The organism is Streptomyces sp. NPDC051207, assembly GCF_040682395.1.
Taxonomy (GTDB): domain Bacteria; phylum Actinomycetota; class Actinomycetes; order Streptomycetales; family Streptomycetaceae; genus Streptomyces.
Genome location: NZ_JBFBAX010000002.1, coordinates 112,270 through 227,612, shown reverse-complemented (window position 1 = coordinate 227,612; position 115,343 = coordinate 112,270). Strand labels below are relative to the sequence as shown.

89 protein-coding genes and 2 pseudogenes (1 of these 91 running past the window's edge) are annotated in these 115,343 nt (G+C 72.4%); 53 read left to right on the top strand and 38 right to left on the bottom strand.

Annotated features, from left to right (window positions below; all coding sequences use genetic code 11):
• Positions 1 to 635: 635 nt before the first annotated feature.
• A complete protein-coding gene (locus AB0M97_RS02785; RefSeq protein ID WP_365958885.1) occupies positions 636 to 1,556 on the top strand; it encodes an LLM class F420-dependent oxidoreductase in 921 nt (306 codons plus the stop codon).
• A 116-nt stretch (positions 1,557 to 1,672) separates the two neighbouring features.
• Here the strand turns inward: AB0M97_RS02785 and AB0M97_RS02780 are convergent, their stop codons facing one another.
• The 3 genes from AB0M97_RS02780 to AB0M97_RS02770 form a co-directional block, all read right to left on the bottom strand.
• The gene (locus tag AB0M97_RS02780) at positions 1,673 to 2,401 is read right to left on the bottom strand and encodes a polysaccharide deacetylase family protein (RefSeq protein ID WP_365958884.1); all 729 of its coding nucleotides are present in this window, start codon (positions 2,399 to 2,401) and stop codon (positions 1,673 to 1,675) included.
• 108 nt (positions 2,402 to 2,509) lie between these two features.
• A complete protein-coding gene (locus tag AB0M97_RS02775) occupies positions 2,510 to 3,871 on the bottom strand; it encodes an endo-1,4-beta-xylanase (RefSeq protein ID WP_365958883.1) in 1,362 nt (453 codons plus the stop codon).
• A gap of 337 nt (positions 3,872 to 4,208) precedes the next feature.
• Positions 4,209 to 5,231, bottom strand: a complete 1,023-nt coding sequence (locus AB0M97_RS02770; RefSeq protein WP_365958882.1) for a LacI family DNA-binding transcriptional regulator — start codon at positions 5,229 to 5,231, stop codon at positions 4,209 to 4,211.
• Positions 5,232 to 5,369: 138 nt separating this feature from the next.
• Between AB0M97_RS02770 and AB0M97_RS02765 the strand changes: the two genes are divergently transcribed.
• From AB0M97_RS02765 to AB0M97_RS02740, 6 genes are all read left to right on the top strand, one after another.
• Positions 5,370 to 6,671, top strand: coding sequence for an extracellular solute-binding protein (locus AB0M97_RS02765; RefSeq protein WP_365958881.1), 1,302 nt, complete (start codon positions 5,370 to 5,372; stop codon positions 6,669 to 6,671).
• Positions 6,672 to 6,678: 7 nt separating this feature from the next.
• Positions 6,679 to 7,635 carry a sugar ABC transporter permease gene (locus tag AB0M97_RS02760; protein ID WP_365958880.1) on the top strand — a complete coding sequence of 319 codons (957 nt, stop codon included), beginning with the start codon at positions 6,679 to 6,681 and terminating at the stop codon, positions 7,633 to 7,635.
• Entirely contained in the window at positions 7,632 to 8,450 is an 819-nt protein-coding gene (locus AB0M97_RS02755; protein WP_365958879.1) for a carbohydrate ABC transporter permease, read from the top strand. Before AB0M97_RS02760 ends, AB0M97_RS02755 begins: the two co-directional genes overlap by 4 nt.
• Positions 8,447 to 10,807 (top strand): glycoside hydrolase family 3 N-terminal domain-containing protein, encoded by a 2,361-nt coding sequence (locus tag AB0M97_RS02750; RefSeq protein ID WP_365958878.1) that lies wholly within the window; start codon positions 8,447 to 8,449, stop codon positions 10,805 to 10,807. Before AB0M97_RS02755 ends, AB0M97_RS02750 begins: the two co-directional genes overlap by 4 nt.
• Before the next feature lie 254 nt (positions 10,808 to 11,061).
• Complete coding sequence (locus tag AB0M97_RS02745) at positions 11,062 to 12,525, top strand: 3' terminal RNA ribose 2'-O-methyltransferase Hen1 (protein ID WP_365958877.1); 1,464 nt, start codon at positions 11,062 to 11,064, stop codon at positions 12,523 to 12,525.
• Positions 12,522 to 15,062 (top strand): polynucleotide kinase-phosphatase, encoded by a 2,541-nt coding sequence (locus AB0M97_RS02740; protein WP_365958876.1) that lies wholly within the window; start codon positions 12,522 to 12,524, stop codon positions 15,060 to 15,062. The genes AB0M97_RS02745 and AB0M97_RS02740 overlap by 4 nt, the downstream gene beginning before the upstream one ends.
• Positions 15,063 to 15,066: 4 nt before the next feature.
• On the opposite strand, the gene AB0M97_RS02735 is transcribed toward AB0M97_RS02740, so the two are convergent.
• Together AB0M97_RS02735 and AB0M97_RS02730 are read right to left on the bottom strand one after the other, a co-directional pair.
• On the bottom strand, positions 15,067 to 15,963 hold the full coding sequence (locus AB0M97_RS02735; RefSeq protein WP_365958875.1) for a hypothetical protein: 897 nt from the start codon (positions 15,961 to 15,963) through the stop codon (positions 15,067 to 15,069).
• The gene (locus tag AB0M97_RS02730) at positions 15,960 to 17,030 is read right to left on the bottom strand and encodes an SPFH domain-containing protein (protein ID WP_365958874.1); all 1,071 of its coding nucleotides are present in this window, start codon (positions 17,028 to 17,030) and stop codon (positions 15,960 to 15,962) included. The genes AB0M97_RS02735 and AB0M97_RS02730 overlap by 4 nt, the downstream gene beginning before the upstream one ends.
• Before the next feature lie 133 nt (positions 17,031 to 17,163).
• Between AB0M97_RS02730 and AB0M97_RS02725 the strand changes: the two genes are divergently transcribed.
• From AB0M97_RS02725 to AB0M97_RS02715, 3 genes are all read left to right on the top strand, one after another.
• The gene (locus AB0M97_RS02725; protein ID WP_365958873.1) at positions 17,164 to 18,405 is read left to right on the top strand and encodes an arginine deiminase; all 1,242 of its coding nucleotides are present in this window, start codon (positions 17,164 to 17,166) and stop codon (positions 18,403 to 18,405) included.
• 156 nt (positions 18,406 to 18,561) lie between these two features.
• Positions 18,562 to 19,569: an ornithine carbamoyltransferase gene (argF, locus tag AB0M97_RS02720; RefSeq protein ID WP_365958872.1), complete on the top strand. Its 1,008-nt coding sequence runs from the start codon at positions 18,562 to 18,564 to the stop codon at positions 19,567 to 19,569.
• Between the two features lie 196 nt (positions 19,570 to 19,765).
• Positions 19,766 to 21,244: an amino acid permease gene (locus AB0M97_RS02715; RefSeq protein ID WP_365958871.1), complete on the top strand. Its 1,479-nt coding sequence runs from the start codon at positions 19,766 to 19,768 to the stop codon at positions 21,242 to 21,244.
• Here AB0M97_RS02715 and AB0M97_RS02710 read toward each other — a convergent pair.
• Positions 21,201 to 21,638, bottom strand: a complete 438-nt coding sequence (locus AB0M97_RS02710) for an ATP-binding protein (RefSeq protein WP_365958870.1) — start codon at positions 21,636 to 21,638, stop codon at positions 21,201 to 21,203. The two genes, AB0M97_RS02715 and AB0M97_RS02710, sit on opposite strands and share 44 nt — an antisense overlap.
• A gap of 288 nt (positions 21,639 to 21,926) precedes the next feature.
• Between AB0M97_RS02710 and AB0M97_RS02705 the strand changes: the two genes are divergently transcribed.
• Positions 21,927 to 22,754, top strand: a complete 828-nt coding sequence (locus AB0M97_RS02705) for an enoyl-CoA hydratase family protein (protein ID WP_365958869.1) — start codon at positions 21,927 to 21,929, stop codon at positions 22,752 to 22,754.
• Positions 22,755 to 22,756: 2 nt separating this feature from the next.
• Positions 22,757 to 25,084 (top strand): bifunctional salicylyl-CoA 5-hydroxylase/oxidoreductase, encoded by a 2,328-nt coding sequence (locus tag AB0M97_RS02700; protein ID WP_365958868.1) that lies wholly within the window; start codon positions 22,757 to 22,759, stop codon positions 25,082 to 25,084.
• 18 nt (positions 25,085 to 25,102) lie between these two features.
• Here AB0M97_RS02700 and AB0M97_RS02695 read toward each other — a convergent pair whose 3' ends face one another.
• Both AB0M97_RS02695 and AB0M97_RS02690 read right to left on the bottom strand, forming a co-directional pair.
• Positions 25,103 to 25,927: a PaaX family transcriptional regulator C-terminal domain-containing protein gene (locus AB0M97_RS02695; RefSeq protein WP_365958866.1), complete on the bottom strand. Its 825-nt coding sequence runs from the start codon at positions 25,925 to 25,927 to the stop codon at positions 25,103 to 25,105.
• A 16-nt stretch (positions 25,928 to 25,943) separates the two neighbouring features.
• Entirely contained in the window at positions 25,944 to 27,578 is a 1,635-nt protein-coding gene (locus AB0M97_RS02690; protein WP_365958865.1) for an AMP-binding protein, read from the bottom strand.
• A 140-nt stretch (positions 27,579 to 27,718) separates the two neighbouring features.
• Here AB0M97_RS02690 and AB0M97_RS02685 point away from each other — a divergent pair, with 140 nt between their 5' ends.
• The 5 genes and pseudogenes from AB0M97_RS02685 to AB0M97_RS02665 all read left to right on the top strand — a co-directional run.
• Positions 27,719 to 28,927 (top strand): acyl-CoA dehydrogenase family protein, encoded by a 1,209-nt coding sequence (locus AB0M97_RS02685; RefSeq protein ID WP_365958864.1) that lies wholly within the window; start codon positions 27,719 to 27,721, stop codon positions 28,925 to 28,927.
• A complete protein-coding gene (locus tag AB0M97_RS02680) occupies positions 28,924 to 29,322 on the top strand; it encodes a RidA family protein (protein WP_365958863.1) in 399 nt (132 codons plus the stop codon). The genes AB0M97_RS02685 and AB0M97_RS02680 overlap by 4 nt, the downstream gene beginning before the upstream one ends.
• 122 nt (positions 29,323 to 29,444) lie before the next feature.
• Complete coding sequence (locus AB0M97_RS02675; protein WP_365958862.1) at positions 29,445 to 29,888, top strand: DUF6299 family protein; 444 nt, start codon at positions 29,445 to 29,447, stop codon at positions 29,886 to 29,888.
• 73 nt (positions 29,889 to 29,961) lie between these two features.
• Positions 29,962 to 30,389, top strand: a pseudogene (locus tag AB0M97_RS02670) (maltose acetyltransferase domain-containing protein); the annotation flags it as partial.
• 45 nt (positions 30,390 to 30,434) lie between these two features.
• Positions 30,435 to 30,968, top strand: a pseudogene (locus tag AB0M97_RS02665) (TetR family transcriptional regulator); the annotation flags it as partial.
• Between the two features lie 164 nt (positions 30,969 to 31,132).
• On the opposite strand, the gene AB0M97_RS02660 reads toward AB0M97_RS02665, so the two are convergent.
• Both AB0M97_RS02660 and AB0M97_RS02655 read right to left on the bottom strand, forming a co-directional pair.
• Entirely contained in the window at positions 31,133 to 31,324 is a 192-nt protein-coding gene (locus tag AB0M97_RS02660) for a hypothetical protein (RefSeq protein ID WP_365959031.1), read from the bottom strand.
• 89 nt (positions 31,325 to 31,413) lie between these two features.
• Positions 31,414 to 31,737, bottom strand: a complete 324-nt coding sequence (locus AB0M97_RS02655) for a hypothetical protein (protein ID WP_365958860.1) — start codon at positions 31,735 to 31,737, stop codon at positions 31,414 to 31,416.
• A 194-nt stretch (positions 31,738 to 31,931) separates the two neighbouring features.
• Here AB0M97_RS02655 and AB0M97_RS02650 point away from each other — a divergent pair, with 194 nt between their 5' ends.
• The 3 genes from AB0M97_RS02650 to AB0M97_RS02640 are packed head-to-tail and all read left to right on the top strand — an operon-like array spanning position 31,932 to position 33,188.
• A complete protein-coding gene (locus tag AB0M97_RS02650) occupies positions 31,932 to 32,774 on the top strand; it encodes a helix-turn-helix transcriptional regulator (protein ID WP_365958859.1) in 843 nt (280 codons plus the stop codon).
• Positions 32,756 to 32,965, top strand: coding sequence for a DUF397 domain-containing protein (locus AB0M97_RS02645; RefSeq protein ID WP_365958858.1), 210 nt, complete (start codon positions 32,756 to 32,758; stop codon positions 32,963 to 32,965). The genes AB0M97_RS02650 and AB0M97_RS02645 overlap by 19 nt, the downstream gene beginning before the upstream one ends.
• 13 nt (positions 32,966 to 32,978) lie before the next feature.
• Positions 32,979 to 33,188 (top strand): DUF397 domain-containing protein, encoded by a 210-nt coding sequence (locus AB0M97_RS02640; RefSeq protein ID WP_365958857.1) that lies wholly within the window; start codon positions 32,979 to 32,981, stop codon positions 33,186 to 33,188.
• Between the two features lie 69 nt (positions 33,189 to 33,257).
• Here AB0M97_RS02640 and AB0M97_RS02635 read toward each other — a convergent pair whose 3' ends face one another.
• The 5 genes from AB0M97_RS02635 to AB0M97_RS02615 all read right to left on the bottom strand — a co-directional run bounded on the left by AB0M97_RS02635 (position 33,258) and on the right by AB0M97_RS02615 (position 41,032).
• Positions 33,258 to 34,526 (bottom strand): extracellular solute-binding protein, encoded by a 1,269-nt coding sequence (locus tag AB0M97_RS02635; RefSeq protein ID WP_365958856.1) that lies wholly within the window; start codon positions 34,524 to 34,526, stop codon positions 33,258 to 33,260.
• A complete protein-coding gene (locus tag AB0M97_RS02630; protein ID WP_365958855.1) occupies positions 34,523 to 35,545 on the bottom strand; it encodes a hypothetical protein in 1,023 nt (340 codons plus the stop codon). Before AB0M97_RS02630 ends, AB0M97_RS02635 begins: the two co-directional genes overlap by 4 nt.
• Positions 35,542 to 36,942: a hypothetical protein gene (locus AB0M97_RS02625; protein WP_365958854.1), complete on the bottom strand. Its 1,401-nt coding sequence runs from the start codon at positions 36,940 to 36,942 to the stop codon at positions 35,542 to 35,544. The genes AB0M97_RS02630 and AB0M97_RS02625 overlap by 4 nt, the downstream gene beginning before the upstream one ends.
• Positions 36,943 to 37,353: 411 nt before the next feature.
• Positions 37,354 to 39,438: a tetratricopeptide repeat protein gene (locus AB0M97_RS02620; protein ID WP_365959030.1), complete on the bottom strand. Its 2,085-nt coding sequence runs from the start codon at positions 39,436 to 39,438 to the stop codon at positions 37,354 to 37,356.
• 274 nt (positions 39,439 to 39,712) lie between these two features.
• Positions 39,713 to 41,032, bottom strand: coding sequence for a serine protease (locus AB0M97_RS02615; RefSeq protein ID WP_365958853.1), 1,320 nt, complete (start codon positions 41,030 to 41,032; stop codon positions 39,713 to 39,715).
• Between the two features lie 92 nt (positions 41,033 to 41,124).
• Here AB0M97_RS02615 and AB0M97_RS02610 point away from each other — a divergent pair, with 92 nt between their 5' ends.
• Positions 41,125 to 41,463, top strand: a complete 339-nt coding sequence (locus AB0M97_RS02610; RefSeq protein WP_365958852.1) for a trypco2 family protein — start codon at positions 41,125 to 41,127, stop codon at positions 41,461 to 41,463.
• A 183-nt stretch (positions 41,464 to 41,646) separates the two neighbouring features.
• On the opposite strand, the gene AB0M97_RS02605 is transcribed toward AB0M97_RS02610, so the two are convergent.
• Positions 41,647 to 42,414, bottom strand: a complete 768-nt coding sequence (locus AB0M97_RS02605; protein ID WP_365958851.1) for a class I SAM-dependent methyltransferase — start codon at positions 42,412 to 42,414, stop codon at positions 41,647 to 41,649.
• Between the two features lie 446 nt (positions 42,415 to 42,860).
• On the opposite strand from AB0M97_RS02605, the gene AB0M97_RS02600 reads away from it, so the two are divergent.
• From AB0M97_RS02600 to AB0M97_RS02540, 13 genes are all read left to right on the top strand, one after another.
• Positions 42,861 to 44,276, top strand: a complete 1,416-nt coding sequence (locus AB0M97_RS02600) for an FAD-dependent oxidoreductase (protein WP_365958850.1) — start codon at positions 42,861 to 42,863, stop codon at positions 44,274 to 44,276.
• 173 nt (positions 44,277 to 44,449) lie between these two features.
• Positions 44,450 to 45,802 (top strand): radical SAM domain-containing protein, encoded by a 1,353-nt coding sequence (locus AB0M97_RS02595; RefSeq protein WP_365958849.1) that lies wholly within the window; start codon positions 44,450 to 44,452, stop codon positions 45,800 to 45,802.
• Positions 45,803 to 45,805: 3 nt separating this feature from the next.
• Positions 45,806 to 46,594, top strand: coding sequence for an MTAP family purine nucleoside phosphorylase (locus AB0M97_RS02590; RefSeq protein ID WP_365958848.1), 789 nt, complete (start codon positions 45,806 to 45,808; stop codon positions 46,592 to 46,594).
• 29 nt (positions 46,595 to 46,623) lie between these two features.
• The gene (locus AB0M97_RS02585) at positions 46,624 to 47,253 is read left to right on the top strand and encodes a TIGR04282 family arsenosugar biosynthesis glycosyltransferase (RefSeq protein ID WP_365958847.1); all 630 of its coding nucleotides are present in this window, start codon (positions 46,624 to 46,626) and stop codon (positions 47,251 to 47,253) included.
• A complete protein-coding gene (locus AB0M97_RS02580) occupies positions 47,253 to 47,975 on the top strand; it encodes a TIGR04283 family arsenosugar biosynthesis glycosyltransferase (protein WP_365958846.1) in 723 nt (240 codons plus the stop codon). Before AB0M97_RS02585 ends, AB0M97_RS02580 begins: the two co-directional genes overlap by 1 nt.
• Before the next feature lie 24 nt (positions 47,976 to 47,999).
• Positions 48,000 to 49,676 carry a radical SAM protein gene (locus AB0M97_RS02575; protein ID WP_365958845.1) on the top strand — a complete coding sequence of 559 codons (1,677 nt, stop codon included), beginning with the start codon at positions 48,000 to 48,002 and terminating at the stop codon, positions 49,674 to 49,676.
• 23 nt (positions 49,677 to 49,699) lie between these two features.
• Positions 49,700 to 50,869, top strand: a complete 1,170-nt coding sequence (locus tag AB0M97_RS02570) for an FAD-dependent oxidoreductase (RefSeq protein ID WP_365958844.1) — start codon at positions 49,700 to 49,702, stop codon at positions 50,867 to 50,869.
• Between the two features lie 598 nt (positions 50,870 to 51,467).
• Complete coding sequence (locus tag AB0M97_RS02565; protein WP_365958843.1) at positions 51,468 to 52,556, top strand: tetratricopeptide repeat protein; 1,089 nt, start codon at positions 51,468 to 51,470, stop codon at positions 52,554 to 52,556.
• A gap of 209 nt (positions 52,557 to 52,765) precedes the next feature.
• Positions 52,766 to 54,220, top strand: a complete 1,455-nt coding sequence (locus AB0M97_RS02560; protein WP_365958842.1) for a sulfite exporter TauE/SafE family protein — start codon at positions 52,766 to 52,768, stop codon at positions 54,218 to 54,220.
• 190 nt (positions 54,221 to 54,410) lie between these two features.
• Positions 54,411 to 55,736 (top strand): hypothetical protein, encoded by a 1,326-nt coding sequence (locus tag AB0M97_RS02555; protein ID WP_365958841.1) that lies wholly within the window; start codon positions 54,411 to 54,413, stop codon positions 55,734 to 55,736.
• Between the two features lie 166 nt (positions 55,737 to 55,902).
• Positions 55,903 to 56,361: a hypothetical protein gene (locus AB0M97_RS02550; protein ID WP_365958840.1), complete on the top strand. Its 459-nt coding sequence runs from the start codon at positions 55,903 to 55,905 to the stop codon at positions 56,359 to 56,361.
• A 223-nt stretch (positions 56,362 to 56,584) separates the two neighbouring features.
• On the top strand, positions 56,585 to 58,246 hold the full coding sequence (locus AB0M97_RS02545; protein WP_365958839.1) for a DUF4331 domain-containing protein: 1,662 nt from the start codon (positions 56,585 to 56,587) through the stop codon (positions 58,244 to 58,246).
• A 122-nt stretch (positions 58,247 to 58,368) separates the two neighbouring features.
• Positions 58,369 to 58,971: a class F sortase gene (locus tag AB0M97_RS02540; RefSeq protein ID WP_365958838.1), complete on the top strand. Its 603-nt coding sequence runs from the start codon at positions 58,369 to 58,371 to the stop codon at positions 58,969 to 58,971.
• A 36-nt stretch (positions 58,972 to 59,007) separates the two neighbouring features.
• On the opposite strand, the gene AB0M97_RS02535 is transcribed toward AB0M97_RS02540, so the two are convergent.
• Together AB0M97_RS02535 and AB0M97_RS02530 are read right to left on the bottom strand one after the other, a co-directional pair.
• On the bottom strand, positions 59,008 to 60,537 hold the full coding sequence (locus tag AB0M97_RS02535) for a UDP-N-acetylglucosamine 1-carboxyvinyltransferase (RefSeq protein WP_365958837.1): 1,530 nt from the start codon (positions 60,535 to 60,537) through the stop codon (positions 59,008 to 59,010).
• A 64-nt stretch (positions 60,538 to 60,601) separates the two neighbouring features.
• Positions 60,602 to 60,799 (bottom strand): DUF4236 domain-containing protein, encoded by a 198-nt coding sequence (locus tag AB0M97_RS02530; protein ID WP_365958836.1) that lies wholly within the window; start codon positions 60,797 to 60,799, stop codon positions 60,602 to 60,604.
• Positions 60,800 to 61,186: 387 nt separating this feature from the next.
• Here AB0M97_RS02530 and AB0M97_RS02525 point away from each other — a divergent pair, with 387 nt between their 5' ends.
• Positions 61,187 to 63,982, top strand: coding sequence for an aconitate hydratase (locus AB0M97_RS02525; RefSeq protein ID WP_365958835.1), 2,796 nt, complete (start codon positions 61,187 to 61,189; stop codon positions 63,980 to 63,982).
• 272 nt (positions 63,983 to 64,254) lie between these two features.
• On the opposite strand, the gene AB0M97_RS02520 is transcribed toward AB0M97_RS02525, so the two are convergent.
• Positions 64,255 to 65,265: an acetylxylan esterase gene (locus AB0M97_RS02520; protein ID WP_365958834.1), complete on the bottom strand. Its 1,011-nt coding sequence runs from the start codon at positions 65,263 to 65,265 to the stop codon at positions 64,255 to 64,257.
• A 262-nt stretch (positions 65,266 to 65,527) separates the two neighbouring features.
• On the opposite strand from AB0M97_RS02520, the gene AB0M97_RS02515 reads away from it, so the two are divergent.
• The 5 genes from AB0M97_RS02515 (at position 65,528) to AB0M97_RS02495 (ending at position 71,349) form a co-directional block, all read left to right on the top strand.
• The gene (locus tag AB0M97_RS02515; RefSeq protein WP_365958833.1) at positions 65,528 to 66,451 is read left to right on the top strand and encodes an ABC transporter permease subunit; all 924 of its coding nucleotides are present in this window, start codon (positions 65,528 to 65,530) and stop codon (positions 66,449 to 66,451) included.
• Between the two features lie 29 nt (positions 66,452 to 66,480).
• Positions 66,481 to 67,353, top strand: a complete 873-nt coding sequence (locus AB0M97_RS02510; protein ID WP_365959029.1) for a carbohydrate ABC transporter permease — start codon at positions 66,481 to 66,483, stop codon at positions 67,351 to 67,353.
• Positions 67,354 to 67,427: 74 nt separating this feature from the next.
• A complete protein-coding gene (locus tag AB0M97_RS02505; protein ID WP_365958832.1) occupies positions 67,428 to 69,086 on the top strand; it encodes an extracellular solute-binding protein in 1,659 nt (552 codons plus the stop codon).
• Positions 69,083 to 70,600 (top strand): xylan 1,4-beta-xylosidase, encoded by a 1,518-nt coding sequence (locus tag AB0M97_RS02500; RefSeq protein ID WP_365958831.1) that lies wholly within the window; start codon positions 69,083 to 69,085, stop codon positions 70,598 to 70,600. The genes AB0M97_RS02505 and AB0M97_RS02500 overlap by 4 nt, the downstream gene beginning before the upstream one ends.
• Positions 70,597 to 71,349 carry a hypothetical protein gene (locus AB0M97_RS02495; protein WP_365958830.1) on the top strand — a complete coding sequence of 251 codons (753 nt, stop codon included), beginning with the start codon at positions 70,597 to 70,599 and terminating at the stop codon, positions 71,347 to 71,349. Before AB0M97_RS02500 ends, AB0M97_RS02495 begins: the two co-directional genes overlap by 4 nt.
• 36 nt (positions 71,350 to 71,385) lie before the next feature.
• On the opposite strand, the gene AB0M97_RS02490 is transcribed toward AB0M97_RS02495, so the two are convergent.
• Positions 71,386 to 73,383 carry an alpha-glucuronidase gene (locus AB0M97_RS02490; protein ID WP_365958829.1) on the bottom strand — a complete coding sequence of 666 codons (1,998 nt, stop codon included), beginning with the start codon at positions 73,381 to 73,383 and terminating at the stop codon, positions 71,386 to 71,388.
• 133 nt (positions 73,384 to 73,516) lie between these two features.
• Entirely contained in the window at positions 73,517 to 77,314 is a 3,798-nt protein-coding gene (locus AB0M97_RS02485; RefSeq protein WP_365958828.1) for a GH92 family glycosyl hydrolase, read from the bottom strand.
• A 498-nt stretch (positions 77,315 to 77,812) separates the two neighbouring features.
• On the opposite strand from AB0M97_RS02485, the gene ngcE reads away from it, so the two are divergent.
• The 10 genes from ngcE to AB0M97_RS02435 all read left to right on the top strand — a co-directional run bounded on the left by ngcE (position 77,813) and on the right by AB0M97_RS02435 (position 91,529).
• Positions 77,813 to 79,282 (top strand): N-acetylglucosamine/diacetylchitobiose ABC transporter substrate-binding protein, encoded by a 1,470-nt coding sequence (gene ngcE / locus AB0M97_RS02480; RefSeq protein WP_365958827.1) that lies wholly within the window; start codon positions 77,813 to 77,815, stop codon positions 79,280 to 79,282.
• Between the two features lie 88 nt (positions 79,283 to 79,370).
• Positions 79,371 to 80,297, top strand: a complete 927-nt coding sequence (locus AB0M97_RS02475) for a sugar ABC transporter permease (protein WP_365958826.1) — start codon at positions 79,371 to 79,373, stop codon at positions 80,295 to 80,297.
• 4 nt (positions 80,298 to 80,301) lie between these two features.
• Complete coding sequence (locus AB0M97_RS02470; RefSeq protein WP_365958825.1) at positions 80,302 to 81,225, top strand: carbohydrate ABC transporter permease; 924 nt, start codon at positions 80,302 to 80,304, stop codon at positions 81,223 to 81,225.
• A gap of 228 nt (positions 81,226 to 81,453) precedes the next feature.
• Positions 81,454 to 82,653 carry an ROK family transcriptional regulator gene (locus tag AB0M97_RS02465; protein ID WP_365959028.1) on the top strand — a complete coding sequence of 400 codons (1,200 nt, stop codon included), beginning with the start codon at positions 81,454 to 81,456 and terminating at the stop codon, positions 82,651 to 82,653.
• Positions 82,654 to 82,787: 134 nt separating this feature from the next.
• Positions 82,788 to 83,885: a substrate-binding domain-containing protein gene (locus tag AB0M97_RS02460; protein ID WP_365959027.1), complete on the top strand. Its 1,098-nt coding sequence runs from the start codon at positions 82,788 to 82,790 to the stop codon at positions 83,883 to 83,885.
• A 198-nt stretch (positions 83,886 to 84,083) separates the two neighbouring features.
• Positions 84,084 to 84,875 carry an ATP-binding cassette domain-containing protein gene (locus AB0M97_RS02455; protein WP_365958824.1) on the top strand — a complete coding sequence of 264 codons (792 nt, stop codon included), beginning with the start codon at positions 84,084 to 84,086 and terminating at the stop codon, positions 84,873 to 84,875.
• Positions 84,872 to 86,167 carry a sugar ABC transporter permease gene (locus AB0M97_RS02450; RefSeq protein WP_365958823.1) on the top strand — a complete coding sequence of 432 codons (1,296 nt, stop codon included), beginning with the start codon at positions 84,872 to 84,874 and terminating at the stop codon, positions 86,165 to 86,167. The genes AB0M97_RS02455 and AB0M97_RS02450 overlap by 4 nt, the downstream gene beginning before the upstream one ends.
• A gap of 246 nt (positions 86,168 to 86,413) precedes the next feature.
• Positions 86,414 to 88,333: a 1-deoxy-D-xylulose-5-phosphate synthase gene (dxs, locus tag AB0M97_RS02445; RefSeq protein ID WP_365958822.1), complete on the top strand. Its 1,920-nt coding sequence runs from the start codon at positions 86,414 to 86,416 to the stop codon at positions 88,331 to 88,333.
• Positions 88,334 to 88,475: 142 nt separating this feature from the next.
• Positions 88,476 to 89,999, top strand: coding sequence for an amino acid permease (locus tag AB0M97_RS02440; protein ID WP_365958821.1), 1,524 nt, complete (start codon positions 88,476 to 88,478; stop codon positions 89,997 to 89,999).
• A gap of 81 nt (positions 90,000 to 90,080) precedes the next feature.
• A complete protein-coding gene (locus tag AB0M97_RS02435; protein ID WP_365958820.1) occupies positions 90,081 to 91,529 on the top strand; it encodes a glycosyltransferase family 39 protein in 1,449 nt (482 codons plus the stop codon).
• 212 nt (positions 91,530 to 91,741) lie between these two features.
• Here AB0M97_RS02435 and AB0M97_RS02430 read toward each other — a convergent pair whose 3' ends face one another.
• The 6 genes from AB0M97_RS02430 to AB0M97_RS02405 all read right to left on the bottom strand — a co-directional run bounded on the left by AB0M97_RS02430 (position 91,742) and on the right by AB0M97_RS02405 (position 98,975).
• Positions 91,742 to 92,113 carry an NTP pyrophosphohydrolase gene (locus tag AB0M97_RS02430; RefSeq protein WP_365958819.1) on the bottom strand — a complete coding sequence of 124 codons (372 nt, stop codon included), beginning with the start codon at positions 92,111 to 92,113 and terminating at the stop codon, positions 91,742 to 91,744.
• A gap of 83 nt (positions 92,114 to 92,196) precedes the next feature.
• A complete protein-coding gene (locus AB0M97_RS02425) occupies positions 92,197 to 94,326 on the bottom strand; it encodes a 3-hydroxyacyl-CoA dehydrogenase NAD-binding domain-containing protein (protein ID WP_365958818.1) in 2,130 nt (709 codons plus the stop codon).
• Positions 94,323 to 95,543, bottom strand: coding sequence for an acetyl-CoA C-acyltransferase (locus AB0M97_RS02420; protein ID WP_365958817.1), 1,221 nt, complete (start codon positions 95,541 to 95,543; stop codon positions 94,323 to 94,325). The genes AB0M97_RS02425 and AB0M97_RS02420 overlap by 4 nt, the downstream gene beginning before the upstream one ends.
• Positions 95,544 to 95,827: 284 nt before the next feature.
• Positions 95,828 to 97,117 carry a ribonuclease D gene (locus AB0M97_RS02415; protein ID WP_365958816.1) on the bottom strand — a complete coding sequence of 430 codons (1,290 nt, stop codon included), beginning with the start codon at positions 97,115 to 97,117 and terminating at the stop codon, positions 95,828 to 95,830.
• A gap of 145 nt (positions 97,118 to 97,262) precedes the next feature.
• Complete coding sequence (locus AB0M97_RS02410) at positions 97,263 to 97,925, bottom strand: response regulator transcription factor (protein WP_043444816.1); 663 nt, start codon at positions 97,923 to 97,925, stop codon at positions 97,263 to 97,265.
• A 330-nt stretch (positions 97,926 to 98,255) separates the two neighbouring features.
• Positions 98,256 to 98,975, bottom strand: a complete 720-nt coding sequence (locus AB0M97_RS02405) for a DUF3000 domain-containing protein (protein WP_365958815.1) — start codon at positions 98,973 to 98,975, stop codon at positions 98,256 to 98,258.
• 151 nt (positions 98,976 to 99,126) lie between these two features.
• On the opposite strand from AB0M97_RS02405, the gene hemE reads away from it, so the two are divergent.
• Positions 99,127 to 100,194: a uroporphyrinogen decarboxylase gene (gene hemE / locus AB0M97_RS02400; RefSeq protein WP_365958814.1), complete on the top strand. Its 1,068-nt coding sequence runs from the start codon at positions 99,127 to 99,129 to the stop codon at positions 100,192 to 100,194.
• Between the two features lie 22 nt (positions 100,195 to 100,216).
• Here the strand turns inward: hemE and AB0M97_RS02395 are convergent, their stop codons facing one another.
• From AB0M97_RS02395 to AB0M97_RS02385, 3 genes are all read right to left on the bottom strand, one after another.
• Entirely contained in the window at positions 100,217 to 101,041 is an 825-nt protein-coding gene (locus AB0M97_RS02395) for a rhomboid family intramembrane serine protease (RefSeq protein WP_365958813.1), read from the bottom strand.
• 70 nt (positions 101,042 to 101,111) lie between these two features.
• Positions 101,112 to 102,512, bottom strand: a complete 1,401-nt coding sequence (locus AB0M97_RS02390; protein ID WP_365958812.1) for an FAD-dependent oxidoreductase — start codon at positions 102,510 to 102,512, stop codon at positions 101,112 to 101,114.
• A gap of 46 nt (positions 102,513 to 102,558) precedes the next feature.
• Positions 102,559 to 103,560: a DUF4349 domain-containing protein gene (locus AB0M97_RS02385; RefSeq protein WP_365958811.1), complete on the bottom strand. Its 1,002-nt coding sequence runs from the start codon at positions 103,558 to 103,560 to the stop codon at positions 102,559 to 102,561.
• Positions 103,561 to 103,751: 191 nt separating this feature from the next.
• Here AB0M97_RS02385 and hemG point away from each other — a divergent pair, with 191 nt between their 5' ends.
• Complete coding sequence (hemG, locus tag AB0M97_RS02380) at positions 103,752 to 105,206, top strand: protoporphyrinogen oxidase (RefSeq protein ID WP_365958810.1); 1,455 nt, start codon at positions 103,752 to 103,754, stop codon at positions 105,204 to 105,206.
• Between the two features lie 5 nt (positions 105,207 to 105,211).
• Complete coding sequence (hemQ, locus tag AB0M97_RS02375; RefSeq protein WP_365958809.1) at positions 105,212 to 105,943, top strand: hydrogen peroxide-dependent heme synthase; 732 nt, start codon at positions 105,212 to 105,214, stop codon at positions 105,941 to 105,943.
• Here the strand turns inward: hemQ and AB0M97_RS02370 are convergent, their stop codons facing one another.
• The 8 genes from AB0M97_RS02370 to AB0M97_RS02335 form a co-directional block, all read right to left on the bottom strand.
• The gene (locus AB0M97_RS02370; RefSeq protein WP_365958808.1) at positions 105,944 to 107,587 is read right to left on the bottom strand and encodes an alpha/beta hydrolase; all 1,644 of its coding nucleotides are present in this window, start codon (positions 107,585 to 107,587) and stop codon (positions 105,944 to 105,946) included.
• A gap of 294 nt (positions 107,588 to 107,881) precedes the next feature.
• Positions 107,882 to 109,183, bottom strand: coding sequence for a DUF692 domain-containing protein (locus tag AB0M97_RS02365; protein WP_365958807.1), 1,302 nt, complete (start codon positions 109,181 to 109,183; stop codon positions 107,882 to 107,884).
• Between the two features lie 178 nt (positions 109,184 to 109,361).
• Complete coding sequence (locus tag AB0M97_RS02360; RefSeq protein WP_365958806.1) at positions 109,362 to 110,078, bottom strand: peptidyl-tRNA hydrolase; 717 nt, start codon at positions 110,076 to 110,078, stop codon at positions 109,362 to 109,364.
• Between the two features lie 150 nt (positions 110,079 to 110,228).
• Entirely contained in the window at positions 110,229 to 111,071 is an 843-nt protein-coding gene (locus AB0M97_RS02355) for a polysaccharide deacetylase family protein (RefSeq protein ID WP_365958805.1), read from the bottom strand.
• An 83-nt stretch (positions 111,072 to 111,154) separates the two neighbouring features.
• A complete protein-coding gene (locus AB0M97_RS02350; RefSeq protein ID WP_365958804.1) occupies positions 111,155 to 112,672 on the bottom strand; it encodes an FAD-dependent oxidoreductase in 1,518 nt (505 codons plus the stop codon).
• A 76-nt stretch (positions 112,673 to 112,748) separates the two neighbouring features.
• Complete coding sequence (locus AB0M97_RS02345) at positions 112,749 to 114,131, bottom strand: PhoX family protein (RefSeq protein ID WP_365958803.1); 1,383 nt, start codon at positions 114,129 to 114,131, stop codon at positions 112,749 to 112,751.
• Between the two features lie 89 nt (positions 114,132 to 114,220).
• A complete protein-coding gene (locus AB0M97_RS02340; protein ID WP_365958802.1) occupies positions 114,221 to 115,021 on the bottom strand; it encodes a slipin family protein in 801 nt (266 codons plus the stop codon).
• Between the two features lie 126 nt (positions 115,022 to 115,147).
• Positions 115,148 to 115,343, bottom strand: partial view of a SulP family inorganic anion transporter gene (locus AB0M97_RS02335; RefSeq protein WP_365958801.1) — the final stretch only. The gene runs 1,259 nt beyond the window's last position; the window shows 196 of its 1,455 coding nt (coding positions 1,260-1,455); its start codon lies beyond the right edge, outside the window; it ends in the stop codon at positions 115,148 to 115,150.

The window sequence follows — 115,343 nt, the reverse complement described above, 5'->3', positions numbered from 1 at the left end:
ACCGGGAGCCCATGCTGCCGCAGCGCGAGGCGGGCTGAACGCGCGCGGCTGGTGGCCGACCTGCGGTGGGTGGCTCCGCCTGTGGCCGGGGTGGGACGCCTGCGGTGGGTGGTTCCGCCTGTGGCCGGTGGGTGGCTTGCCCGCGGCAAGTGGTTGTCCGCCGGTGGCCGGTGCTGCCCCTGGGGCACGCCCGCCTCCGGGGTGCCCCGGCTGTGGCCGCCGTCCGCCTGCGGCTGGTGGCTCCGCCGGCGCCCGGGGTGGCCTGCCTGCGGCTGGGTGGTTCCCCCTACGGCTGATGGCGGCCCCCGTGCCCGCGCCGGCGGCCGGGTCGCCGGCCCGGCTGCCACGCGGGCGCCAGTCCTCCCGGGCCCGGCTGCCACGCTGGCGTCAGTCCTCCCGGGCCCTCAATGCCCCCGTGCCTGTCGGCGACTGGGTCGCCGGCCCGGCTGCCACGCGGGCGTCAATTCCCCCGGCCCGGCTGCCACGCCGACGCCAGTGCCCCCGCGGCCACCCGGCATGCGGGCGCCGGTGATCACCCGCCGCCCTGACGCCCCGCGGGATTTCACCCGTCCGGGGCCCCGCGCGGGCGGGGTCCGCCGGACCGGCACGGGGTGGCAGCGGGCAGGATGGGGGGTATGGATCTGCGTATCTTCACCGAGCCCCAGCAGGGGGCCACCTACGACACCTTGCTCACCGTCGCCAAGGCCACCGAGGACCTCGGCTTCGACGCCTTTTTCCGCTCCGACCACTATCTGCGCATGGGATCGGTGGACGGCCTGCCCGGCCCCACCGACGCCTGGATCACCCTCGCCGGACTCGCCCGCGAGACCAGCCGCATCCGCCTCGGCACGCTCATGACCGCAGGAACCTTCCGGCTGCCCGGCGTGCTCGCCATCCAGGTCGCGCAGGTCGACCAGATGTCGGGCGGCCGGGTCGAACTGGGCCTGGGCGCAGGCTGGTTCGAGGAGGAGCACAAGGCGTACGGCATTCCGTTCCCCAAGGAGAAGTTCGCCCGGCTGGAAGAGCAGCTGGAGATCATCACCGGCCTGTGGGAGACCAAGGTCGGCAAGACCTTCGACTTCCACGGCACGTACTACGACCTCACCGACTCGCCCGCGCTGCCCAAGCCCACCCAGGCGAAGATCCCGGTGCTCATCGGCGGTCACGGCGCCACCCGCACCCCGCGGCTCGCCGCGCGCTACGCGGACGAGTTCAACATCCCGTTCGCCTCGGTCGAGGACAGCGAGCGCCAGTTCGGCCGGGTCCGCGCCGCGGCCGAGGCGGCCGGCCGCACCGACGAGCTGATCTACTCCAACGCCCTCGTCGTCTGCGTCGGCCGGGACGACCGGGAGGTCGCCCGCCGTGCCGCCGCCATCGGCCGCGAGGTCGACGAGCTGAAGCTGAACGGCCTCGCGGGTTCCCCGGCCGAGGTCGTCGACAAGATCGGCCGGTACGCGGAGATCGGCAGCAGCCGCATCTACCTCCAGATCCTCGACCTGGACGACCTGGACCACCTGGAGCTGATCTCCTCCCAGGTCCAGGCGCAGCTGCCGTAACACATCTCCCGGGCAGGGCGCCCCGCCACGACCGCCGGCCCGTCGGTCTCTCGAACAGAGACCGACGGGCCGGACTGTGACGGGCGACGGCCGACGGGCGGCGCGCCCGGCGTTGCTCAGGGCTTGACCACGACCGCCTGCGGGGCGGCCCCGTCCTCGCCGGACGGCGCGGACGGGACGATCCGGCCCGTGCACAGGCCCTTGGTGCGCAGCACCTTCGCTATGCCGGGGATCGCGGCGAGGGTGTCGGCCGACCAGTCGTGCAGGAGCATGATGCCGCCCGGCCGGAGCGTGGCCGCCGCGGCGACGATCTCCTCGGCCGAGGCGCCCGCCCAGTCGCGGGAGTCGACCGTCCACAGGACCTCGGTCAGGCCCAGCTGCCGCTGCTGCTCGCGCAGTTGGTCGTTCGTCTCGCCGTAGGGCGGGCGGAAGAGGGCCGGCGCGGTGCCGAGGATGCCGGTCAGGACCCGCTGCGTGTCGGCGATCTCGGCGTAGGCCTGGTCGGCGGGGAGCTGGGTCATGTGCGGGTGGGTGTAGCTGTGGTTGCCGACCCACATGCCGGCCGCGGTCTGGGCGCGGACGAGATCGGGGCGGGCCGCCGCGTTGGAGCCGGTGTTGAACATCGTGGCGCGCAGCCGGTTGGCGGTGAGCGCCTCGAGGAGCCGGGGCGTGCTCTCGGCGGGGCCGTCGTCGAAGGTGAGGGCGACGTGGCCGTTGCGGCAGACGCCGCGTGCGCCGGGGCCGTCGCCGGGAGCGGTGGCGTGGGCCGTGGCGGACGCACCGAGCGTGGCGAGGAGCGCGCTCGCGGTCAGGGCGACGAGGGAGAGCCTGGGGAGCTTGTGCATGTGGTACTCCGGAACGGGTCCCCCGTGAGGGGGCGCCTCACGGGGGACCCGGCTTGTGGGTGCGGACGTGCGGACGTGCGACGTGCGGGCGTGCGGGCTTGCGGACCTTCAGGAGGCGGTGCAGGTTCCGACGACGGGCGGTGTGCTGCTGCCGTTCTTCGCCACGGAGAAGCCGAAGCTCGTCGTGGCCCCGGCGGCGAGCGATCCGTTCCAGCTGGGCTTCATCGTCATGACGTTGCCGCTGCTGTCCCAGCTGGGCGTGCCGTTCCAGGTCGAGGTGACCTTCTGCGGCGCGGTGAACGTCACGGGGACGCTCCAGCCGCTGATGGCGGAGCTGCCCGCCTTGATGGTCACCTGGCCGTTGTAGCCGCTGTCCCATTCGGCGGTCTTGGTGTAGGTGGCCGTGCAGGCCCCGGGGGAGCCCCCGCCGCCGTCGTCGGGGGTGCCGCCGAGCGCCGCGATGACCGCGTGGTACGCCGGCTTCTTCTGGTAGTTCGAGTCGAACAGCAGCGGTGTGCCGCTCGCGCGCCACGAGTACTTGTCCGTGACGCCCCAGACCGTGATGCCGGTGCAGCGGGTGACGGCGAGGCACGCCTTCACGACGTTGCTGTAGCTGGTGGCCTGGGCGGTGCCGGAGCCCTCGATGTCCAGCTCGGTGATCTGCACGTCCACGCCGAGGTCGGCGAAGCGCTGGAGGTTGGCCTGGTAGTCGCTGGGGACCGGGGACTGGCTGTTGAAGTGGGACTGGAAGCCGACGCAGTCGATCGGGACGCCGCGGGCCTTGAAGTCCTTGACCATGTTGTAGACGGCATTGCTCTTCGCGTTGACGCCGTCGGTGTTGTAGTCGTTGTAGCAGAGCTTGGCGGCCGGGTCGGCGGCGCGCGCGGTGCGGAACGCCTCCTCGATGAAGCCGTTGCCGAGCTTGTCCTGGAAGGGTGAGCTGCGGCGGGCGCCGCTGGAGCCGTCCTGGAACGCCTCGTTGACGACGTCCCACGAGTGGATCTTGCCCTTGTACTGGCCCATGACCCGGTTGATGTGGTTGTTCATCGCCGAGCGCAGGTCGGTGGCGTTCAGGCTGCCGACCCAGCTGGGCAGCTGGGAGTGCCACACCAGGGTGTGGCCGCGCACCAGCATGTTGCGGCTCACCGCGTGGTTGACGATCTGGTCGGCGGCGCCGAAGGTGAACGAGTTGCGGGAGGGCTCGAGGGCGTCCCACTTCATCTCGTTCTCGGGCGTGACCTGGTTGAACTCGGTGTTGAGCGTGGTCACGTACGCGGCCTCGCTCAGGCGGTTGGCGGCGACCGCGGTACCGAAGTAGCGGCCCTTGGCGGAGGCCGCCGAGGCGAGGGTCGTCGCGGCGTCGGCGGTCCCGGCGAGCGCGGTGACGCCGGCCATGGCGAGCAGGCTCGCCATGCCGACGCCGAGAGCTCTGCGGGCCCGGGACGTACGGGTACTGCGTGCGGTGCTCATGGGCATGTCATCCCCTTCTGGGGGCCGTCGCCGGGTGGCGCGGCCTGCGAGCGGGAGGGCTGGATGAGCTGGTTCGTGCAAGACGAAAGTTTCGTATGCGTTTCCGAATTGCTGCGCAGAAGGTACGGCCGGGTGGTCGCGGGGTCAACCGGTCGCGCAGGAATCGCGGAGCGTCACGGGAGGCACGGAGCGGCTCTGCCGTCACGTTCGGCGGGGTCAGAGGCGGTCGGCACGGGGCCGCGGCGCGTCCCCGGGGTGGCTCGAAAGATTCGCCGCTCTCCCGGCCGCGGCGCGGCAGTGGCCGAGCCGGTCGGCCCGGGGGAGGCGCCCGGGCCCGTCACGCCCCCCGTGGCGGAGCCGTGCTCTGCCGGGTCACCAGGTGCGTCGCCAGCTCTATCCGCTGGGCCGCCTTGCCCGGGACGTCAGGGCGCAGCAGCATGCGGGCGGCCTCCTCGGCCATGTGGCGCAGCGGCTGGTGGACGGTGGTCAGCGGCGGGCTCGACCACTGGGCGAGCGGGACGTCGTCGTAGCCGACCACGGACAGGTCGTCCGGGACGCTCAGGCCCTTGAGGCGGGCCGCCTCCAGGACGCCGAGGGCCTGCAGGTCGCTGCCGGCGAAGATCGCGGTCGGCCGGTCCGGGCGGTCCAGCAGGTCCATGGCGTGCTCGAAGCCGCCCTGCACGTGGAAGTCGCCGAACCGCACCAGGCCGGCGTCTATCTCCAGGCCCGCCATGGCCATCGCCGAGCGGTAACCGTCGAGCCGCGCCAGCGAGCACAGCATGTCCTCGGGCCCGGTGATGATGGCGACGCGCTCGTGCTTGTGGTCGGTGAGGTGCCGGGTCGCCGCGAGGCCCCCGGCCCAGTTCGCGGAGCCGACGGACGGCACGTCGGGGTCGGGGTCGCCGGCCGGGTCGATGATGACGAACGGGATCGCCCGGGAGCGCAGCTGCCGCTTCACGTCCTCCGGGAGCGTGGAGAAGACCAGCACGACCCCCAGCGGCCGGCGCCGCAGCACCCCCTCGATCCAGTCGGGCGAGGGCGCGTGCCGCGTGCCGCTCTCGGTGAGGACCACGGTCGCCCGGTTCTCCTTGGCGACGTTCTCCACGCCGCGGATCAGCTCCATCGCCCAGATGCTGTCCAGCTCGTGGAAGACGAGTTCGATGAGCGGCGACCGGGACGCGCCCTGGGCGCGGCGGCGGTAGCCGTGGGTGTCGAGGATGCCCTCGACGCGGGCGCGGGTGGCGTCCGAGACATCCGAACGACCGTTCAGGACCTTCGAAACTGTCGCCAGCGAAACCCCGGCCTCTTTGGCCACCGCGGCCAGGGTGACCCTGCCGCCCACCTCGTCGTCATCCTGCATGCCCGCAGGATAGGCCACGCGTGCCGATAACGGTTTGGGCGACTCCGTGCAGGACCGTTGACCGAAACTCGGGTCTCCACCTACTGTCCCGGAGCATGGACTTTCGGCGAAGATGCCGAAACTTTCGAAAGGCGAACGATGAAGACACGTGCGCTGCCCAGACTGGTCGCCGCCTCAGCGACGCTCGCCCTCGCGCTGAGCCTGTCCGCCTGCGGTGACGGCGACGGTGGGGGCTCGTCGGACGACGGGAAGATCCATGTCCTCGTGTACGGGGACGCGAGCAACAAGGTCGAGAAGCAGATCGTCGACACGTTCAACAAGACGTCCGACGTGAAGGCGGTCCTCGACACCATTCCCGGTGCCGACTACCAGCAGAAGCTCCAGACGATCATCAACACTCCGCAGGCCCCGGACATCTTCTTCAACTGGGGCGGCGGCAGCATCCAGCCCTTCGTCAAGGCAGATCTGCTGATGCCGCTCGACGGCTTCATCAAGGACGACCCGGACCTGGAGAACAAGTTCCTGCCGTCCGTCTTCAACAGCGCGGTCGTGGACGGCAAGCCGTACGGCATCCCGATGCGCGGCACCCAGCCGGTCCTGCTGTTCCACAACAAGAAGGTCCTCGACAAGGCGGGCGTCCAGCCGCCGAAGACCTGGGACGAGCTGATCGCCGCGGTCAAGAAGCTCAAGGCCGAGGGCGTCACCCCCATCGCGCTCGGCGGCGGCGACCGCTGGCCGACCCAGATGTGGTTCCAGTACCTGTACGACCGCGTCGCCGGCCCCGGCCTCTTCCAGAAGGCCCTCGAAGGCGACAAGGAGGCCTGGAACAGCGCCGACAGCAAGAAGGCCCTGAGCATGCTCAGGGAGCTGATCGACGCCGGTGCCTTCGGCAAGAACTACGACTCCGTGAAGTACACCAACGGCGCCTCGCCCGCGCTGCTGGCCTCCGGCAAGGCCGGCTTCGAGCTCATGGGCTCCTGGTACTACGCCCAGCAGCAGGAGGACGCCCCGTCCTTCGCCAAGGACGGCCTCGGCTACAGCGCCTTCCCGACCGTCGAGGGCGGCAAGGGCGACCCGGGCAACGTCGCCGGCAACACCAACAACTTCTACTCGGTGCTGAAGAAGACCAAGCACCCCGAGGCCGTCGCCGAGTTCCTCAAGCTCATGTACTCGGACAAGTTCGTGAAGGCGCAGATGGCGATCGGCAACCTGCCGACCACCACCAACACCAAGAAGTTCCTGGACACCGCGGCCAGCCCCGAGTACTCCCGCTTCCAGTACGAACTGGTCGCCAAGGCCCCGTCGTTCCAGCTGTCGTGGGACCAGGCGTACCCGCCGTCCGCCATCACGCCGATCCACCAGGCCGTCCAGCAGTTCTTCAACGGCCAGATCGACGCCGACGGCTTCATCAAGGCCATGCAGGCCCTCCCGACCGAATGAACGGCTCATGACCACTCAGATCACGAGCCCGCCCACCGCCGCCGGGCCCCGCAAGCGGGCCCGGCGGCGGCCGGAAGGCTCCTACGTCGCCAACGTGGCACGCCCGGGATTCGCCTGGGCCCTGCCCGCCACGGTGTTCTTCGCCCTCTTCGCGATCGTCCCGCTGATCATGGTCGCGGTGCTGTCGTTCATGACCTGGAACGGCCTGGGCTCACCGGAGTTCGTCGGCCTGGACAACTGGTCGCGCATCGCCGACGACCCGGTGATGCTCAAGAGCATCTGGCTGACCCTGCTGCTCACGGCGCTCGGCGTGGTCATCCAGACGCCGCTGAGCATCGTGCTCGGCGTGTGGGCGGCGGGCCACCAGCGCAACCGCGCCGTGCTGTCCGTCATCTACTTCGTGCCGCTGCTGCTGTCCGCGACGGCCGTGTCGGTGCTGTGGCGGGCGCTGCTCGACCCGAACTTCGGCATCCCGGCCAGCGCCACCTGGCTGTTCGGCGACGGCAACCTCTTCGGTGAACAGGCCACCGCCATCGGGGTGCTGGCGTTCGTGAGCACCTGGCAGTTCACCCCGTTCCACACCCTGATCTACCAGGGCGCCGCCCGCGCCATCCCGAACGTGCTCTACCAGGCCGCGGAGATCGACGGGGCGGGCCGCTACCGGACGTTCTTCCACATCACGCTGCCCCAGCTGCGCAACTCGATGATCACCTCGATGATCCTGATGATCGTCGGCGGCCTGACCACGTTCGAGACGGTCCTCATCCTCACCCAGGGCGGACCCGGCACCGACACCACCATCAGCGCCTACTACATGTACCAGAAGGCCTTCAAGGGCTTCGACTTCGGCGCCGGCGCCGCCATCGCCCTCGCCCTGGTCGTCGCGGCCACCGTCATCTCGCTGATCGTCGTGCGCCTCTCCGGCTACGACAAGATGCGCAGCTCCATGGAGGGTGTGTCATGAGGCGCCGCCCCAACTACCTCGCCGGCGCCGGCTCGCTGTTCTGGCTGTTCCTGATCGGCATGCCGCTGTACGTGATGCTCGCCGCCACGGTGCGCACCCGCTCGGACTACGCCGAGAACGGCCCGGTGTCCATCCCGGACACCTTCACCCTGGACAACTACACGGGCGCCTTCGACAGCGGCTTCGGCAGGTACTTCCTCAACACGCTGCTGGTCACCGGGTGCGTCGTCGCGGTGGTGCTGCTGCTGGTCCCGCCGCTCGCCTACGCCATCGTCCGCAGCCGCAGCCGGGTCACCTCGCACGTGTTCCGGCTGTTCCTGCTGGGCCTGGCGATCCCGGCGCAGGCCGTCATCGTGCCGATGTTCTACCTGATCAGCGAGGCGGGCCTGTACGACAACCTCCTCGGTGTCATCCTGCCCACCGCGGCGTTCTGCCTGCCGATGTCGGCGCTCATCCTCAGCGGCGCCATGCGCGACATCTCCTCGGAGCTGTTCGAGGCGATGGCCATGGACGGCGCCACCCCGCGGCGGATGTTCTTCCAGCTCGTGCTCCCGCTCTCCCGCGGCGGGCTGTCCACGATCGTGGTGTTCTCCGCGCTGCAGGCCTGGAACGGCTTCCTGTTCCCGCTCGTCCTGACCCAGTCCGACTCCACCAAGGTCGTGACCCTGGGTCTTTACAACTTCCAGACCGAACACGGCATCGACATCCCCGGTCTGCTGGGAGCCGTGGTGCTGTCCATGGTGCCCGTCCTGCTCGTCTACCTGTTCGCCCGTCGCGCCCTGGTCCAGGGCCTGATGGGCGTCGGAGGAAAGTGACCGCCAACGTGGCCGTTGAGACCACCCCCGAAGTCCCCCTGTGGAACGACCCCGCCCACGACATCGACACCAGGGTCACCGCCCTGATCGACGCCATGACCCTCCAGGAGAAGATCGCCCAGCTCTACGGGGTCTGGGTCGGCGCCTCCGACGAGGGCGGCGAAGTGGCGCCCCACCAGCACGACATGGAGGAGGCCGTCGACCTCGACGCGCTGCTGCCGACCGGCCTGGGCCAGCTGACCCGCCCGTTCGGCACCGCCCCCGTCGACCCCGCGCTGGGCGCGCTGTCACTGCTGCGCACCCAGACCCGGATCGCCGCCGCGAACCGCTTCGGCATCCCGGCCGTCGCCCACGAGGAATGCCTGGCCGGCTTCGCCACCTGGGGCGCCACCGCCTACCCCGTGCCGCTGTCCTGGGGCGCCACCTTCGACCCGGAGCTGATCCGCCGCATGGCCGCCGCCATCGGCCGGGACATGCGTGCCGTCGGCGTCCACCAGGGCCTCGCCCCCGTCCTCGACGTGGTGCGCGACGCCCGCTGGGGCCGCGTGGAGGAGACCATCGGCGAGGACCCGTACCTCGTCGGCACCATCGGCACCGCCTACGTGCAGGGCCTGGAGTCCACCGGACTGGTCGCCACGCTCAAGCACTTCGTCGGCTACTCCGCCTCCCGCGCCGGACGCAACCTCGCCCCCGCCCCCATGGGCGCCCGGGAACGCGCCGACGTGCTGCTGCCCCCGTTCGAGATGGCGATCCGCGAGGGCGGCGCCCGCTCCGTCATGCACGCCTACACCGACACCGACGGCCTGCCCGCCGCGGCCGACGAGGACCTGCTGACCGGGCTGCTGCGCGACACCTGGGGCTTCGACGGCACGGTCGTCGCCGACTACTTCGGCATCGCCTTCCTCAAGACCCTGCACGGCATCGCCGGCGACTGGGCCGACGCCGCGGGCGCGGCGCTGCGGGCCGGCGTCGATATCGAACTGCCCACCGTGAAGACGTTCGGCGCGCCCCTGGTTGAGGCCGTCACCGCGGGCCGCGTCCCGGAGAGGCTCATCGACCGCGCGCTGCGCCGGGTGCTCACCCAGAAGGCCGCGCTCGGACTGCTCGACCCGGACTGGAACCCGGTGCCGGCCGCGCTCGACGGCGCCGACCTGGACGACCCCGACGCGCTGCGCGGCAGCATCGACCTGGACACGGCCGGCAACCGCGCCCTGGCCCGCGAGGTCGCGGAGAAGGCCGTCGTGCTGCTCACCAACGACGGTGTCCTGCCCCTGGACCGGCCGCGCCGCATCGCGCTCGTCGGCCCGAACGCCGTCGAGCCCACCGCCGTGCTCGGCTGCTACTCCTTCCCGCTGCACGTCGGCGTGCACCACCCGGAGTCCCCGGCCGGCATCGACCTGCCCACCCTGCGCGACACGCTCGCCGCCGAGTTCCCCGACGCCGAGATCACCGTCGTACGCGGCACCGGCGTCGACGACGGCGACGTCTTCGGCATCCCCGAGGCCGTGCAGGCGGCGCGCGACGCCGACGTGGTCGTCGCGGTCCTCGGCGACCGCGCCGGACTGTTCGGCCGCGGCACCAGCGGCGAGGGCTGCGACGCCGAGTCGCTCGCCCTGCCCGGCGCCCAGCAGCAGCTCCTCGACGCGCTGCTCGACACGCGCAGACCCGTCGTCACCGTGCTGCTCGCCGGACGGCCCTACGCCCTCGGCCGCGCCGTGGACGAGGCCGCCGCGATCGTGCAGTCCTTCTTCCCCGGCGTCGAGGGCACCGCCGCCATCGCCGGGGTGCTCAGCGGCCGCACCGAGCCCTGCGGGCGGCTGCCGGTCAGCGTGCCGCGCGGCCCGGGCGCCCAGCCGACGACGTACCTCGGCGCGCGGCTCGCGCACGCCAGCGAGGTGTCGAACATCGACCCCACCCCGGCGTTCGGTTTCGGCCACGGCCTGACCTACACGACGTTCGCGTGGAGCGAGCTGGCCGTGGACGCCGAAGAGGCCGCCACCGACGGCGAGTTCGGGCTCTCCCTGACCGTCCGCAACACGGGGGAGCGGCCCGGCACGGAGGTCGTCCAGCTGTACCTGCACGACCCGGTCGCCTCGGTCGTCCAGCCGGTCCAGCGCCTCGTCGGCTACACCCGCGTCCCGCTGGCCCCCGGCGAGTCCCGCCGCGTCCGCGTGACGGTCCCGGCGGACCTGGCGTCCTTCACGGGCCGCGACGGCCGCCGCGTGGTGGAGCCGGGCGAGCTGGAGCTGCGCCTGTCGGCCTCCAGCGCCGAGCCCCGCCTGACGGCCCGGGTCAGACTGACGGGCGAACCCCGGGAGGTGGACCACACACGGCGCCTCCACGCGACGTTCGCCTAGGACCTGTCGTTCGGATCGGCCTGGCGGTGACGCGCTGTGCCTCCGGGCCGACCCCGCGACGCCGGGGTGATCCAAACGACAGGCCCCAGGGGGAGGGCGGGCGCAGGCGGCACCCGCGAACGCCGGGCCGCGCAGCCCGGCGGCACCTGCGCCCACCCGCACCCGAAATCGACAGGCACCACGGGACACCCCCTCGGTACGGTGAGCCGAACGCGCCCAGGCGCATCCCACCCACCGCCACCTCAGAGGCACCCGTGTTCCTGACGATCACCACCACCGGCACCCCCGCGTCCCCCGCGACCGACCTCGGTTTCCTGCTGCACAAGCACCCCGACAAGGCGCAGGCGTTCGCCACCTCCTACGGCACGGCCCACGTCCTCTACCCCGAGGCGGACGCCGGACGCTGCACCGCGGCGCTGCTGCTGGAGGTGGACGCGGTGGCGCTGGTGCGGCGCGGCAGGGGCAAGGGCCGGGGCGGCGCCCCCGACGCGGCGCTCGCACAGTACGTCAACGACCGCCCCTACGCCGCGTCCTCGCTGCTCGCCGTCGCCCTGAGCAGTGTCTTCTCCAGCGCGATGCGCGGCGTGTGCCACGCCCGCCCGGAGCTTCCCGGGCAGCCGCGCCCGCTGCGCGTGGAGGTGCCCGCGCTGCCCGCCCGCGGCGGCGCCGACCTCGTACGGCGTCTGTTCGAACCGGCCGGCTGGACGGTCACCGTGGAACCGGTGCCGCTGGACGCGGAGTTCCCGCAGTGGGGCGATTCGCGGTACGTGCGTCTCGTCCTGGAGTCCGACGGGCTGACCGTCGCCGAGGCGCTGCGGCACCTGTACGTCCTGCTGCCCGTACTGGACGACGCCAAGCACTACTGGGTGTCCTCCGACGAGGTCGACAAGCTGCTGCGGGCCGGGGACGGCTGGCTGGCCGGCCACCCCGAGCAGAGGCTGATCACCAGCCGCTACCTGTCGCGCCGCTGGTCGCTGACGCGCGAGGCGATGCAGCGGCTGGAGCTGGTCCGGCTGGCCGAGGCCGACGACAGCGAGGTCGAGGAGATCGACAACGCGGTCGGGACGGAGGCGGAGACCGAGGAGCGGCCGGCCCCGCTCGCCGAGCAGCGTCGGGACGCGATCGTCACCGCGCTCCGGGCGTCCGGTGCCGCCCGCGTCCTCGACCTCGGCTGCGGCCAGGGCCAGTTGGTGCAGACGCTGCTGAAGGACCCGCGGTTCACGGAGATCGTCGGCGTCGACGTGTCGATGCGGGCGCTCACCATCGCCGGGCGGCGGCTCAAGCTGGACCGGATGGGCGAGCGCCAGGCGGCCCGCGTCCGGCTTCTCCAGGGCTCCCTCGCCTACACCGACAACCGGCTGGGGGGCTACGACGCCGCCGTGCTCAGCGAGGTGATCGAGCACGTCGACCCGCCGCGGCTGCCCGCCCTGGAGTACGCGGTGTTCGGCGCGGCCCGCCCCCGGACCGTCCTCGTGACCACGCCGAACGTCGAGTACAACGTCCGCTGGGAGAGCCTGCCCGCCGGGCACGTCCGGCACGGCGACCACCGCTTCGAGTGGACCCGCGCCGAATTCCGCACCTGGGCGCAGGCCGTCGCCCAACGGCACGGCTACGCCGTGGAGTTCGCACCCGTCGGCCCCGACGACCCGGAGGTCGGCCCGCCCACGCAGCTGGCCGTGTTCACCGTGCAGACCGAGAAGGAGGCGAAGGCGGCATGACCGGGACACCCAAGGGGCGCGTCCTGCCCGTCACCGACCTCTCCCTCGTCGTGCTCGTCGGCGCGTCCGGCGCCGGCAAGTCCACCTTCGCCCGACGGCACTTCAAGCGGACCGAGGTGCTCTCGTCGGACTTCTGCCGCGGCCTGGTCAGCGACGACGAGAACGACCAGAGCGCGACCCGCGACGCCTTCGACGTGCTGCACTACATCGCCGGCAAGCGCCTGGCCGCCGGCCGCCGCACGGTGGTCGACGCCACCAGCGTGCAGCAGGACGCCCGGCGCCGGCTCGTCGAACTGGCCCGCGAGCACGACGTGCTGCCGATCGCCGTCGTGCTCGACATACCCGAGGAGGTGTGCGCCGAGCGCAACGCGGCCCGCACCGACCGCGCCGACATGCCCCGCCGGGTCATCCAGCGCCACATCCGCGAACTGCGCCGCTCCCTGCGGCACCTGGAGCGCGAGGGCTTCCGCAAGGTGCACGTGCTGCGCGGCGTGGAGGAGGTCGAGAACGCCACCGTCGTCACCGAGAAGCGGTTCAACGACCTGACCCACCTCACCGGGCCGTTCGACATCATCGGTGACATCCACGGCTGCTCCGCCGAACTGGAGGCCCTGCTCGGCAAGCTGGGCTACGTCGACGGCAGGCACCCCGAGGGCCGCACGGCCGTCTTCGTCGGCGACCTCGTGGACCGCGGCCCGGACAGCCCGGGCGTGCTGCGCCGCGTGATGACGATGGTGAAGTCGGGCAACGCGCTGTGCGTGCCGGGCAACCACGAGAACAAGTTCGGCCGCCACCTCAAGGGCCGCACGGTCCGGCACACCCACGGCCTCGCCGAGACCGTCGCGCAGATGGACGCCGAGAGCGAGGAGTTCCGCGCCGAGGTACGGGAGTTCATCGACGGGCTGGTCAGCCACTACGTCCTGGACGGCGGCCGGCTGGTCGTCTGCCACGCCGGGCTGCCCGAGAAGTACCACGGCCGCACCTCCGGCCGGGTCCGCAGCCACGCCCTGTACGGCGAGACGACCGGCGAGACCGACGAGTTCGGGCTGCCGGTGCGCTACCCGTGGGCGGAGGACTACCGGGGCCGCGCGGCCGTGGTGTACGGCCACACCCCGGTCCCGGAGGCGACGTGGCTGAACAACACGATCTGCCTGGACACCGGCGCCGTCTTCGGTGGCAGGCTCACCGCGCTGCGCTGGCCGGAGCGCGAACTGGTCGACGTACCGGCCGAGCGCGTGTGGTACGAGCCGGTGAAGCCGCTGCGGTCCGAGGCGCCCGGCGGGCAGGACGGGCGCCCGCTCGACCTCGCGGACGTGAGCGGCCGGCGCGCCGTGGAGACCCGGCACGCGGGCCGTGTCACCGTCCGGGAGGAGAACGGGGCCGCCGCGCTGGAGGTCATGAGCCGCTTCGCGGTGGACCCGAGGCTGCTGCCGTACCTGCCGCCGACGATGGCGCCCACCGCGACGTCGCAGGCCGACGGGTACCTGGAGCACCCGGCGGAGGCCTTCGCGCAGTACGCCGCCGACGGGGTCGCGCGCGTCGTGTGCGAGGAGAAGCACATGGGGTCGCGGGCCGTGGCCCTGGTGTGCCGGGACGCGCGGACGGCGGCGAGACGCTTCGGCGTGACGGGCCCGACGGGCTCGCTCTACACCCGTACCGGACGCCCGTTCTTCGACGACGAGTCCGTCACCGAGGAGGTCCTCGCCCGGCTCCGCACCGCCGTGGACCAGGCCGGACTGTGGGCGGAGCTGGACACCGACTGGCTGCTGCTGGACGCCGAGCTGATGCCGTGGTCGCTGAAGGCGTCCGGGCTGCTGCGCTCGCAGTACGCCGCGGTGGGCGCCGCCTCCGGCGCGGTGTTCCCGGGCGCGCTGGCCGCGCTTGAGGGCGCGGCGGCCCGGGGCGTCGACGTGGCGGACCTGCTGGCACGGCAGCGTGACCGGGCCTCGGACGCGGCGGCGTTCACCGCGGCGTACCGGCGCTACTGCTGGACGACGGACGGCCTGGAGGGCGTGCGCCTGGCCCCGTTCCAGATCCTCGCCGTCCAGGGCCGCAGCCTCGCCGCGCTCCCGCATGACGAGCAGCTCGCGCTGATCGACCGGCTCGTGGAGCACGACGGCAGCGGCCTGCTCCGGACGACCCGGCGCCTGTACGTCGACACCGGCGACCCGGAGTCGGTGCGCGCCGGCGTCGACTGGTGGCTGGAGACGACCGGCCGCGGCGGCGAGGGCATGGTCGTCAAGCCGCTCGGCGCGCTGGTCCGCGACCACCGGGGGCGGCTGGTGCAGCCCGGCATCAAGTGCCGGGGCCGCGAGTACCTGCGGATCATCTACGGTCCCGAGTACACCCGCCCGGAGAACCTGGACCGGCTGCGCCACCGCTTCCTCAACCACAAGCGATCCCTGGCGGTCCGCGAGTACGCCCTCGGCCTGGAGGCGCTGGACCGGCTCGCGGACGGCGAGCCGCTGTGGCGGGTCCACGAGGCGGTGTTCGGCGTGCTGGCCCTGGAGTCGGAGCCGGTGGACCCCCGGCTGTGACGGGTCAGACCACCAGCCGCAGCCGCCGCGTGCACACCCCGACCCGCACGGACTGACCCCAGGTCAGTTGCAGTGCGTCGCCCTCCATGCCGTCCCCGAAGGCGACCAGCCGCTCGGACTCGACGGTCAGGCGCAGCGCGGCCGGGGCCGTCAGCTCGCCCGCCACCAGCGACGTGCCGGTGGCGGGCGAGGGCCAGGCCTCGCGGACGAACCACAGCAGCCGCGTCTCCGCGGGGCCCGGCAGCCGCAGCCCCGCGCCGCGCTCCTGCCACACCGACCGGATCCAGCCCGTCGCCCCCGTCCCGGTCCCGACCAGCACCCCCGAGGAGGCCTGGGCCTCGACGACACCCCCGTCGCCGTCGGGGCCCAGGCGGTACCTGGCCGTCGCGTGGCCCGCGGCGCCCAGGTAGATCTCGTTGAGGGCGACCACCCGCTGCGTGTCGTCGGCGACCGCTTCGACCATCGTCAGGTCGTCCGTCGCCGCACCCGCGTGCGCCGACCGCAGCAGTGCGCCCGCGTCGCCCACCGCGTGCCGCACCAGCACGCCCGGATTGCGTCCGGGGTCCGTGTCGACGCCGATCACCGGCTGGCCGGCGAGGTACTTGGCGGCGTTCGCCACCAGCCCGTCCTGTCCGACCACGACCACCACGTCCTCCGGTGCGAAGAGGAACCGGTCCAGGTCGGCGCGTTCCACCCGGGCCTGCCGCCAGGTGAGCGGCACGGCCGCGGAGACCTCGGCCAGCGCCCGCCGCGTGCGGTGGTGCCGGGCGGCGATCTCCGCGATGTCCCGGCCCCGGGAGGCGAGGAAGAACGCGGCCTGCCCGTGCGTGCCGTGCCGGGCCACCAGCTCCTCGTACTCCGTGGTGCGGTGCACGAGCACGGCCCGCGGGGCGAGGCTCACGCCCGCTCCCCGCCGCCCAGCCGGGCCAGCAGCCCGGTCAGCACGTCCGGCGACACGGTCACGCTGTCGATCCGCGGCAGGTTCTCCGCGAGCCGCGCGCCGGTGAGGGCGTGCAGGGTCGCCACGTCGGCGTCCGCGTGCACGCGCAGCCACGCCGCCTGCGCCTGGGCGCGCGCCTCGCCGACTTCCCGCGCCCCCTCGGCCTCGGCCCTGGCCAGCCGCACCGAACGGGTCGCCTCAGCCTCCGCCAGCCGTACCGTCCGGGCGGCCTCCGCCTCCGCGAGCCTGACCGTGCGGGCCGCCTCCGCCTCGGCGCGCACCGCGTCCGCGGCGGCCTGCTCCTCGGCGGTGCGGCGGGCGTTGGTGCCCTGCTGCTCGACCAGGCGCTCCTCGCGGCGGGCGAGTTCGATCCTGCTGGCCAGCTCGTTCTCGGCGATGGCCCGCTCCCGCTCGACGGCCACGGCCCGCCGCTCGTACGTGGCGCGGTCGGCGCCCTGCTGGATCAGTTCGCGGGCCGGGGTGCGCAGGGCCCGCTCGACCTCCGGTTCCGGTCTGAGTGCCACGACCCGCACGGTGACCACCTCGATGCCGGTGGCGGGCAGCCGGGGCTCGGCCGCGAGGCCCGCCGCGACCCGTTCGCGCACCGCCGCGACGCCGTCGACCAGCGCGGTGGCGAGCGGCGTGCGGGCCAGGACGTCGAGCGCGTGCTGCTGGGCCGTCTCGGTGAGCAGTGTGCCCAGCTGCTCCAGCGGCGCGCCGCGCCAGGCGCCGGTGTCCGGGTCGATGGAGAAGTCCAGCCGCTCGGCGGCGAGCGCGGGATCACCGACGCGGTAGGTGACCGTCGCCTGCACCGTCACGTCCTGGAAGTCCGAGGTGCGGGCATGGAAGGTCATCGCCAGTTCCCGGTCGTCCACCGGCACCTCGGACAGCGCGGCGGTCAGCGCCCGGTACCAGAAGCTGAGACCGGGCCCGTCGTGCACGAGTTTCCCGGACCGGTGGTGCCGGACGTGCGCCGTCGGAGCGCCGCGCAGATGGCGCCAGCCGAGGCGCCGGGTGATGTCGGCCATGAGACCCCCCAGTGATTTCGTCACATCGACGATAATGGAGCGGTCCGATTATCGTCAAGAGGACGAAAAACAGAAGGTGTCGGAATCGGTCGAGAAGCGGGTGAAGGCGGTCCGGAATGGCCAGGATGGAGGCATGGGATTCCATGTCGACTCCGAGGCCGGGCGGCTGCGCCGCGTCATCCTGCACCGGCCGGATCTCGAACTCAAAAGGCTCACACCCAGCAACAAGGACGCGCTCCTCTTCGACGACGTGCTCTGGGTGCGCCGGGCGCGCGCCGAGCACGACGGGTTCGCGGACGTGCTGCGCGACCGCGGCGTCACCGTCCACCTCTTCGGCGACCTGCTCACCGAGACCCTCGATGTCCCCGAGGCCAGAACCCTGGTCCTGGACCGCGTCTTCCACGAGAAGGCCTACGGCCCCCTCGCCGCCGACCATCTGCGCGCCGCCTTCGAGTCGCTGCCCTCCCGCGACCTGGCCGAGGCGCTGGTCGGCGGCATGACCAAGCGGGAGTTCCTGGACGCGCACCCCGAACCGACCTCCGTGCGCTTCCACGCCATGGACCTGGACGACTTCCTGCTCGGACCGCTGCCCAACCACCTGTTCACCAGGGACACCTCCGCCTGGATATACGACGGCGTCTCCATCAACGCGATGCGCTGGCCGGCCCGGCAGCGCGAGACCGTGCACTTCGAGGCGATCTACCGGCACCACCCCCTGTTCCGCGAGGAGGGCTACGGCAAGGGGTTCAACGTCTGGTCCGAGGGGCAGGCCGACTACCCCTCGACCATCGAGGGCGGCGACGTCCTCGTCATCGGCAACGGCGCCGTCCTCATCGGCATGAGCGAGCGCACCACGCCCCAGGCCGTCGAGATGCTCGCGCACAAGCTGTTCGCCGCCGGTTCCGCGACCACCATCGTGGCGATCGACATGCCGAAGCGGCGCGCGTTCATGCACCTCGACACCGTGATGACGATGGTCGACGGCGACACCTTCACCCAGTACGCCGGGCTCGGCATGCTCCGCTCGTACACCATCGAACCGGGCACCGGCGAGAAGGAGCTGAAGGTCACCGACCATCCGCCCGAGCACATGCACCGCGCGATCGCCGCCGCCCTCGGGCTCAGCGAGATCCGCGTCCTGACCGCCACCCAGGACGTGCACGCGGCCGAGCGCGAGCAGTGGGACGACGGCTGCAACGTCCTCGCCGTCGAGCCGGGTGTCGTCGTCGCCTACGAGCGCAACGCCACCACCAACACCCATCTGCGCAAACAGGGCATCGAGGTCATCGAGATCCCGGGCAGTGAACTGGGCCGGGGCCGGGGCGGTCCGCGCTGCATGAGCTGCCCGGTGGAACGGGGCGCCGTCGGCGCGTAGCCCCGGCGGGACAGGAAGGCGGCAGGGGAAGGTGGCATGGTGAAGGCGAGCTGACGAAGGCGATCTGACGAAGGCCTCTGTATAGAAATGCCGACCGTCGTATAGACTTCCAAGGGTCTCTGTCCCTCCCTGTCCACGCACCCCTGGAGCGCCCCCATGGCGACAGTCCCGACCGCTCTCACCGGCCGCCACTTCCTCAAGGAAGTCGACTTCAGCGCGCAGGAGTTCCTGGGCCTGGTCGAGCTGGCGGCCGAGCTGAAGGCCGCCAAGAAGGCCGGGACCGAGACACGCCACCTGCGCGGCAGGAACATCGCGCTGATCTTCGAGAAGACCTCCACGCGCACCCGCTGCGCGTTCGAGGTCGCCGCCGCCGACCAGGGCGCGTCCACGACGTACCTCGACCCGTCCGGCTCGCAGATCGGCCACAAGGAGTCCGTGAAGGACACCGCACGCGTGCTGGGCCGGATGTACGACGCCATCCAGTACCGCGGCGACAGCCAGGCCAAGGTCGAGGAACTCGCCGCGCACGCGGGCGTGCCCGTCTACAACGGCCTCACCGACGACTGGCACCCCACCCAGATGCTCGCCGACGTGCTCACCATGACCGAACACAGCGGCAGACCCCTGAAGGAAACCGCCTTCGCCTACCTCGGCGACGCCCGCTTCAACATGGGCAACTCCTACCTGATCACCGGCGCCCTGCTCGGCATGGACGTGCGGATCGTCGCCCCGAAGTCCTACTGGCCCGCCCAGGAGATCACCGACCGGGCCCGCGAACTCGCCGAGGCCTCCGGCGCCCGGGTCACGCTCACCGAGTCCCTCGCGGAGGGCGTGCGCGGCGCCGACTTCGTCGCCACCGACGTGTGGGTGTCCATGGGCGAGCCCAAGGCGGTCTGGGACGAGCGGATCGCGGACCTCGCCCCGTACGCCGTGACCATGGACGTGCTGCGCGCCACCGGCAACCCGGACGTGAGGTTCCTGCACTGCCTGCCCGCCTTCCACGACCTCGACACCGAGGTCGGCCGCGCTGTCCACGAGCGGCACGGCCTGCGGTCGCTGGAGGTCACGGACGAGGTGTTCGAGTCGGCCCACTCGGTCGTCTTCGACGAGGCGGAGAACCGGCTGCACACGATCAAGGCGCTTCTGGTGGCGACCTTGACCTGATCACGGTCAGCGCGGTCCTGTCCTGGCGCGGTCGGGCGGTCCCGGCGGCGAGCCGTTCACGACCGAGGCGGTCCCGGTCGCGGCCCCGGCCCGATCGCGCCTATCCTGTCCGGCGGCCCGGAGCCACCCCTTCCGCGGCCGTCGCCCGCGGCGGAACCCCGTCGCACCCGCACCACCAGAAACGAGCACGACCCGCATGCCCAGCACCACCGGCGCGCCCGGCACGCGCGCCCCGCGCGTCACCACCCCGCGCATCAAGTCCCCCGCCCTCCTCGTCGCCGAATCCGGCGCCGACCGCGAAGGCCACGGCCTGAGGCGCACGATGGGCCTCTTCCAGCTCATCTGCTTCGGCGTCGGCGCGATCGTCGGAACCGGCATCTTCGTCGGCCTGTCCGACTCGGTCGCCCAGGCCGGCCCGGCCGTCGTGGTCTCCTTCCTGCTCGCCGCGCTGACCTGCGTGCTCACCGCCTTCGCCTTCGCTGAGCTGGGCGGCGCCATCCCGGTCGCCGGCTCCTCGTACTCCTTCGCCTACGCCGGACTCGGCGAGACCACGGCCTTCCTCGTCGGCTGGTGCCTGCTCCTGGAGTACGGCGTGTCCGTCTCCGCGGTCGCCGTCGGCTGGAGCCAGTACGTCAACGAACTGCTCAACAGCGTCCTCGGCATCCGGCTGCCCGCCGCGCTGTCCGCCGGACCCGGCGAGGGCGGGCTGGTCAACCTGCCCGCCGTGCTCGTCATCGCCCTGGCCTGCGTGCTGCTGGTGCGCGGGGTGCGCGAGAGCGCCCGCGCCACCGCCGCGATGGCCGTGCTCAAGCTCGCCGTGCTCGTCGCGTTCTGCGCGATCGGCTTCACCGCCTTCCGGGACGGCAACCTCAGCCCGTTCTCCCCGGCCGGGCTCGGCGGCATCGGCGCCGGCACCACCGCCGCGTTCTTCTCGTACATCGGCTTCGACGCGATCACCACCGCCGGTGAGGAGGCGAAGAACCCGCGCCGGGACATCCCCGTCGCGATCCTCGTCTGCATCGGCCTGGTCACGCTGCTGTACTGCGCGGTCGCCCTCGCCGCCCTGGGCGCGGTCGGCGGCGACGCCGTCGCCGACCGGCCCGCCGCCCTGTCCTACGTCGTCAACGAGGTCACCGGCGCCACGATCGGCGGCGGGATCGTCGCCTTCGGCGCGGTCGTCGCCATCGCCTCGGTCGTCCTCGCCGTCATGTACGGCCAGACCCGCATCCTGATGTCGATGTCCCGCGACGGGCTCATCCCGGGCGTCTTCGAGAAGGTCTCCCCGCGCACCGCCACCCCCGTGGCCGGCACCCTGATCGTCGGTGTCGTCTTCGCGGTCCCGGCCGCCTTCGCCCCGCTGGACGCGGTGGTCAACCTGTGCACCATCGGCACGCTCGCCACCATGGCCGCCGTCAACGTCGCCGTGCTCGCGCTGCGCCGCCGCGAACCGGGCCTCGCCCGCACCTTCCGCGTGCCGCTCTACCCGGTCACGCCGCTGCTCGGCCTCGGCTTCTGCCTGTACCTGATGTACGAGACGGGCGCCGGCACCTGGATCCGGTTCGCGGTGTTCCTCGCGGCCGGCCTCGCGCTCTACGCCGGCTACGGGCGCCGCAACTCCCGGCTCGCCCGGCTCACGGCGAGCGACGCCGCTGAGCGGGAACCACAGGCAGTCTGAACCACACCGCCTTGCCGGACTCGGTGGGGCGGTGTCCGCAGGACGAGCTGAGGGCGCGGATCAGCAGCAGGCCGCGCCCGTGCTCCTGCCACGGGTCGGGCGCCTCCGGCACCGGACGGGTCAGATCGCCCGGCGGTGCCGGGTCGGGGTCGTGCACCTCGACCCGGCAGCCGGTCGGCCGCACCTCCACGACCAGCTCGATCGGGGTGTCCCCGGTGGTGTGCTCGACGGCGTTCGCCACCAGCTCCGCCGTGAGCAGCTCGGCGGTGTCGCAGTCCGCGCCATGCTCCACCTCCGCCAGCGCCGTGCGGACCAGGGCACGCGCGACCGGCACCGCGGAGGCGGCGTGGGGCAGGGCGACGCGCCAGGAGGCGGGGGCGTGGGAGTCGTGCACAACAAGTCCGTCATGTGCAGGCTGTCCTGATTTCAACCGTACGCATGGTACGGGGGCGCCCGTCAGCAGTGTCCGGGGGGCACGGTAGGGGGCCGCCGGCCCGTCGCCCGGCGGCCTGCGGCCCTCCGTCCGCCCTCCCGGCACGCTCCCCGGGCGACGACACGTATATCGCGCACTCGTGACGACAGTCACGGATCGGTGATAACTTCGAAGGGCAGGGCTCGGCTCGGCTCCGGAGGCCGCAGCTAGGCCCAGTGAGGCAGTGCCCGCCCGAGGAGGCCGCCCGTCATGAGTCCCTTCACCGGCTCCGCCGCCCCCACCGCCGACTGGCGGCACCTGCGCGTCGACCTCGCCGACGGCGTCGTCACCGTCACCCTCGCCCGCCCCGACAAGCTCAACGCGCTGACCTTCGGCGCCTACGCCGACCTGCGGGACCTGCTCGCCGAGCTGTCCCGCACCCGTGCCGTCCGCGCCCTGGTGCTGGCCGGTGAGGGACGCGGCTTCTGCTCCGGCGGCGACGTCGACGAGATCATCGGCGCCACCCTCGCCATGGACACCGCCGGACTCCTCGACTTCAACCGGATGACCGGCCAGGTGGTGCGGGCGGTGCGCGAGTGCCCGTTCCCGGTGATCGCCGCCGTCCACGGGGTCGCCGCGGGCGCCGGCGCGGTCCTCGCCCTGGCCGCCGACTTCCGCGTCGCCGACCCCACCGCCCGCTTCGCCTTCCTCTTCACGAGGGTCGGCCTGTCCGGCGGCGACATGGGCGCCGCCTACCTGCTGCCGAGGGTCGTCGGCCTGGGCCACGCCACCCGCCTGCTGATGCTCGGCGAACCGGTCCGCGCCCCCGAGGCCGAGCGCATCGGCCTGATCAGCGAACTGACCGACGAGGGCCACGCCGACCAGGCCGCCCAGTCCCTGGCCCGCCGCCTCGCCGACGGCCCGGCCCTGGCCCACGCCCAGACCAAGGCCCTCCTCACGGCGGAACTGGACATGCCGCTGTCGGCAGCCGTCGAACTGGACGCCTCCACCCAGGCCTTCCTGATGACCGGCGAGGACTACAGGGAGTTCCACGCGGCCTTCACGGAGAAGCGCCCTCCCCGGTGGAAGGGGCGGTGACGATGACGGCCGACCCCGGGGCACGACCGGCCACCCGTCACCCGCGCCGGCACGAGAACCCCCGGCGCATCGCCGTCATCGGCGGAGGCCCCGGCGGCCTCTACACCGCCGCCCTCCTCAAACGCCTCGACCCGGCCAGGGACGTCACCGTCTGGGAACGCAACGCGCCCTACGACACCTTCGGCTTCGGCGTCGTCCTCTCCGACGAGACCCTCGGCGGCATCGAACACGCCGACCCCGAGGCCTATACGGCCCTCCAGCACCACTTCGTCCGCTGGGACGACATCGACATCGTCCACCGCGACACCCGCCAGACCTCCGGAGGCCACGGCTTCGCCGCCCTCGGCCGCCACCGCCTCCTGCGGATCCTGCACGACCGGTGCCGCGCCCTCGGCGTCGACCTGCGCTTCAGCACACCGGCCCCGCACCCGGACCGGCTGGCCGCGGCGTACGACCTCGTCGTCGCGGCCGACGGGGTGCACAGCCAGACCCGCGACACGTACGCGGACGTGTTCCGCCCCCACGTCACGCCCCACCGCTGCCGCTACATCTGGCTCGCCGCCGACTTCGCCTTCGACGCCTTCCGCTTCGAGATCGCCGAGACCGGGCACGGCGTGATGCAGCTGCACGGCTACCCGTACGCGGCGGAGGCCTCCACCGTCATCGTCGAGATGCGCGAGGAGGTGTGGCGCGCCGCCGGGTTCGGTGAGCTGCACGAGCGGGAGGCGGTCGAGCGCTGCGCCAAGACCTTCGCCGAGGCGCTCGGCGGGCGCCCGCTGCGATCCAACAACTCGGCGTGGACGACGTTCCGCACGGTCGTCACCGAACGCTGGTCGCACGGCAACGTCGTCCTGCTCGGCGACGCCGCCCACACCGCCCACTTCTCCATCGGCTCCGGCACGAAGCTCGCCGTCGAGGACGCCCTCGCCCTCGCCGCCTGCCTGACCGAACAGCCCTCCCTGGAGCAGGCGCTCGCGGCCTACGAGGAGGAACGCAAGCCGGTCGTCGCCTCCACGCAGCGCGCGGCCCGCGCCAGCCTGGAGTGGTTCGAGAACCTCGCCCTGTACGTGGGCCAGCCGCCCCGCCGGTTCGCCTTCAACCTGCTCACCCGCAGCCGCCGCGTCACCCACGGCAACCTTCGGCTGCGCGACGCCCGTTTCACGGAGTCGGTGGAGCGCGAGTTCGGCTGCCCGCCCGGCACACCGCCGATGTTCACGCCGTTGCGGCTGCGCGGCCTGACCCTGCGCAACCGGGTCGTCGTGTCCCCGATGGACATGTACTCGGCCCAGGACGGCGTCCCCGGCGACTTCCACCTCGTCCACCTGGGCGCACGGGCGCTCGGGGGAGCCGGGCTCGTGATGACCGAGATGGTGTGCGTCAGCCCCGAGGGCCGCATCACGCCGGGCTGCGCCGGCCTCTACACCGGACGGCAGACCGAGGCGTGGCGGCGGATCACCTCCTTCGTGCACGAGCGGGCGCCGGGCACCGCCATCGGCGTGCAGCTCGGGCACAGCGGGCGCAAGGGCTCCACCAAGCCGATGTGGGAGGGCATGGACGAGCCGCTGGACGACGGCAACTGGCCGCTGGTCGCCGCGTCCCCGCTGCCGTACACCCCGCGCAGCCAGGTCCCGCGGGCGCTCAGCCGGGCCCGGCTCACGGACCTGAGGGAGCAGTTCACGGCGGCGGCGGTCCGTGCCGCCCGCGCCGGGTTCGACCTGCTGGAACTGCACTGCGCGCACGGCTACCTGCTGTCCGGCTTCCTCTCCCCGCTGACCAACCACCGCACCGACGCCTACGGCGGCCCGCTCGCCAACCGGCTGCGCTTCCCGCTGGAGGTGTTCGACGCCGTACGGGCCGTCTGGCCGGAGGAACGCCCCATGACCGTGCGGATCTCCGCCACCGACTGGGCCGACGGCGGCACCACCGCCGACGACGCCGTCGAGATCGCCCGGGCGTTCGCCGCGCACGGCGCCGACGCGATCGACGTGTCGACCGGGCAGGTCGTCGCCGACGAACGACCCGAGTTCGGACGGTCGTACCAGACGCCGTTCGCGGACCGCATCCGGCACGAGGCGCGCATCCCGGTGATCGCGGTCGGCGCGATCTCCTCCTGGGACGACGTCAACTCCCTGGTCCTGGCGGGCCGCACCGACCTGTGCGCGCTCGCCCGCCCGCACCTGTACGACCCGCACTGGACACTGCACGCGGCGGCCGAGCAGGGCTACGCCGGTCCCGGCGCCGTCTGGCCCGCTCCGTACCGCGCGGGCAGCAGGCCCCCGCGCACCGGACGCGCGGACGCCCCCAAACCCCGGCTCAGCCTGTCCGGCTGAGACCGCGGACGGGCGGGATCACGCGTCCGGGCCGAGACCGGCGTACGCCGCTCCCGCGTCCCGCAGCCGCTCGTGCAGCTCACGGAAGACGGCGGCCGACCGGACGCCCGGCCAGTCGGCGGGCAGCAGCCGGGCGGGCAGGCCGGGATCGGCGTAGGGCAGGTGGCGCCAGGAGTCCAGGGCGAGGAGGTAGTCGCGGTAGGCCTCCTCCGGCGGGGTGTCCGCGCGCCGCCGCCACGCCTCCAGCACGCGCGCGTGGCGGTCCAGGAACGCCTCGTGCTCCTTGGCGATCGCCGCCAGGTCCCACCAGCGGGCGACGGCCTCCACGGTCGGCGCGAACCCCAGGTGCTCGCCGCGGAAGAAGTCGACGTACCCCTCCAGGCGCAGCCGCTGCAGGGTGTGCCGGGTCTCCTCGTACAGCCGCGCCGGGGCGATCCACACGCCGGGCGCCGCCGTGCCGAAGCCCAGTCCGGCCAGCCGGGAGCGCAGCACGTGCCGCTTCTGCCGCTCCGACTCGGGCACCGAGAACACCGCGAGGACCCAGCCCTCGTCCTGAGGCGCCGCCGCGGCGTAGACGCGCCGGTCGCCGTCCTCCAGCAGCTGCCGTGCGTCCGGCGACAGCCCGTACCCGGCGGCGCCCGATTCCGTGCGGCCCGGGACGAGCAGCCCGCGCCGCTTGAGCCGCGACACCGAGGAGCGCACCGAGGGCGCGTCCACGCCGACCGCGGCCAGGAGCCGGATCAGCTCGGCGACGGGCACCGGGCCCGGGGCGAAGCGGCCGTACGCGCCGTAGAGCGTGACGATGAGAGACCGTGGTGCATGCTGGTCGGACACGTTGATCATCTTAGGGTCTTCGGCATCACTGCTGGTCACCCTCGGCGACGGCGGACGCGCGCAGCTTGAACCGCTGGAGCTTGCCGGTCGCCGTGCGCGGCAGCGCGTCCATGAAGACGATCTCGCGCGGGCACTTGTACGGCGTCAGCTCCGCCTTCACGAAGGCCCGCAGCGCCTCGGCGTCCCGTGCGGCGCCCTCCTTCAGCACCGCGTACGCCACGACGGCCTCGCCGCGCGCCTCGTCGGGCCGCCCCACGACCGCCGCCTCGACCACGTCCGGGTGACGCAGCAGGGCGTCCTCGACCTCGGGGCCGGCGATGTTGCAGCCGGCCGAGATGATCATGTCGTCGGCGCGGGCCACGTACCGGAAGTAGCCGTCGGGTTCGCGGACGTAGGTGTCGCCGGTGATGTTCCAGCCGTCGCGCACGTACTCCCGCTGCCGCGGGTCGGCGAGGTAGCGGCAGCCGACCGGGCCGCGTACGGCGAGCAGGCCCGGTTCGCCGTCGGGCACGGGGTCGCCGTTCTGGTCCTGCACGCGCGCGTGCCAGCCCGGCACCGGAAGGCCCGTCGTGCCGGGGCGGATCCGGTCGTCGGCGGCGGAGATGAAGATGTGCAGCAGTTCGGTGGCGCCGATGCCGTTGATGAGGCGCAGCCCGGTCCGCTCGTGCCAGGCGTGCCAGGTCGCCGCGGGCAGGTTCTCCCCGGCCGACACGCAGCGGCGCAGCGAGGTGACGTCGTGCGCGTCGAGGGCGTCGAGCATCGCGCGGTACGCGGTCGGCGCGGTGAACAGCACCGAGACCCGGTGCTCGGCGATCGCGGGCAGCAGGTGCCGGGGCGTCGCCTGCTCCAGCAGCAGGGCGCTCGCCCCGGCCCGCATCGGGAAGACCACCAGCCCGCCGAGGCCGAAGGTGAAGCCGAGCGGCGGGCTGCCCGCGAACACGTCGTCCGCGCGGGGCCGCAGCACGTGCCGGGAGAAGGTGTCGGCGACGGCCAGCACGTCCCGGTGAGCGTGCATGCAGCCCTTGGGACGGCCGGTGGTGCCCGAGGTGAAGGCGATCAGCGCCACGTCGTCGGCCGCGGTGTCCACCGCCCGGTACGGCCCCTGCGGCGCCGGACGGTGGAGCAGGTCGCCGGGGGAGTCACCGCCGTACGTCGTGATCCCCAGGTCCGGGATCTCCGCCTTGACGAGGTCGTCGACCGCGCGGACGTCGCACAGCGCGTGCCGCACCCGCGCGATCTCGCACATCGTGGCCAGCTCGTGCGGGCGCTGCTGGGCCAGCACCGTCACGGCGACCGCGCCCGCCTTCAGCACCGCGAGCCAGCAGGCCGCCAGCCACGGGGTGGTGGGGCCGCGCAGCAGCACCCGGTTGCCGGGGACGACACCGAGGTCGCCGGTCAGCAGATGGGCGATGCGGTCGACGCGGGCGCGCAGCTCCCCGTACGTCCAGGCGGGGCCGGCCGGGGTGCGGAACACCGGCCGGTCGGCGGGCGGGCCCGACAGCAGCTCGTCGGCGCAGTTGAGGCGGTCCGGGTAGCGCAGTTCCGGCAGGTCGAAGACGAGCTGCGGCCACTGGTCGGGCGGTGGGAGGTGGTCCCGTGCGAAGGTGTCGACGTGGGCGGTGGCCGCGCGCCGGGCGCCCGGGGTGTCCCCGTGATGCATGACGATCGCCCCCTTTGTGGTGGTGGGCTCGCACGAGGAGCGTATCGTGTTGGTGACGGCAGTCAACGGTGCGCGATAACCTCGGAGGTGTCCCGGCGGCCACGAGGGCGGCGGGGGAGAAGCGACCGGGAGGCCCGGGAATGACCGCGTTCTCGCTCGAACCGGAACAGACCGCCTGGTGCGCCGAGCTGCGCACCCTGGCCGCCGAACGGCTCCGCCCCCTCGCCGACAAGGGCGAACCGGGCCACGTCAACCGGCCCCTGCTCGCCGAACTGGGCGCCCTCGGCCTGCTCACCCGCCTGTTCACCTCCGGCGCGCTCGGCCTGTGCCTGATGCGGGAGTCCCTCGCGTACGCCTGCACGGAGGCGGAGACGGCCCTCGCCCTCCAGGGCCTGGGCGCCCACCCCGTCCACGCCCACGGCACCGACGCGCAGCGCGCCCGCTGGCTGCCCCGGGTGAGCGACGGCACCGCGGTGGCGGCGTTCGCGCTCAGCGAGCCGGGGGCGGGCTCGGACGCGGCGGGGCTCGGGCTTCGGGCGGAGCGGCACGGACCAAAGACCCCGGACACCCCAACCGCCCCGCACACCCAGCCGCCGCCCCTCTGCGCCGACCCCGACGGCGGCTCCCGCTGGCGGCTCACCGGGGAGAAGTGCTGGATCTCCAACGCCCCGGAGGCCGACTTCTACACCGTCTTCGCGCGCACCACGCCCGGCGCCGGCGCCCGCGGGATCACCGCCTTCCTGGTGCCGGCCGACCGCCCCGGCCTCACCGGCACCGCCCTCGACATGCTCTCCCCGCACCCCATCGGGACGCTGGACTTCGACGCCGTGCCGGTCACCGCCGACGACGTGCTCGGGGAGACCGACCGCGGCTTCCGCGTCGCCATGGGCACCCTCAACCTGTTCCGCCCCGGCGTCGGCGCCTTCGCCGTCGGCATGGCGCAGGCCGCCCTCGACGCCACCCTCGCCCACACCGCCCGGCGCGACGCCTTCGGCGGGACACTCAGCGGCCTTCAGACCGTCGCCCACCAGGTCGCCGAGATGGCGCTGCGCACGGACGCCGCCCGCCTCGTGGTGTACGCGGCGGCCACGGCGTACGACGCGGGCGCGGCGGACGTCCCGAAACGGGCCGCCATGGCGAAACTACTGGCCACCGAGACCGCGCAGTACGTCGTCGACACGGCCGTCCAGCTGCACGGCGCCCGCGCCCTGCGCCGCGGCCACCTCCTCGAACACCTCTACCGCGAGGTCCGCGCACCGCGCATCTACGAGGGCGCGAGCGAGGTCCAGCGCGGCATCATCGCCAAGGAGCTGTACGCCGCCGCGGCGCAAGGGAAGGACGCCCCGTGACCGCCGAGCGCATCAACCCGCCCGACCTGTCCCCGCCCACCGGCTTCTCCCACGCCGTCGTCGCCACCGGCACCCGCGTCGTCTTCCTCGCCGGCCAGACCGCGCTCGACACCGACGGCAAGGTGACCGGCGGCACCCTCCCCGAACAGTTCACCCGCGCGCTCACCAACCTCCTGACCGCGCTGCGCGCCGCGGGCGGCACCCCGGCCGACCTCGCCCGCGTCACCGTCTACACCACCGACGTCGCCGCCTACCGCACCCACGCCCGCGAACTCGGCCGCACCTGGCGGCGGTTGGTGGGCCGGGACTACCCGGCGATGGCGGTCGTGGAGGTCGTGCGCCTGTGGGACGAGCAGGCGATGGTCGAACTGGACGGCTTCGCCCTGCTGACCTGAGTGCTCCCGCCGGACGGTGAGCGCCAACTCGCCACCGAAGGGGTGACGATCACGCCCCCGGGGACGGGCGCCCGGTACCTGTTGGAAGCCCCGACACCCGGGTTCACCCCAGGAGGTACCCCATGTTCTCGCGTCCCGCCCTCGGCGCCGCCGCCGGTGCCGCACTGCTCCTGCTGGCCGCCCCCGCGGTCCCGGCCGCCGCCGCGCCCGAGCCCCTTCCCGCCTACGAGACCGTCACCGTCGACCCGACGGGCAGCATCGCCGCGGACGGCACCGTGACCCTCTCCGGCACCTACCGCTGCACCGGCAGCACCGGGCCGGTGTTCCTCAGCTCGTCCCTCACGCAGAACCCCTCGAACGTCCGGCACGGCATCGGCGGCACCCGCGCGGTGTGCGACGGCGTGGAGCGCCGCTGGGTGAACACCGGCAAGCCGTACGCCACCACCCTGACGGCCGGCCCGGCCCAGGTCGAGGCGACCCTGATGGAGCTGCGGACCACGACCGGCCTGCCCCTGCCCGCCTTCCACGCCGCGCGGAACCAGGCCGTCACGCTGATCCAGGCCTGACCGGCGGGAGCCCCGGGGGCGGGCGGCCGGAAACCCGGCCGCCCGCCCCCGCGCGGAGTGTACGTTCGTACGCGTGTCGACGGACCCCTTCGCCCAGGACCCCCGCACCCAGCTGGAGCGCATTCTCGCCGGGGACCTCTGCATGGCCGACGACCCGGAGATCGCCCGCCGCCGGCAGCGCGCCGTACGGCTCACCGCGCGCTACCGGGCCGCCTACGCCGAGGACCCCGACGCGGCCAGGGCCGTGCCGGCGGAACTGCTCGGCTCCCTCGGCGAGGAGGCCCACGTACGGCCCCCGCTGCACGTCGACCACGGCAGCTCCCTGTCGATCGGGGCGCGCACGTTCGTCAACGTCAATCTGACCGCCCTGGACGTCGCCGCCATCACCATCGGCGAGGACTGCCAGATCGGCCCGAACGTCCAGTTGCTCACCCCACCCACCCCGTGCGGCCGGGGCCCCGGCGCGACAAGCTGGAGGCGGCACGGCCCATCACCGTCGGTGGGCAAACCGGCCCGGGTCGTCCGCACGCTCTGACGGGACGGCACATGGCACCCGGACACGCCGACCCGCGGCGGCGCGCGCGCCTCACCGCCGCCACGCTCGACCTGATCGCCGACGAGGGCCTCGCCGGCGTCTCGCACCGCAAGGCCGCCGCACGCGCGGGCGTACCGCTCGGGTCGACGACGTACCACTTCCGCGGCCGGGAGGAGCTGCTGCGCGAGGCGTTCACGCGCTTCGCCGACGGTGCCGTCGCCGCCTTCGACGCCCACCTCGGCGGGGCCGCCGACGCCGACGGGGCCCGCACGGCGGCCGCCGACCTGATCCACCGCCTCTACGACCGGCCGCGGCGCTACGTGGTCCTCACGCACGAGCTGTACACGCTCGCCGCGCGGGAGCACGCCCACCGCGAGCCGACCCGGGAGTGGATGCGCCGCAGCCGGGTATGCCTGGAGCGCCACGTCGACCCCGCGACCGCCCGGCAACGGGACGCGCTGATCGAGGGTCTGGCGCCGCACCGGGCGCTGGACACCGCACCGCACGACCGCGCGCTGACCGCCGAGGCCGTCGCGCGCATCACCGGCGGCCCGGCCCGGGACCGCCACCTGAGCCGCCCGTGCGGCACGGACCTGACACCGTGCCGCACGGGTGCCCCCGCATCCCGGGCCCCGACCGGACGGACCGCATCGGCGCGCGGCGACACCGGCGTCGGCCGCGGGGCCGCACAGGTCGGCGCGGCGATGACTCACGCGCGCCCCCTCTCACCGGGCTGCTTGACACCGAGGCCCGTCCGGCTGCGCTCGTTCGTCTCGGCCAGCCGCGCGCGCAGCAGTTCCTCCGCGGTCAGCGGCCGGACATCGGCGGGCTCGGCGTCCCATTCCCGGCCACCGGACAGAGGACGGAGCTGGAGATACGGCCCCTCGTGACCCATCACCATGCCGACCCGGCCCCGCGCGGCATCCCGGACCGCCACGCCGGGCGGCGGGGGAGCACCGGCATCGGGGGCCGGGGTGACGTGCGGGCCGTTCACCGAGCGGCGCCCCGGGCGATGACGGCGGCCAGGGCCAGGGCGACGGGCGCCGAACACACCCCGAGGTGCACGAGCGCGTAACGGGCGCTCACGGGAGCGCGGTAGTCGTCCGGCGCGGTCTCCCTTCCTTCCTCCGGGGTGTCGGGCAGAGGGGCGCCCCACGGCGTACGGACGTCCATCGCGGGGAGCTGGATGCCGGCGTCCGTGAGCGCGGCGGCGAGGGCGTCACGGGCGGTGAGGGCCTCCTGGAGTTTCGGGTCGGGCGAGCGGGGCTTGGTGCGCCTCGGGAGCGGGGGGCGGCCGGGGTTCGGATGCGGCATGGGGTGTCCTTCCGGGCTGCGGCAAGCGGGACGTGAATCGACGATTCCGGCACCACTTCCGCCTGCCGTGAATTACCGTGCGTAGTCGGTGTGTTACGAGAATGCCGCGCGTCCGGGCCGGGATGCGCCGTGGCCGGGGACCGGTTCCCCGCCGGGTGACGCACGTTCCACAACTTCCACGGGAAGGAGCGACCTTGCCGCAGCGACGCCTCGTCACGGGCCGCAGCCAGGAACCACGCCAACGGTTCGCCGAGGAGTTACGGCGGTTGAGGGCGCGGAAAGGGGAGAGCCTGCGGCAGCTCGGTGAGCGGCTGGGCTGGGACTGGTCGCTGTTCGGCAAGATGGAGAAGGGGGAGACGCTGGGCGGCCCCGAGGTCGTGCAGGCGCTCGACCACTACTACGGAACGCCGGGCATGCTGCTCGCGTTGTGGGAACTGGCGCGGGGGGACCACACGCAGTTCCGTGAACGGTATCGCCAGTACATGGCGTTGGAGGCCGAGGCGGTGAGCCTGTGGCACTTCGCGGTGAGCGTGCTGCCGGGGTTGTTGCAGACGGCGGGATACGCGCGGGAGGTGCTGTCCGCGGGTGGGCTCAGGGGCGAGGAACTGGAGCAGCAGATCGAGGCGCGGATGGGGCGGCGCGAGCTGCTGGAGGGAGACGACGCGCCTCCGTTCCGCACGATCCTGTCGGAAGCCGTACTGCGGACGGCCCTGCGGAACAGGACGGCTTGGCGGGAACAGTTGGAGTCCCTGCTGGAGGCGGCGGACCGGCCGGGCATGTCCGTCCACGTCCTGCCGTTCAGCGCCGGACACTACGGGCTCGACGCCACGGACGTCTGGTTCTTGAGGCTGCCGGGAGGCCACACGGTCGCGTACATCGAGAACGCGCATCGCGGTGAACTGATCGAGGAGCACGGGCCTGTCGAACGCCTACAGCGCGCCTATGATGCCGTACGCGACATGGCCATGTCCCCTGCCGAGTCGCGGAAGTTCATCCTGCGCATGTTGGAGGAAGTACCGTGCGACCCCACGCCCTGAACGCCGCGACTTGGCGCAAGAGTTCCTACAGCAACTCCGACGGCGGCGCCTGCCTCGAGGTCTCCGACGACTTCGGTGCCGTCGTCTCCGTGCGGGACAGCAAGCAGCCGTGCGGCCCGGTGATCACCTTTCGGGCTGGGGACTGGGCCTCGTTCGTCTCCGCCGTGCAGCGCGGTGCCTTGGACACCTGACAGAGGAAGTACCGTGCGACCCCACGCCCTGAACACCGCAACTTGGCGCAAGAGCAGCTACAGCAATCAGGACGGCGGCGCCTGCCTCGAGGTCTCCGACGACTTCGGTGCCGTCGTCCCCGTGCGGGACAGCAAGCAGCCGTGCGGCCCGGTGATCACCTTTCGGGCTGGGGACTGGGCCTCGTTCGTCTCCGCCGTGCAGCGCGGTGCGATGGGCAGCTGACGCCGGCCAGGGCCCACCGCACCGGCAGTGCCGTTCCTGGCCGCGGCTTCCCGGCGGTCGGGCCCTCGTTCACCGCGTGCTGCACACCGTCTTCGGGGCCGCCCTCCTGTCGCCGCTCCTCGCGGACTGCGCGTCCTGCACCCGCTGCACGTCCTTCAGCAGGCCCGGCACGTCGACGTCCTGACCGGCGGCGGCCCTGGCGACGGTCAGCAGAGCGGCCTCGTAGAAGGCGTCCCGCACGGCGGGTGCCATGACGTCCGAGGCGTCGAGGCAGCGGGGTCCCGCACCGAGCCGCCGCATGATCGCGCGTTCCACGGGGCCGCCCCGGTGCTTCACCCGACGGTTCGCCGAGAAGACGTCCGCCAGATCGGCCCACTTCTGCTGGCCCTCCGCGGAGGCGAGCCGCCGGATCAGGTCGCGGGCCGCGGGGCGGTCGCTGAACAGCGCGGCGAAGTCGCCGGTCACCTCGTGCGCCCGGACCCGGCCGCCGCCCCCGGGCAGGAGCGGGGCGGAGTCCATCAGGCCCGCGTGCCTGGCCTCACCGCGGTAGAAGGAGGGCGCGAAGGAGCCCTGGTGCTCCAGGGTGCAGCCCTGCCGGTCGTCGAACAGCAGCCCGTTGCCGTCCGGGGCGCCGCGGTGGTCGGTGAGCAGAGCGCGCTTGGCGGCGTCCTCGTTCTGCCGGAGCAGACCGGCCCAGGCCTCCCAGGCGGTGCGCACCGGGTCGCTCCGCCACCACTCGGGCGTGCCCGTGTCCAGCGCCCACTTCTCGTAGAAGGCCGGTCCTTCCCGTTGCAGTACGAGGTCCTCGATCCAGTCGGTGCCGGGCCAGCCGGAGGCGCCGTCGTCGCCCATGCCCAGGCACCAGCTCTCCACCGGGGCCGGTGCGGCGGCCGGCCGGTTGCCCTCGCGGTACCAGACGATGCTCTTCAGGTCGGCCTTGACCGGGACCCAGTAGACGTCCTCGGAGGGCGAGCCGGTCGACTTCCAGGGGGCGCCGTACTCCTGCGGGTCGTAGAGCGCGTTCAGCGGTTCGAGGAGGTTCTGGTCGGCGTACTCCGCGAGCTCGCCGAGACCGGGCATGATCACGATGTCCGGGGGCTCCCCCGACTGCACCTTGGACAGCAGCACCTCCCGCTGGGCGGCGGTGCCCTGGTAACGGAAGGGGATGCCGAAACCGCGCAGCACGGTCTCGAACCGCTCCTCCTGCGCCGCGGTCCACGTCCCGAGGATGGTCACCGGCTCCTCGTCGTCCTGCTGCGTCCACACCACCACCATGGAGCCGGCGGCCACCAGCAGCAGGGCCATCACGAGGACCAGCAACCTGAACCGCCGCGTCACCGCCGCCTCCAGTAGTCGTTGTCGAGGCGGAGACCGAGTCCCAGCACCGGCAGGACGAGGGCCAGCAGGCTGCCGACGAAGGCGCCCCGGTACACCCCGTCCGTCCAGGCGGTGTCGGCCATCCTCTGCCGCAGCTCCTCCGACTCCTCCGTCACGCGCTGCTGCGCGAAGGCCAGCCCGGGGCCGCTGCGCTGCGACACGTCGCTGATCGACCGCAGATCGCTGACCGCCCGGCCCAGGTCGTTGCCGGTGGAGGCCGCCGCCATCACCGGGACCACCGCGAGCAGCGCGGTGAGCACGAAGGCCGCGAGCAGGTACGCGTTCCAGTCCCGGCCGCAGCGGTCCCGCAGCACGAACAGCGCCGACAGCAGCGTCAACGCCACCGCCGCCAGGGCCAGTTCGGCGATCCACCACCCGGCGCGCTGCCAGCGCCCCATGGTGGCCGTGGCCTCGGCGTGCCGCAGCTGGGCCCGCTGCAGCGCCTCCAGGCGGAGGGCGACTCCCACCCCCTCGCGGTTGAGCAGCGAGTCCGCCTCCTTGAACCTCAGCTCACGCATGAGCGGCTGGTCGCGGTAGAAGGACGCGCCGAGGCCGAGCGAGTTGCTGTAGGTGGCGAGCAGCCCTTTGACCGTGCCGAGATCCTGGTCCGTGCGGTCGGCGATGCGGGACAGGCCCTGGTCGGCGGCCGAGAGCTGGGACCGGTACGCCTCGCCCGAGCCCGCCACGCCGATGAGCTGCATCTCCACCAGGGCGTTGGCCTCCTCGTGCGCACGCAGCGCCGCGAGCCGCGTGGCGACGAGCCCCTGCACGGCCGGCGCCTCACGGGACGCGAGTGCTTCGGCGCTGTGCTGGATCTGACGGCAGGACAGGAACAGGGCGGTCGACGCCACGGCCGTCAGCAGGAGCAGCACCAGCAGGTGCACCTCCAGCAGCCGACGGGTCCGGAAGGGCCTCATCCGCCTTCGCCAGTACGCGGCGGGGGAGTACCGGCGCCAGGTGGCGGCGGGTTCGGTCGTCACCGCAGCTCCTCTCCGCAGGCGATGCAGTACCGAGCCCGGCTCCCGGCCGGGTGGCCGCAGTCGGCGCAGCGCGGACCCGGCGCCGCACCGGCGGCTCCGGCCGGAGGCCAGTCGGTACGGGACCCGGCGCGCAGGATCGCCGGGCCGAGGCTTCCCGGGTCGACGTGGCGCAGCCTCACCTGGATCGTGGGGGAAAGCTCGACGTCGGCGACCGTGCGGATCACCTCCAGCACCCAGTCCGTGCCGAGCCGCACCGCGAGCCGGGCGGCCTGCCCCAGGCACTCCTCGGCGACGTCCCGCCGGTTCTTCTCGGCGGCGAGGAGCCCTCGGCGCAGCGCGTTGCCCATCCTGGCGGTGTCGTTGAGGTACCGGACGCTGCCGGTGCCCGTGCCGGCGCGGGGCGGGGACTGCCCGGGAAGGCGCCAGCGGCCGGTGACCGGCACGTGGACGTCGCCGACGGACACCATGGCGAACTGCAGCTCGGTCTCCAGCGGGTCGGCGTCCGCGTCGGCGACCAGGGTGAGCAGGTAGTCGCGCCGGCCCTCCTCCCACTGGTACGTCGGGAAGCTCCAGCGGTGCGGCCGGCCGGGCCCCCGCACCCCGCCGAGCAGGTGCGGCCGGGGCGACCTCTCGCTGAGCGACACCTCCCGTACGGTAGGCCGCACGGTCACGTCGATCGGCAGCTGGGCGGTGTGCACCCGGCCCAGCCGGTGGACGGCGGCGGTGATCGCGCGGCCGAGCCCGTCGTCCACGAACTCGGCCGTGCCGTGCAGCCGTTCGGCCAGGGTCAGCAGGGGATCGGGGGCCCAGTCCGCGCCGACGGCGAACACGTGGCAGCTGAACTGCCCGGCGCAGGCGTCCAGTTCCGCTTCGAGGCGGGTCTCGCCGGCCGCGCTGCTGCCGTCGGTGATCAGCACCAGATGCCGTACGCAATCCGGCCGGCCGGCGAGCAGGGCGCGCGCCGCGGCCACCCAGGGGGCGTACCCGGCCGGGCGCGGCCCGTCCCGGTGCAGGGGGAGGGACCCCGTGACGAAGGCCGCGCGGCGTCTTTCGTCCCGGTCGGCGACGGCCCACTCGGCGTCGCCCCGCGGATAGCACCGGACCGGCTCGGGGCCGCTGCCGAGCACGGCGAAGGAGATCCGGTCGGGCAGGGCGCGCAGCGCCGCCGGCAGGGCGTGCCGGACGGCCGCCCGGTTGGCCTCGGCGACGTCCACCGCGACGACCACGGCCAGCCGGACCGCGGGCAGGTCGGAGGGAGCGCCGTCGGCGGCCACGTCGACCTGGAGGTGGGCCTCGATCCGCGCGCCCCGGCGCGGGTGCAGATCGCCGTCGGCGTCGACGCGCAGCCGGATGCCCGGCTGGGGCGACCGGGTGGGGCTGCTCGTGCCGTGCGTCACCGTTGCTTCACCTCCGTCGCGGTGGCACGCCGGGTGCGGGGTGCCGGTTTCCTTGTCGTGCCGCCCGGTCGGAACACGGTCCGTGCGGGCCGAGTTGGGGCGATGCGGGTTGAGAGGGGTCCGTGCGGGTTGAGCGGGGCGGTGCGAGTCGAGCGGGCTCCGTGCGGGTCGAGCGGGGGCGGTGCGGGCCGAGCAGGGGTGGTGCGGGCCGAGCAGGGGTGGTGCGGGCCGAGCAGGGGTGGTGCGAGTCGAGCAGGTCCGTCCGTGCGGGGCGAGCGGGGTCCGTGCGGGCTGACCAGGCTCTGTGTGGGGCGAGCGGGGGTGGTGCGGGTCGAGCAGGTCCGTGTGGGCTGACCAGGCTCCGTGTAGGACGAGCGGGGTCCGTGCGGGGGAAACTACCCGCCCCAGTCGTCAGAACACGGTCTGCGGCCGTATCGCGTGCATGAGGTCCACGAGATGCTCGTGGGTGCCGGCAGGCTCCTGGTGGCGGGCCGCCAGCCGCCGGTAGTGCGCCTCCAACTGCTCGCGCAACTCGCGCTCCGGAGCGCTCAGACGTCTCAGACGGCGCGCGTCGAGCCGCACCACACCTCTTCCGGGGGATCCGGGCCGGTCGCTGAGGTGGTGCACCGCGTCCAGCTTCCACTCGTGGAGCTCGGTGCTCAGCCGCAGCGCCTCGTCCTCGGACAGGCTCGGCTCCCCGGCGCCGGGGCTGCGGCCCACCAGGCCGGGCAGCTCGGCCAGCGCCGCGTCGACCTCGGCGGGCGCGGGCAGCGGATCCCCCTCCCCGGGCAGCCGGGCCGCGCGGATGCGCAGGGAGGCGATCCGGGCGACCGTGTGGTCCAGGGTGCCCTGCCGGACCCGGCCGAGCACGTCGATGGCGGCCCGGCGGTCGTGCGCGCGCAGCGCGAGCCTGGCCAGGCCGAGGGCGGCACCGCCGTGCGCGGGGTTGCGGGCGAACACCGCCTCGTAGAGCTCCCTGGCCGTGGACTCGGCCGTGTCGGCGCCGAGCCACTCCGTGCAGTAGGCGAGGGCCAGCTTGGGGGCGTACTCGCCGGGAAGTTCCAGGTTGACCTCCGTGAAGTGGGCCCTGGCCTCGGCGACGTGCCCCCGGTCGCCGTCGAGGCCGGCGTTGCGCAGCGCGAGCAGGGCGCGGTGCCACTCCAGCCGCCAGCGGCGCACGGCGGGCGGCCCGGGGACGGAGTCGGCCGTGTCGAGCTGCTCCTGGGCCAGGTCCAGGTCCTGCCGGGTGTTCCGGCCCAGCAGGACGCGCACGTTGTGCAGGCAGATCTCCACCGAGCGGGGCTTGTCGTCCTCCTGCGCCAGGAGCCGGCGCGGGTCGTAGCCGCTGCTCACCTCGAACCGCGCGGCCTGCGGATCGCCCGGGTACGGCCTCGGCACCGGCAGGCAGCCGGCGATCTCGGTGGGCGTGGGGGCGCCGGGGTCGAGCGCCGGGGCCACGGGCGGCTCGTACCGGTCGGGGCGGGGACGCTTCAGCCAGTGCTCGATGCCCGGCACCGTGCCCAGCCGGGCGCCGAGCAGCTGCGTGGACGGCCGGAAGTAGTCGGAGGGCTCGGGCGGGTCGCTCTTGCCGCGCAGCGCGCGGATCTCCCGCAGGGCGCCGCGCAGTTGGCCGACCATCTCCCGGGCGTCGGCGAACCGCCGCCCCGGGTCGTGCCGGACGGCCCGCTCGACCACGCCCCGGAAGGAGGCGATGCCGAGACCGGGCACCTCGGTGACGGCCCAGCCGGCCAGTTCCCGCAGGGTGACGCCGACCGTGTGCAGATCGTGGGCGACGGTGAGCACCCCCGACGACCGGGTCTCGGGCGCCATGTAGTCGGGCGTGACATGGGCGGGCGGCTGGCTCTGGCCCTGCTCGCGCATGCCCCCGAGATCAATGATCTTGATGCCGTCCCGGTGGTGCACGACGTTCGACGGCTTCATGTCCCCGTAGACGAAGACCCGTTCGCCGTCGGCGTGCAGATGGGCGAAGGCCTCCAGGATCTGGCAGCCGTACGCCGCGACGTGCTCGATGTCGAGCACGGACTCACCGCGCCTGACCTCCTCGACGACCTTCACGAGCGTGCCGTCGCCGACGTCGTCCATGACGATGTGGCCACCGGTGACCCGCCCGGTGTCGTCGTCGCTGCGGGCCACGAAGTCGCGGATCTGGACGATGCGGGGATGGCGGATGGCGACGAGGTTGCGGCGCTCGACGTCGGCGAGCCGGGCGCCGTCGTGCTCGTACCGGTTGAGCAGTCCCTTCACGGCGACGACGTCACCGAGGTGGGTGTCCTCGGCGAGGTAGACCCAGCCCTGCCCGCCGTGCGCGATGGGCCCGAGGATCCTGTACTGGCCGCGCAGCATGTCGCCCTCGGCGAGTTCGGGCCGGTACGAGTAGCGCCGTCCGCAGGCCGGGCAGTACCCCTCGGTCCGCACCGGGCCCTCGGTGTACGGCGGGGCGAAGGTGATGCCGCAGTCGTCGGACGAGCAGCGCATGCGGATGCGCAGCGGCGCCTCCGGGCTGATGAGGCGTTCCCCGGCGGGGCGCGGCTCACGCTCGGGCAGCGTCAGGAGGTCGCGGGGGCCCAGCTCCCGGGGGTCCTCGGGCAGCGCGGGCAGCCCCGGGTCGTTCCGCGCGCGGCCGCAGGCCGCGCAGTAGCCGGTCGGCAGCACGGCGCCGCCGCAGCGGGCCCCGGTGAAGTGCCGGTGCGCGCACACCGCCGTGCGCCCGTCATCCCACCCTCCCGCCGCGGCCGGACGAGGCGGCACGTCACCGCCGCCCACGGCGGTCCAGGTCGGCGCGCAGGGACTTGATCAGTGCGCGTAACCGGGTGAGCTGCTGCTGCGGGTCCCGTACGTCGTCGATCAGGCGGCGTGCGGCCCGGTGCCGGTCGGCGGTCTCGGTGACGGAGCCGAGGGAGGCGCTGTCGACCATGCCGATGCCGAGCATGTCGCTGAACTCCAGACGCTCCAGCCGGTCGAGCAGCAGGTCCGCGTGACTCAGCAGCGCGGGCAGCAGGAGACGGTCACGGGACGCGGTCCAGCCGGGGCCGCCCTCCTGGCGGAAGACGAGCAGCAGCCGGAAGCCGAGCACCCGCAGCCGGGCCAGGACGTCGATCAGGTCGCCGGGCCGGGGCTCCTCGTCGAGCCCGTCCACGAGGACCGTGACCGGCCGCAGGGGCGCGCAGTCGGCCGCCCGCGCCGGCCGGGGCTTGGCACCGCGCAGCCAGTCCCAGTACGCCAGGTACTCACTGGCCGGGAAGGCGACCTGCCCCAGGGCGTGGTCGATGAGGTCCGGCCTGCTTCCGCCGCCGCGGTGGACGACCTGGGCGCGGTGCGTCAGATGGCGCAGCGAGCGGTCCTTCCCGCTGCCCGCGGGCACCACCGTGATCTTCACCGGGTCCTCGTGCGGGTCCTCGAACCACCGGGTCAGCCGCTCCTCGAAACCGTGGTCCCACGCGCGCGGGCTGATCAACTCCTTGATGTGCGGCGACAGTTCGGCGATGCGCCCGACGGGGATCAGGTACGAGAAGGACAGCCGGTTGTCCTCGGGCAGCCGCTCGCCGAGGTCGCCGCGCCAGCTGACGACGAGGCCGACCACCCGGGCCGGACGCCCCTCATGGGGCCGGGTGCACACACCGGCGCCGCTGAACCCGGCGCGCACCACCTCCGACTTGGTGACCGCGTCGAGCTGCACCCGCTCACCGCTGGCGCCGCCGATGCGTCCCCACAGGCTCATGCCGTCGTCGAAGCCCTCCGCGTAACCGGTGGCGTACACCTCCATGCCGCCCCACAGCTCCGGGTCCAGCGGAGCGCGGCGGGCCTGCGGGCGAGGGCTGTCCAGACGCAGTACGGCGACGTCCTCGCCGCCGCTGTCCGGCAGCCAGCCGCCGGGCATGACGCGCGCGGAGACCGGTTCGAGCGCACTGTTCTCCGCGAACTCCAGCCACATCACGGCATCCGGGCGACGCACCACGTGCGCACACGTCAGCGCCGTGTACTGGTCGACGAGCACACCGGCCCCGCAGACCGGGCCGTGCGCGTCCTCGCGCCGCAGCCTGAGCCTCCAGTCCGCACGCAGTTCCCCCATGTCGTCTCACACTACGTGCAAAGCGTGCCGCGTCCCTAGACTTGTGGACGGCGTGGAATCGGCCAATTGACATGAGACGGGGGCGTGTTGCCATGAGGGACTTGGAGCCGATCGGCCTGGCGGAGGCCATCGGCGCGGTCCGCGCGGAGCTGGCGCGGGCCCAGGCCGAGGGCGCCCGGAGCGACTGGCGGTTCAGCGTGGAGCAGGTCAGCCTGGAGTTCTCCGTGCAGTTCCACCGGGCCGGCGAGGGCGGCGCGGGCCTGCGCCTGGGCGTGGTCGACGCCCGCCTGGGCGGCACGGTGAGCCACGACTCCACCCACCGGATCGAGGTCGCCCTCAAGCCCTTGCGCCGCCCCGACGGCCGCCACCACGAGGTGAGCCGCGAGGACGGGGCTGCGGGGGCGGAGGGGGAGACGCTGGGGCGGGGGTGAGGGGCTGGGCGGGCACGGGGGGCGTGCGTGCGGCCAGGCGCAGATGCAGATGTCGTGTCACGTCCCCGACCCTGCGCTCGCCCGTGCGGCGGGCCCGGCGGTGCGGATCCGGCCGCACCACGTACAAGGAATCGTGACGGCCGGGCGGCAGCGCGCACGAGAGGCGGGCAGCAGGGCGCACAGTCAGGGCCATGGTGACCGTTCGGTCGTCGCGAGGACTCGGCGCAGGGGCAGGGGCAGGGTCCGTCCCCCACGTGTCCACCCGGTGAGCTTCCGCTTGGCGGCCTCGGCGCGTTCCGGGGCCAGGCCGGGCAGGTAGAGGCCGTCGACCAGGACGGCCGCGTCCTCGGGCGTGCGCAGGACGAGGGTGAAGACACGGCGCTCGTCGGACCGGATCGTGAATCCGGCCCGCCGCAGCACGGTGGCGACGGAGTCCCGTGCCTGCGGATTGGGCCAGGGCTGACGTGCCACGCCGAGCGTCCACATGACCCGGGACCAACCGATCAGGCCCGAAGCGGCGAGTCCCGGACGGGCCGGGACGAGCGCCGCGAGCATCCCGCCGGGGCGCAGCACCCGCCGGATCTCGCCGAGCACCCGTGGCAGCGGAGTCAGCACCGGCAGGCACATCGACGCGCAGACCGCGCCGGCGCTCCCCGAGGCCACGGGCAGGGCATCGGCGCCGGCCCGGACGAGTGGGCCGCGGCCGAGACGAGCGGCCGCGGCCAGTTCCCCCGGTGAGGAGTCGATCCCGACCCAGTCGGCGTCCGGGAGAAGGGGACGCAAGGGTGCCGTGCCGCAGGCCAGGTCCACCACGGTGCCGGACGCCGTCCGCAACGGCTCGGCCAGCCAGGCGTGCGGAGAGGCGTCGGCCCGCTGGAAGAACCGTTCGGTGATGCCGGGGCGGTCGTCATGGTAGGCGGCGAGATAGCGGCGCCACTGCCTCTCATCCAACGCGAAGGCTCCTTGTGGTCGGCTGGTGGGTGCGGGAGGCCCTGGAGTCGGGCCCGGCCCTTCCATGGAATGCCTTGCCTCACGTCCCGGTTCCTGGTCCGTGAGGAAGCAGGGCGTTCCCGGAGGACGAGAGCACCTCCCCGGAGGACGCCTTGACGGCCTCTGTCACGGAGTCCGCTCCTGTCATCGAGTCGGTCGACACCTCGGACACCATGTTCCCCCCTGGGCGAAGACGGTGATGACGGCGGCGTGTGCCGTCGTGCGCCGGGAACCCGTCCCAGGGCGGTCGGCACTCCTGGTGCCCGACACGCCCGACATGCCCGAACCAGTGATGGCCCTGTCTCTGCGGTGCGGCGTGTCGAATGAGTCCTGCCCGGAGCAGAGACCGGGGGTCACCCGAGCGGGTTCCCTTGCCGCGGCGGACGGAGAGGCGAGTGAGGCAGCCGATGAGTATGGGACATTCCCCGCGAGGCGACGGGACGTACGACCTGGTGGTGATCGGCGGCGGAAGCGCGGGCCTGACCGCCGCCCGGACCGCAGGCCGTCTCGGCGCCCGTACGCTGCTGGCCGAGCGGGACCGGCTGGGCGGCGACTGCCTGTGGACGGGGTGCGTGCCCAGCAAGGCGCTGCTGCATGTGGCCGCCGGGGTGCAGGCCGCCCGGGGAGTGGGGCGGTACGGGCTCCGGGCCCCGGACGGTCCGGCCGACCTCGCGGCGGCCATGGCACACGTCAAGCAGGCGATCGGGGCGATCGAGCCGCACGACTCAGCCGAGTCCTTGGAACCGTTCGGCGTCGAGGTCGCCCACGGGGACGCCCGCTTCACGGGACCGCGCACCGTGCGAGCCGGGGAGCGGGAGGTGGCCTTCCGGTACGCGGTGATCGCCACCGGCTCGGCCCCGTCCCTGGTCCCCGTCCCCGGTCTGGCCGAGGCGGAGCCGCTGACCAGCGACAGCGTGTGGGGGCTGACCGAGCTGCCGGAGCGGTTGGTGGTGCTGGGCGGCGGGCCGATCGGCTGCGAGCTGGGGCAGGCTTTCGCGCGCCTCGGCTCCCAGGTCTCCCTCGTGGAGGCGGCAGACCGGCTGCTGCCCCGCGAGGAACCCCGTGCCTCCGCGCTGGTCCGAGCGCGGCTGGAGGCCGAGGGCATCACCGTCCGCACCGACTACCGGGCCGAGAAGGTCGACGGCGGCGCGGTGCACGGCCCGGGCGCCCCCCTGGCGTACGACGCGCTCCTGGCCGTCACCGGACGCCGCGCCAACACGACCGGCCTCGGGCTGGAGACGGCTGGAGTGGAGCTGACCGAGCGCGGTGACATCCGAACGAATGCCCGACTGCGCACCGCGAACCCGCGGGTCTTCGCGGCCGGCGACGTCACCGGCCGTTCCGCCTTCACCCACCTGGGCGGCGTACAGGGCGCCTCCGCCGTCACCGAAGCGCTGCTGGGCGTGCCCCGGCGCATCGACTACGACGCGGTGCCCTGGGTGACGTACACCGACCCCGAAGTCGCCCGCGTCGGCCTGACCTCCGCCGAAGGAGACCGCACGCTCACTCTGGAGCACGACCGGGTCGACCGGGCCGTCGCCGACGGCCGTACCGACGGCTTCACCTGCCTCGTACTGGACAAGCGCGGGCGGATCGCCGGCGCGACGGTCGTCGCCCCGCGCGCCGGGGAGACGATCGCCCACCTGGCGACGGCGGTACGGCTCGGCTGGACGCCCTCGCACTACGCCAAGACCGTGCACCCCTACCCCGGCTACACCGACGGACCCTGGCACGCCGCTCACACCGGCGTCTACGAACGGCTCGCCGCACACCGCACCCTCACTGGCGCCGTGCTGGACCTGCGCAGGAAGGTACGGCCGTGATCCTTCGACTGGTCCTCGGCGTACTCATGGCGGCCATGGCGCTCGGCCAGCTGACCACGCCCTGATCACTCCCACGACGTCGAAAACGGAGAGGTACGCGCATGGGAATCGTGGCGCGACTGCGGGCCCTCGAACATGCGACTCGGCCTTACGACGCCGAGTTCGCAGCGGCCATGGAACGCCGGTGGGCCGAACTGCCCGACATCGTCAAGACACCGGGCCAGATCATCGGACGGCACGGCGTGGGCTGCGAAGGCACCCACGGCGTCTTCCCCAAGTGCAACCTGAAGTGCACTCCCTGCTACCACTCCCGGGACGCCAACCAGGTACGCGTCGACGGCCCGCACACCCAAGAACAGGTGGCGGCCCAGCTGGGCCTGCTGCGCACCGTGCGCGGCCCGCGCGCCCATGCCCAACTCATCGGCGGCGAGGTGAGCCTGCTCCCGCCCGACGACCACGCGGCCACGCTCGCGATCATGCGTGAGCACGGCCGGGAGCCGATGAGCTTCACCCACGGCGACTTCGACTACGACTACCTGGAGCGCCTCGCCCTCGGCGACGACGGCAAGCGCCGCTTCACGCGGCTGTCGTTCGCCGCGCACTTCGACAAGTTCATGTACGGCAGGCGCGGCATCGAACGCCCGCCCAGCGAAAAGGCGCTGAACGACTACCGACGGCGGTTCGCCGACATGTTCGCCAAGCTGCGGCGCGAGCACGGGGTGCGGTACTTCCTCGCCCACAACATGACCGTGACCCCCGGCAACCTCGACGAGATCGCCGGCGTCGTCCGCGATTGCCGGGGGATGGGGTACGGCATGTTCTCCTTCCAGCCCGCCGCCTTCCTCGGCGACGAGCGGCGCTGGAAGGAGGAGTACCGCGAGGCCACCCCGGACGCGGTGTGGGCCGAGATCGGCCGCGGGGCCGGACGCACGCTCGGATACCACGTCTTCCAGAACGGTGATGTGCGCTGCAACCGCACCGCGTACGGCTTCTGCGTCGGGGAACGCTGGTACCCGTTCCTCGAAGAGGACGACCCGCGGGACCTGGCGGTACGCGACGGGTTCTTCCGCTACTTCGGCAAGGTCAGCTTCACCGGCACGCCCCCCGTCCTGCTCGCGGCCAAGCTCATCCGGGTCGTCACCCGCCACCCCGGTACCGTCGTCACCGCGATGCGCTGGCTGGCCCGGACCATACGCCGCGTGGGGCCGGGACGGCTGCTGCGCCACCGCTTCCGCATCCGCCCGGTCACCTTTGTGATGCACCAGTTCATGGACGCCGAAGTCGTCGCGCCTGCGTGGGAGATGATGCAGCGCGGCGAACAGGCGCAGGACGCGAAGCTGCGCGCCACCCAGGAGCGGCTGGCCGCCTGCCACTACGCCATGGCACACCCCGAGGACGGCATCCTGGTTCCGGCCTGTGTGCAGCACGCGGTGCTCGACCCGGCCGAGAACGCCCAGCTGCGCACACTCCTCCCGCTCGTAGAGGTCCGCACGTCCGTCCGCCGTCCCGCCACACAGGAGAAGTAACCCATGCGCATCGGTGTCATCACTGGTTCCGGCAGCTACGACTGGCCCCACCTGGAGGACGCGGTCCAGCGAACCGTCAAGACCGAGTACGGCGAGGCCACCGTCACGGAAGGGCGTCTGAACGGCGCCGAGTCGGTGCAGCTGTCCCGGCACGGTGCCGGCCACCACCGGCTCTCCCACCAGATCGACCACCGGGCGAACCTGGCGGCCCTGCTCGCCTGCGAGGTGGACGCGCTGGTGTCGTTCACCGTGTGCGGCGCGGTCGACCCGGCGATCGAGCCCGGTTCCCTGGTGGTCTTCGACGACCTGTACTTTCCCGCCAACCGGCTGCCCGACGGGTCCGCCTGCACCTGGTACGACACTCCTGGCGCCGCCGGGCGAGGCCACTGGATCTTCGGCCGGCCGTTCAGCGAGCCGTTGCGCCGTGCCCTGATCGAGGCCGCCGCGGCCACCGGAGCACCCGTCGTGCCGGGCGGGGTGTACGGGCATGTGGACGGCCCCCGCTTCAACAGCCGCCCCGAGATCGCCGCCCTGGCCGCGGCGGGCGTCACCGCCGTCAGCCAGACGGCGGGCCCGGAGGTGGTCCTTGCCGGGGAGGCCGAGCTGCCGATGGCCCTGGTCGGCTTCGTCACCGACTACGCCAACGGTGTCGCGCCCGTCCCCGAGCCGGTCGAGGCGCTGTTGGCCCGGGTGGCGGTGAGCAAGGAGATCTTCGCGTCGCTCGCCGCCCACACCCTGCCGGACCCGCAGCTCGTGGCACCGGTCGGCACCGTCCACCGGTTCGGCTCATGAGGGCGCGGCGCACACCGTCTGTACTGGTCATGGCGAAGGCGCCCCGGGCGGGCACGGTCAAGACCCGGCTGCACCCCCTGCTCGGCCCCGAGGGCTGTGCCGCCCTCCAGGCGGAACTCATCCGTCACGCGATGGAGTTGACCGGCACGCTCGGGGCGCGCACCTACCTGGCGTACCACCCGGGTGAGGGCGAGGACGGGACAGGCGGCGTGGCCCCGCCCGGCGTCCGCCTGCTCCTCCAGCGCGGCACCGATCTCGGTCAGCGGCTCACCTCTGCCGTCACCGATGCCTTCGCGGACGGTGCGGGTCCCGTGCTGGTCATCGGCACCGACGCACCGACCCTGACCGTTGGCGAGCTGACGGCCGCGTTCGCGGCCCTGGAGCACACCGACCTGGTGCTCGGCCCGGCACTGGACGGCGGCTACTACCTGATCGGCATGAGGGAGCCACGCACGCGGTTGTTCGGCCTTGATGCGGCGCTGTGGGGTACGGACCGCGTGCTGGACGCCACCCGTGCGATCGCCGCCGCGGACGGCTCGGGCGTGGAACTGCTCGGGCCGCTGCGGGATCTGGACACGCCCGAGGACGCCGCGGCACTCCTCGCCGACCCGCGGATGCCGCACCGCATCGCCGCGCTGCTCCAGCCCGCGGAGGCGTGATGAACCAGGTGTCGATCATCGTGCCCGTACTGGACGAGGAAGCCACGATCGAGGCCGCGCTGAGCCGCCTGTGCCGGGACTTCCCCGGCTGCGAGCTGATCGTTGTCGACGGCGGCTCCACCGACGCGACGGTGGACATCGCCGCTCTCCACGCCACCGTGGTGCACAGTGCCCGTGGCCGCGCGCGGCAGATGAACGAGGGAGCCCGGCACGCCGGCGGCGACGTGCTGTGGTTCGTCCACGCCGACACCGCCGTCGCCCCGGCGGCCCTCGGCCAGATCCACGCCTGCCTCAGCGACCCGGCAGTGGTCGGCGGCGGTCTGACCATCCGCTTCGACCGCCGCACGCCCGGGCTGGACTACCTGGCGTGGACGTCGAACGCCCGGGCCCGCCGCCTGCACCACATCTTCGGCGATCAGGCCATGTTCATCCGCCGTACCGTCTTCGAGGAACTCGGCGGCTTCCCGGACCTGGCCATCATGGAGGACCTGGAGATGTCGCGGCGCCTGCACCGGCGGGGCCGACTGTGCCTGTTGCCCGCCGTCTCGACGGCCTCGTCGCGCCGGTTCACCGCTCACGGCACCTGGCGCATGATCGCTTTCATGCAGTACCTGAAGTTGCTGTACTTCGCCGGTGTCGAGCCGGAGTCGATCCGCGCCCGGTACGCCGCGGGCCCCTGGCCCGCCCGCCGCCGGTCGACGGCGCCCCACACTCATGCGTGACCGCCCGACCCTGGAGACACCCCTATGCGTATCGCGGTATGCGGAGGCCCCTACGGCAACCCGTACGCCCTGCAGGCCTTCGTCGACGACGCCCGCACCCGGGGAGCCGAGCGGCTCTACTGCCTGGGCGACCTCGGCGGGTTCGGCGCCGACGTCGATGCCCTGTGGCCGATTCTGACGGACAACGACATCGCCTGCGTCGCGGGCAACTACGACGTGGCGATCGCCCGCGGCGACACCGACTGCGGTTGCGGCTACCGCGACCCCAAGGACAACGAGTACGCCCAGATCGTCTACGACCACACCCTGGCCACCACCAGCCGCGACTTCGCTGCCTGGATGGGCCGGCTGCCCACCGAGCACCGCGAGAGCATCGACGGCGTGGACGTCCACATGGTTCACGGTTCCCCGTTGGCGCTGAACGACTTCTGGTGGGAGTCCCTGCCCGAGGACCACCACCGGCTGCGCGCGGAGGCGTCCGGCGCCGACGTGGTGCTGTGCACCCACAGCGGCCTGCCCTGGCAGCGGCGGATCGGCGACACCCTCGCCGTCAACGTCGGTGTGCTCGGCAAACCGGCCAACGACGGCCGCCAGGACGTCTGGTACGCGGTCCTCGACCTCGCCGACGGGCACGCCGCGGCGGAGCTGGTCCCGCTCTCCTACGACTGGCGGGCGCAGGCTCACTCCATGCGGGCCGCCGGTCTCCCCGACGTCTTCGTCGAGACCATCGAGACCGGCTGGTGGACCACCTGCCTGGAGATCCTGCCCCCGCGCGAACGCTCCCGGGGCCGCTACCACCTCTACCGCTCCACCCTGCCGTCCGGGTTCCGGCCCGCCGACGACGGCTGGGGAGAGACCGCGCCCCAGGCCCTGGGAGGCGACCGGCCGGTGGTACCGCTGTTCGGCACCGAGTACTTCCCGTCCCGGCTGTGGCTCTACACCAACTTCCACTGCAACCTGGCCTGCGACTACTGCGCCGTCGCCTCCTCCCCGAAGGCGGCCGCCCGCACGCTGCCCGCCGACACCTTCCGCGCCCTCGTCGACGAGGCCGTGCGGTCCGGGTTCAGCGAGCTGTACGTCACCGGCGGCGAGCCCTTCCTCCACCCCGACATCGTCAGGCTCCTGGACTACGCCTCCCAGCGGCTGCCCACCGTCGTCATGACCAACGCGATGCTGCTGCGCGGCCGCCGCGCGGACGGACTCGCGGACCTGGCAGGCCGCGAGCTCACCGTCCAGACGTCCCTGGACGGCGCCACGGCCGCCGCCCACGATCTGCACCGAGGCCCCGGCTCCTGGCAGCGCACCATGGACGGCATCCGCCACCTCGTCGAACTCGGCCTGCCCTCACGCGTCGCCCTCACGGAGACACCGGAGAACAGGCACGAGGTCCCCGCCGTCGCCGACCTGCTGGCCGGACTCGGCCTGCCCGCCGACCACTTCGCCGTCCGCCCCCTTCTGCGCCGCGGCTTCTCCGACACCGGCGTGGAGATCGGCGCGGACTCCAGCATCCCTGAACTGACCGTCACGGCCGACGGCCTGCACTGGCATCCCGCCGGGGCCGACCTGGCCACCAGCCCCGACCTGCACCTCGCCACCGCCGGCACCTCGCTCGCCACGGGCAAACAGATGGTGACCGAGCGCTTCTTCGCCGCCCGTCTCACCGACGGCAGCCTGCCCCGCCCCGTCCACTGCGCCATCTGAAGCGCACGGAACAAGGAGTCGCCATGCAGCGACACGTCGCGATCCTCGGCGCCGGTCCCGTCGGTCTCGACGCCGCACTGGCCTGCGCCGACGCCGGACGGCCGTTCACCGTCTACGAGGCCGCCGGCACCGTCGCCGCCCACGTACGCGCCTGGGGCCACGTCCGCCTGTTCACCCCCTGGGACCTCAACGTCTCGGACCGGATGCGTACCCACCTGCCGAATGCCCCGACCGGCGACGACTGCCCCACGGGCACCGATCTGGCCACCCGCCTCCTCGCCCCTGTCGCGGCACTGCCCGCCCTGGAAGGCCGCATCCGGCTGCGTACCCGCGTCGTGGCCGTCGCCCGGAGCGGACTGCTCAAACACGAGCAGATCGGCACCGAGGCCCGCGCCGCCGCGCCTTTCACCCTCCTCCTCGACACGCCCGACGGTGAGGAGACGGCCGAGGCCGAACTCGTCCTGGACTGCACCGGCACCTACGCGGTCCCCAACACCCTGGGCAGCGGGGGGATCCCGGCCCGCGGCGAACGGGCTCTCACCCACCGCATCACCCGCACCCTCCCGCCCGTGCACGATCCGGACCGATGGGCGGGCACCGTCCTGCTCGTCGGCGCCGGAAAGTCCGCGCAGACCGCCGCCCGCGACCTCGCCGCGCTGCCCCGTACGCACGTCGAGTGGATCGTGCGGAACCCGGCACCCGACTGGGGAGCCGTGCCGGACGACACTCTGCCCGCCCGCCGACACCTGGCCGAAACGTCCCAGGCGTTCGCCGACGGCGCCCACGAGCGCGTCACCGTCCGCACCGGGGCCCACGTCCAGGCCCTGAGCGCCGACGGCGACCGGGTACGCGTCACCCTGGCCACCGCGGGTGGCCCGCGCGCCGTCGTCTGCGACCACATCGTGGCACTGACCGGGTACGTCGGCGACGCCTCCCTCTACCGGCAACTACAGGTCCACGAGTGCTACGCCACCGCCGCACCCATGAACCTCTCCGCCGCCCTGCTCGGCTCCGCGGGCGGCGACTGTCTCGCCCAGCCCGCCGTCGGCGTCGACACCCTGCGCAACCCCGAACCGCACTTCTTCATCCTCGGCGCCAAGTCCTACGGCCGTCTCAGCACCTTCCTGCTCCGCACGGGATACGCACAAGTCGACGAAGTCCTCGGCGCGTACGCCTCCGCCGCATCAGGGTGAGCAGACTCATGGCGGCAGTTCCCGGCGCCGGTCACGGGGGAGGAGCGTCTGGTGCGCGACGCGGCCCGTTCACCCCGGCTTGATCATCCGGCGTTGCAGCCAGTCGTGTGATCGCCCGTGGCAATGGCCACTGAATGGCCGCGCCTGGCGGGCGGCGTGGTGGCGCTCGTGGTCTCGTAGAGCTGCGTCCGTCAGCCATGCGCTGAATTCGTCGGGGACCCGGGAAGCAGCCGGTCCGTCCCCATGAACCAAGCCGTCGGTCGGCCGACCGGTTCAGGACCCGCGGGCGCTGTCCGCGACTCAGCGCACGCCGGCACCGGGCCCTGGACGCCTTGTCCGAGGGAGGACTGTGATTCAGCAACCCGCCGCTGACCGGCGGCCGCGAAGCACCGCACGCCGGTGGCGGCGTGGCGCGGCTGCCTCCGTGGGCCTGGGAGTCGGGTTGTTCGTCGCGGGAGCCCTGTGGCTCACCCCGAGCAACGCCGGCCCCACGTCGGTGAGCGAACCTCGGGCGGGATCGCCGAAGGGATCCGTCACCGCACTCCTCGAAGACCTGCGCCGACTGCCTCAGAACCATGTCGGGTGGGCCCGGCTGGGCATGGCGTACGTACAACAGGGCCGCACCACCGCGGATCCCGCGCTGTATGCCAAGGCCGAGTCCGCGCTCCGCAGGTCGATAAAAATCCAGCCGAGCGACAACTACCAAGCCGAGACCGCCATGGGCGCGCTGGCCGCCGCGCGGCACGATTTCCGCACGGCTCTGACCTGGGGGCGCAGAGCTGCGGCCTCCAACCCGTCGAACGCCGCAGCTCAAGGTGTCCTCGCCGACGCCTATACCCAGCTCGGCCGGTACGAGGAGTCGTACCGTGCCGTACAGCGCATGACGGACCTGCGGCCCGACGTGTCCTCGCTGGCCCGTGCCTCCTACACCTGGGAGCTGCGGGGCGACATCGCACAGGCGCGCACGCTCATGAAACGGGCGCTGGACAGCGCCGCGACGCCCGCGGACCGGGCTTTCGCCCGGCTTCATCTCGCCACCCTCGCGCAGGAGGCGGGCGACGCACGTACCGCGCTGCGGGAGGCGCAGGACGGCCTGCGGGCCGCTCCGGGAGACGCTCCGCTGCTGGAAGCACGGGCCCGCGCGCACGCGGCACTCGGCCACAACCGGCAGGCCGTCGCCGACTACGCCGCGGCCGTCGAGACCGTCCCACTGCCGCAGTACCTCATCGGTCTCGGCGAGCTTCAGGAGTCGCTCGGCAACACCAAGGAAGCCCGGAAGCAGTACGAGGTCCTCCGCGCCCACGAACAGGTACGCCGGGCCTCCGGAGAACCGCCCGACGTGGACGCGATCCTCTTCGAGGCAGACCACGGCAGCGTCGAGCGGGCCGTCACCATGGGCCGCACCGCTGTCCGGGACCGGCCCTTCATCGCCGTACAGGATGCCTGCGCCTGGGCGCTGCACCGGGCCGGACGGAACGAGGAAGCGCTGGCGTACGCCGACCGCGCGCTGGCCCTCGGCACGCGCAGTGCCCTCTTCCATTACCACCGGGGCATGATCCGCCTGGCCCTGGAAGACCCCGCAGCCCGCGAGGACCTCGAACGGGCCCTGGCGATCGACCCGCACTTCCACCCGTTGCACGCCCCGCGCGCCCGTGCCGCGCTCAGTCGCATCGAAAGCGCCTCATGAAGACCACCTCACGCCGCGCACTCACAGCCTGGGCTCTGCTGAGTCTCGTGCTCTGCGTCAATGCGGCGAACGCGCCCGGCTCCGCCGCACACCCGCTGGGCAACTTCACGGTCAATCACCACACCGGTCTCACGCTCTATCCTGACCGTGTCGAGGCCCTTCTCGTTGTCGATCGGGCCGAAATCGCCGCCGCCCAGGAACGCCCTGGTGTGGACCGCAACGGCCGGGGCGGCGTGGACGCGGCCGAGGCACGCGCCCACGCACGTACCGCGTGCGCCTCGGCGGTAGGCCGATTGCGGGTGAAGACCGACGGGACGGCCCTGCGCTTCAGCGTCCGGCATGCGGCATTCTCCTACCGTGCCGGGGAGGCAGGACTGCAGACGAGTCGCCTCGAGTGCGGGCTCACCGCCGACGCGAATCTGCGGCAGCCCGCCAAGGTGAGCGTCCGGACGGCCTATGACAGCGGTCGGATCGGCTGGCACGAGATCACCGCGCGGGGGCGCGGCGTCACCCTCGACTCGAGGGACGTTCCCGCAGACTCGGTCACGGACGAGCTTCGCCGCTACCCGGCCGATCCCCTGGCCACCCCCCTGAACCAGCGATCCGCCACCCTGCGCACCACCCCGGGCGGATCCGGCGGACCGCAGGCGGGTTCCGCTGCCCCGCCCGGCGGGGAGTCCGTACCCGGCCCTGTCGCGGCAGCGCTGAGCAAGGTCTCCGGCACCTTCGACTCACTGGTCGGTACGCGCGAACTGACCGTGCCGGTCGGCCTGCTGGCCCTCCTGCTGGCCATCGTCCTGGGCGCCTCTCATGCGGCCATGCCTGGCCACGGCAAGACCATCATGGCTGCCTACCTCGCCGGCCGCCGCGGCACATCCCGAGACGCAGTGACCGTCGGCATGACGGTGACTCTCACCCACACCGCAGGGGTCCTGGTACTGGGCCTGCTGCTGCCCGTCGCAACGACGCTCGCGGGCGAAACCGCGCTCACCTGGCTGGGGCTGGCCAGTGGCCTGCTGGTGGCGGGCATCGGCCTGTGGTTGCTGCGCTCCGCGGTGCGAGGCACGCCCACACACGGCCACCATCACCACGGACACGGACACGGACACGGGCACGGGCACGGGCACGGGCATGCCCACGGGCATGGTGAGGACCACGTGCACGCGTCACCGCACCAGGACGCGCCTCCGACCGCGCCCGGCGGTGACGTTTCGCCCCTCGCGGTCCTGACTCCGGTTCAGGCGGAGGCGCACCACCACGCACACCACGGCCACGACCGCGCCCACGGATCCCCTCAGGACCACTCGCACCCCCTCCCCGCCACCACGAACCGCGGCGGGCTCATCGGCATGGGCATCGCGGGCGGCCTCGTGCCCAGCCCTTCCGCTCTCGTCGTCCTGCTCGGGGCGGTCGCGCTGGGCCGTACGGCGTTCGGAGTACTTCTCGTCCTCGCTTACGGACTCGGTATGGCCGGCACGCTCACGCTGGCCGGTCTTCTGCTCGTCCGGTTGCGCGACCGCTTCGATCTCGCTGCGCGCACCTCCACGGCCGCCCGCTGGACCAGGCTGCGGAAGCTGGCCCGCTGGGGCCCTGTGGCGACATCGAGCCTCGTACTGCTGGTGGGTGTCGGTTTGGTTCTCCGAGCCACTGCCGGACCCTGGTGAGGCACACCCCGAAAAGGTGACAGGGGTTCATCAGGCCCCTCCAGGCTCCGGCGTGGCCCGCTCTTCGGCCCTCATCGCTCTCGGTATGCGTGCGATGGCGTTGGGGTATGGATAGGGCTCTGCCAGGAGTTCGGATCGTGCGGGCGGTGCAGCCCGGATCCGGTCGCCGGAGTGGAGGGGGCGGATCGGCATGGACGAGGGGCGGGGAATTCTGGCACTGATGGGGTCGGGCGAGACCAGTCCGACCATGGTCACCCTGCACCGTGAACTGGCCGCCCACATCGGCGGCGACCGCGATGCGGTGATCCTGGAAACCCCGTACGGATTCCAGGTCAACAGGGACGACATCTCCACCCGTGCGCGAGAGTACTTCCGAAAATCCGTCGGGCTCATGACCGAGGTCGTGCCGGACGCGGACACGTCCGCCGGCGGTCCGGCCGACGTCCGCGCGGACCGAGTGCGTGACCGGGTACGCAGGGCGAGCTGGGTGTTCTCGGGCCCCGGCAGCCCCTCGTACGCGCTGGGACGCTGGCGCACCCAACGCCTCGGGGAGATCCTGCGTGAACGCGTCGCACGCGGGCACGGCGTGACGGTGATGGCCTCCGCAGCGGCCTGCACGGTGGGCTTCGCAGCGCTGCCCGTCTACGAGGTGTACAAGGCCGGGCACCCACCCGTCTGGCTGGACGGGCTGGATCTCCTCGGGGTGCTGGGCCTGCCGGTCGCGGTGATCCCTCACTACGACAACGCCGAGGGCGGCACACACGACACCCGGTTCTGCTATCTGGGTGAATCCCGACTCTCCCGCCTGGAACGCGAACTGCCCGAGGAAGCAGCCGTGCTGGGCATCGACGAGCACACCGCGCTCATCATCGACCTCGACGCTTCGCTGGCGCGGGTGTGGGGGCGGGGAGTGATGACCGTGCGCCGCAGAGGCGTCAGCCAAACGGTACGTGGGGGCACCACGCTGGTGCTGGATCAACTGCGTGATCTGGTGGGCGGTCGAGGGCCGAGCACGCCCCTGCCCGCCCAGCACCGCCCTGCCGCCGCCGGTCACGGCTGCGCCGGCCCCGCGGCGGAGGATGCCCCTGCCACCCTTCAGGAGGCCGTTGCGGCGTCGGAAGCGCGATTCGGCGAAGCCAGGAAGGCATCTGACGCTCAGGCCATGGCCGAGGTGATAGTCGAACTGGAGACCGTGATCGCGGCGTGGAGCGCGGACATGGAGGAGGACCAGGGCGGCGAATGGGCCCGCACGGTTCTGCACGGCATGATCCGCCTGCTCGCCCGGCAGGCGGGGCGCGGCATGGCGGAACCGGAGTACACGCTCGCGCGGATCCTCGGACCCTTGCTCGACCTCCGCAGGCGCTTGCGCGCGAGCGACGCCTGGGACCTGGCTGACGGACTGCGTGATGCCCTTGCCGCCGGAGGGGTACGTCTGCACGACACCCCGGAGGGCACCGAGTGGCGGTGGGAGGAAGAAGGCGACGAGACAAGGACGCCGACCCGCTCGCAGGAGTGAGGCACCATCACCCCTTTGCGCTCACATTGCGCACCTGCACATGTATGGCAATAAGATCGGCGGTGGGATGCACCTCTGACCACCGGTCCCCCCGCCGACGCTGGAGTCATGCGCGATGACGCTCACCCCCTGTGACACACGCGATGCCGCATCGCCTCCCGTGTGCGTGGAAGCGCTCCTGCTGCGGCACGAGCCGACGGGAGGCTGGTCCTACCGTCGGCTGATCACAGGGCTGGGCAGAGAAACCAGCCCGGACGGGACCGTCAGGCGCCTCGTGCACCTGGACGCCGGTGACGAGACGCACCTGGTGCACTCGACCAGTTGGCGCGCTGTGGGCGACGGGCGGATCGTCCTGACGTACCTCGTGCACCCGGATCCCGACCAGCACAGTCCCGGGACCCTGCTGCCCGGGCCGCTCACCATCGCCCGCTCCCGGAGGCCGGGCGACCCCACTCCACCCGATCTGGAGATCGGCCACGTGGTGGCACACGCGGTCCGGCACCTCGCGTTTCTGGGGCGCACCGATCCCGTCGTCGCCGCACATCTCGACGCCTGGCCCCACACGCGGCGCCTCCTCGACGCCATGCCCGGCATGACAGCAGGTGAGCTCACGCCCGGCCGATGAGCCTCGGACGGCCCAGCCGCGTTGCGAGGCGATCTCACCCATGGTGACCTGATGGAAACCCAGCGTCACGCTATGTGATGTACCGCACGACGGTCGCCCTCAGGACGACCTCACGCGGGCCCGTGTGGCGCTTGGAAGCTCCAGCTCTCAGCCGCCCCGTCAGGGTTCTCCCGGAGGGCAAGCGGCTCTCACCGGAAACGGATCGCCCATGCACTCTCCCCGCATGCTCCGACGACGGCCCGGTTCACGCCGGGCCGAGCGCACCCTTGCCGCCACCGGCGCACTTGGCCTGTTGACCGCCGCTGCGGTCGCCGGCCTCGCCCCCGCGACCAGCTCGGCTTCGAGCCACCGTGAGGCACCGCTGATCGCGGGGGACCCCAGGGCCGACAACACCGACGTCTACGCCTTCACCAGCCCGGACAAGCCTGACACCGTGACGCTGGTGTCGAACTGGCTCCCGTTCCAGGAACCCAACGGCGGACCGAACTTCTACCCGTTCGCCAACGACGCGCGCTACAACATCAAGATCGACGCGGATGGCAACGGCAAGCCCGACACGACGTACACGTGGGAGTTCACCGACCGCATCCGCGACGACGCCAACCAGTTCCTGTACAACACGGGTGTCGTGGAGTCGCTGGACGACAAGGACCTCAACTTCCGCCAGACGTACAGCCTGAAGGTCACCGACAGCAGGGGAAACACCAAGACACTCCTGAAGGACGCCCCCGTCGCGCCCTCCAACGTCGGCAGGGCGTCGATGCCCGACTACGCCTCCCTGCGCAAGGAGGCCGTGGTTCCGCTGCCCGGGGGCGGCCAGACCTTCGCGGGTCAGGCGTCCGACCCGTTCTTCCTGGATCTGCGGATCTTCGACCTCCTGTACGGGGGTGACCTCTCGAAGCGAGGCCACAACACCCTGGCCGGATACAACGTCAACACCCTCGCCATCCAGGTGCCCAAGTCGACCCTGGCGCTCAAGGGTGACGCCAAGCGCAACCCCGTCATCGGCGTGTGGTCCACCACCGACCGCCGAGGAGCGAACGTCACGGGCGCGGGCAGCAAGGGCGGCGAGGGCACCGGCGCCCAGTCCGACGGCAAGGCGACCGGTCCCAAAACCGCCGCCAGGGGCGGAAACACCGACGACTGGCGCCAGGTCTCCCGCCTGGGCAACCCACTCGTTAACGAAGTGGTCGTGCCGCTGAAGTTCAAGGACGCCTTCAACGCGCTCACCCCGGACAAGGACGCCTCCGTCACACCGGTCGTCGACAAGGTGAAGGACCCGATCGTCCCCAAGCTCATCGAGAAGATCTACGGGATTCCCGCCCCCGCCACCCCGCGCAACGACCTCGTCGAGATCTTCCTCACCGGCATCTGCAAGGAGTGCGGCCCGATCAAGGCGGACCTCAACTCGCAGCGCCTCAACGCCGACGTCGACAAGGCCTCGGTCGTCCCCGCGGAGATGCTGCGGCTGAACATGTCCGTCCCGCCCGCCGCCAAACCCAACCGCCTCGGTGTCCTGGGCAACGACCTGGCCGGCTTCCCCAACGGCCGCCGGCTCAACGACGACGTTGTCGACATCGAACTGCAGGCCCTCGAAGGCGCCGCCCAGACCGGCAAGATCGTACCCGCGCTGGCCGCCGGAGACGCCGTCGACACCCCCTACCGCCAGCCCAGTGACACGTTCCCGTACGTGGCGCTGCCCAACAGCGCAGCCGTCAACCAGGCCGACTCCCTCCGCCCCGACGGCGGCGTCGGCGCCGGTCTCGGCGGCCTCGCGTCCGGCGACGGATTCCCCGTCGTACCCGTCACGGCCCTGGGCGGCGGCGCCCTCCTGGCCTGTGCCGGAGTGCTGGCCCTGCGTCGACGGCGCGCCGGCCAGGCATGAGCAACCCGCTCTTCTCCGGTCGCCCGGCCCGCCACTGGCGGGCCGGGCGACCGGACCGTGGCAGAGGCATACGCCGCCTGCGACTCCGGCGAAGGCCCAGCACGCGAGCAGCCGCAGGAGTGGTGGCCGTTGCCGTCGGCACAGCGCTGGCCTGCGTCGGTGTCTCAGCTCTGGGAACAAGCCCCGGGCAGGCACCGGAGCGGATAGCCAGAGGCTCCATTCCGGTCAACCCGGGATCGGCCGAGGACGCTGCCTCCGACTCCCGGACGGCGGCACCACCAGTCCGCATCCGCATCCCCGCCATCGGAGTCGACCAGCCCCTGATCAGCCTGCGGGTCCAGCAGGACGGCCGCCTCAGCGTTCCCGACGAACCCGAACGCATAGGGTGGTGGAGCGATGGGCCGCGGCCGGGCAGCCCGGGCGCGACGGTCGTCGTCGGTCATGTCGACTCGGCAACCGGCCCCGGCGCCTTCCACGGCCTCTCCGCACTCGACCCGGGCGACGAGGTCACACTGGTGCGCGACGACCGGTCCACCATCACCTTCACGGTCCGGGCACTACGCCAGTACGAGAAGGACGCCCTCCCCGACAGTCAGGTCTACGCGACCAGCGGACCGCCCGCCCTGCATCTGATCACCTGTTCAGGCCCGTACGACCGCAGCCGCGGCGAATACCGCGACAACCTCGTCGTCTACGCCACCCCCGCCAACCCGAAGCGGCCATGACACTGTTGGCGTTCGGATCTTGAGGGGTGCCGTCGTTCAGATGTCCCGGAAAATCTCGATCTGCGCCCCGATCGAGTTCAACCGCTCCGCCAAATCCTCATACCCCCGGTTGATGACATACACGTTCCGCAACACCGACGTGCCCTCGGCCGCCATCATCGCCAGCAGGACGACCACCGCGGGGCGCAGCGCCGGTGGGCACATCATTTCGGCGGCGCGCCAGCGGGTCGGGCCCTCGACCAGGACGCGATGCGGGTCCAGCAGTTGCAGGCGCCCGCCGAGGCGGTTGAGGTCGGTGAGGTAGATGGCGCGGTTGTCGTAGACCCAGTCGTGGATCAGGGTCTTGCCCTGGGCGGTCGCCGCGATGGCCGCGAAGAACGGGACGTTGTCGATGTTCAGGCCCGGGAACGGCATCGGGTGGATCTTGTCGATGGGCGCCTCCAGTTTGGAGGGCCGGACGGTGAGGTCCACCAGCCGCGTACGGCCGTTGTCGGCGACGTACTCCGCCGTGCGGTCGTGGTCGAGGCCCATCTCCTCCAGGACCGCCAGTTCGATCTCCAGGAACTCGATGGGGACGCGGCGCACGGTCAGTTCCGACTCGGTCACCACCGCCGCGGCCAGCAGGCTCATCGCCTCGACCGGGTCCTCGGAGGGGGAGTAGTCCACGTCGACGTCGATGACCGGCACGCCGTGCACGGTGAGCGTGGTCGTGCCGATGCCCTCCACCCGCACGCCCAGGGTCTCCAGGAAGAAGCACAGGTCCTGGACCATGTAGTTGGAGGAGGCGTTGCGGATGACGGTGACGCCGTCGTACCGCGCGGCGGCCAGCAGCGCGTTCTCGGTCACCGTGTCGCCGCGCTCGGTCAGCACGATCGGGCGGTCCGGGCGGACGGCGCGGTCGACCACCGCGTGGTAATGGCCCTCGGTCGCCGCGACCTCCAGGCCGAACCGGCGCAGCGCGATCATGTGCGGTTCGATGGTGCGCGTGCCGAGGTCGCAGCCGCCGGCGTAGGGCAGCTTGAAGCGGTCCATGCGGTGCAGCAGCGGGCCGAGGAACATGATGATGGACCGGGTGCGGACGGCGGCCTCGGCGTCGATGGCGTCCATGTCCAGCTCGGCCGGCGGCACGATCTCCAGGTCGACGCCGTCGTTGATCCAGCGGGTGCGCACGCCGATGGAGCCCAGCACCTCCAGGAGGCGGTAGACCTCCTCGATGCGGGCGACCCGGCGCAGCACTGTGCGCCCCTTGTTGAGCAGCGAGGCGCACAGCAGGGCCACGCACGCGTTCTTGCTCGTCTTGACGTCGATGGCACCGGACAGGCGCCGCCCGCCGACCACGCGCAGGTGCATCGGGCCCGCGTAGCCCAGTGAGACGATTTCGCTGTCCAGCGCTTCGCCGATGCGGGCGATCATCTCAAGGCTGATGTTCTGGTTGCCGCGCTCGATGCGGTTGACGGCGCTCTGGCTGGTGCCGAGCGCCTCGGCCAGCTGCGACTGCGTCCAGCCCCGGTGTTGCCGGGCGTCACGGATGAGCTTGCCGATGCGTACGAGGTAGTCGTCTGCCATGAGGTTGAGGTTATCTCAGATATGAGATGACGCTCGCCCGGGGGGTCGTTCGGGTGACGGAATGTCAGCGCCGTCCGGCCGAACGGGTCCTGCGCCATCCGAACGGTCCGGGCAGATCCATCGACGTCGTACGGCGCCCGGTGCTGCTGCGCGTGTGGCGCGGGCCGTGCGCGCCGCCGGTGGTGATGGACCAGGAGCGCTTGTTGATGTTGAGCCGCACTCCCGGCAGGATCCGGAAACTCTTGCGGAACGTCAGGGGCATGCTCGCCTCCTCGAAGGTGTCGCTCGGGTGAGCCGGTCCCTGACGGTTACCCCGACTTCGTCCACCGATGGCAGGCGCGCGGCGGTTTCCCGGCCGTCGGCGCGCGGAGCCGCGGACGCGCCAGGCTCGTCGGTGCGCCAGGCCCGCGGACACGCCGCGCCCGCGCACGTCCCGGCCCCGGAACACTCCAGCCCCGGACATGACCGCCACCGCCTCATGTACTAGAGTTATCTCGACATCGAGATATCTGCCGAGGCGCACCGCAGCCGCTCACCGCCGGCAGTCTGGCAGTAAGGGCAACCTAACTTAGCCTTGCCTCAGCGGTTCGGCCAGGACGTCGTGGCGGCAGGATGCGGTGGAACGCGCACATCAATGAAGGAGACTGTCGTGTCGGCGAACAGCTTCGACGCCCGCAGCACGCTGCAGGTGGGCGACGAGTCGTACGAGATCTTCCGGTTGGACAAGGTCGAGGGCTCGGCGCGCCTTCCCTACAGCCTGAAGGTGCTGCTGGAGAACCTGCTCCGCACCGAGGACGGCGCCAACATCACCGCCGACCACATCCGCGCCCTCGGCGGCTGGGACTCCCAGGCCCAGCCGTCGCAGGAGATCCAGTTCACGCCGGCCCGCGTGATCATGCAGGACTTCACCGGCGTGCCGTGTGTCGTGGACCTCGCCACCATGCGTGAGGCCGTCAAGGAGCTGGGCGGCGACCCGGCGAAGATCAACCCGCTGGCGCCGGCCGAGCTGGTCATCGACCACTCCGTCATCGCCGACAAGTTCGGCACGAAGGAGGCCTTCGCGCAGAACGTCGAGCTGGAGTACGGCCGCAACAAGGAGCGCTACCAGTTCCTGCGCTGGGGCCAGACCGCCTTCGACGAGTTCAAGGTCGTCCCGCCCGGCACCGGCATCGTCCACCAGGTGAACATCGAGCACCTGGCCCGCACGGTCATGGTCCGGAACGGCCAGGCCTACCCCGACACCCTGGTCGGCACCGACTCGCACACCACCATGGTCAACGGCCTCGGCGTCCTCGGCTGGGGCGTCGGCGGCATCGAGGCCGAGGCCGCGATGCTCGGCCAACCGGTCTCCATGCTGATCCCGCGCGTCGTCGGCTTCAAGCTCACCGGTGAGCTGCAGCCCGGCACCACCGCCACCGACCTGGTCCTCACGATCACCGAGATGCTGCGCAAGCACGGCGTGGTCGGCAAGTTCGTGGAGTTCTACGGCGAGGGCGTGGCCGCGACGAGCCTCGCCAACCGCGCCACCATCGGCAACATGTCCCCCGAGTTCGGCTCCACCGCCGCGATCTTCCCGATCGACGGCGAGACGCTGAACTACCTCAAGCTCACCGGCCGCTCCGAGCAGCAGGTCGCGCTGGTCGAGGCGTACGCCAAGGAGCAGGGTCTCTGGCTGGACCCGGCCGCCGAGCCGGACTTCTCCGAGAAGCTGGAGCTGGACCTCTCCACCGTCGTCCCCTCCATCGCCGGCCCGAAGCGCCCGCAGGACCGCATCGTCCTCGCCGAGGCCGCCCAGCAGTTCGCCAAGGACGTCCTCAACTACGTCGAGGTCCCGACCACGCAGGGCGGCACCGCCGCCTCCCCGGTGGACGAGGCGAGCGACGAGTCCTTCCCGGCCTCCGACGCCCCGGCCTACGGCAGCCAGGAGAACGGCGCGGGCGCCCCGCAGCACGCCGAGGGCACCGGCGCGGCCGTTCCGTCCAACCCGGTCCCCGTGACCGCCCCCGACGGCACGGAGTACGAGCTGGACCACGGTGCGGTGACGGTCGCGGCCATCACCTCCTGCACCAACACCTCCAACCCGTACGTCATGGTCGCCGCCGCGCTGGTGGCGAAGAAGGCGGTCGAGAAGGGCCTGACCCGCAAGCCGTGGGTGAAGACCACCCTGGCCCCGGGCTCCAAGGTCGTCACCGACTACTTCGAGAAGGCGGGCCTGACGCCGTACCTCGACAAGGTCGGCTTCAACCTCGTCGGCTACGGCTGCACCACCTGCATCGGCAACTCCGGCCCGCTGCCGGAGGAGGTCTCCAAGGCGGTCAACGAGCACGACCTCGCGGTCACCTCGGTCCTGTCCGGCAACCGGAACTTCGAGGGCCGCATCAACCCCGACGTCAAGATGAACTACCTGGCGTCCCCGCCGCTGGTCGTCGCCTACGCCATCGCCGGCTCGATGAAGGTGGACATCACCCGGGAGCCGCTGGGCGCCGACCAGGACGGCAACCCGGTCCACCTGAAGGACATCTGGCCGAGCGAGGCCGAGGTCAACGAGGTCGTCGCGAGCGCCATCGGCGAGGACATGTTCGCCAAGTCCTACAGCGACGTGTTCGCGGGCGACGCCCAGTGGCAGGCGCTGCCCATCCCGACCGGCGACACCTTCGAGTGGGACCCGGAGTCCACCTACGTCCGCAAGCCCCCGTACTTCGAGGGCATGACGATGGAGACCACCCCGGTCTCGGACATCACCGGCGCCCGCGTGCTCGCCAAGCTCGGCGACTCGGTGACCACCGACCACATCTCCCCGGCCGGCGCCATCAAGGCCGACACCCCGGCCGGCAAGTACCTCACGGAGCACGGCGTCGAGCGCCGCGACTTCAACAGCTACGGCTCGCGCCGCGGCAACCACGAGGTCATGATCCGCGGCACGTTCGCCAACATCCGCCTGCGCAACCAGATCGCGCCGGGCACCGAGGGCGGCTACACCCGCGACTTCACGCGTGAGGGCGGCCCCGTCGCCTTCATCTACGACGCCTCGCAGAACTACCAGGCCGCCGGCGTTCCGCTGGTCGTCCTGGCCGGCAAGGAGTACGGCTCCGGCTCGTCCCGCGACTGGGCGGCCAAGGGCACCGCGCTCCTCGGCGTCAAGGCCGTCATCGCCGAGTCCTACGAGCGCATCCACCGCTCGAACCTGATCGGCATGGGCGTGCTGCCGCTGCAGTTCCCCGAGGGCCAGTCCGCCCAGAGCCTCGGCCTGACCGGCGAGGAGACCTTCTCCATCACCGGCGTCACCGAACTCAACAACGGCACCACCCCGCGCACGGTGAAGGTCAGCACCGACACCGGCGTCGAGTTCGACGCGGTCGTCCGCATCGACACCCCCGGCGAGGCGGACTACTACCGCAACGGCGGCATCATGCAGTACGTGCTGCGCAGCCTGATCCGCAAGTAGGCGGTAGGCGAGGGCAAGCAAGCGGTACGGCACGGCACTCGAGGGTCGCACCCCCGGTGACGGGGGTGCGGCCCTCGGGCGTCCTGCCGGTCTCGGGCGTGCGGTGGGAGGTTCCCCGGGGCAGGTTCCGGTCCGCCGTCTGGGAACGCTCCCACCGCACTGAGGGAACGTATCGCCGCACGGTGGCGGTTGTAAACGGCCACTGCATCTTCCGGAGCCCGCCGCGTCACGCCGTCAAGACCCGCTGCCCCGCACCCCGCAGGCCCCCCGCGTCACGCCCCGGCGCCGCCTTCCGCCTCCCCCAACACCTCGCGCAGCCAGAGCAGTTGGCGCCGCACCTGTACCGCGTCGCCGCCCTCGTGGCCGTTGAAGGGATAGGCGTGGATCTCCCGGCGCGGGTCCGCGCCCGTCAGTTCCGCGTAGCGGTTGAAGGCGGCGTACGCCCCGCTCGGCGGGCACACCGTGTCGCGCAGGCCCACCCCGAAGTGCGCCGGGGCGTGGGCCCGCCGGGCGAACGAGACGCCCTCCAGATAGGACAGCGTGCGGTACGCGGCCCGCTCGGCTCCGCGGTGCACGGCGAGATACGCGGCGATCTCGCCGTACGGGCCCGCGTCCGTCAGGTCCAGGGCACGCCGGATGCCGCACAGCAGCGGCGCGGTCACCAGGGCCGCCGCCAGGTCGGGGACGAGTCCGGCGACGGCCAGCGCGAGCCCGCCGCCCTGACTGCTGCCGGCGGCCACGGTCCGGGCGGGGTCCACGCCCGGCAGTGCGCGTGCGGCGGCGACCGCGCGCACCGCGTCGGTGATCAGCCGGCGGTAGTGGTGGTCCCGCGGGTCCAGCAGGCCGCGCACGGCCGGGCCGGGACCGCCCGGCGCGCCCGCGTGCGGGTCGGGGGTGGCCCCGCCCGACCCGTACTGGTCGCCCTGGCCCCGGTTGTCCATCAGCAGATGGGCGTACCCGGCGCCGACCCAGGTGAGCCGCTCGTGCGGCAGGCCGCGCCCGCGCCCGTAGCCCGCGTACTCCACGACCGCCGGGAGCGGTCGGCGCACCCCGGCCGGCCGGCTGAACCAGGCGCGCACCGGGTCGCCGGCGAAACCCCGGAACGTCACGTCCCAGGTCTCGGTCAGCCGCAGCCCGGTCTCCACCGGCCGCACCGACTCCAGCACCTCCGCCCCCGAGGCCTCCTTGAGGGTGCTCTGCCAGAACGCGTCGAAGTCGTCCGGCTCGTCGGGGCAGGGGCGGTGGCATTCCAGTTCCGACAGGGTCAGGTCGAACGCGGGCACGGCGGCACCTCGCACGGGACTCGGGGACAGGGCGACCGATTGTTGCGGTCCGGCGGCAGAAATTTCCGCCGACCCTAGCAGCCGGAACAGATCCTTCGCCGCCCCTCGTAGGGGAATTGACCACCCGGCACACCCGCAAGATTCCAGGACGCACCACCCATTGACAGCGCTTACCGGTGCCCTTAGGTTGCCGCGAAGTTACCGGTAAGAGTTCGAAACTTTCGGTTCATTTCCGCGTTCCATGCCCCGGGGAGGCCCGAGCATGAGCACCTCCACAGCGCCCCGCGCAAGCTGGCGGCGGGCGCTGCGGCGCGACTGGCAGCTGTACTCGCTGGCCGTCCTGCCGCTGCTGTTCTTCCTGGTCTTCCGCTACCTGCCGATGATCGGCAACGTGATCGCCTTCCGCCGGTTCGAGCCGGGCGGCTCGATCCTGGGGGAGGAGTGGGTGGGCCTGCGCTATGTCCGCATGTTCCTTTCCGACCCCACCTTCTGGCAGGTGTTCCGCAACACCCTCTGGCTCGGCGGGCTCACGCTCCTGTTCTGCTTCCCGATCCCGATCGTGCTCGCGCTGCTCCTGAACGAGGTGCGCACCCGGGCCCTGAAGAGGTTCGTGCAGTCGGTGTCGTACCTGCCGCACTTCCTGTCGATCGTGATCGTCGCGGGCATCACCCTGCAGATGCTCGCCACGGACGGCCCGGTCAACCACGTGCTCGGCTGGTTCGGGCACGACCCGATCCGGTTCATCCAGGAACCCGAGTGGTTCCGCACCATCTACGTCGGCTCGGAGATCTGGCAGACGGCGGGCTGGGGCACGATCCTCTACCTCGCCGCGCTCACCACCATCGACGAGGACCTCTACGAGGCCGCCCGCATCGACGGCGCGGGAAGGCTGCGGCAGATCTGGCACGTCACGCTGCCCGGCATCCGGCCCACGATGATCACGCTGCTGATCCTGAACATCGGCACGTTCCTCGCGGTCGGCTTCGAGAAGATCCTGCTGCTCTACAACCCGCTGACGTACCCGACCGCCGACGTCATCTCCACATACCTGTACCGCACCGGCGTCGAGTCCAACAGCTTCAGTTACGCCGCCGCGATCGGCCTGTTCGAGGCGGTCGTCGGCCTGATCCTGATCACTTCCGCGAACCGTCTGTCGCGCAGAACCGTGGGGACGAGCCTGTGGTGAGCCTCAAGCCGGCGCGCCCGCGCACCTCCGTGAACCAGCCGACCGGGGGCCACCGCGTCTTCCAGGGGATCAACGGCGTCATCCTCGCCCTGGTCGTGGTCGTCACGCTGTACCCGTTCGTCAACATCATCGCCCGCTCGTTCAGCGGCGAACGCCAGATCAGGTCCGGCGAAGTGACGCTGTGGCCCAAGGGCTTCAACCTCACCACGTACGAGATCGTCTTCCGGGACGCGATGTTCTGGCGGAACTACGGCAACACCGTGCTCTACACGGTGGTCTCCACCGTCATCGCCATGGTGCTGACGACCTGCTACGCCTACGTCCTGTCGAAGAAGCACCTCAAGGGGCGCGGCCTGCTCGTGGGCGTCGCCGTGTTCACCATGTTCTTCACCGGCGGCCTGATCCCCAACTACGTGCTCATCACCAGCCTCGGGATGAAGAACACCGTGTGGGCGCTGGCCCTCCCGAACGCGATCAGCGTCTTCAACCTGCTGGTGATGAAGGCGTTCTTCGAGAGCCTGCCGGACGAGCTGGAGGAGGCCGCGCAGATCGACGGCCTCAGCACCTACGGCACCCTCCTCAAGATCGTGCTGCCGCTGTCGAAGGCGGTCGTCGCCACGATGGTGCTGTTCTACTCGGTGTCCTTCTGGAACTCCTGGTTCAGCGCCTTCCTCTACATGGACCGGGCCGATCTCATGCCCGTCACCGTCTACCTGCGCAACCTCATCGCGGGCGCCACCGGCGGCGGCAACGCCGGCGCCTCGACGGAACAGCTCAGCCAGACCGCGGCGAACATCCAGGCCGTGACCATCGTGCTCACGTCGCTGCCGATCCTGTGCGTCTACCCGTTCGTCCAGCGCTACTTCGTCTCGGGCGTGATGCTCGGCGCGGTCAAGGGCTGACGGCAGCCGCACCCCACCTGCTCAACGAGCGCACCCACCTCACCTGCTCAACGAAACGACACCAGGGAGTCCCCGTGCACAACGCAGGACAGCTGTCGCGGCGCCGGATACTCGCCGCCGCCGGATTCGCCGGACTCGCCGCCCTCACCGGCTGCGGCAGCGGCGACGACCAGGGCGACGGCAAGGACCTCTCCAAGAAGCGCGACGGCGCCATGAAGGAGTACCGGGCGGGCGAGCCGTTCAAGGCGGCCAAGCCGCTCTCCTTCTCGGTGCTGCACAACAACAACCCCGTCTACCCGATGAAGGACGACTGGCTGTTCTGGAAGGAGGTCACCAGGCGTACCGGCATCACCCTCAAGCCCGTCGCCGTCCCGCTCAGCGACTACGAGAAGAAGCGCAGCCTGCTCATCGGCGCGGGCGACGCCCCCTTCCTCATCCCCAAGACCTACCCGGGCGCGGAGACCCCGTTCGTGTCGTCCGGTTCGATCCTCCCCGTCAGCGACTACACGCACCTAATGCCCAACTTCCGGGCCAAGGTGAAGAAGTGGCACCTGGAAAGAGAGATCGACTCGCTGCGCCAGGCCGACGGCAAGTTCTACCTGCTGCCCGGCCTGCACGAGAAGGTCAAGTCCAACTACTCGCTCGCGCTGCGCACGGACGTCCTCGACCGGCTCGGCCTGGCCCTGCCCACCACCTGGGACGAGGTCCACGAGGTGTTCAAGGCGCTCAAGGAGGAGTACCCCGACCGGTACCCGTTCTCCGACCGCTGGAGCATCAACACGCCGTTCCCCGTCGGCGCCCTGATGGGCTACCTCGGCCAGGCCCACGGCGTGCGGGCCGGCTGGTCGTACCAGAACACCACCTGGGACGCCCGGGCCGGGAAGTTCGTCTTCACCGGCGCCACGGACGCCTTCCGCCAGGTCGTGGAGTACCTGCGCAAGCTGGTCGCCGAGAAGCTGATGGACCCGGAGAGCTTCACGCAGACCGACGACGAGGCCGTGAAGAAGCTGCTGTCCGAGAAGTCCTTCGCGATCAGCACCAACGCGCAGGAACTCGTCCAGAACTACCGCTACAACCTGCGGAAGCAGGTCAAGGGCGCGAAGATCGAGATGATCCCGGTGCCGATCGGACCGGCCGGCCCGGTCGTCCTCGGCGGCAGCCGCCTGGAGAACGGCCTCATGATCTCCAGCAACGCCCTCAAGAGCGACAGCTTCGTCGCGCTCCTGCAGTTCACCGACTGGCTGTGGTACTCGGACGAGGGGCAGCTGCTGTCCAAGTGGGGCGTCGAGAACGTCACCTACACCAGCCCCCGCCCCGGCCAGTACCGGCCCAAGGACGGCATCAGCCTCATGGGCTCCGACCCGGACGCCCCGAAGGACCTCCAGAAGGACTTCGGCTTCCACAACGGCGTCTTCACCTACGGAGGCAGCTGGGACCTGGTGTCGTCCTCGTTCGGCCCGGACGAGAAGGCCTTCCAGGCGGCCATGGCCCGGCGCAAGGAACTGCCCGTCGACCCGGCCCACCCCCTTGAGTCCGCCGAGCAGGAGCAGGCGAGCCTGTGGGAGACCCCGCTGAAGGACCACGTCACCCAGAACGTGCTGCGGTTCGTGCTCGGCAAGCGCCCGCTGTCCGAGTGGAACACCTACGTCGCCGAGCTGAAGGCGAAGAACATGGACCGGTACATCGACCTGCACAACAAGGCGTACGAGCGGTTCACGAAGGAGAACGGGTGATCCGCGTCCCCGCCGAGCCCGACGGGGAGCTGTCCGGCGCCTGGCGGGCCTGCGTCGGCACCGGCCGCGTCGAACTCGCCCTGCGCCGCGACTACCAGGACTCCCTCGCCCTGCTCCAGCGCGACATCGGCTTCCGGCACATCCGGGGCCACGGCCTGTTCAGCGACGGCATGGGCGTCCACCGCCCCTACGACTGGCAGGGCACCCGCCGCGTCCACCACTCCTTCACCTACGTCGACCAGGTGATCGACGCCTATCTCGGCCTCGGCATCCGGCCGTTCCTCGAACTCGGCTTCATGCCCGAAGGGCTGGCGTCGGGGGAGCAGACCGTGTTCTGGTGGCGCGGCAACGTCACCCCGCCGCGCGACTGGCGGGAGTGGGCGGGGCTGGTCCGCGCCACGCTCGGCCACCTCGTCGACCGCTACGGCGCCGACGAGGTCCGCACCTGGCCCGTCGAGGTGTGGAACGAGCCCAACCTGCGGGACTTCTGGCAGGACGCGGACGAGACCGCCTACCACCGGATGTACGAGGTGACCGCACACGCCGTGAAGGAGGTGGACCCCGGGATCCAGGTCGGCGGGCCCGCGATCTCACCGGGCGCCGACGAGTGGCTGGAACGGTTCGCGGAGTTCACCGACCGGCGCGACGTGCCCGTCGACTTCGTCTCCCGGCACGCCTACACCTCCGGCCCCGCCCAGCACGTCCCGTTCGCCGTGCACCAGACCCTGGCCCCGGCGACCGGCCTGCTCGACCAGTTCGCGGCACCGCGCCGGGTCCTCAAGGGCACCCGCCTGGACGGACTGCCCGTGCACATCACCGAGTTCAACTCCTCCTACCGGCCCGACAACACCGTCCACGACACGGCCTTCCACGCCGCCTACCTGGCCCCCGTCGTCGCGGCGGGCGGCGACCACGCCGACTCCTTCTCCTACTGGACGTTCAGCGACATGTTCGAGGAGACCGGCGTGCCGACCGCCCTGTTCCACGGCGGCTTCGGCCTGCTCACCCACCGGCAGGTGCGGAAACCGACGTACCACCTGTACGCCTTCATGGCCCGGATGGGCGAGCAGCGGCTCGCGCGCGGCGCGGACCACCTGGTGAGCCGGCACGCCGACGGCCGGGTCACCGTCCTCGCCTGGGCGCCCGTCGACCCCACCGGCCGCGCCCCCGGCCCCGACCGGCACACGCTGCGCCTGTCCGTCCCGGTCGGCGACCGGGACGGCGGCGAGGCGTTCGTCCGGCGCTCCACCGTGGACGAGGAGCACGGCAACGCGTACACGGCCTGGCGGCAGCTGGGCAGTCCGCGCTCACCGAAGGCCGCGCAGCTCGACCTGCTGCACGAGGCCGCCGAGCCCGCCCGCAACCACCGGCGGCTCCCGGTCGAGGACGGCCGCGTGGACCTGTCCCTCACCCTCACCCGCCACGAGATCACCCTGGTCGAGCTGAGCCCGCTCCAGGACGAGACACCACCGTGGTGGGACGAGCGGAGGCTGCTGGGAGGGGAGGTGCCGTGAGCGGCCCGGCCGGGCGGGGACCGAGGGGCGCCCCCGCCGCCTTCGGTGACGGCCCCGGTGAACCGAGGAGCGCCCCCGGCGCCGCCGTCTTCGGTGACGGCCCCCTCTCCCGTGCCGTCACCCTCGTCCACACCCTCCTCACCGTCGAGGTCCTGCTGCTCCTCGCCGCCTCACCAGGGCTGGCCGCGCTGCTGCTGCTCCGCCCCGGCGCGGCCGGCCTGCCGCTCGCGGCCGGGTGCCTGCTGCCGCTCGGCCCGGCGCTGTCCGCCGCGCTGTACGCCCTGCACCACCGCGGTCACGACCTCACCGACCTGCACCCCGCCCGCACCTACGGGCGCGGCTGGCGCCTCAACGCCGTCCCCGCCCTGAAGCTGTGGGCGCCGCTGCTGGCCTGGCTGACCGTCATCGCGTTCACCCTCACGCACTTCTCCGCGACCGGCCTGCCCGGCTGGTGGGCGGTGCTGCTCGCGGGGATCGGCGTCGGTTCCCTGCTGTGGGGCGCGCACGCGCTCGTGCTCACGTCGCTGTTCACCTTCCGCGCCCGCGACACCGCCCGCCTCGCCGCGTACTTCCTCTTCCGGCACTGGCGGGCCACCCTGGGCGCCGCCTCGCTGCTCGTGCTGACCGGCGCCCTGACCGCCCTCATGACCGAGGCGCTGCCCGCCCTGCTGGCCGCCCCGCTGCTGCTGTCCCTGCTGCACAGCAGCCGCCCGGTGATCGCCGAGACCCGGGAGCACTTCACGGCGTGACCGCGCCGCGCACACCGTTCACCGGCACACGCACCGTCAGTAAATCCGCCGCCCCCGCTCGTCCGGCACCCCGGACTTGCGGAAGAAGTAGCTGTTGATCTGGTCGCGCCACTCGCGGGCGCTGCGCAGCTGCTCCTCGTACCGCTGCGCCACGCGCGCGTGACGCGCCGGTTCCACCAGGTCCGCGAGGCCGGCCCACACCCGGCGGGCCTCCTCCACCTCCGCCACGCCCTCGAAGTGCGTGTCGTAGATGTGCTGGATCACGGTCTTCCCGCTGCGCAGGACGTGCCCGTACGGCACGTGGTGGAAGAACAGCAGCAGCTCGTCGGGGCAGCCGGCCGGCGACTCGTACACCTCGGCCCACGGCTTGGCGTACTGCGCCGCGTACCCGGTGCCGGTCGCCGCGCTGCGGTCCACGCCGATGCCGTCCCGGTCGGCGAAGTGGTAGGTGCCCCAGGGGCTGTACTCGTAGCCGTCCACGCTCGGCCCGTAGTGGTGCCCCGGCTGCACCATGAAGCCCACCCCGAGCGGCGCGGTGTACTTCTCGTACGTCCGCCACGAACCCTCCAGCACGGCGCGCAGCCCGGCGGCCTGCTCGCCGGGGGCGCCCGGGTGGGTCAGCGCGATCCACTCGCCGAGGACCTGGCCGGGGTCGGCGTCCGGCCGCCAGGCCAGCCGCCCGAAGGTGTACAGGTTCGCCTGGGCCAGCGGATGCCCCGTCCAGAACGGGTCGTCGCCGGCGTTGGACACCGCCACCAGACCGCCGCGCGCCAGCTCGCCGACGGCGGGCCCGGCGTCCCCCTGCGGCCGGAACCGCAGCACCTCGCTCCACATCGGCCCGAGCCAGCACACGTGCCGCTGCTGCCCGGTGTACTCCTGCGTGGCCTGCACCTCCACCGCCAGCCGGGTGCCGGGCATCGCACCGATCAGCGGCGACACCGGCTCGCGCACCTGGAAGTCCATCGGCCCGTGCTTCACCTGGAGCACCGCGTTCGCCGCGAACTGCCCGTCCAGCGGCGTGAAGTGGTCGTACGCGGCGCGCGCCCGGTCGGTCGTGCGGTCCCGCCAGTCCTGCCGGTGGTCGTAGACGAAGGCCCGCCAGTGCACGGTCCCGCCGTACGGCTCCAGCCCCGCGGCCAGCATGTTGGCGCCGTCGGCGTGGCTGCGGCCGTACGCGAACGGGCCGGGCTGGCCCTCCGAGTCGGCCTTCACGACGTATCCGCCGAAGTCGGGGATCACCCCGTACACCCGCCGGGTCGCCCCGGCCCACCAGTCGCGCACCGCCGCGTCCAGCGGGTCGGCGGTGGGCAGCCCGCCCAGCACGATCGGCGCGGCGAAACTGACCGACAGGTGGGTCCTGACGCCGTACGGCCGCAACGCGCCGGCGATGGCGGCGACTTCACCGATCCGGTCGGTGAGCAGGTGTGCCTCGGTCTCGTGGACGTTGACGTTGTTGACCGAGATGGCGTTGACGCCGCAGGCCGCGAGCAGCCTGCCGTACGCGCGCACCCGCTCCAGGTCGCCGCGGGCCCGCCCGTCGGCCCAGAACAGCGAGCCGCCCGCGTAGCCGCGCTCCACCTGGCCCATGACGGGGTGCACGGCGACGTTGTCCCAGTGGTCGAGCATGCGCAGCGCGGTCGCCGGGCGGTGCGTCTCGCGGGCCCGCTCGCCCCGGAGAACGCCGGGGCCGAGCCGTACGACGTGGAACAGCCCGTACAGCAGCCCGCGTTCACCGGTGGCCGTGACGGTCGTCGTGCCGTGCTCCCGCCCGACGGCGAAACCCTCCTCGCCGAGCCCGGCGTTCCCGGCCGCGTCGCTCAGCTCCAGCACCAGGTCGTACGGCCCGTCACCCGCGTCGCGCGTCACCCGCCCCCCGAACCGCTCGCAGGCGGCGGCCACTTCGCCGTGCACGGTGTCCACGAGGAGCCCGGAACCCCTCACGAGCGTGCGCCCGGCGCCGACCGCCCGGAAGGCGGCGGGCGGCAGCCACGCGGAATCGACGTCGTCGCGCGGGACGGGCGGGGAGAACGTCATGGGACCCTCGGGAAGTCGGCGGCTGCCTCGGCCCGATCATTGTGGTGCATCCCCGCCTCAGGGGGTACCCCGTGCGGCAGGAGGGGAAGGCGGGTCCGGACGCCCCGGCGCCCGGACCCGCCATGACCTTCCGTCAGGCCAGCAGCTCCACCTCCGCCAGCGTCGCCCCGCCGTCCAGGACCAGCCGGTAGTGCCGGTACGCGGCCGGCTCCGGCACCGAGAACGCCCGGGTCTGCCGGTCCCAGCGGAACGACTCACCGGAGCGCCGGTCCAGATCACGCCACCTGCTGCCGTCGGCCGAGCCCTGGAGCACCCACCCGGTGGGCGCCTCGGCGCGGTCCGCCGACGTCAGCGTGTACTGCACGGCCTTCGTCTCCCCGCCGACGGGCAGCTCGGCCGTGGACACCGCGGCGTTCGTCGCGGACGTGTCGTCGAACAGGGCTCCCTCGCCCTCCAGGACGTCCGCGCGCGGCGCCGGCACCGTGTCGTCCTGCGTGATCGACACGGGCGCCGCGTCCTCGCCGGTGCCCCACGACGACGGACGCGGACCCATGTCGAACTCCAGCACCCCGCCCCTGGCGAGCAGCGAGTGCGGCAGCGAGGTCTTCGTCCACGGGCGGCCGTCCACCGTCAGGCCCTGCACGTACACGTTCCGCGCGCTGTTGTCCGGCGCCTTCACGACCAGCTCACGGCCGTTCTCCAGGTGCACGGTCGCCTTCGTGAACAGCGGGGACCCGACGGCGTACTCGCCGCTGCCCATCACCAGCGGGTAGAAGCCCAGCGCGGAGAACAGGAACCAGGCCGACTGCTCGCCGTTGTCCTCGTCGCCGTGGTAGCCCTGCCCGATCTCGCTGCCGGTGTAGAGCCGGGACAGCACCTCGCGGACGTTCTTCTGCGCCTTCCAGGGCTGCCCGGCCGCGTCGTACATGTAGATGGCGTGGTGCGCGACCTGGTTGGAGTGCCCGTACATGCCCATCCGCACGTCCCGCGCCTCCGTCATCTCGTGGATGACGCCGCCGTAGGAGCCGACGAACTCGGGCGAGGCCGTCTCGGGGGTGGAGAAGTACGCGTCGAGCTTGTCCGCGAGGCCGCTGCGGCCGCCGTACAGGTTGGCCAGGCCCCGGCTGTCCTGCGGGACGGTGAAGGCGTAGCCCCAGCCGTTGGTCTCGGTGTAGTCGTGGCCCCACACGCGCGGGTCGTACTTCCCGGACTCCACGCGCCAGTCGCCCCTGGCGTTCCTGCCCTGGAAGAAGCCGGCCCTCGTGTCGAAGAGGTTGACGTAGTCCCGGGCGCGGTCCAGGAAGTAGTCGGACTCCTCCTTGTAGCGCTTGTCGCCGGTCTCCTCGTACAGCTTCCGGCCCATGCGGGCGATGCCGTAGTCGTTGAGGTATCCCTCCAGCGCCCACGACAGGCCCTCGTGCGTCTCGGTGCTCGTGTAGCCGAGGAACGGAGACGTGGCCATGCCCTTGCGGCCGACGCCGGACGCCGGGGGCACGACGGTGGCGTTCTTCACGGCCGCGTCGTACGCCGCCCTTGCGTCGAAGTCGACGCCCTTGACGTACGCGTCCGCGAACGCGACGTCCGAGGAGGTGCCGGTCATCAGGTCGGCGTAGCCGGGGGAGGACCAGCGGGAGGTCCAGCCGCCGTCCTTGTACTGCTGCACGAACCCGTCGACCAGCTCACCGGCCCTGCCCGGCGTGAGCAGGGAGTAGGCGGGCCAGGTCGTCCGGTAGGTGTCCCAGAAGCCGTTGTTGACGTACACCTTGCCGTCCACGATCTTCGCGCCGGTGTGCGTCGGGGTGTCCGGGTTCGGCATGGGCGAGAACGGCGAGGCGTACTTGTACGTCCCGTCGACCTTCTCGAAGCCCGAGTTCGGGTACAGGTACAGCCGGTAGAGGCTGGAGTACAGCGTGGTCAGCTGGTCCGGCGTGGCGCCCTCCACCTCGACCTTGCCGAGCAGGTCGTCCCACTGCTCGCGGGCGCGGTTCCTGACCGCGGAGAAGTCCGTGCCGTCCGGGATCTCCTGGCGCAGGTTGTCCTTGGCCTGGTCGACGCTGATCAGCGAGGTGGCCAGGCGCAGCGTCACCGTGCGGTCCTCGCCCGCGTCGAAGCGCAGGTGGCCCTTGACGCCGCTGGAGTCCCCGCCGGTCACCCGCTTGTCGAACACGCCGTACACGAACAGGCGGGTGGCGCCCGCCGACAGCCCGGACTTCACGTCCGAGTAGCCGGTGACCGTGCCGTTCTCCTTGTCGAGGGTCAGGCCCGCCTGGTCGGTGACGTTGTCGAACAGCACGCTCGCGTCGTCACCGGGGAAGGTGAAGCGCAGCATCGCCGCGTGGTCCGTCGGCGTCATCTCCGCCTTCAGGCCGTTGTCGAACCGCACCCCGTAGTAGTACGGCCGCGCGGTCTCGTTCTCGTGCCGGAAGGCCAGCTCCCGGGCCTCCCGGCCGGTGTCCGGGGTGCCGGACGCGGCCGACGGCATCACCTGGAAGGTCTGCCGGTCGCCCATCCACGGGCTCGGCTCGTGGCTCGCGCTGAACGCCTGGATCGTCGGCAGGTTGTCCGCGTTGTTGCCCCGCGCGTAGTCGTACAGCCAGCTCAGCGAGCCCGCGTTCGTCACCGGCGTCCAGAAGTTGAAGCCGTGCGGCACGGCCGTCGCCGGGAAGTTGTTGCCGCGCGAGAAACCGCCGCTGGAATGGGTGCCGCGGGTGGTCAGCGCGTAGTCCGACAGGTGTGCCCTGGGCGCCTCCGGCGGCACGGGCCGGATCGTCACGTCGTCCACCCAGCCCCGGAACCTCGCCGGGCCCTTCGGAGAGTCGTACGCCACCAGGATCCGGTCGACGGTCCTGCCCGCGGCGACCGACCCGATCCGGGAGGTGACGTTGTTCCACTGGTTGACGTACAGCACCTTGGCCGCGCCCTGCCCGCGCGGCGTCAGCGGGAAACCGTGGCTGTCGGTGGCGCCCAGGTCGCTGAGGTAGGTGCCGTCGGTGAAGGCGAGGTCCACGGAGACGTTCGTGGCGTCGTAGTCGAGGTCGCCGTCCGCCATCGACGGGAAGACGCGGTAGCCGAGCCGGGTGTTCCGGTGCACGGCCACGTCCACGTCGAAGACCTTGTTGTACGAGTACGCCCGCCCGTCCGCGGTGTGCCGCCCGGCGTACCTCAGGGCCCGCTTGCCCGTGAAGCCGGCGCCCGCCTTCGCGGTGGGCGAACCGCTCGGGCCGCGGTCGACCAGCGACAGCATGTCCTGCGGCACCGGCCCGTCCCCGCCGCCGGTGGAGAACTGCACGTCGGCGAGTTGCAGGATGCCCCCGCCGTTGTTCCTGGCGATGTCGAGCCGCAGGTGCCGGTACTCCGCGGGCTCCGCCACGTCGTACGTCCTGGTCCGGAACCGCTCCGGGAACGACTCGCCGGAGCGGGTGTCGAGCGTCGTCCACTCCCGGCCGTCCGTGGAGCCCTTCAGCGTCCAGTCCGCGGGGTCGCGCTCGGCGTGGTCGTTGGCGGAGGTGAGCGCGTAGCGGGCCACCCTCACGGGCCGGTCCAGGTCGAACTCCACCCAGCCGGTCGCTTGGAACGTCAGCCACTTGGTGCTCGGCTCCCCGTCGACGAGGTTCTCCTTCACCTCGCCGCCGCCGGTGTTCTCGCCGCTCGCCCGGACGTCCGTGACGTGGTCGGTCACATTGCCCGGTATGCCGCTGCTGTACCCGCCGTCGACCCCCGAGGCCCGCTTGCCGCCGTCCGGTGCCGCCTCGACGGTGTTCAGCCAGTCCGGGGCCGGATCGTCCGCCTCGAACGACGAGGCGAACTCCCGGTCCGCGGCACCGGGGGTCTCCGGCAGGGCGACCGCCACGCCCTGCGAGCCCACGGCCACGACGAAGGCGGCCGTGAAGACGACCGCCGGACCCCATCTGTGCCGAGTTCTGCGCTGCATACCCGGGCCACCCTCCCTGCGTGCGGACAACGTTGTCACCTTGAACGGGCAAGGACCAGTAGTGCGGCAAGTGCTCAGCGGTGTCAAGGGTGTTGAGTGCGGCATTCGGGGCCAATACCGGGGATTTTTCCGCTGGTGAGCCCCCAGGTCGCCGATATTTCCGCGAGGTCTCAACTCGGAAAAGACCCACGGCCAACCTTGCATTCGATCTTGCTCCGTCGGCGGGAAGTGGACTATACCTGTCGGCGTCCGCACACTTCGGCCGCACCGGCCGCAAGCGGGCCCGGGGGAGTCGGAAGGGGTGCTTTCGCACAGGAAACACGCCGACCGCGGGGCAATTCCCCGCGATCCCGGAACAGCACGCATTGAGTAGTCCGCACACTGCACCACGCATTTCGCACGACCCGCACTTCCTGCACGACCCAGCTTGACCCGAACGCGGTGCCGGGGAGGATCCGGTTCACCGCCTGAGTCCTGGAAGAAGGCGAGGACTTGAGCATGGGATCCACCCACACCGAGAACACCGGTTCCGAGCACGGCGGCACGGCGGGCGTCGGTCGGCGCGACCTGATCAAGAGGTCGGCCGCACTCGGCTTGATCACCGTCCCCACGATGATCTTCCTGTCCGCGTGTGCCAGCGGCGGCGGGGGCGACGAACAGGACAAGGCCAAGGCCGGCAAGAAGACCGCCAAGAACCCCCTCGGCGTCAACGACAGCGCGCAGCTGGAATTCGTGCTGTTCGACGGCGGTTTCGGCAAGGAGTACGCCGAGGACGCCGTCAAGATCTACGAGAAGAACTTCCCCAAGGCGAAGGTCAAGTTCTCCGCCACCCAGAAGATCCAGTCCACGCTCCAGCCCCGTTTCAACCAGGGCACCCCGCCGGACCTGATCGACAACTCCGGCGCCGAGCAGATGGACATGGGCGTCCTGGTCGGCAAGAAGCAGCTCGCCGACCTCACCCCGCTGCTCGACGCCCCCTCCTACGACGACCCGAACAAGAAGGTCCGCGACACGCTGCGCCCCGGCATCGTGGAGATGGGCCAGTTCGACGGCGACCAGGTCTGGATCCTGTACTACGCCTACACGGTGTACGGCGTCTGGTACTCGCAGAAGGCGCTGGACTCGCTGGACGAGCAGTACCCGCAGACCTGGGACCAGATGCTCGCCGTGTGCGAGAAGGCCAAGAAGAAGGGCATCGCGGGCTGGACGTACGCGGGCAAGTACCCGTACTACGTGCCGTTCTCGCTGTACCCGATGATCGGCAAGGTCGGCGGCCGCGAGGTCCTGGACGCCATCGACAACCTGGAGCCCAACGCCTGGAAGCACCCGGCGGTCAAGGCGTGCTTCGAGGCCTACTACGAGCTGTTCAAGAAGGGCTACATCCTCAAGGGCACCCCGGGCCTGGACCACATCCAGTCGCAGACCGCGTGGGCCAAGGGCAAGGCGCTGTTCATCCCGAACGGCTCCTGGGTGGAGAACGAGTCGGCGAACGTCATCCCGGCCGACTTCGGCCTGGCCGTGTCCGCGCCGACCGGCCTCGACAGCTCCGACAAACTGCCCTTCGGCACCATCTGGGCCTCCGGCGGCGAGCCCTTCGTCGTGCCGGCCAAGGCGAAGAACGGCGCGGGCGGCATGGAGCAGCTGCGCATCATGCTCAGCGAGGCGTCGTCCAAGAACTTCACCAGCAAGGTCAAGTCGCTCACCGCGTACAACGGCGGCACCGACGGCATCAGCCTCACCCCGGGCCTGAAGGCCGGTGTCGCGGCCCTGGAGAAGGCCGGCGAGAACGTGGTGAACCCGCGCATCCAGGACTGGTACGTGCAGCTGCAGAAGGAGAAGATCGGTGTCGCCGGTCTCGGCGAGATGATGGCCGGCCGCATCACCCCGGCCGAGGCCATCAAGAAGATCCAGGCGTTCGCCGACGAGGCGGCCAAGGACACGTCGATCAAGCACTACAAGCACCAGTGACGCACCGTCACCAGGGCCTGCCCGGCGCGTCACGCGCGCCCGGCGGGCCCTGACGGCGGTACCCGCGCGCAGATCGGGGTCGGTAGCAATGCAGCACGGCAAGTACCGGTTCATCGTGGGGTTCCTGGCGGTTCCCCTGGGGCTGTACGCGCTTCTCGTCGTCTGGCCGTTCATCCAGTCCATCTACTACTCGTTCACGGACTGGACCGGCCTGAGCCCCGACTTCAAGATGGTCGGCTTCGACAACTACGAAAGGATGCTCGACGACGACATCTTCTGGAAGTCGCTCCAGCACAGTCTGATCTTCGCGCTGCTCGTGCCGCTGGTGACGATCGGCATGGCGCTGTTCTTCGCCTTCATGATCAACGTGGGCGGGCGGCGCCGCCGGGGCGGACCGGTCGTCTCGGGCGTCCGCGGCTCCGGCTTCTACAAGATCGTCTACTTCTTCCCGCAGGTGCTGTCCATCGCGATCGTGGCGCTGCTGTTCGCGTTCGCGTACAACCCGGACAGCGGAGCCATCAACTCCCTGCTGCGCGGCATCGGCCTCGGTGACGTCCAGCCGCTCTGGCTCGGCGATCCGGACCTCGCGCTGTGGTGCGTGATGGCGGTGGTGGTGTGGTCCACGGTCGGCTTCTTCGTGGTCCTGTTCTCCGCGGGCATGGCGTCCATCCCCGCGGACCTGTACGAGGCGGCGCTGCTGGACGGCGCCAACCGGATCACCACGTTCTTCCGGATCACCGTGCCGCTGCTGTGGGACACCATCCAGTCCGGCTGGGTCTACATGGGCATCCTCGCCCTCGGCGCCGAGTCGTTCGCGGTCGTGCAGATCATGACGACCGGTCCGGGCGGCCCCGACTACTCGACCACCGTCATGGTCCTGTACGTGTACCAGAAGGCGTTCCGTGACGGTCAGGCCGCCTACGCCACCACCATCGGCGTCGCCCTGCTCATCGTGACGCTGGCCTTCGCGGCCGTCGTGATGCGGCTGGGCCGGCGCGAGCGGCTGGAGTACTGATCAGATGAAGACGACCGAGACCCCCGCCCCCGTACCGGCCGAGTCCGGTGCGTCCGTGACGAAGACGGGCGCGCCGCAGGGGCCGCCCGCGAAGGAGAAGAAAGAGGGCACGGTCCTCAACGTCTTCTCCCACGGCGTGCTGATCCTGTGGGCCTTCATGGTGGTCATGCCGCTGCTGTGGGCGGTGATGACCTCCTTCAAGGACGACGCCTCCATCTTCGGCTCGCCCTGGTCGCTGCCGGACAAGCTGCACTTCGACAACTGGTCGCGGGCCTGGACCGACGCCAACATGAGCGACTACTTCCTCAACACCGTCCTGGTGGTGGGGGGCTCGCTCATCGGCACCCTGGTGCTCGGCTCGATGGCGGCGTACGTGCTGGCCCGCTTCGACTTCCCGGGCAACCGCTTCATCTACTACCTGTTCGTCGGCGGCATGAGCTTCCCGATCATGCTGGCGCTGGTCCCGCTGTTCTACGTCGTGAACAACATGGGGCTGCTGAACACGATCCACGGCCTGATCCTGGTCTACATCGCGTACTCGCTGCCGTTCACCGTGTTCTTCCTGACGTCGTTCTTCCGCACGCTGCCGTCCTCGGTGGCGGAGGCGGCCTTCGTGGACGGCGCCTCGCACACCAGGACGTTCTTCCAGATCATGGTGCCGATGGCCAAGCCGGGCCTGATCAGCGTCGGCATCTTCAACTTCCTCGGCCAGTGGAACCAGTACATGCTGCCGACGGTGCTCAACACCGACCCGGACAAGCGCGTCCTCACCCAGGGCCTGGTCCAGCTGGCGGTCAGCCAGGGCTACAAGGGCGACTGGTCCGGACTCTTCGCCGGCCTGGTGATGGCGATGCTGCCGGTGCTCGCGGCGTACATCATCTTCCAGCGGCAGGTGGTGCAGGGGCTGACCGCGGGCGCGCTGAAGTAGGCGCGCGCCCTCGACAGGAGCAACGCTTCCTGCCCCGTCCGGCAGCACTGTGTCACGGCTCGCGCGCACTCCGTTCCCGCCTCCGGGGACGGCGTGCCGCGTTGTGCCGCTGTGTCCCGATGCGGTTCAACCTCTTGACGGCAGGCAACCCGAACGGGTCAGCTTAGAGTTCACTAGTTGGACATGGACGGGGCCTCATCGCTGCGGTCCCGCGCGCAGGAGGTCGTCGTGGAGACTCCGGGGTCGCAGTCGTCGCTGCACCGAGCCAACCTGGAGAGGGTCGTCCGAGCCGTACGGCTGGCCGGATCGCTCACCCAGGCGGAGATCGCGAGGACGACGGGCCTGTCGGCCGCGACGGTCTCCAACATCGTGCGGGAGCTGAAGGACAGCGGAACCGTCGAGGTCACCCCCACCTCGGCCGGTGGCCGCCGGGCCCGCGCCGTCTCGCTCAGCGGCGACGCGGGCATCGTCATCGGCGTCGATTTCGGCCATACGCATTTGCGCGTCGCGGTCGGGAACCTCGCCCACCAGGTGCTGGCCGAGGAGGCCGAGCCGCTGGACGTGGACGCCTCCTCGACCCAGGGCTTCGACCGGGCGGAGGAACTGGTCAGCCGCCTGATCGAGGCGACCGGCGTCGACCGCTCCAAGATCGCCGGGGTGGGCCTCGGCGTGCCCGGCCCCATCGACGTCGAGTCCGGCACCCTCGGGTCGACCGCGATCCTGCCCGGCTGGGGCGGCACCAGGCCCGCCGAGGAGCTGCGGGAGCGGCTCGGCGTGCCGGTGCGCGTGGACAACGACGCGAACCTCGGCGCCCTCGGCGAGATGGTCTGGGGCAGCGGGCGCGGGGTGCGGGACCTCGCCTACATCAAGGTCGCCAGCGGTGTCGGCGCCGGGTTGGTGATCAACGGCAAGATCTACCGCGGCCCGGGTGGCACAGCAGGAGAAATCGGGCATATTACTCTTGATGAGTCCGGCCCCGTCTGCCGCTGCGGAAACCGGGGCTGCCTGGAGACCTTCACGGCCGCGCGCTACGTCCTGCCGCTGCTCCAGTCCAGCCACGGCACCGACCTCACGCTGGAAGGAGTCGTCCGGCTGGCGCGGGACGGCGACCCGGGCTGCCGTCGGGTGATCGCCGACGTCGGCCGACACATCGGCAGCGGAGTCGCCAATCTGTGCAATCTGCTGAACCCGAGCCGCGTGGTCCTCGGCGGTGATCTCGCCGAGGCCGGTGAGCTGGTGCTCGGGCCCATCCGGGAGTCCGTCGGCCGCTACGCGATCCCCAGCGCGGCACGTCAACTGTCCGTTCTCCCCGGGGCACTTGGGGGCCGTGCGGAGGTACTCGGAGCGCTCGCTCTCGCACTCAGCGAAATGGGCGATTCCACCCTTTTGGACGGTACGCTGCACGCAGCGACACCCGCCTTCACTTAGAGAACGGATGGCACCGTTGCCAACCCGTTAAGGATTTACTTCTTGACGTCGCACGTGTGGCCGAGTTGACTTCCAGCCACCTCGGCCGCAACGACGCGGCCTCGTCAGGGAGGTTTTTCGAAGTGAACACGCGTATGCGTCGTGCCGCCGTAGCCGTTGCCGCTGGTGCGATGGCCGTCTCGCTGGCTGCCTGTGGCAGCGCGAAGGAGTCCGGCGACAAGAGCGAGCCCTCCGGCTCCGCCGCGAAGGGCGACAACATCAAGGTCGGTCTGCTCCTTCCGGAGAACAAGACCGCGCGCTACGAGAAGTTCGACCGCCCCTTGATCGAGAAGAAGATCAAGGAGCTCACGAACAACAAGGCCGAGATCCAGTACAACAACGCCCGCCAGGACGCCAACCTGCAGGCCCAGCAGGTCGACACCATGATCACCAACAAGGTGGACGTCCTGATCCTGGACGCGGTGGACGCCAAGGCCATCAAGAACTCCGTGCAGAAGGCCGCCGACGCCGGCATCAAGGTCGTCGCCTACGACCGCCTCGCCGAGGGCCCGATCAGCGCCTACACCTCGTTCGACAACGTCGAGGTCGGCCGCACCCAGGGCAAGGCCCTGCTGGAGGCCCTGGGCGACAAGGCCAAGGACAGCCAGATCGTCATGATGAACGGCTCCGTCACCGACCCGAACGCCGCCCAGTTCAAGAAGGGCGCCCACGAGGTCCTCGACGGCAAGGTGAAGATCGGCAAGGAGTACGACACCAAGGAGTGGTCGCCGGACAACGCCAACGCCAACATGGAGGCGGCGATCTCGGCCCTCGGCAAGAACAAGATCAACGGCGTGTACTCCGCCAACGACGGCATGGCGGGCGGCATCATCACCGCCCTGAAGGCCGCCGGCATCAAGGTCCCGGTCACCGGCCAGGACGCCGAACTCGCGGGCGTGCAGCGCATCGTCTCCGGTGAGCAGTACATGAGCGTCTACAAGCCGTACGCCCCGGAGGCCGACGCCGCCGCCGAGATGGCCGTCGCGCTCGCCAAGGGCGAGAGCCTGGACTCCATCGCCAAGGACAAGGTCTCCAGCGGCAGCGCCAAGGACGTCCCGTCCGTGCTCGTCCCGGTCACCTCGCTGACCAAGGACAACATCAACGACACCGTCATCAAGGACGGCGTCTACACCGCCGCCGAGATCTGCACCGGCAAGTACAAGGCCGCCTGCGACAAGCTCGGCATCAAGTAAGCAGCCCGCACCCCCGCCGCGTACGGGAATCCGGCCCGGATTCCCGTACCGCGACCGCATGCGGGGACGGCTGCACCGAGGCCCCTCCGGCGCCCCGCGCATCAGACAGCCCCGCAAGCTCGTGGCGGGGCGCCGGACGGAACACCTCAGCCCCCCAACTCTCTGCACTACCTTCCGCCGGGTCAGGCGGCGAAGGAGATGGTTCACGTGTCCGCTACGCCCGTGCTGGCGTTGCGCGGGGTCTCCAAGCGTTTCGGTGCCGTCCAGGCGCTCACCGACGTAGAGCTTGAGGTCCACGCCGGTGAAGTGGTCGCCCTGGTCGGCGACAACGGAGCCGGAAAATCCACGCTGGTCAAGACGATCGCCGGCGTGCACCCCATCGATGAAGGCGCCATCGAATGGGACGGCAAGACCGTACAGATCGGCAAGCCGCACGACGCCCAGGCGCTCGGCATCGCGACCGTCTACCAGGACCTCGCGCTGTGCGACAACATCGACGTGGTCGGGAACCTGTTCCTCGGCCGTGAGATCAAGCGGCGCGGCGTCCTCGACGAGGTGGAGATGGAGCGCCGCGCCCGCGACCTCCTGCAGACCCTGTCGATCCGCATCCCCAGCGTGCGCATCCCGATCGCCTCGCTGTCCGGCGGTCAGCGCCAGGTCGTCGCCATCGCCCGCTCCATGCTCGGCGAGCCCAAGCTGGTCATCCTCGACGAGCCCACCGCCGCCCTCGGCGTCGAGCAGACCGCGCAGGTCCTCGACCTCGTGGAGCGGCTGCGCGAGCGCGGACACGCCGTCATCCTCATCAGCCACAACATGGCCGACGTCAAGGCGGTCGCGGACAAGGTCGCCGTGCTGCGCCTGGGCCGCAACAACGGTGTCTTCGAGGTCAAGACGACCTCCCAGGAGGACATCATCGCCGCCATCACCGGCGCCACCGACAACGCCGTGACCCGCCGTGCGGCGCGCTCGAACGGGGAGGGATCCAAGTGAGCACCGAGAAGACCTCCACCGCCAGGCACGACGAGCACGAGGTGGTGAACCCGGAGGCCGCCGCCGCGGCCGTCACCGCCGTCGACCCGCGCCTGCTGGTCCGCGAGCAGGGCCTGGCCGGCTACTGGGGCGAGTTCAAGCGCAAGATGAAGGCGGGCGAACTGGGGTCCATCCCCGTCGTCGTCGGCCTCGTCCTCATCTGCGTCATCTTCCAGAGCCTGAACTCCGCGTTCCTGTCCGCGCAGAACATCAGCGACATCACCGTCACGATGGTCGGCACCGGCATGATCTCGGTCGGCATCGTGTTCGTGCTGCTGCTCGGCGAGATCGACCTGTCGGTCGGCTCGATCAGCGGCGCCTCCAGCGCCATCGCGGCCGTCCTCGCCGTCAACCAGGGCCTGCCCGAGTGGCTCGCGGTGCTGATCGCCGTCGCCGCCGGTGCGGCCATCGGCGCGGCGCACGGCTTCTTCTTCGCGGTGCTCGGCGCCCCCGCCTTCGCCGTCACGTTGGCCGGCCTGCTGTTCTGGCTCGGCTTCATGCTCAAGATCCTCGGCGAGAACGGCACCATCAACCTTGACAGCGACGGCCTGATCGGACAGCTGACGACGTACTTCTTCACGGACGTCGCCGCCGCCTACGGCCTCGCCGCGCTCGTCGTGGCGGTGTTCTTCGTCACCTCCTTCCTGGGCAACCGCCGCCGGGAGGCCGCGGGCATCCCGTCCCGTCCGCTCAGCGACATCGTGCTGCGCACCGTGCTGCTGGCCGTCGTCGGCTTCGCCGCGGCCTTCATGTACAACCAGTACAAGGGCCTGCCGCTGGCCACGGTGATCTTCCTGGCCTTCCTGGTCGCCACGGACTTCCTGCTCCGCCGTACCGCCTACGGCCGCAAGATCTTCGCCCTCGGCGGCAGCGTCGAGGCGTCCCGGCGCGCCGGCATCAACGTCACGGCGATCCGCATCTCGGTGTTCGCCGTCGCCGGCGGCTTCGCGGCCATCGGCGGCCTGTTCCTGGCCTCCAAGATCGCGTCCGCCAACCAGAGCGCCGGTACCGGTGACCTGCTGATGAACGCGATCGCCGCGGCCGTCATCGGCGGCACGTCGCTGTTCGGCGGGCGCGGCCGGACGTGGAACGCGCTGCTCGGTGTGCTGGTGATCGTCTCCATCCAGTACGGGCTGCAGCTGGAGTCCATCGCCGAGCCGGTGAAGTACATGATCACGGCGGCGGTGCTGCTGACCACGGTGGTCATCGACTCGGTCACCCGCAGGACGCAGAAGACCGCCGGCCGGGCGTGACGATCCGGCTCGGCGGGGGCTGTGCCGCGTAGCCGGCCGCGGATGGTTCGCGGCCTGTCGCGCAGTTCCCCGCGCCCCTTGGGGCGCTCCCGTTGCCCGGTGCCTTTCGAGGTGCCGGGCAACCGGCGTTCGCTCGGCCGGACGAGTGATGTACGACGCATGGGCCGGGCCCCGGGTGGCGAGGCGGAACATTAGACTCGACAAGCCCGGCAACAGCTCGAACAGCTCTACTGCAAGGAGGCACGGGTGCCGCTGCTGACCCGCATCAGGGGACCGCGCGATCTGGACACGCTCAGCCCGGAGGAGCTGGACCAGCTGGCCCGGGAGATCCGGACCTTCCTCGTCGAGGCGGTCTCCAAGACCGGCGGCCACCTCGGCCCCAACCTCGGCGTGGTCGAGCTCACCATCGCCCTGCACCGGGTCTTCGAGTCGCCGAAGGACAAGGTGCTGTGGGACACCGGCCACCAGTCCTACGTGCACAAGCTGCTCACCGGGCGCCAGGACTTCTCCCGGCTGAAGATGAAGGGCGGCCTGTCCGGCTACCCCTCGCAGGCCGAGTCCGAGCACGACGTCATCGAGAACAGCCACGCCTCCACCGTCCTCGGCTGGGCCGACGGCATCGCCAAGGCCAACCAGCTGCACCGGCGCGACAGCCACGTCGTCGCGGTCATCGGCGACGGCGCCCTGACCGGCGGCATGGCCTGGGAGGCGCTCAACAACATCGCCGACGCCAAGGACCGCCCCCTGGTCATCGTCGTCAACGACAACGAACGGTCCTACGCGCCCACCATCGGCGGCCTCGCCAACCACCTGGCGACCCTGCGCACCACCGACGGCTACGAGCGCTTCCTGGCCCGCACCAAGGAACTCCTGGAGCGCACCCCGGTCGTCGGCAGGCCGCTGTACGGCACGCTGCACGGCGCGAAGAAGGGCCTGAAGGACTTCATCGCCCCGCAGGGCCTGTTCGAGGACCTGGGCCTGAAGTACGTCGGCCCGATCGACGGCCACGACATCGAGGCCCTGGAGTCCGCGCTCGCCCGCGCCAAGCGCTTCAACGGCCCCGTCATCGTGCACTGCCTCACCGAGAAGGGCCGCGGCTACCAGCCCGCCCTGGCGGACGAGGCCGACCGCTTCCACGCCGTCGGCAAGATCCACCCCGACACGGGCCTGCCCATCGCCACCTCCGGCGCCGACTGGACGAGCGTCTTCGGCGACGAGATGGTCAAGCTGGGCGAGGAGCGCGAGGACATCGTCGCGATCACCGCCGCCATGCTCCAGCCGGTCGGCCTGGACAAGTTCGCCAAGCGCTTCCCGGACCGGGTCTACGACGTCGGCATCGCCGAGCAGCACGGCGCGGTCTCCGCGGCCGGCCTCGCGCACGGCGGCGTGCACCCCGTCTTCGCCGTCTACGCCACCTTCCTCAACCGCGCCTTCGACCAGGTGCTGATGGACGTCGCCCTGCACAAGTGCGGCGTCACCTTCGTCCTGGACCGGGCCGGCGTCACCGGCACCGACGGCGCCTCCCACAACGGCATGTGGGACATGTCGATCCTCCAGGTCGTGCCCGGCCTCAGGCTCGCCGCGCCGCGCGACGCCGACCAGGTCCGCGCCCAGCTCCGCGAGGCCGTCGCGGTGGACGACGCGCCGACCGTGGTCCGCTTCTCCAAGGGCGCCGTCGGCCCCGCCGTACCGGCCGTGGGCCGGGTCGGCGGCATGGACGTGCTGCGCGAGGCCGGCACCGAGGCCCCCGACGTGCTGCTGGTCTCGGTGGGCGCCCTCGCCCCGATGTGCCTGGAGGTCGCCGCCCTCCTCGACAAGCAGGGCATCTCCGCGACCGTCGTGGACCCGCGCTGGGTCAAGCCCGTGGACGAGGCCATGGCCCCGCTCGCCGAGCGGCACCGCGTCGTCGTCACCGTCGAGGACAACTCGCGCGTCGGCGGTGTCGGCTCTGCCGTCGCGCAGGCCCTCAGGGACGCGGGCGTCGACGTGCCGCTGCGCGACTTCGGCATCCCGCCGCGCTTCCTCGACCACGCCTCGCGCGCCGAGGTGCTCGCCGAGATCGGCCTCACCGCCCCCGACATCGCCCGGCAGGTGACCGGCCTGGTCGCCAGGATCGACGGCCGCTACGAGCGGTCGGCCGCCGGGGTCGAGGCCGCCCGCGACTGATCCCCCGCAGGCCGCGCTGGGCCGGTTGCGCCACTGTGAAGAGTGGTGCGACCGGCCCGTTCGCGTGAAGGCGCCCGCGCCGGGGCATACGCATGGAGCCCCCCTCTTGATCATGTCGGGGACGACAAGCGTGGGAGGTCCCGTGAGCAGCAACCTCTTTCGGACGAAGCAGGTCGAGCAGTCCATCCTCGACACGGAGGAGCCAGAGCATGCGCTGAAGAAGTCGTTGTCCGCGCTGGATCTGACCGTCTTCGGTGTCGGTGTCATCATCGGCACAGGCATCTTCGTCCTCACCGGCACGGTCGCCAAGAACAACGCCGGCCCCGCGGTGGCCCTCGCCTTCGTCGCGGCCGGTGTGGTCTGCGCGCTGGCCGCCCTGTGCTACGCCGAGTTCGCCTCCACCGTCCCGGTCGCCGGATCGGCGTACACCTTCAGCTACGCCTCGCTCGGTGAGCTGCCCGCCTGGATCATCGGCTGGGACCTGGTGCTGGAGTTCGCGCTCGGGACGGCGGTGGTGGCCGTCGGCTGGTCCGGCTACGTCCGCTCGCTGATGGACAACGCGGGCTGGACGCTGCCCGACGCGCTCGGCGGCAGGGACGGCGCCGAGGGCTTCGGCTTCGACATCCTCGCCGCCGCCCTTGTCCTGGTGCTCACCGCGATCCTCGTCCTCGGGATGAAGCTGTCCGCGCGGATCACGTCGCTCGTCGTCGCCGTCAAGGTGACCGTCGTCCTCGTCGTGATCATCGCCGGTGCCTTCTTCATCAAGGGCGACAACTACGACCCGTTCATCCCCAAGTCGCAGCCGGTGGCGGCGGGCGAGAGCCTCGACTCCCCGCTCATCCAGGTGATGTTCGGGTGGGCTCCCGCCAACTTCGGCGTGATGGGCATCTTCACCGCCGCGTCGGTCGTCTTCTTCGCCTTCATCGGCTTCGACATCGTCGCCACGGCCGCCGAGGAGACCAAGAACCCGCAGCGCGACATGCCCCGCGGCATCCTCGGCTCCCTGTTCATCTGCACCGTGCTCTACGTCGCCGTGTCCGTCGTCGTCACCGGCATGCAGCACTACAGCAGGCTCTCCGTGGACGCCCCGCTCGCCGACGCCTTCAAGGCCACCGGCCACCCCTGGTACGCGGGCTTCATCAGCTTCGGCGCCGCCGTCGGCCTCACCACCGTCTGCATGATCCTGCTGCTCGGCCAGACCCGCGTGTTCTTCGCGATGAGCCGCGACGGACTGCTGCCGCGCTTCTTCTCGCGCGTCCACCCGAAGTACAAGACCCCGCACCGGCCGACCATCCTGCTGGGCGTGCTCATCGCGGTCGTCGCGGGCTTCACACCGCTCAGCGAACTCGCCGCGCTGGTCAACATCGGCACGCTGTTCGCCTTCGTCGTCGTCGCCGTCAGCGTGATCATCCTGCGCCGCACCCGCCCCGACCTGCCCCGCGCCTTCCGCACCCCGTGGGTGCCGGTGCTGCCGATCCTGTCGGTGGCCGCCTCGCTGTGGCTGATGCTGAACCTGCCCACCGAGACCTGGATCCGGTTCGGCATCTGGATGGCCATCGGCTGCGTCGTGTACTTCGTCTACGGCCACGGCCACAGCCGCCTCGCCCGCGGCCGGGAGACCCCCGCCGGCGAGGCCGTCACATCGCGGCGCGGCGACACCGAGTAACCGGGGCGGCCGTCATCCCGGAGACGTCGGCCCCGTATGTCCCGCAACGCGGGATGTGCGGGGCCGGATAGCGTGCTGCTCATGCGCGCCGAGCCCTCCGCGGCATCACCCTCCGTACCCGTACGGCATCCGCATGGCCGTTACTGGCGCCGCCTGCTGCCCCTGCTGGCGGCGCTGGCCTGCGTCACCCGCGTCCCGTCCTTCACCCGGCCGCTGTGGAATCCCGACGAGGGATATCTCGCCGTCCAGGCCCGGATACTGGCGCACGGCGGCGCGCTGTACGACACGGTCGTCGACCGCAAACCGCCCCTGGTGCCATGGCTCTACGAGGCCGCCTTCGCGGTGACCGGCTCCGGCACGCTCACCTCGGTGCGCGTCCTCGCCGTCCTCGCGCAACTGCTCACCGCCGTGCTGCTCGCCTCGCTGGCCCGGCGCCACTGGGGCGACCGCGCGGGCCGCACGGCCGGCGTGCTGTACCTGCTGATCTCGGTCGGGCTCAACCCCGAGGACGCGCAGGCCGCCGGCTTCGAGGTGTTCATACTGCCGTGCACGGCGGCGGCCATGTGGTGCGCGGACCGCCGCCGCTGGGGCGCGGCCGGGATCGCCGTCGGCTGCGCGTTCCTCGCCAAGCAGACCGGCGGCGCGGTGCTGCTGCCCGTGCTGTGGCTGAGCCGCGGCTCGCACGGCGGGCTGCTCGGGGTGGCCGCGGGCGCCGCGCTGCCGGTGCTGGGCGCGGCCCTGGTCACCGACCCGGCCGGGTTCCTGTTCTGGACCGTCACCGGCTCGGGCGGCTACGCCTCCTTCACCGGCTCCGAACTGCACGTCCTGGGCAGGGCTGTGGCCAACTCCGCGCTCGTGGCGGTGGCCTGCGCGGGGCTGCTCCCGCCGCTGGTGCGGGCGCCGCGCCTCACCCGCACCGGGACGCCCGCCCTGTGGCTGTGGCTCGCCGCGTCGGCCGGCGCGGTCGTCACCGGCTTCCACTTCTTCGGCCACTACTACCTGCAACTCCTGCCGCCGCTCGCCCTGCTGGCCACGGCGGCGCTGCACGTCCTGCCGCGCGAGAGGCTGGTGACCGCCGTCCTCACCTCGGCCTGCTGCTGCGCCCTGTTCCTGGCCTGGGGCCTGTTCGCGCCCCGCCCCGAACTGGACCACGCCCGGCGCCTCGCGGACGCGGTCGCCCGGCGCACCGACCCGGGAGACCGGGTGCTGGTGTGGGGCATGCACCCGGAGACGTACTGGTTCGCCGACCGCGCCCCGGCCAGCCGGTTCCTCACCGCCGGGTTCCTCACCAACTACAGCGGCGGCCGGGACGGGCCCCGGGTCGGCGAGAAGTACGCCGTCGACGGGGCCTGGCCGGTGTTCCGCGCCGAGCTGGCCGCCGCCCCGCCCGCCCTGATCGTGGACGACTCCGGCGGCAAGCCGTACGGCCCGGACCGGGTGCCGAGCCTGCGGCGGCTGCTGGCGTCGGGCTATCAGGAGGCGGTCACGGTGGACGGGGCGGTGGTGTATGTGCGGGTGGCGTCCGGCTAGGGCCCGCCGTCAGGTGGGCGGGGCCGACGGGGCCGGCCGGCTCGCCGCGGGCCGCTCTTCCTGCTCGCGTGCGGCCTGCTGCCGGTCGGAGCCCGCCGCGCCCACCGCGACAGCCTCGCGCCCCGGGCCGGGCTCCCGCAGGCGTGACCGGCGGCCGGTGACACGGCCGTACGGTGCTTCGGCGCCACGGCCGCGTGCGGATGCCGTCGGGGCTACGGACGTACCGTCCGCGGGCCCGTCACGTCCGCGCCCAACTCGCCCACCCGGCGCCGCAGTTCGCGGTCCGCGGTGACGACCAGGACGGGACGCCCGCCCGCCGCGGCGGCCAGCTCGACCATGTGGTCGTCCCCGCTGCCGGGCGCGTCCACCACCCGTACCCCGGGCACGGACTCCACGCCACGGGCCGCGCCCTCCACCACGAGGACGATCTCCACGGGGCCGTCGTGCCCCGGCAGTCCGTCCGCCGCCAGCCGGTCGCGCAGCCGTTCGGCGGCCCCGCGCCGGTCGCGCCACCAGCCGTCGGGCACCGACCCGACGACGTTCGCCGCGTCGACGATCACCAGCAGAGCGGAGTTGTCGGCCATGCCGCCAGGGTCGCACGCCCCGCCGGGAGGAAAGGCGAAGGGCCCCCGCCGCGGCAGGGGCCCTCCTCAGACACGCCGGGACGTCACGCCGGGACCGACGCCACGCCCTGCTCCAGGAACCGCTTGCCGTTCACGCGCTCCGAGACGCCCTCACGGTCCAGGTACGGCGTGATGCCGCCCAGGTGGAAGGGCCAGCCGGCGCCCGTGATCAGGCACAGGTCGATGTCCTGCGCCTCGGCGACGACACCCTCGTCCAGCATCAGGGCGATCTCCTGCGCCACCGCCTCCAGGACGCGGGCGCGGACCTGCTCCTCCGTCAGGACCGTGTCGCCCTGCTTGAGCAGCGCGGCGACCTCCGGGTCCAGCTCCGGCCTGCCACTGTCGTAGACGTAGAAGCCGCGCTTGCCCGCCTCCACGACCGCCTTGAGGTTCGGGGAGACCTTGAAGCGGTCCGGGAACGCCTTGTGGAGCGTCTCCGAGACGTGCAGGCCGATCGCCGGTCCGACCAGTTCCAGCAGCACCAGCGGGGACATCGGCAGACCGAGCGGCTCGATGGCCTTTTCCGCGGTCTCGACCGGGGTGCCCTCGTCGATCACGTTCTGGATCTCGCCCATGAAGCGGGTGAGGATGCGGTTGACGACGAACGCCGGGGCGTCCTTCGTCAGGACGGCCGTCTTCTTCAGCTTCTTGGCGACGGCGAAGGCCGTGGCCAGGGACGCGTCGTCGGTCTTCTCGCCGCGGACGATCTCCAGCAGCGGCAGCACCGCGACCGGGTTGAAGAAGTGGAAGCCGACGACCCGCTCGGGGTTCTTCAGCTTCGACGCCATCTCCGACACCGACAGCGAGGAGGTGTTGGTGGCGAGGATCGCGTGCGCCGGGGCGACCGCCTCGACCTCCGCGAACACCTGCTGCTTGACACCCATCTCCTCGAACACGGCCTCGATGACGAAGTCCGCGTCCGCGAAGCCCTCGGCCTTGTCCAGGACACCGGTCACCAGCGCCTTGAGGCGGTTGGCCTTGTCCTGGTTGATGCGGCCCTTGCCGAGCAGCTTGTCGATCTCGGCGTGCACGTAGCCCACGCCCTTGTCGATGCGCTCCTGGTCGATGTCCGTGAGGACGACCGGGACCTCCAGGCGGCGCAGGAACAGCAGCGCCAGCTGCGAGGCCATCAGACCGGCGCCGACCACGCCGACCTTGGTGACCGGGCGCGCCAGGCTCTTGTCCGGGGCGCCGGCCGGGCGCTTGCCGCGCTTTTGCACCAGGTTGAACGCGTAGATGCCGGCGCGCAGTTCGCCACCCATGATCAGGTCGGCGAGCGCCTGGTCCTCGGCAGCGTAGCCCTGCTGGAGGTCGCCGTTTTTCGCGGCGGCGATGATGTCCAGGGCGCGGTAGGCGGCCGGGGCGGCGCCGTGCACCTTGGCGTCCGCGACGGCGCGGCCCTTGGCGACGGCCTGGTCCCAGGCCTCGCCGCGGTCGATCACCGGGCGCTCGACCGCGATCTCGCCCTTGAGGACGGACGCGGTCCAGATCAGCGACTGCTCCAGGAAGTCGGCGCCCTCGAAGATCGCGTCGGCGATGCCGAGTTCGTAGACCTGCCGGCCCTTGAGCTGCTTGTTCTGGTTGAGGCTGTTCTCGATGATCACCGAGACGGCCTTCTCCGGGCCGATCAGGTTCGGCAGCAGCGTGCACCCGCCCCAGCCGGGGACCAGTCCGAGGAAGACCTCGGGCAGGGAGAACGCCGCGATGGCCGTGGACACCGTGCGGTAGGTGCAGTGCAGGCCGACCTCGACGCCGCCGCCCATGGCCGCGCCGTTGTAGTACGCGAACGTCGGCACCGCGAGGCCCGCGAGGCGCTTGAAGACGTCGTGGCCGCCCTTGCCGATGGCGAGCGCGTCCTTGTGCTCCTTCAGCAGCTCGACGCCCTTGAGGTCGGCGCCGACCGCGAAGATGAACGGCTTGCCGGTGATGCCGACGCCGGTGATCGCGCCGTCCGCGGCCTCCTTCTCGACCTGGTCGAGGGCGGCGTTCAGGTTCGCCAGCGACTGCGGGCCGAACGTGGTCGGCTTGGTGTGGTCGTGACCGTTGTCCAGGGTGATCAGCGCGAACCGCCCGGCGCCGAGCGGCAGGTCGAAGTGGCGTACGTGCGCCTGCGTGACGACCTCGTCGGGGAACAGCTCGGCCGCGCCCTTGAGGAGTTCAGCGGTGGTGCTCACTTGGTGCCTCCGTCGAAGTGCGGGTTCTCCCAGATGACCGTCGCGCCCATGCCGAAGCCGACGCACATGGTGGTCAGGCCGTAGCGGACGTGCGGCTGCTCCTCGAACTGGCGGGCCAGCTGCGTCATCAGGCGGACGCCGGAGGAGGCCAGCGGGTGCCCGAAGGCGATGGCGCCGCCGTACTGGTTGACGCGCTCGTCGTCGTCGGCGATGCCGTAGTGGTCGAGGAAGGCCAGCACCTGCACGGCGAAGGCCTCGTTGATCTCGAACAGGCCGATGTCGGAGATCGACAGGCCGGCCTGCGCGAGGGCCTTCTCGGTGGCCGGGATCGGGCCGTAGCCCATGACCTCCGGCTCGACGCCCGCGAAGGAGTAGGAGACCAGGCGCATCTTGACCGGCAGGTCGTGCTCGCGGGCGAAGTCCTCGGAGGCGATGATCGAGGCGGTGGCGCCGTCGTTGAGGCCGGCCGCGTTGCCGGCGGTGACCCGGCCGTGCACGCGGAACGGCGTCTTGAGGTTCGCCAGGTTCTCCAGCGTGGTGCCCGGGCGCATCGGCTCGTCGGCGGTGACCAGGCCCCAGCCCGTCTCACCGGCCTCCGGGTTGGTGCGGCGCACCGAGACCGGCACCAGGTCGGCCTGGATCTTGCCGTTGGCGTACGCCTTGGCGGCCTTCTCCTGGGAGCGCACCGCGTACTGGTCGGCGCGCAGCTTCGTGATGTGCGGGTACCGGTCGTGCAGGTTCTCCGCGGTCATGCCCATGAAGAGGGCCGACTCGTCCACCAGCTTCTCGGAGACGAACCGCGGGTTCGGGTCGACGCCCTCGCCCATCGGGTGACGGCCCATGTGCTCGACGCCGCCCGCGATGGCGACGTCGTACGCGCCGAACGCGACGGAGCCGGCCACCGTGGTGACGGCGGTCAGCGCGCCCGCGCACATGCGGTCGATGGAGTAGCCGGGGACCGTGGTGGGCAGGCCCGCGAGGATGCCGGCGGTGCGGCCGATGGTCAGGCCCTGGTCGCCGATCTGGGTGGTCGCGGCGATGGCGACCTCGTCGACCTTCTTCGGGTCCAGGCCGGGGTTGCGGCGCAGCAGCTCCCGGATCGCCTTCACGACAAGGTCGTCGGCGCGGGTCTCGTGGTAGATGCCCTTCGGGCCCGCCTTGCCGAACGGGGTGCGGACGCCGTCGACGAAGACGACGTCCCTGACGGTACGAGGCACGATGGCTCTCCTCCAGGGTGCTGGGTGGCACTGCTGCGATGCGCTGAGCGCGCGCTCAGGTCCATGCTACTTGTGGGTAACGTAGCTGCCCAGTCCCCTCGCCCGGAGCGGCGAAGGTCACACCTTCGGGCAGGATCTTGGCGCGATCTCGCCCCACCCGCACCTCCCGGGGGGCGCGGGGAACCGCGCGAGCGACCGAAGCCGGCCCGCACCCGCCACGAGACGGAACCCGAACGGCGCTCGGAGACCACCCGCACCCGCACGAGACAGAACCCGAACGGCGCCTACCCGTCCTGCTCGGCCAGCGCGGCGGCCAGCACCGGCGTCACCTGCTCCACCTGCCAGGCCCGGGCTCCGCACCCGGCGAGGGCCGCCGCCACGGACTCCTCGTCCAGCACCGCGGGCGGCTCCCAGCAGAGCCGCCGCACCGTGTCCGGCGAAATCAGATTCTCCTGCGGCATGTTCAACCGCTCGGCCAGCGCCGACACCGCAGCCCGCGCCGCCGACAGCCGCGCGGCGGCCTGCGGGTCCTTGTCGGCCCAGGCACGGGGCGGCGGGGGCCCGGTCACCGGCTGTCCCGGCTGCGGCAGCTGCGCGTCGGTCAGCGCCCTGGCGCGGTCCACCGCGGCCTGCCACTGCTCCAGCTGGCGCCGGCCCATCCGGTTGCCGAAACCGTGCAGTGCCGCCAGGGCGTGCACGTTGGCCGGCAGGGCCAGCGCGGCCTCCACGATCGCCGCGTCGCCGAGCACCTTGCCCGGTGACACGTCCCGGCGCTGCGCGATGCGGTCCCGGGTCTGCCACAGCTCCCGCACCACGGCGAGCTGCCGCCGGCGCCGCACCTTGTGCATGCCGGAGGTGCGCCGCCAGGGGTCCTTGCGCGGCTCGGGCGGCGGCGCCGAGGCGATGGCGTCGAACTCCTGCCGGGCCCAGTCCAGCTTGCCCTGCCGGTCCAGCTCCTTCTCCAGCGCGTCGCGCAGGTCCACCAGCAGCTCCACGTCCAGCGCGGCGTACCGCAGCCAGGGCTCGGGCAGCGGCCGGGTCGACCAGTCGACGGCGGAGTGGCCCTTCTCCAGGACGTATCCGAGGACGCTCTCGACCATCGCGCCGAGGCCGACCCGCGGGAACCCGGCGAGCCGTCCGGCGAGCTCGGTGTCGAACAGCCGGGTGGGCACCATCCCTATTTCGCGCAGGCAGGGCAGATCCTGCGTCGCGGCGTGCAGCACCCACTCCGCGCCGGACAGGGCCTCGCCGAGGGCGGACAGGTCGGGACAGGAGACGGGGTCGATCAGCGCGGTGCCGGCGCCCTCGCGGCGCAGCTGCACGAGGTAGGCGCGCTGACCGTAGCGGTAGCCGGAGGCGCGCTCGGCGTCGACGGCGACGGGGCCGGACCCGGCGGCGAAGGCGGCGACCGTCTCGGCGAGGGCGGCGTCGTCCGCGATCACGGGGGGAATGCCCTCGCGGGGTTCGAGCAAGGGGATCGGCGCCTCCGTAGCAGAAGATCCGTCGTCGTCCGGAGGGGCGCCTCCGGTGGTTCGCAGTGAGCTGTCTGCTGCGGTTTCGTGGGCGTCGGTCACATGTCAAGAGTATCCGTGCGCGGAAGGCGCCCGCCGAGGGAACGTTCCCTCGGCGGGCGCCACGGGGTCGTAAACAGGACAGCTCAGGGACGGGTCGGGTTCACGGTGACGACGGGCCGGTGCGGTAGGGGGAAGCGGTGGCCGGTCAGTGGATGATGCCGGTGCGCAGGGCCACGGCGACCATGCCGGCGCGGTCTCCCGTGCCGAGCTTGCGGGCGATGCGGGCCAGGTGGCTCTTGACGGTCAGGGCGGACAGGCCCATGGAGACGCCGATCGCCTTGTTGGACTGGCCCTCCGCGACCAGCCGCAGCACCTCGACCTCGCGGCCGGACAGTTCGCGGTAGCCGCCCGGGTGGCTCGGGGCCCCCGGGGGGCGTCGGTGCAGGCGTGCGGCGGCGGCGCCGATGGGGGCGGCGCCGGGTCGGGTGGGGAGCCCGATGTTGGTGCGGGTGCCGGTGACGACGTAGCCCTTCACTCCGCCCGCGAGGGCGTTGCGCACGGCGCCGATGTCGTCGGCCGCGGAGAGGGCGAGGCCGTTGGGCCAGCCCGCGGCACGGGTCTCGGACAGCAGGGTGAGGCCGGAACCGTCCGGCAGGTGGACGTCGGCGACGCAGATGTCGCGGGGGTTGCCGATGCGGGGACGAGCCTCCGCGATGGACGAGGCCTCGATGACGTCGCGGACACCGAGCGCCCAGAGGTGGCGGGTGACGGTGGAACGGACGCGGGGGTCGGCCACGACCACCATGGCGGTCGGCTTGTTCGGGCGGTAGGCGACCAGGCTTGCGGGCTGCTCGAGGAGAACGGACACCAGGCCTCCTGGAAGGGCGGGGACGGGGCCGGCTCGTGGGGGTGTAGCCGGGGACGAACCGTGCTTTCAAGGTCACAGACGTCTTCGGCACCAAACCTCGGGGCCTTTAGAGAATGATCACGATCTGGTGAGTAACAATCAGTGCAATTCGGACACGCGGTCGATCATTCGAAGATCGAACGGTTTCGGTCCGCGTCGCAAAGCGTCCGAAAGTGGCCGTATCGACAAAGTGACCGTTTCTGTCGGGCCCGGGAGCGGTGCCGTGGAACACAAAGGCGTGTGGGGCGGTCGACGACCGCCCCACACGCCCATGACGTACTCAGTGGAACCTCAGGGTGACTGCGGCCCCCTGCGCTGCGGCAGCGTCACCACCGACGCGTCGCCCGGACCGGCCGGCGGCAGCCCCGCCACCTGCGCCAGCAGATCGCACCAGGACGCCAGGTGCGCCCCGGCGTCCGGCACCCCGCCCAGCCCCTCCCGGGGCGTCCACGACGCCCGGATCTCGATCTGCGAGGCGGACGGCCGCGCCGACAGCCCGCCGAAGTAGTGCGAACTCGCCCGCGTCACCGTGCCGCTCGGCTCGCCGTACGTCAGCCCGCGCGCCTGCAGCGCCCCGGTCAGCCACGACCAGCACACCTCCGGCAGCAGCGGATCCGCCGCCATCTCCGGCTCCAGCTCCGCGCGCACCAGCGTCACCAGCCGGAACGCACCCCGCCACGCGTCGTGCCCGGCCGGGTCGTGCAGCAGCACCAGACGCCCGTCCGCGAGATCCTGGTCGCCGTCGACCACCGCCGCCTCCAGCGCGTACGCGTACGGCGCGAGACGCTGCGGAGGGCGCGTCGGCTCCACCTCCACCTGCGGCCGCAGCCGCGCCGCCCGCAGCGCGTCGACCGCCGCACGGAACGGCAGCGGGGCGGCGTCCGCCTGCCGGTCGCCCTCCCCGGCCCGCTCCGCGACGTTCGCGTCCTCGGTGTCCTCCGGGTCCTTCGGGTCCTTGGGTTCGTCCATTCCGCCAGTGCCGTCCGACAGTCGTCCCTGAGCCGCAGCCATGCGGGGAAGGTTAAGGGGAACGGGGGCCTCGCGCAGGGCAAGACACCCGGTGGCGTGATGTACGCGGTGTACGCGGAGGACGACGAGGCCGCGGCGACCGCCCCGGCGCCCGTGGCCACGCCCGCCGCGGGGCCGTGCGAGACTTTCCGTCGTGAGTGCCAACCCCAGCCCCACGGGCAAGCAGCCGACAGCGACGTACGAGTCAGCCTTCCTCAAGGCGTGCAGGCGCGAGCCCGTGCCGCACACCCCGGTCTGGTTCATGCGGCAGGCCGGGCGCTCCCTGCCGGAGTACCGCAAGGTGCGCGAGGGCATCCCGATGCTCGAATCCTGCATGCGGCCCGAACTGGTCACCGAGATCACCCTGCAGCCGGTGCGCCGGCACGGCGTGGACGCGGCGATCTTCTTCAGCGACATCGTCGTCCCGCTCAAGGCCATCGGTATCGACCTCGACATCAAGCCCGGCGTCGGCCCCGTCGTGGAGCGGCCGATCCGCACCCGCGCCGACCTCGACCGGCTGCGCGGCCTCACCCCCGAGGACGTCCCCTACGTCACCGAGGCGATCGGCATGCTCACCCGGGAGCTGGGCGGCACACCCCTCATCGGGTTCGCGGGCGCGCCGTTCACCCTCGCCAGCTACCTCGTGGAGGGCGGCCCGTCCCGCACGTACGAGAACGCCAAGGCGATGATGTACGGCGACCCCGAGCTGTGGGCCGACCTGCTCGACCGCCTCGCCGACATCACGGCGGCCTTCCTGAAGGTGCAGATCGAGGCCGGCGCCGACGCGGTCCAGCTGTTCGACTCCTGGGTCGGCGCCCTCGCCCCCGTCGACTACCGCCGCTCGGTGATGCCCGCCTCCGCGAAGGTGTTCCGCGCGGTCGAGGGCTACGGCGTGCCGCGCATCCACTTCGGCGTCGGCACCGGCGAGCTGCTCGGGCTCATGGGCGAGGCCGGGGCGGACGTCGTCGGCGTCGACTGGCGCGTCCCGCTCGACGAGGCGGCCCGCCGCGTCGGCCCCGGCAAGGCGCTCCAGGGCAACCTCGACCCGACGCTGCTGTTCTCCACCACCGAGGCCGTCGAGGCCAGGACCGCCGAGATCCTGCAGGCGGCGGCGGGCCTGGAGGGCCACGTCTTCAACCTCGGCCACGGCGTCCTGCCGTCCACGAACCCGGACGCGCTGACCCGGCTCGTGGAGTACGTGCACACCCGGACCGCCCGCTGACCCACCCGGACCGCCCGCCCGCTCACCACGGGTGACGGGGCCGCGCCCGCCTGCCGAACAGCAGGCCGCGCGGCTCCGGCGGAGGCGGGGTGCCCGGCCGCAGCGGCCAGGCGGTCAGCATGCCGGCGAGGAAGCCGACGACGTGCGCCGCGTACGCCACGGTGCCCGCGCCGGACACGCCCCCGCCGGAGGAGTACACCGCCTGCAGCACGAACCACAGGCCCAGCACGATCCAGGCCGGCAGCCGCAGCGGCAGGAAGATCAAGAACGGCACCAGCACCCACACCCTGGCCCTCGGATACAGCACCAGATAGGCGCCCAGCACCCCGGCGATCGCCCCGGAGGCGCCGATCAGCGGCTGGGACGAGCCGTCGTTGAGGAACGCGAAGCCGTAGGACGCCGCGTAGCCGCAGACCGCGTAGAACAGCGCGAAGCGGAGGTGGCCCATGCGGTCCTCGATGTTGTTGCCGAAGATCCACAGGAAGAGCATGTTGCCCAGCAGGTGCAGCCAGCCGCCGTGCAGGAACATCGCCGTGAGGACGCTCAGCTCCGGCGACTTGTCGTAACCCGGCGGGCCCACCACGCAGCCCGGCCCCCGCGGTCCCAGCCCGACGTCACCCGTCGGCACCAGGCCCGGCATCCGATGGTGGATCAGCTCGCGCGGCACCACCGCGTACCGGCCCAGGAACTCCTGGAGGTGGCACAGCTGGGCCAGGCCGCTCTCGCCCGTGAGGGACCCGGCGACGCCGGGCGTGAACACGAACACCAGGATGTTCGCCACGAGCAGCGCGTACGTCACCCAGGGGGTGCGCCGCGCCGGATTCACGTCATGGACCGGGATGACCACACACCACTGGTGCCCGCGTCGCCGACGGCGAATCGGCGCGGTCCACCCCGACGCGTCCGCCGGGCGGACCTCAGGTGCCGGCGTCCTGGACCTTCTTGGCCGCCTTGCGGGCCGCCACCAGCACCGGGTCCCACACCGGCGAGAACGGCGGTGCGTAGCCCAGGTCGAGGGCCGTCATCTGTTCCGCCGTCATCTGGGCCGTGAGGGCGACCGCCGCGACGTCCACGCGCTTGGCGGCGCCCTCACGGCCCACGATCTGCACGCCCAGAACGCGGCCCGTGCGGCGCTCGGCGAGCATCTTCACCGTCATCGGCGAGGCGCCCGGGTAGTAGCCGGCGCGGCTCGTCGACTCGACGGTGACCGCCTCGAAGCGCAGGCCCACCCGGCGGGCGTCCTTCTCCCGCAGGCCGGTGCGCGCGATCTCCAGGTCGCACACCTTGCTCACCGCGGTGCCCACCACGCCCGGGAAGGTGGCGTAACCGCCGCCCACGTTGGTGCCGATGACCTGCCCGTGCTTGTTGGCGTGGGTGCCGAGCGCGATGTGCCGCTGCTGCCCGGACACCAGGTCCAGGACCTCCACGCAGTCGCCGCCCGCCCAGATGTCGCCGTGCCCGCGCACCCGCATCGCCCGGTCCGTCAGCAGCCCGCCGTGCCCGCCCAGCGGCAGCCCGGCCGCCGCGGCGAGCGAGGTCTCCGGGCGCACCCCGATGCCGAGCACCACCACGTCCGCCGGGTACTGGGCGTCCGCCGTCAGCACCGCGCACGCCCGGCCGTCGTCGTCCGTGCGGACCGCGGTGACCTCGGCGTCGTTCACCATCGTGATGCCGAGGCCCTCCATCGCCTCGTGCACCAGCCGGCCCATGTCCGGGTCCAGCGTCGACATGGGTTCGGCGCCCCGGTTGACGACCGTCACCCCGTAGCCGCGGTTGATGAGCGCCTCCGCCATCTCCACGCCGATGTACCCCGCGCCGACCACCACCGCGCGACGGCCACGCGCGCGCGTCAGCGTGTCCAGCAGCGCCTGCCCGTCGTCCAGGGTCTGCACCCCGTGCACACCCGGCGCGTCCACACCGGGCAGATCCGGACGCACCGGCCGCGCACCGGTCGCGATCACCAGCTTGTCGTACGGCGTCCAGGACTCGGCGCCGGATTCGACGTCACGCGCGCGTACCCGCCCGCCCGCCACGTCGATCTCCGTGACCTCGCTGCGCATCCGCAGGTCGATGCCCCGCTCGCGGTGCTCCTCGGGCGTCCGGGCGACCAGCCGGTCCCGCTCGGGGACGTGACCGCCCACCCAGTAGGGGATGCCGCACGCCGAGAAGGAGGTGAAGTGGCCGCGCTCGAACGCCACGATCTCCAGCTCGCCGGGACCCCTGAGACGGCGCGCCTGCGACGCCGCGGACATCCCCGCGGCGTCGGCGCCGATCACGACCAGACGCTCTCTCGTACCCCTCGCTCGGCTCATGCCCATGCGAACACGCTACGGGAGCAGCCCCTTTCGGCCCGCGCGGGGCCGCTCAGCCCTCCTGCCGCGTCCCGTCGCCCGCGGCCTCGGCGCGCGAGGGCCCCGGCGCCGTGCGGGCCGTCGGCAGCGCACCCGGCCCGACCGGTGCCCCCGGCACGGACTCGGGCTCGCGGCGCGGCAGCCTCGGCCGTACCAGCCGCAGCCACACCAGGGCGAGCAGCGCCGCCGCGGCGGCGAACGGCAGCACCGCGCCGAGCGCCACCATGAGCCAGCGCAGCATCGTCACGAACGCGTCCCAGCCGCCCGCGAGCGCGTCCACGAAACCGGGGTCGTCGTCCTTCGCCGCCTCCTTCACCGGCTTCTGCGACAGCGACAGCGTGATGGTGGCCAGGCTCGTCCGGTCCTTCAGCGACGCCTGCTGCGCGAGCAGCGACTCCAGATCGGCCTGGCGGGCGCTCAGTTCCCCCTCCAGCGTCACCACGTCACTGAGCTTGGTGGCCCGGTCCATCAGCTCCCGGATCCGTGCCACGCTCGCCCGCTGCGACGCGATCCGGCTGTCCACGTCCACCACCTGATCGGTGACGTCCCGCGCCTTCGCGGTCCGCTCCAGCAGCTTGCCGGCGCCCTCCAGGCCGGCGAGGACCGCCTCGTACCGGCCGACGGGCACCCGCAGCACGACCCGGGTGTGCTCGTGGCCCCGCTCGTCGGCAGTGGTGGTCTCGCTGCCCACGTAGCCGCCCGCGTCCTCGGCGGTGGCCCGTGCCCCGTCCAGCGCCTTCGCCACGTCCTTGACCCGCACGGACAGCGAGGCGGTCCGGATGATGCGGTTCGGTTTCACCGGGGTCCCGGGCGCCGTGCCGGCCTCGGCGCCGTCGGCCGCGCCGCCGCCGGGCGCGCCCTCCTGCGCCTCGGCCCGCGCGTCGGCCTGCGCACCGGCGGCCTTGTCGGAGCCGCTGGAGTCGGAGCCGCCGCCGCATCCGGTGAGTGCGAGGCCGGCGGCCAGCAGCAGCCCGGCCAGGGCCCGGACCGGTCGGGTGGAACGTCGTACGTGCATGCGAGCCCCCAGGGTGGTGACGACTGACGCCTCTACGACGCCCGGGCCGCCCCGGACGTCGGCGCGGAACGGTTCCGAACAGGTCACGGTCGGGACTCGGCGGACCGACTGCTCCCCGGGGGCCGGAGCCGGTGGCCCCGGGAGCCGGACGGCCCTGCCCGGCTGTCGGTGCCGTTTGAGAGGGTGGAGCCATGAGCGGATCACGTACGGGCCCCGGTGACGTCGTCGTCGTCGGGGCGGGCATCGCCGGTCTCGCCGCCGCCCACCGGCTGCTGGACCGCGGGGTGCGGGTCACCGTCCTGGAGGCCTCCCAGCGCGTCGGCGGCAAGCTGCTGCCCGGCGAGATCGCGGGCGTCCGCGTCGACCTGGGCGCCGAGTCGATGCTGGCGCGCCGCCCCGAGGCGGTGGACCTCGCGCGCGAGGTGGGCCTCGCCGGCCGGCTCCGGCCGCCCGCCACGGCGACGGCCTCGATTTGGACCCGCGGCGCCCTGCGCCCCATGCCCAAGGGCCACGTCATGGGCGTGCCCGGCGCCGCCGCCGCCCTGGCCGGCGTCCTGTCCGACGAAGGGCTCGCCCGCATCGGGCGCGACGCCGACCTGCCGCGCACGGAGATCGGCGACGACGTGGCCGTGGGGGAGTACGTCGCGGCCCGGCTCGGCCGCGAGGTCGTCGACCGCCTCGTGGAACCCCTGCTCGGCGGGGTCTACGCGGGCGACGCCTACCGCCTCTCCATGCGCTCGGCCGTCCCGCAGCTGTTCCGGGCCGCCCGGACGCACACCTCGCTCACCGAGGGCGTGCGCGAGATCCAGGCGAAGGCCGCGTCCGGCGGGCAGGGCGGGCCGGTGTTCATGGGCATCGCCGGCGGCGTCGGGAGCCTGCCGCTCGCGGTCGCCGAGTCGGTCCGGGCCCGCGGCGGCGCCGTCCTGACCGGCACACGCGTGACGCAGCTGCGGCGCGCCGCGGACAGCGGGTGGCGCATCGTCGCCGGGGACCGGGAGCTGCGCGCCGACGCCGTGATCGTGGCCGTGCCCGCGCCCGCCGCCGCCGCGCTGCTGCGCGCCGAGGCACCGGCCGCCGCGGCCGAGCTGAGCGCCGTCGAATACGCCTCCATGGCCCTGATCACCCTCGCCTACCGCCGTGCGGAGGCCGATCTGCCCGAGGGCAGCGGCTTCCTCGTCCCGCCCGTCGACGGGCGCACCATCAAGGCGGCCACGTTCGCGTCCCGCAAGTGGGGCTGGATCGCCGACGAGGACCCGGACCTGCTCGTGCTGCGCACCTCCGTCGGCCGGTACGGCGAGACGGAGATCCTCGGCCGCGACGACGACGACCTGGTGGCCGTGGCCCGGCACGACCTGCGCGAGGCCACCGGCCTCACCGCCGCCCCGGTCGCGACCCGCGTCACCCGCTGGACGGACGGCCTGCCCCAGTACCCCGTCGGCCACCACGCGCGCGTGGCCCGCGTCCGCGCGCACGTCGCCGCGCTGCCCGGCCTCGCCGTGTGCGGCGCGGTCTACGACGGCGTCGGCATCCCCGCCTGCGTCGCCGGCGCCCGCGCGGCCGTCGACCAGATCCACGGCGACCTGCGCGCCGTGCGGCAACTCACCGCCGACCCGGTGCAGAGCCTGCACGGCGGAGCAGGAGAATGAGGGACATGAGTGACGACGCCACCACCCCCGCCCCCGACCGGATCCCGAACAAGGGCAAGCTGGCCAAGGACCTCAACGAGGTCATCCGCTACACCCTCTGGTCCGTCTTCCGGCTGAAGGACGCGCTGCCCGAGGACCGCGCCGGGTACGCCGACGAGGTCCAGGAGCTGTTCGACCAGCTCGCCGCCAAGGACGTCACGATCCGCGGCACGTACGACGTGTCCGGGCTGCGCGCCGACGCCGACCTCATGATCTGGTGGCACGCCGAGACCAGCGACCGGCTCCAGGAGGCGTACAACCTGTTCCGCCGCACGAAGCTGGGCCGCGCGCTCACCCCGGTGTGGTCGAACATGGCGCTGCACCGCCCCGCCGAGTTCAACCGCTCCCACATCCCGGCGTTCCTCGCCGACGAGACGCCCCGCGACTACGTCAGCGTCTACCCGTTCGTGCGCTCCTACGACTGGTACCTCCTGCCGGAGGAGGACCGCCGCCGCATGCTCGCCGACCACGGCAAGATGGCCCGCGGCTACCCGGACGTGCGCGCCAACACGGTCGCCTCGTTCTCGCTGGGCGACTACGAGTGGATCCTCGCCTTCGAGGCCGACGAGCTGTACCGCATCGTCGACCTCATGCGTCACCTGCGCGCCTCGGAGGCCCGCCTGCACGTCCGCGAGGAGGTCCCGTTCTACACGGGCCGCCGGAAGTCCGTGTCCGAACTGGTCGCCGGGCTCGCCTGATCAGGGCGCGACCGGCAGCGCCCCGGACCGCCTCACGCGGTCGTCCGGGGACGCCGGACGCGGCTGCGGGCGCGGTGCGCACGCCGCGCGCCGCACCGGGAGGCGGCCTTCCAGCAGGTACGCCTCCAGGTGCCCGTTGACGCAGCGGTTCGGGCCGCCCGCGATGCCGTGCGTGCCGGCGTCCCGCTCGGTCACCAGCACCGAGCCCGCCAGCCGGCGGTGCATCTCCAGGGCGCCCTGGTAGGGCGCGGCGGCGTCCCGCTCGGCGGCCAGGATCAGCACCGGCGCCAGCTCGCCCGGCCCGGTCCGCACGTCCAGGGGCTGCTGCCGGGGCGCCGGCCAGAAGGCGCACGGCAGGTTCGTCCACACGTTGTCCCACGTCTCGAAGGGCGCCGTGCGCGCCAGCCGGGTGTTGTCCCGGTCCCACACCCGCCAGTCGGTCGGCCAGGGCGCGTCGTTGCACTCCACGGCCGTGTAGACGGCGGTGCTGTTCTCCGCCTCGGTCGCCGCCTGCGTGCCCCCGTCGCCGTCGGCGGGCGGCGCCGCCTGCTCGATCAGCGGCTTCGGATCGCCCTTCACGTAGGCGGACAGCGCGTGCGCGCGGTGCGGCCAGAAGTCGTCGTAGTACCCGGCCTGCAGCATCGCCCCCTGCAACTGGCCCGGCCCGACCTTCCCGCCGGCCGGCTCCGCCGCGAGCCGCGCGCTCGCCCGCTCGTAGCTGAGCTGCACCGCGCGCGGGGTGGCGCCGAGCCCGTACACCGTGTCGTGCCGGGCGACCCACTCCCGGAAGTCCGCCCAGCGGTCCTCGAACGCCGCCGACTGGGCGAGGTTGTTGCGGTACCAGATCTGCTCGGGGTCCGGGTTCACCGCCGCGTCGAACACCATCCGCCGCACGTGCCCGGGGAACATCGTCGCGTACAGCGCCCCGAAGTACGTGCCGTACGACGCCCCCATGAACGTCAGCCGCCGCTCGCCCAGCGCTGCCCGCAGCACCTCCAGGTCGCGGGCGTTGTTCAGCGAGTGGTAGTGCCGCAGCGCGCCGCCCGTCCGCTGCGCGCAGCCCCGCGCGTACGCCCTGGCCCGCGCGATGCGTTCCCGCTTGTACGCCTCCGAGGGGTGCGCCGGGGCGGGTGCCGGACCCTTGAAGAAGGTCCCGGGGTCCTCGCAGGACAGCGGCGCCGACCGGCCGACGCCGCGCGGGGCGTAGCCCACCAGGTCGTAGGCCGCCGCGACGCGCTTCCACTCGGGCAGGAAGCCGATCAGCGGGAAGGGCAGGCCGGAGGCGCCCGGACCGCCCGGGTTGTAGACCAGGGCGCCCTGCCGGGGCACCTCGCGCCCGCTGCGGCCCGGGTCCTTGCGGGTGGCGCGCACCCGGCTGACGGTGAGCCGGATCTGCCGGCCGTCGGGGCGCGCGTAGTCGAGCGGAACGGTCACCGTGCCGCACCGCATGCCGCCCGGCAGGTCCCGCGCCTCGGGGCACGCGCCGAAGTCGACGCCCCGTGCCGCGGCGCGCGCGGCGGCCACCGCGGTGCCGCGCTGCTCGGCCGCACCGGCCGGGCCGTCCGCCGTGCCGCCCGCCGGGGCGGCGGCGACGACGGTGAGGAGCAGGGCCCCGGCGGCCGCATGGACGGCGGCAGCTCTCATCGCGTATCCCTTCGATGCACGGCAGTGACAAAAGGGATGTTTGGTTCGGCTGGTGGGGAAGGCAAGCACCGGGTGCCGGTGTCGCCGCCGACACCTCTGTGCGCCCCCGGCGTGCCCCGGGCGGCTCAGCCGCGCCGCGTGGCGTGCTCCCCGAGGTTCAGTCGCGCCACCCGGCGGCCGGGTGGCCCGGAAGGTCGGGCCGTTGCGCGCAGCGGGCATCACGGCCGTTTCCGCTCCGGGCGAGGTGGTGTGCGCGCTGTGGGGGTACGGCCCCTGCCCGCGCCGCCCGTAGGGTCACCGCCGCAGCAGCGCCCGCCGTGCCGCCCGTGCCAGGCGGACCGCCGGTCGCCGGGAGCGCGGCGCGGGGCCCGAGCGCTCCAGCCACCACTCGCGCAACTCCCTTCGCGCACCGGCCTGTTCGGGCCGCCCGGCGAGCAGCAGGTGCTCCGCGAAGTCCAGCGCGTCGCGCCGGTAGCCGCCGGTCATCGGGCGCCCCTGGGCGTACGCGAGGAAGGCGGGCCGGTACGCGTCACCGAGGATCTCCGGCAGCTCCGGCGCGACCTTGGCGACGACACCGGCCCGCTTGGCGGTGAGCGCCCGCGCCTGCACCCCGAGCCGCACCCGGTCGAAGCCCTCGGGCGCGGGCGTCCCGGCGACCAGCGCGGACAGCAGCGCCGCCTGCGCGAGGCCGAGCCGCTGGCGGGCCCGGGGGCGTTCCTGCCCGGCCGCACGCGGCGCGGAGCCCTCGGCCGGTGCCGCCGCGCGCGCCGGGGCGCCCTGCTCCACCGCCTCCCGGACGGCCGCCAACTCCCGCCGCAGCTCGGCCGGTTCGGGAAAGTTCTCGTCCCGCTCCAGGAGCACGCCGGGCGGGGTGACCCGGGAGGCGAGGTCGGCCAGGATGCCGAGGACCGGCCGCGGGACGGGGTGGGCGTGGCTGTCGTGCCAGACACCGTCCCGTTCGAAGCCGCCCGCGACATGGACGTAGGCGATGGCCTCCAGCGGCAGTTCGGCGAGTGCCCGGGCCGGGTCCTCGCCGCGGTTGACGTGATTGGTGTGCAGGTTCGCCACGTCGATCAGGAGCCGCACCCCGGTGCGGTCGGCGAGCTCGTACAGGAACTGCCCCTCGGTCAGCTCCTCGTCCGGCCAGGAGAACAGCGCCGCGATGTTCTCCACGGCCAGCGGCACGGGCAGCGCGTCCTGGGCGACGCGGATGTTCTGGCACAGCACGTCGAGGGCGTCACGGGTGCGCGGCACGGGCAGCAGGTGCCCGGCCTCCAGGCGCGGGGAGGCGGTCAGCGGCCCGCCCGCCCGGACGAACGCGATGTGCTCGGTGACCAGCGGCGACCCCAGTGCCTCGGCGCGCTCCGCCAGCGCCGCCAGCCGGTCGGCGTCGGGCCGGTCCGCGCCGCCGAGGCCGAGCGAGACGCCGTGCGGGACGACGGTCACGCCGCGCTCGCGCAGCCGCAGCAGCGACTCGGGTAGATGGCCGGGGCAGACGTTCTCGGCCACGACCTCCACCCAGTCGATGCCCGGCATGCGCTCCACGGCGTCCGCGATCTCCGGGCGCCACCCGATCCCCGTGCCCAGTCGTTCCATGGTCCCCTCCTCCACCGGCCCGCCGGCCGTCCCCCCGGCCCCCCGGCCGCTCCCGGACGCGCCGGGCCGCCCCCTCGGGCGTGACGGGGGTATGGCCCCGGCGAACGGGACCGAACCCCCTGGGGGAGACGTTCAGAGCAACATTTGAGGTTCGCCGGGACGGGAACGCGGGGGCGTGTCAGCGCAGCGCCGGGTGGTCGGCGACGACCGTGCAGGAGCCGGGGGCGACCTCGGTGTAGCCGGCGTCCCGGACCACCGGCAGGCCGCTCGCCGTCAGGCGCCGCCAGTCGGCCTGGGCGGCGGTGCGCACGGCGAGCGGGAAGCCCGCGTCGCGCCAGGCGGACCGCTCCCCGTCGGGCAGTTCCCACCAGGCGAGCTGGGCGCCGTGCCCGGCCTGCGCCATGGCCTTGCCGGCCGACATGCCGAGGCCGGGGCTCATCCACAGCACCGGCGCGGCCGGGTCGGCCGGGACCGGCGGCTCCGGGTCGTCCAGCTCGGTGCCGGACACCTGGAGCCGGGCCAGGTCCTTGGGCCAGCCGTCCAGCGGGACCGGCGGGAAGACCCGCACCTCGGCGGACTTGCCGGTCACGGTGATGCCGGGCAGCGCCCCGGCCCGCCGCCACTCGGCGCCGCGCGCCCGGCGCACCACCTTGCGGATCCGGGCGTCCTGCCAGTGCCGCATCGCCCGCGCCCACGCGCCGTCGCCCGAGGACCGCTCGTCGCTCAGCATCACCAGCACCGCGCGCGCCGCGGTCTCCAGGGCGTCGGTGCGCGCCGGGGGAGCCGCCCGCTCGATGCGGACGACCAGCGGCAGCACGTACTGGGGTGCCAGGTCGCGGTCACCGGGCTCGGCGCGGAAGGGGCTGCCGGTCGCGGGCGTCGGTTCTTCGCTCACGCCCCCAGTCTGCCAACCCGGCAGCCGCGCGCTTCACCCGGAGCAGGCCGCGCGCCGGGCCTCCCGCCCCTCGCGGACGGCCCTGGTACGACTCCGGGCACTCCGCCGGCTCCCCGGCACAGCGCCCGGCCCCGCACGCCCCGGGCCCGCTCAGCTTCCTCCGGCGACCGCCGCGCCGATCAGCTCCGACACCTTCACGAACCGGTAGCCCGCGCGGCGCAGCTCCGGCACGATCACGCGCACGGCCCGCTCCGTCGCCGGGGCGGCACTGCGCGTGCAGTGCAGCACGACCACCGACCCGGGCCGTACGCCGTCCAGCACCTGCCGGGCCACCGCGTCCGCGTCCGTGGCGAACGCGTCCCCGCCCACCACGTCCCACTGCACGGCGGTGACGCCCGCCGCCGCCAGCGCCCGCAGCGCGCGCCGGTCGTAACAGCCGCCCGGGAAGCGGAAGTACGGCATCGCGCCCGGCACCCCGGCCCCGCGGAACGCCGCGTAGGCCCGCTCGACGTCCGCGCGCATCCGCCGCGCGGGGAGGACCGGCAGGCCGTAGCAGTCGCCGGTGAAGGCGTAGTGGCTGTAGGAGTGGTTGGCGATCTCGAAGAGGCGGTCCCGGCCGAGGGAGCGGGCCTGGTCCGGGTACTGCTCGGCCCACCGCCCGGTCATGAACACGGTCGCGGGCACCCTCAGCGCCCGCAGCGTCTCGATCAGGCGTGGATGGTCGAAGCGTTCGCCCGCCGCCGCCCGGGGCCCCTGGCCGGCGGTCATGTCGGCGTCGAAGGTGAGGGCGACGGTCCGGCCCCGGGTGCGCGGGCCGTGCTCGAAGACGGGGGTGAGGCCCGCGGGGCCGGGCGCGAGCGTCGGGGGCCCGGCGGGCGCGCCGATGGGCGGGTGGCTCGGCGGGACGGGTCCGGGCGCCTCGGCGGTGCCGCACGCGGCGAGGGCGGCGGCCAAGAAGCAGACGGCGGTGACGCCGCGTACCGATGTGATCACCGTATGAAAATAGGCGCGGTGATCGCGTCATCCGTCGGACATGCGCGCGGGCCCGGTCGGGGCTCACCCGGCCGGGCGTCCCGTCAGATGTCGCGGCGCTTCAGCGGCCGGGTCGCCGGGCCCTGGATCACCTTGCCGTCCGTGTCGAAGCGGGAGCCGTGGCACGGGCACTCCCAGGCACGCTCGGCGGCGTTGAAGGAGACCAGGCAGCCCATGTGCGTGCAGCGGGAGGACACCGCGTGCAGGGTGCCGTCGTCGTCGCGGTACACCGCGAGCCGGTCGCCGTCGACGCGGACCACCGCGCCCTCACCCGGCGGCAGCGACTCCACCGGCGGCGGGGGCTTCAGCCGGTCGCCGACGAAGTGCCCGGCGACCTGCGCCTGGTGCTTCAGGAACTGCGGCGCCTCGCGCACCGTCGACCGCAGCCGGCGCGGGTCGTACAGCTCGCTCCACGCGCACGGCTGCCCGGTGATCAGCGCCGACAGCAGCCCGCCCGCCATCACGCCGCCGCTCATGCCCCAGCCGCCGAAGCCGCTGGCCACGTACACGTGCCGGGTGCGCGGGTGCAGCGGGCCGACCAGCGGCACGGTGTCGGTGGAGTCGTTGTCCTGCGTGGCCCAGGCGTAGGTGAGCTCGACGCCGGGGAAGCGCTCGGCCGCCCACGCGGACAGCCGGTCGAAGCGCTCACGCGTGTCGCCCGTGCCCGGCGTGAAGTGCTCCCCGGTGATCACCAGCAACCGCCGGCCCTCGCCGTACGGGGCCGTGCGGACCGAGCGGGTGCCCTCGTCGGGCGTGATGAACATGCCGCCCGGGTCCCGGTCCGCCGCGACGGCCCCCGCGACCACCAGCTCGCGGCGCGGGGACAGGCGCGTGAACAGCAGGGCCCGGTCGAAGATCGGGTAGTGCGTGGCGACCACGACGTCCCGCGCGGTGACCGTCGCGCCGGTGTCCGTCGACAGCCGGCACGGGTCGCCCTCGTCCAGCGACAGCACGGTGGTGTCCTCGTACACGCGCCCGCCGCGCGCCACCAGGTCGTCGGTGAGGGCGTACAGGTACTTCAGCGGGTGGAACTGCGCCTGCCCGGTGACCCGCACCGCGCCCGCGATCGGGAACGGCAGTCCCGTCTCCGTCACGAACGACGCGGGCAGCCCGGCCTCCCGGGCGGCGTCCGCCTCGGCCCGGATGTCCTCGACACGGCCCGGGTCGCAGACGTACGTGAAGGCGTCCCGGCGCTCCCACTCGCAGTCGACGCCCAGCTCCTCGACGATCTGCGCCATGCGCTCGACCGCCTCGGACTGCGAGCGGGCGTACAGCCGCGCGCCCTCCGCGCCGCGCTTGCGGCGCAGCTTGTCGTAGATGAGGGAGTGCAGGGCGGTCACCTTGGCGGTGGTGTGGCCCGTGACGCCGGCGGCGACCTGCCGCGCCTCCAGCACCGCCACGCTCCGTCCGGCCCGCGTCAGCTCCCACGCCGTGCTCAGCCCGGCCACACCGGCGCCGATCACGGCCACGTCGACGTCGAGGTCCTCGGTGAGTGCGGGACGCGGCCCGCTGGATGCCGTCTTCAGCCAGTACGAGCCCCTGACCTGGTCATTCTCAGCCATGGGCGCCGGGTACCCCGTCCCGGCGATTTCAGTTCCCGGACCCCGGGGAGCCGCGCGGGCTCCCCGGGCGCGGCGGCTACCTCCGCCAGGGTCCCGTCACCGCGAACGTCGTCCCGGGCGTGTAGCAGTTGAGGTACATCGTTTCCCCGTCGGGGGAGAAGGTGACGCCGGCGAACTCGCCCCACTCCGGTTCCTCGGGGGTGCCGATGTTCTGCCGACCGCGGGCCATCGCGTAGACCTCGCCGCGGCGGGTGACGCCGTAGACGTGCTGGGCGCCGTTGCCGTCCTCGCAGACCATCAGGCCGCCGCTGGGGGCGAGGCAGATGTTGTCCGGCGACTCGCCGGGCAGCTGCACGTCCGTGTCCGGGCCGAAGACGATCACCAGCGTCAGGCGGCGGCGGTCCGGGTCGTAGCGCCATATCTGGCCGTAGTGGTCCCCGGCCGAGCCCTCCGAGCTGCGCGCGAACGACGACACGAAGTACACACACCGCCCGCCCCAGTAGCAGCCCTCCAGCTTCTGCGCGTGCGTGATGCCCTTCGGTCCGAAGTCCTGGAGGCGGACGGGGGTCCCGGCGGCCAGCGGGTCCGGTACGTCCACCCACTCCACGCCGTCGAACGAGGCGCCCGTCTCCCGCACCGACGACAGGTCGGGCAGGCCCGGCACCCGCATGGCCTGGAGCAGGCCGCCCGCGCGCAGCGAGCCGGGCCCGCCGAGGGGCCTGTCGGGAAGGAAGCGGTAGAACAGGCCGAACGGCCGCTGGAAGGCGTCCTCGGTCTCGTAGACCACCCCGCGCCGGGGGTCGACGGCGACCGCCTCGTGCTGGAAGCGGCCCATCGCGCTGAGCGGGACGGCGCCGGTGCGGCGCGGGTCGGCCGGATCGACCTCGAAGATGAAGCCGTGGTCCTTGGCGTAGCCGGCGGTGCCCGCCCTGTCCTCGGTCTCCTCGCAGGTCAGCCAGGTGCCCCAGGGGGTTGGGCCGCCCGCGCAGTTGACGGCCGTACCGGCGATGGCGACCCGTTCGGACAGGACGTCGCCGCGGGCGTCCAGGGTCAGGGCCGTGCAACCGCCCTTGGCCGCCGGGTCGTAGGTGAGGCCCTCGACGACGGGGACGGGGATTCTCGCGGTGGCGCGGTTCTCGTGGTTGCGGACCAGATGGACGCGGCCGTGCCGGCCGGCGAAGGCGGACATGCCGTCGTGGTGGGAGGGGACCGGGCCCTCACCGGAGCGCAGCGGCTCTCCCTCGCGGGACAGCACCCGATAGCGGAAACCTTCCGGCAGATCGAGCAGGCCCTTCGGGTCGGGCACGAGCGGCCCGTATCCGGTGTGGCCCAGGTTCCGCGCGGCGGCGGAGCCCGCGAAGAGTTCGGACAGCGCTCCGGTGAACGCTATGCCCGCGCCCAGGGCGCCGGTGCGGGCGAGCACCTGGCGCCGGGTCGCGGAGCGGTCGTCTTCGGACATGGCGGAGCCTTCCTGCTGGCGGACAGGATCGGTGATCCGCTGTGTGTATCACTTGACAGGGTCGGCGGGAACCACGCGCGTAGCAGCCGTCACTGCTCCACCCGGCCCCCGGCGGCGTGTTCCGGCGGTGTCTGCTGGGCCCGCTCCAAGAAGCGCAGCAGCTCCACCGGGAACGGCAGCACCAGGGTGGAGTTCTTCTCCGCCGCGACCGCCACCACCGTCTGCAGCAGCCGGAGTTGGAGCGCGGAAGGGGTGTCGGCCATCTGCTGGGCCGCCTCGGCGAGCTTCTTCGACGCCTGCAACTCGGCGTCGGCGTTGATGATCCGGGCCCGCCGCTCCCGGTCGGCCTCGGCCTGCCGGGCCATCGAGCGCTTCATCGTGTCCGGCAGCGACACGTCCTTGATCTCGACGCGGTCGATCTGCACGCCCCAGCCCACCGCCGGGCTGTCGATCATCAGCTCAAGACCCTGGTTGAGCTTCTCGCGGTTGGACAGCAGGTCGTCCAGGTCGCTCTTGCCGATGATGGACCGCAGCGACGTCTGCGCCATCTGCGAGACCGCGAAGCGGTAGTCCTCGACGTTGACGATCGCCGCCGCCGCGTCCACGACCTTGAAGTACACCACCGCGTCCACGCGCACGGTGACGTTGTCGCGGGTAATGCCCTCCTGGGCCGGCACCGGCATCGTCACGATCTGGAGGTTGACCTTGCGCAGCCGGTCCACGCCCGGCACCACCAGCGTGAACCCGGGCCCGCGCACGGCACCGTGCAGCCGTCCGAGCCGGAAGACCACCCCGCGCTCGTACTGCTTGACGATCCGGGCCGCCGCCGCGACGTACGCCAGACCCGCGGCACCAGCCGCGGCGAGCGCCGCCAGCAGTTCCTCGACCATGACGGCCTCCTTGCCGAGAGGTCCGCTGGGCAGCGCACCCGGCGTGCCGGATGCGCCTGATGCCACGATATGCCCGAAGTCCGGTCCGGGGCCATGCTCCTGCCCCGGACCGGACCGGCCGCCGCGCTACCCGGTCGTCAGCCGCACCGGTTCGACGCCGGCCGCGCTGTGCCGCTCGGCCCAGCCCTCCAGCGCCGTACGGCAGGCGTGGTCGAGGTGGTGCAGCCCGGACAGGTCCAGCTCTATGGGCCGGTCCTGGGGGAGCGCCTCCAGGCCGTCGAGGATCTTCGGCAGTCGCAGGAAGGTCGCGTTGCCCGACAGG

What these genes read in the sequence shown, in the direction of transcription:
- AB0M97_RS02785 (WP_365958885.1), top strand. Translation starts at nt 636, where the DNA reads ATGGATCTGCGTATCTTCACCGAGCCCCAGCAGGGGGCCACCTACGAC.
- AB0M97_RS02780 (WP_365958884.1), bottom strand. Translation starts at nt 2,401, where the DNA reads ATGCACAAGCTCCCCAGGCTCTCCCTCGTCGCCCTGACCGCGAGCGCG.
- AB0M97_RS02775 (WP_365958883.1), bottom strand. Translation starts at nt 3,871, where the DNA reads ATGAGCACCGCACGCAGTACCCGTACGTCCCGGGCCCGCAGAGCTCTC.
- AB0M97_RS02770 (WP_365958882.1), bottom strand. Translation starts at nt 5,231, where the DNA reads ATGCAGGATGACGACGAGGTGGGCGGCAGGGTCACCCTGGCCGCGGTG.
- AB0M97_RS02765 (WP_365958881.1), top strand. Translation starts at nt 5,370, where the DNA reads ATGAAGACACGTGCGCTGCCCAGACTGGTCGCCGCCTCAGCGACGCTC.
- AB0M97_RS02760 (WP_365958880.1), top strand. Translation starts at nt 6,679, where the DNA reads ATGACCACTCAGATCACGAGCCCGCCCACCGCCGCCGGGCCCCGCAAG.
- AB0M97_RS02755 (WP_365958879.1), top strand. Translation starts at nt 7,632, where the DNA reads ATGAGGCGCCGCCCCAACTACCTCGCCGGCGCCGGCTCGCTGTTCTGG.
- AB0M97_RS02740 (WP_365958876.1), top strand. Translation starts at nt 12,522, where the DNA reads ATGACCGGGACACCCAAGGGGCGCGTCCTGCCCGTCACCGACCTCTCC.
- AB0M97_RS02730 (WP_365958874.1), bottom strand. Translation starts at nt 17,030, where the DNA reads ATGGCCGACATCACCCGGCGCCTCGGCTGGCGCCATCTGCGCGGCGCT.
- AB0M97_RS02725 (WP_365958873.1), top strand. Translation starts at nt 17,164, where the DNA reads ATGGGATTCCATGTCGACTCCGAGGCCGGGCGGCTGCGCCGCGTCATC.
- argF (WP_365958872.1), top strand. Translation starts at nt 18,562, where the DNA reads ATGGCGACAGTCCCGACCGCTCTCACCGGCCGCCACTTCCTCAAGGAA.
- AB0M97_RS02715 (WP_365958871.1), top strand. Translation starts at nt 19,766, where the DNA reads ATGCCCAGCACCACCGGCGCGCCCGGCACGCGCGCCCCGCGCGTCACC.
- AB0M97_RS02705 (WP_365958869.1), top strand. Translation starts at nt 21,927, where the DNA reads ATGAGTCCCTTCACCGGCTCCGCCGCCCCCACCGCCGACTGGCGGCAC.
- AB0M97_RS02700 (WP_365958868.1), top strand. Translation starts at nt 22,757, where the DNA reads ATGACGGCCGACCCCGGGGCACGACCGGCCACCCGTCACCCGCGCCGG.
- AB0M97_RS02695 (WP_365958866.1), bottom strand. Translation starts at nt 25,927, where the DNA reads ATGATCAACGTGTCCGACCAGCATGCACCACGGTCTCTCATCGTCACG.
- AB0M97_RS02690 (WP_365958865.1), bottom strand. Translation starts at nt 27,578, where the DNA reads ATGCATCACGGGGACACCCCGGGCGCCCGGCGCGCGGCCACCGCCCAC.
- AB0M97_RS02685 (WP_365958864.1), top strand. Translation starts at nt 27,719, where the DNA reads ATGACCGCGTTCTCGCTCGAACCGGAACAGACCGCCTGGTGCGCCGAG.
- AB0M97_RS02675 (WP_365958862.1), top strand. Translation starts at nt 29,445, where the DNA reads ATGTTCTCGCGTCCCGCCCTCGGCGCCGCCGCCGGTGCCGCACTGCTC.
- AB0M97_RS02660 (WP_365959031.1), bottom strand. Translation starts at nt 31,324, where the DNA reads ATGGTGATGGGTCACGAGGGGCCGTATCTCCAGCTCCGTCCTCTGTCC.
- AB0M97_RS02655 (WP_365958860.1), bottom strand. Translation starts at nt 31,737, where the DNA reads ATGCCGCATCCGAACCCCGGCCGCCCCCCGCTCCCGAGGCGCACCAAG.
- AB0M97_RS02620 (WP_365959030.1), bottom strand. Translation starts at nt 39,438, where the DNA reads ATGCGCTGCTCGTCCGACGACTGCGGCATCACCTTCGCCCCGCCGTAC.
- AB0M97_RS02615 (WP_365958853.1), bottom strand. Translation starts at nt 41,032, where the DNA reads ATGGGGGAACTGCGTGCGGACTGGAGGCTCAGGCTGCGGCGCGAGGAC.
- AB0M97_RS02610 (WP_365958852.1), top strand. Translation starts at nt 41,125, where the DNA reads ATGAGGGACTTGGAGCCGATCGGCCTGGCGGAGGCCATCGGCGCGGTC.
- AB0M97_RS02600 (WP_365958850.1), top strand. Translation starts at nt 42,861, where the DNA reads ATGAGTATGGGACATTCCCCGCGAGGCGACGGGACGTACGACCTGGTG.
- AB0M97_RS02595 (WP_365958849.1), top strand. Translation starts at nt 44,450, where the DNA reads ATGGAACGCCGGTGGGCCGAACTGCCCGACATCGTCAAGACACCGGGC.
- AB0M97_RS02590 (WP_365958848.1), top strand. Translation starts at nt 45,806, where the DNA reads ATGCGCATCGGTGTCATCACTGGTTCCGGCAGCTACGACTGGCCCCAC.
- AB0M97_RS02585 (WP_365958847.1), top strand. Translation starts at nt 46,624, where the DNA reads ATGGCGAAGGCGCCCCGGGCGGGCACGGTCAAGACCCGGCTGCACCCC.
- AB0M97_RS02580 (WP_365958846.1), top strand. Translation starts at nt 47,253, where the DNA reads ATGAACCAGGTGTCGATCATCGTGCCCGTACTGGACGAGGAAGCCACG.
- AB0M97_RS02575 (WP_365958845.1), top strand. Translation starts at nt 48,000, where the DNA reads ATGCGTATCGCGGTATGCGGAGGCCCCTACGGCAACCCGTACGCCCTG.
- AB0M97_RS02570 (WP_365958844.1), top strand. Translation starts at nt 49,700, where the DNA reads ATGCAGCGACACGTCGCGATCCTCGGCGCCGGTCCCGTCGGTCTCGAC.
- AB0M97_RS02565 (WP_365958843.1), top strand. Translation starts at nt 51,468, where the DNA reads ATGGCGTACGTACAACAGGGCCGCACCACCGCGGATCCCGCGCTGTAT.
- AB0M97_RS02555 (WP_365958841.1), top strand. Translation starts at nt 54,411, where the DNA reads ATGGACGAGGGGCGGGGAATTCTGGCACTGATGGGGTCGGGCGAGACC.
- AB0M97_RS02545 (WP_365958839.1), top strand. Translation starts at nt 56,585, where the DNA reads ATGCTCCGACGACGGCCCGGTTCACGCCGGGCCGAGCGCACCCTTGCC.
- AB0M97_RS02535 (WP_365958837.1), bottom strand. Translation starts at nt 60,537, where the DNA reads ATGGCAGACGACTACCTCGTACGCATCGGCAAGCTCATCCGTGACGCC.
- AB0M97_RS02530 (WP_365958836.1), bottom strand. Translation starts at nt 60,799, where the DNA reads ATGCCCCTGACGTTCCGCAAGAGTTTCCGGATCCTGCCGGGAGTGCGG.
- AB0M97_RS02515 (WP_365958833.1), top strand. Translation starts at nt 65,528, where the DNA reads ATGAGCACCTCCACAGCGCCCCGCGCAAGCTGGCGGCGGGCGCTGCGG.
- AB0M97_RS02490 (WP_365958829.1), bottom strand. Translation starts at nt 73,383, where the DNA reads ATGACGTTCTCCCCGCCCGTCCCGCGCGACGACGTCGATTCCGCGTGG.
- AB0M97_RS02485 (WP_365958828.1), bottom strand. Translation starts at nt 77,314, where the DNA reads ATGCAGCGCAGAACTCGGCACAGATGGGGTCCGGCGGTCGTCTTCACG.
- ngcE (WP_365958827.1), top strand. Translation starts at nt 77,813, where the DNA reads ATGGGATCCACCCACACCGAGAACACCGGTTCCGAGCACGGCGGCACG.
- AB0M97_RS02475 (WP_365958826.1), top strand. Translation starts at nt 79,371, where the DNA reads ATGCAGCACGGCAAGTACCGGTTCATCGTGGGGTTCCTGGCGGTTCCC.
- AB0M97_RS02470 (WP_365958825.1), top strand. Translation starts at nt 80,302, where the DNA reads ATGAAGACGACCGAGACCCCCGCCCCCGTACCGGCCGAGTCCGGTGCG.
- AB0M97_RS02460 (WP_365959027.1), top strand. Translation starts at nt 82,788, where the DNA reads ATGCGTCGTGCCGCCGTAGCCGTTGCCGCTGGTGCGATGGCCGTCTCG.
- AB0M97_RS02455 (WP_365958824.1), top strand. Translation starts at nt 84,084, where the DNA reads ATGGTTCACGTGTCCGCTACGCCCGTGCTGGCGTTGCGCGGGGTCTCC.
- AB0M97_RS02435 (WP_365958820.1), top strand. Translation starts at nt 90,081, where the DNA reads ATGCGCGCCGAGCCCTCCGCGGCATCACCCTCCGTACCCGTACGGCAT.
- AB0M97_RS02430 (WP_365958819.1), bottom strand. Translation starts at nt 92,113, where the DNA reads ATGGCCGACAACTCCGCTCTGCTGGTGATCGTCGACGCGGCGAACGTC.
- AB0M97_RS02405 (WP_365958815.1), bottom strand. Translation starts at nt 98,975, where the DNA reads ATGGCTGCGGCTCAGGGACGACTGTCGGACGGCACTGGCGGAATGGAC.
- AB0M97_RS02390 (WP_365958812.1), bottom strand. Translation starts at nt 102,512, where the DNA reads ATGGGCATGAGCCGAGCGAGGGGTACGAGAGAGCGTCTGGTCGTGATC.
- AB0M97_RS02385 (WP_365958811.1), bottom strand. Translation starts at nt 103,560, where the DNA reads ATGCACGTACGACGTTCCACCCGACCGGTCCGGGCCCTGGCCGGGCTG.
- hemG (WP_365958810.1), top strand. Translation starts at nt 103,752, where the DNA reads ATGAGCGGATCACGTACGGGCCCCGGTGACGTCGTCGTCGTCGGGGCG.
- hemQ (WP_365958809.1), top strand. Translation starts at nt 105,212, where the DNA reads ATGAGTGACGACGCCACCACCCCCGCCCCCGACCGGATCCCGAACAAG.
- AB0M97_RS02370 (WP_365958808.1), bottom strand. Translation starts at nt 107,587, where the DNA reads ATGAGAGCTGCCGCCGTCCATGCGGCCGCCGGGGCCCTGCTCCTCACC.
- AB0M97_RS02365 (WP_365958807.1), bottom strand. Translation starts at nt 109,183, where the DNA reads ATGGAACGACTGGGCACGGGGATCGGGTGGCGCCCGGAGATCGCGGAC.
- AB0M97_RS02350 (WP_365958804.1), bottom strand. Translation starts at nt 112,672, where the DNA reads ATGGCTGAGAATGACCAGGTCAGGGGCTCGTACTGGCTGAAGACGGCA.
- AB0M97_RS02345 (WP_365958803.1), bottom strand. Translation starts at nt 114,131, where the DNA reads ATGTCCGAAGACGACCGCTCCGCGACCCGGCGCCAGGTGCTCGCCCGC.
- AB0M97_RS02340 (WP_365958802.1), bottom strand. Translation starts at nt 115,021, where the DNA reads ATGGTCGAGGAACTGCTGGCGGCGCTCGCCGCGGCTGGTGCCGCGGGT.